Below are 115,343 nucleotides of genomic sequence, written 5' to 3' on the forward strand. Positions count from 1 at the left end.
ACAGGTAAAGCATAAGTGGCAAAAATCATTTTGATCGCAAACGTAATTCCACCGCCTCTTATAGTCGTAGACAATAATAGAACAACAACATAAAGTATAAAGATAGTTAGTAATGTCGCAAAAATTATTTTGACAGCTTTCATGTCTTGTAGTTTTTGATCAAAGTTGAATTTTCGTAGGAGTACGTAAATTCCTGTTGCAGGCAATACAATAAGTAAGGGAATCGCAATAATGAATAATTCTATTGATGAAATACCTCCAAATAGTGAAAAGTCGGCGAGAGTACTTAACAACTTAAGGATGCTCGATACCAAAATACTATCTAAGATAATGGTTAACACTAGTGATAAGATAATTAACATATTACTCCAATGTGTGTTTTTTGTAGACTAACTATTTATTCAACGAACATTATAACACAAACAGCTCTAAATTTAACAAATAACTCACATAAAATATGTTAGTTATCTGAAGTATAAAAGCCCTAAAAAAGGGATGTTAGTGAAAATTGATTGTTTATTTAGCGAGTTTTCTTAAATATTTAGTGTCCTTTTAAGCAGAAAATAGCAAATAATAGAACACTTTGTACCATGATTTGTCAAATATCGTATTAAAAGAACAAAATGTCCCTTAAGTAAAGACTTTCGCTATAATTTCAAAACACAAAAATTAGGGACTACAATGAAATACTTGATGGCGATAGATGCAGGGACGGGAAGTGTTCGGGCTGTTATCTTTGATACAAAAGGCAATCAGATAAGCGTGGGACAGAGAGAGTGGACGCACCTTGAAGAAGAGGATGTGCCAAACTCTATGAGTTTTGATTGTGAGACTAACTGGGCTTTGGTTTGTGAGTGTATCAAAGAAGCTTTACATGTAAGCAATCTAAAGGGCGAAGATATACTCGCTTTGAGTGCTACGAGTATGCGTGAAGGCATTGTTCTTTATGATAAAGAGGGACGTGAGCTTTGGGGCGTTGCCAATGTAGATGCAAGAGCCCATAAAGAAGTAAGATACCTAAAAGAGAATTTTGAGGGTATAGAAGACGAGTTTTATGCACAAAGCGGTCAAACTTTTGCTTTGGGGGCATTGCCTCGTATCATGTGGCTTAAAAACAATCGTCCCCAGATTTACGAAAAAGTAGCCAAGGTTTCTATGATAGGAGATTGGATACTAGCACGTCTAAGTGGAGTCATAGCGACTGACCCGAGTAACGGCGGAACTACTGGGATATTTTCTCTAAAACAGAGAGATTGGGTTTCAGATATGGCTAAAAAAGTAGGGATTAAAGATGACATTTTCCCTTCTGTTTTAGAAGTGGGAACTCTCATGGGGAGTGTTACATGTAAAGAGAGTGGCTTGAGCGAAAACACTCAAGTAGTCATGGGTGGTGGAGATGTACAGCTAGGAAGTGCTGGACTTGGAGTTGTAAAAGAGGGACAAGTAGCAATCCTAGGGGGCTCTTTTTGGCAACAAATAGTCAACATAAAAAGCGAAGTAACTCCACCAAAAGATATGAGCATAAGAGTAAATCCACATGTCGTAAAAGGACTTTCACAAGCTGAGGGGATTACGTTTTTTAGTGGTCTTGTGATGCGTTGGTTTAGAGATGCTTTTTGTGACTTGGAAAAACTCGAAGCACAAAAAAGTGGTATAGATGTCTATACACTTTTAGAAAACAAAGCCAAAGATGTACCAGTTGGCTCGTACGGGATAATGCCTATCTTCTCAGATAGCATGAAGTACGGTAAGTGGTATCATGCAAGTCCTAGTTTTTTAAACCTCTCTATTGACCCCCTTACATGTAACAAAGTTTCTATGTTTAAAAGCCTACAAGAAAACGCTTGTATCGTCTCACGTATAAACTTAGAAAAAATAAAAGAGTTTACGGATATAAAGTTTGAAGAGATAGTTTTTGCAGGAGGGGCAAGTAAGGGTGCGCTTTGGTGTCAAACTCTAGCAGATGTGACGGGTTGTAAGATAAAGATACCTCGTGTTAGAGAAGCTACAGCACTAGGAGCGGCAATGGCTGCTGGAGTTGGAGTAGGCATATATAAAGATATACCAAGTGCAGCAAATGAGTTAGTCGTATGGGAAAAAACATATGAAGCCAATATGCAAAACTATAAAACATACCAAGAGATAAAAGAGAAGTGGCAAGAGGCATATGCTAAGCAGTTAGAACTTGTAGATGCGAGTGTAACAGATTCAATGTGGAAAGCACCAGGATTATAAGATAATTTTCTAACTTGTATCATCTCAAACGGTTTCAAGGTGGGTACCCCAAAATCATAGATTTGGACCCTTCCTCTGCAAATGTTTTCGCTGATACAATTAGAAAAAATAGTAAGTAAAAGTTTTTCTCATCGAAGATGTGGCTTTAGTGAGAGGAATTTTTTCTGGGCTTTGCTCAGTAAAAAGGAGACATAAAAATGAAATTAACAAATGAAAATGAACATGAGTATAGATTTGGGACACATGGTCCTAAATATTTAGGAAAAGGTCCAAAAGTAGATATGGGTGTAGTGGTAATAGGAGTGGGAGAAGAGCATCCTTGTCATAAGCATGTTTTTCAAGAAGAGTCTTTTTATGTACTAGAAGGGCAGTGTGCAGTGTATCTTGATGGTAAACGGATTGTTATCAAAGAAGGGGATTATCTTCAGTGTGATTTAGGGGAGTCTCATATGTTTATAAATGAGTTTAAAAAGCCTTTTAAATCGGTCTTTATAAAGGCTCCTCACTTAGAGGAAAAAGACTCTGTTTATATTGATTGGAAACCTGGCATGGAGTTTGTAAAAAGTTAACCAATCGTTTACTTTGGTTTCGTATAATTTCGTTAAGCGAAATTCATATAAACTTCAAAATAATAAAAAACAGGAAGAGATAAGCCAAGCATCTCTTCCGAATTTTTTCTACAGGCGTGATTTCATGAAGAGACTTTTACAAAAAACTGCTTTACTTTTTTTAATTTCATTTTTATTTTTTGGTTGTGCTCAAAAAATCGATCCTATGCGTATAAACAAAGCTATACTTCCAACACCATCACACGATACAACACTATTTTTAACTTCAAAAGTATATAACACATATGATGAAAAAGAAGGAAAGATTAGTACCTATTATTTTAAAATAAAAGAGGGACAATTAGCCGTAAGTGATGAGATAACTTATATCCCTATGGATTATACAGATCAGTTATATAACCCATTTTCAAATGTAACACTTATATTAAATAGACTCACAGATTATAAAGCAAAAACAATTGAAGAGGGATTAGATATAGAAGTAGCAAAACACAATTTTACAAGACTTTATAATGATAAAAATGAATATATCATAGGAAATCATTTTGCGAGTGAGATAAAATTTGCTATTAGACGATTTGAAGAGAAGATACAAAGACAAGAAGATAGAAGGATGAGAATTTCTAAAAGGATAAGATTACCCCTACTTTAGTGCCTTTATTTATTTTTTGGTATAATGATTAAAAAATAGAGGCTTTGTATGATAGACTTTTCTGAGGTTGATGTATTAGATACCAATGATACGATAACTTATCAGTGCAAAGGGCCTTGGACTCTTCATAATATAACCAAACTCTCAAAGAAACTAAAAACTCCTTATAAAGATAAAAAAATAATTTTTGATTTTTCAAAAATATCAGATTTTGATACTCATGGGATACTTCTTTTTATACAAACAATTAAAAAATTACAAAAGCAAAGATGTAATGTATCAAAGATAGGAGAGACTGAGAAGTTTATAGCTTTATACCAAGTGTGTGAAGATAATTTCCCTAGTGATGTTGTTACTCCTAAAAAAGATGTAGGCATAAGTGTTTTTTTATATAATATAGGCAAAACGATAACAGAATCCAAAAAAACTCTTATAAATTTTTTCTCTTTTGTTGGAGGACTTACAGAAGCTGTTGGTATTGTCACGATTTATCCTCTGAGGTTTAGATTGCAAGCTATGTTCTATCATATAGAAAATAGTGGTATTAAAGCAATCCCTATTATACTTTTGACTTCTTTTTTAATAGGAATTGTTATAGCGTTCCAAGGAGCAGTGCAACTCGAAAAATTTGGAGCAAATATATTTATAGTAGAGATGGTGAGTATCTCTGTTACAAGGGAGTTAGCTCCACTTCTTACAGCCATAGTCATTGCAGGACGGAGTGCTTCTGCATATACGGCACAAATTGGGGTTATGAAAATAACAGAAGAGATAGATGCTATGAAAACTATGGGTTTTTCTGTGTGGGATTTTTTGATAATTCCTAGAGTTTTTGGGCTGATGATATCTCTTCCTTTAATAGTTTTTTTTGCAGATATAGTTTCTATTTTTGGAGGTATGGTTGTTGCAAACTTTCAATTAGGAATTAGTTTTGAAGAATTTGCTCTTCGTATGCAAGAGAGTGTTGAAATCAAACATGTTGTTATTGGGCTTATAAAAGCACCTATTTTTGGATGGATTATAGCTGTGATTGGGTGCTTTAGAGGTTTTCAGATAAGTAGTAGTACTGAGAGTGTTGGAAAATATACAACAATAAGTGTTGTCAATGCAATCTTTTGGGTTATTGCTATGGATGCCATTATATCAGTACTTTTAACGGAGATTGGATTATGAGTGTTGTTATAAAAGCGACTAACATAGTTACACAATTTGGAAAAAATGTGGTCCATGATGATGTGAGTTTTGAAATTAGTCAAGGTGAAATATTTGGTTTATTGGGTGGAAGTGGGAGTGGAAAAACAACACTTTTAAGAGAGATGATACTTTTGCAAAAGTACGCTTCTGGTTCCTATAATGTTTTAGGTAAAAATATTAAAAAAATTAGTAGCAATGAAGCAAAAGAGCTACGAAGTCAATGGGGTGTTTTGTTTCAATTTGGAGCTCTTTTTAGTTCACTTAGTGTATTAGAAAATGTAAGTATTCCTTTAAAAGAGTATACAAATCTCTCGAAGGATGCTATTAAACAAGCAGCTCTTATGAAAATAAAAATGGTAGGACTTCCTGAAAGTGCAGCGTACTTATATCCATCGGAGTTAAGTGGGGGAATGAAAAAACGTGCAGGACTTGCAAGAGCACTTATTCGTGATCCTAAACTTCTATTTTTAGATGAGCCTACAAGTGGGCTTGATCCAAAAAGTGCGAGAGACTTTGATGAACTAATAGTCGCACTAAGAGACACTTTAGATATAACAGTTGTTATGGTTACTCATGATAAAGATACTATGAGTTCAGTTTTAGATAGGTTTATTATTTTAGGTGATAAAAAGGTACAATTTATGGGCAATATAAAGGAACTTCGTCTCAGTGATAATGAAAATTTAAGAGAGTTTACAAATGGAAAATAGAGTTAGTTATATTATGATAGGGCTTTTTGTTTTTATACTTGGTTTTTCTACTATTGGATTTATTTTATGGTTAGGAAAGTATGCTCAAACTGAGGTATATAATCACTACAAAGTGGTTACTCAGCAAAGTGTATCGGGACTCAATGTAAAAGCACCAGTAAAACTTAGAGGTGTAAGTGTTGGTGAAGTAAAAGATATCTATATCAATACAGAAAATTCTGAGGAAGTTATTGTTTTAATTAAGGTAAAAGAAGAAACACCTATAAAAGAAGATAGTTATGCGCTTATTAATTTACAAGGGATTACAGGACTTAGTTACATAGAACTTGATGGCGGTACCAATGAATCGCCTTTGTTAAAAACAGGAAAAAATCATAATTCATATGGAGTTATTAAAACAAAAGATTCTATGATAGAAAGAGTAGATAAAACACTGCAAGTTATAGGAAAAAAAACGGAGAGGATGTTAGATAAAACTGATAAAGTTATGAGTAAAACAAACTTGAAAAATTTAGAAAAAATATTAGAAAACTTTGCTAAAGTAACAGATTCTTTGAATAAAACATTAGAGACAATAAACTCTAAAAACGATGAATTAGATAAAATACTTTCAAGTGCTCATGACTTTGAAATAGCCTTTATAAGCGCAGCAGATGAAGTAAAAAAGATGGCAAGTGTTTTAGGAAAATCAGGACATAGTACTTTAGTGAGTATGCAAGAAGCAGCACTAACAACTTCAAGAGTTATGAACGCAGTTGATACTAAATTAAAACAAGGTGTTCTTGATGTTGATGTTATTGTAAGAGAAAATTTACTGCCATTTCAAAATGATTTAAATGACCTTCGAACACTTATAATAGAATCAAAAGAGTTAGTAAGTGAGTTAAGAGATAGTCCAAGTGATATACTATTTAAAGAGACAGATGTAGAGTTAGCCCCTTCAGAGGAGAATCAAAGATGAAATATATATGGAGTTTGTTAGTACTACTGTTAGCTTTTAGTGGATGCAGTATGAAAGAAGTTACTAAAAGAGCAGATAACTATAGATTGGAGCCTAAAAATAGTTTACATGTAAATGATAAAAGTGTAGATAAAGTTTTAAGAGTCCAAAGAGTTGAAGGTGATAGTGCCGTGATGACTCGCGCAATTTTGTATAAAAAAGATGGGGCGTTGAAACCGTACAAGTATGGTAGATGGAGTGAACTTCTTTCAACAAGACTTCAAGAAGTATTTACAGAAGCGATTGAATCACAAAATATTTTTAAAGCAACAGTGAGTAGCCGTTCTTTTGCAATAGCAGATTTGATTTTAGAAAGTAATTTAGAAAATTTTGAAGAGCTATATAGTGCTGATAAATCAGCTGTACATGTAAAGATTAGGTTTAGACTCATCGAAAGAAAGAGGGCTAAAGTTTTAGGCTCAATTTTAATAAATAAAGTAGTTCAAGTAGAAGATAGAGGCGCAAGCGGTGTAGTAAAAGCTTTTAATAAAGCGACCCAAGAGGTTGTGAAAGATTTGAGTAGGTGGCTAAATGAACTCTCATATTAGTTTTGATATACATAAAGTTTTAATTAGTTTAGCAGCTTTTGTTGTTATCGTAGCAGGCGTAAAAGCCTCATCCTCTATAGTCGTGCCTTTTTTGCTCTCTATTTTTATAGCTACGATTAGTGCTCCTGCTATTTTTTGGTTGGAAAAACTAAGACTACCACGTATCTTGGCATTTTTGATTGTTTTGGGGTGTGTTGTTTTTGTACTTTTAGGATTTGGATATATACTTTCAACTTCTGTAGATAGTTTTTTATCTAATACACCTCAATATACGGCTAAAATTATGGATATGGTAGGCTCAACAAAAGGAATTTTAGATAGATTTGGTATAGAGATTTCTCGAGCTAATTTAGAAACTATGTTTGATCCATCTGGACTGTTAAATTTTGCAGGAGGATTTCTAAAATCTTTTAGTAATGTACTCTCAAAATCATTTATTATATTTTTAGGCGTTACGTTTATGCTTTTTGAAACTTCTAGTTTGAGAACAAAAATATATCTTCTTACTAAAAAAGATGAATCAAAAGAGAATCCATTTGAAAAGTTTAGTAAAAAATTAAACAGTTATTTAGCGATAAAAACGGTGATTAGTCTTCTAACAGCTATTTTAGTGACTATAGGGCTTCTTCTTATTGGGGTTGATTTTGCTTTTCTTTTAGGTGTTATAGTTTTTTTATTGAATTATATTCCAAGTATTGGTTCAGTCATTGCAGCAATTCCAGCTGTTTTAGTAGCTCTTGTAGGGCTTGATATGACGAGTATAATTTGGGTTATAAGTTTATATCTAGTAGTGAATATTGTTATGGGAAATGTGGTAGAACCTCGCTATATGGGAAAAGGATTGGGACTTTCTGTTGTTGTTATTTTCTTCTCTCTTATATTTTGGGGATGGGTTTTAGGCTCTGTTGGGATGTTTTTAGCAGTGCCACTTAGTATGACAATAAAAATTGCATTTGAATCAAATCCTTCGACACAAGCCATTGCCATGTTATTAAGCTCGGTAGATAAAGATTCACAATAGGCTCACAGTATTTGAGTAATATTCTAAAAAGGGAAAAACAGTGAAAAAAGTTATATTTAGTTTGATTTTTATAGTAGTTTCTTTATTTGCTAAGGTTGATTTTTCTGAGATGAGTACAGAAGAGCTTCTTGCAATGATAGGTTATGTCAAACCAGCAAATCAAAAAAGTTTTCAAAAAGAGTTAGAATTTAGATATCCCAAAATGAGTGATAAAGAAAAAACAATATATATAAAAAATTTGAAAAAGATAAAGAAGTAACTTATGAGTGTCAAACCTTCAAAAATTCTTTTCTTAGAAGATGATGTAAATCTGAACGAAACAGTAACTGAGTTTTTGCAAGAGAATGGTTATGTAGTTGATAGTGTGTATGATGGCGATGAAGCAGAAGTAAAGATGTATGAAAACTCTTATGATTTGTTTTTGTTAGATGTAAATGTTCCTGGACTCAATGGATTTGAGCTTCTAAAAAATTCTCGTGAAAATGAGAATAAAACTCCAGCGATATTTTTGACTTCACTCAATTCTATTGATGATGTAAGTGTTGGTTATGAGAGTGGTTGTGATGATTATATCCGTAAACCTTTTGAGCTTAAAGAGATACTTTTAAGAGTAAAAACACTTATAAAAAGGGAGTTTTTTCACTCTAAAGATGATAGTGTAAAAATTGCTAAAGATATAGAGTATCATACATCTACAAACTCTTTACATGTAGAAGGAAAAGAGGTGCAACTGCAAAATAAAGAAGCTATTTTACTTAAACTCTTTTTACAAAGAAGAGGAGAGATAATATCTCACAAAGTTATACTTGAAGAGCTTTGGGGATATGATGAGGTAGCGAGTGATGATGCGCTTAGAACATATATAAAAAATTTGAGAAAAATTATAGGAAAAGAGAGAATTATCAGTGTTAAAAAGCTGGGATACAAATTTATTACAGAGTGAGAAAAAAACACTTTTTTCGTTTTTTATACTCTATCTAATTTTTATTATACTTCTCTTATCTATACTTGGAGTTATGTATTATAATTTCCAAAAAGATTTGATGCTCCAAAAAAACAGATTAGAGCTTTCCTACTTAGCCAATGAGCAACTGTTAAAACTCAAAGATTTGCATGTAAATTTTGATAAAAATAGAGTATATCCTAGAGATGTGAGATTTAATTCTGCTATTTATGATAGTTCTAAAAAAGAGATATTTTCTACATTTTCTAACAAACACATAGATTTTAACGAAGTTATTTACATGGATGAAGATAAAATATATCTCATAAAAGAGCCAGAATCTTATTATCTTGGTACAAAATATCTTGTTTTAGAAGTAAAGAGTGATAGTTCATGGCATAAAAATGTATACAAAACTCTTAGTATTTATGGAGCAGGGTTATTTTTACTCATGGTAGTCTTTGGTTATTTTTTACTAAGACTTCTTTTAAAACCTATGCGTGAGGCAATAGAGCTTTTAGATAGATTTATAAAAGATACTACGCATGAGCTTAATACCCCAGTAAATGCTATCATGTCAAATATAGAGATGATAGATACAAATTCATTAGATGAAAAACTAGCAAAGAAGATAAAAAGAATAGATATAGGAGCAAGAACAGTTTCGAACTTGTACCAAGACTTGACCTATCTTACATTAGCACATAAGATCGTTTCAAATGATGAAGATGTGAATTTACAAGAAGTTATAGAAGAGAGGATAGAGTACTTTACTCTTTTTGCACAATCAAGAAAAATAGATATAAATTGTGATTTAGAGGAAAACATATCTTTACATATAGATAGAAAAAAGATAACAAAACTTATAGATAATCTTCTATCAAACGCGGTTAAATACAATAAAATCAAAGGTACTATAAACATAAGGTTACAAGATGGATATTTTGAAGTACATGATAGCGGAAGAGGGATTGCTCAAGAAAAAATAGATGCAATGTTTGAGCGATACACAAGAGCAGATGAGAGTGTAGGAGGCTTTGGAATAGGGCTTAGTATAGTTCATATGATAGCAGAAGAATACACTTTACATGTAAAGATAACTTCAAAAGAAAAAAAGTGGACAAAGGTGAGGGTATCATGGTAAAAAAAATATTTCTTTTATGTTTTTTAGTAGGAAGTATACATGCTAGTGTATATAAGAATAATTGTGTTTCTTGTCATGAAAAAATGCCTGTAAAAATAGATAAGTTTTTTTATAGATATCTTTTAAAATATAGTAGTGAAGATGCTCTAAAAAATGCTCTTATAAAGTATTTAAAAAACCCAACAAAAGAAAAAACTATACTCCAAGAGGGGCTTTTGAATCGTTTTGGTGTAAAAGAAAAAACAACCCTAAATGATAAAGACTTAAAAAAAGCAGTGGATGAATATTGGGAAATATATAAGATATTTGGAAAACTAAAATAACTCACGATTGATACACTTTTTTATTTTATACTTTGATTATCAAAATTAAAGGATAAAAAATGAAAAAGTCAATTTTTCTTATCGTAACTTTGTTTGCAACTTTTCTTATGGCAAATGATGGTGCTGCGTTATATAAAAAATGTATAGGATGTCATGGGGTAAAAGCTGAAAAAAAAGCTTTAAATAAATCTGCTGTTATTCAAGGTTGGGATAAAGTAACTTTAGCAAAAGCTCTTAAAGGCTATCAAGATGGAAGTTATGGAAGTACTATGAAAGCTCTTATGAAAAATCAGATAAAAGATTATGATGATGCTAAAATCGAGATAGTATCAGAATATATTTCAACTTTAAAGTAGTGAGATTATCACTACTTTTTTTGTAGTATGATTATACGTTTGTTATCATGTTTAATAACATTTAGTCCACATTCATTTGCCATTATTTCTATACACTTAGGTGTAAAAAAGGTTATATGTGTGGGGTCTCTTCTATACCACCACTTTAAAAAATCACTTTGTTTGTTAGTGTGAAAAAGAGTCATAAGTGCAATAACACCGTTATTATTTAAAAGAGTAGTTAAAAAGTTTAAAACTTCTTTTGGATTATCTAAATGCTCAAATACTTCTGTTGAAGTAATGAGGTCGTATTTTTTATTTTCATATATTTTTTGTGTTTGGTAAAATTTATCATAACAGTCACTCTTTACATTTCGTCTTTTAATGAGTTCATATAAAACAGGACCAGGTCCACAACCAAAATCAAGAGCTGTTTTTGTATTCTCTTTTATATCATCCCAAAAAAAATTCAAAAAATTTTCAAACATTTGGACATAACCACTATCTTCAAAACTGTTATTATGGTTATCATACTGCTTTTTTTCAGCTATAGGAGCAACATAAAATTTTTTATCTAAAAAAATAAGTTCACAGTGAGGACATTGGTAAAATTTTTTATCTAATTGAGGGTCATTAAAGCTATCTACGGAAGAGTTACATACGGTACAATACATTGATTTTTATCCTAAGTAAATAAATATTTACTAAATTAAGTTATTTGGTGGTATTATAGCATTTATGTATAGAATTTTATCAGCTTTGATTGTTTCAATAATTTTTATTTTACCATTTGTTAATTTTGACTCCTATTATAACGATACAGAGATACGATTAGGTATGAGTGGACCCTTTAGTGGTAGTCTTCATACTATTGCTGATGAACTTATGTTAGGTATTAATGCGTATTTTAATAATATCAATGAGCAAGGTGGAGTGTACGGTAGAACTTTTAAAGTAATTACAAAAGATGATAAGTATGAGCCTAAAATTACAGCAGAAAATGCAGAAGAACTCATAAAAAAAGATAAAGTATTTGCTTTTTTAGGTTTTATAGGAACGCCTACAAGTAGAGTTGCTTTACCCATTGCTATAAAATACAAAACTCCTTATATAGGAGCATTTACTGGAGCAGAATTTTTAAGAGAGCTTCCAAGAAATCCTTTTGTTTTAAATGGAAGAACGAGTTATAGAAAAGAGATTGAAGCACTTGTGAATTATTTTGTAGATAAAGAAAAATATACTAATATCGCTGTTTTTTATCAAAATGATAGTTATGGACGCTCCGGATTAAAAGGAGTAAAAGAGGCTCTTAGCAAAAGAAATATGAGTTTAGTTGCAGAAGCAAGCTATAAAAGAAATACCCTCTCCGTTGGACATGCTCTTTACGAAATATCTCAAAGTAACGCGCAAGTAGTTATTATGGTTGGAGCCACAAAACCTACCGCAGAATTTATAAAAAGAGCAAGGCAAAATCCAAAACTTAAAAATATTCATTATGGAGCAATCTCGTTTATTGGTTCAAGTATGTTACTTAATGCTTTAGATAAACATGTAGAAAATATAGTGTTTTCTCAAGTAGTACCCTCCCCATGGGGAGGGTTATCTAGTGAAGTAAATTTATATAGAAAACTTATGGACAAATATTATCCTAATAGAGAGTACAGTTATGTATCTTTAGAAGGATTTTTTATCGCAAAAATGACTACAGAGTTATTTAAAAGAGTTGGTCCTCATTTTACAAAAGAAGACTATATTGATCAGATGCGGTTTTTATATAGAGAAATAAAAAATAATCAAGATGTAGATGAAAGTAGAAGGGTTTGTAAATGTTTAAATAATGTATATTTGACGACATATTCAGATGGTATTTTTTGGGATGTAGATGAAGAAGATAATTAATCCTTTTAAGGACTTTATGGGCAATATCAATAACATGACAATAGCTAAAAAAACTAGTTTATTGTTTTTTATTATGGTAGTTGGGATGCTTTTTATTGGAAGTTTTGCACATATGAGTTTAAATAGAATAAAAGGTGATTTTGATATTCTTTATACCAAAAGAATGGTACCTGTTATCAAACTTGAAAAAATAAAAGATATTTATACTGTTAATATACTTGATACTTTAAGGGATGTAGAAAACAGTCAGATAAGTGTGAAAGATGGAAAAAGTATTATAGTTCTTGCTCAAGAGCTTATAAGACGAGATTGGAGTGAATATAAAACAAGTTTAAAAATTCATGATAAAGATTGGGTATCTGAGATATTAGAATCATGGGGAATTATAAGTCCCAAAAAAACTAACACCATAAAAACTTTAGAAGATGATATGGTTTTAATAATTGAAAAAAAAGTTAACAATATTGACACGATTTTAGATGATATATTTAAACTGTTTAGTAGGGCTCACACAGCAGATGCGTATAATCGTCTGCAAGAGGAGTTATATCCAAGTATTAATTCCATAAATATTCATTTAACACAATTAATAAGTTTAAATTTAGAAGCTGCAAATAGTGGTAAAAAGAGAACAAGAGCAGTATATGATAATACTTTTGAATGGATAGTTGTAGCAACGGTTGGAACTATAACTGTGGCAGCTCTTTTGGCAATTGTGATTTTACAAAATATTAGACTTTTACATGCAGAACTTGCAAGAATTGTGGATATAAAAACAAAAGAACTTCAAAAACTCAATAAAAATTTGGAAAAGAAAATTGCATATGAAGTTGAACAAAGTCGTCAAAAAGATCAAATTATGTTTAGGCAGTCAAGACTTGCAGCTATGGGTGAGATGGTAGGAAATATTGCACATCAATGGAGGCAACCGTTAAATGCGATAGTTCTTATTATTCAAAGTTTTCAAATGAAAAATATGGTTGGTAAGTTGGATGATGCATTTATTGATAAACAAGTTGATGAAGGGATAAAACAAGCAACATCGATGTCAAAGACTATAGATGATTTTAGAAATTTTTTTAATCCAAATAAGAGAGCAGAAGATTTTAGTGTAAAAAAAACAATTGAAGAATCTATGGATTTAGTAAAGTTTTATTATGAAAAGGCAAATATTAAGATGCGTTTGTCATGTGAAAAAGATTTTGAGACGTTAGGGTATCCTAATGAATTTTCACAAGTAATGATGAACCTTTTTTCAAACTCAAAAGATGCTTTAGAATCAAAAGAAAATCAAAATAAGTATATTGAAATTATTGTCAAAGTTGATGAGGTAAATAAAAAAGGAAACATTTCAATTATAGACAATGGTGGAGGAATTCCCATAGAAGTTATAGATAGAATGTTTGAGCCATATTTTACTACGAAACATCAAAGTAGTGGTACTGGAATTGGCTTATACATGTCAAAAGAGATTATAGAAAAACAGATGCACGGAAATATTGAAGTACAAAACATTGCTTATACATTTAATAATAATGATTATTATAAGAAATGTGCTTGTATCAATATTGTAATGCCAATAAGTGGGCTTGATAAAGATAAGTGTAAAAAAGAATAATAAAAAGGAAAAATATGGATTTGAATTGCTTAAAAGATTGCGTAATTTTATATGTAGAAGATGAGCAAAGTATACAAAGTCAAACAAAAATGATATTAGATGATTTTGTAAAAGAGGTCATAGTTGCAAGTGATGGTGAAGAAGGACTTAAAATTGCGCTTGAAACTGATATTGATATCATAGTAACGGATATTATGATGCCACATTTAAATGGTATTGATATGCTTAAAATTTTGAGAAATGAGCATAAAAAAGATATTCCAGCTATTATTACCACTGCTTTTACAGAGACCGATTATTTACTAGAAGCTATTAAATTAAAAGTAGATGGGTTTATAACGAAACCTATTAATATTAAAGATTTAATTAATACGATATATACAGTAATGTTACCAAAAGTACAAAAAGAAGAATTAGAAGGTTGCTCATATATGGTTGATGCTTTATCAATTTTAGTTGGTGGTAAAAAGATCGAGATACTAAAATATATTATTGATCATATTGATAAAGAACATATTTTTTATGGTTCATATCAGGATATAATGGATAATATACAAGTTAGTAAACCAACAGTTGTTAATATGTTTAAACAACTCATTCAAGCAGGAATTTTAGAAAAAATAAAAAACAAAATGTACCGTTTTCAAAATACAAAATTTATAAAAGATGAAGGATAATTATAGAAATGAAAAAAATAGTATTTTTACTCATATTGAGTTTATCAACATTTGTATTCGCAGCAGACAAAAATGTAGTTTTTGAAACAAGCCAAGGAAATATAGAGTTGAAATTATTTCCAAAAATTGCTCCTAAAACTGTAGAAAACTTTGTAGGTTTAGTCAAGAAAGGTTACTATAATGGGACAATTTTCCATAGGGTAATTCAAGATTTTATGATTCAAGGTGGAGACCCAACGGGAACAGGAAGAGGTGGAGAATCTATTTGGGGTCACTCTTTTGAAGATGAGTTTAAACCAGGAATTGTTTTTGATAGACCAGGTCTTCTCGCTATGGCCAATGCTGGTAGAAATACAAATGGAAGCCAATTTTTTATAACAACAATACCTACTAGATGGTTAAATGGGAAACATACTATTTTTGGTGAAGTTGTTGAAGGTTATGATACAGTAGCAAAAATTGAAAATACAAATGTTGATGGTAGAGACAAACCAATCGTTCCTGTGAAGATTATAAAAGCTTATGTTAAATGAGTGTTTTATAATCATAAATTGGTAGCTTTATTCTAAAAAACAAGATACAATGATAATAAAAAAGACTGGAGTGAAAGCATGAAAAAAATTGAAGCAATTATCAAACCATTTAAGTTAGAAGATGTTAAAGATGCATTGACTGCATTAGAAATAACTGGTATGACAGTTACTGAAGTAAAGGGATATGGTCGCCAACAAGGTCACTCAGAATTATATAGAGGTGCTGAGTATGTGGTTGATTTTTTACCAAAAGTAAAAATAGATATTATCGTTAATGATGAAAATGTTGATAAAGCTGTAAAGGCTATTGTTGATTCTGCAAAAACTGGAAAAATTGGTGATGGAAAAATATTTATATCATCAGTTGAAAAAGTTGTAAGAATTAGAACTTCAGAAGAAGACGAAGAAGCAATTTAATATATAAATTTTACAAGATGATTATTTTTTAATCACCTTGTGGAACAGTTTTTGTGTACAATTTTATATTCAAAAATACAACGTGTTTGAGCTCACTATTGTAGTGAGCTTAGCATACTAAATAGTATTAAAATATAAAAGGTCACAAAAATGCAAGCTACAGAATTACAATACGTAATTGACACTTTTTTCCTTATTTTTTCAGCAGTACTTATTATCTTCATGGCACCAGGTTTCTCTATGCTTGAAGCTGGACTTGTTAGAACAAAAAATGTAACAGCAGTACTTACAGGGAACGTTTTACTTTATGCAGTATGTTCATTTGTTTTTCTTCTTTGGGGATACAATTTAATGTTTGGTGGAAGTGGATTTTTTCTCAATGGAGTAGAAGTTACAGGATATAGTGCTTATGCATTTTTCTTTTTTCAAATGGCTTTTGTAAGTAAAACAGTATCTATTATGAGTGGTGGTGTAAGTGAGAGAATTAAAATTGTCCCTTTCATGAGCTTTGCAATTTTAATGAGCGGATTTATTTATCCGCTTGTAGGAAATTGGATTTGGGCTGGAGGGTTTTTAAGTGATGTTCATGACTTAGCTGGTTCTACTGTTATTCACTCTGTTGGAGGATGGGCTTTATTGGCTGCAATATTAGTATTAGGTGCTAGAAAAGGTAAATATACTAAAGATGGCAAAATTCGTCCAATCCCAGCATCAAATATACCATTAGTTACACTTGGTGGTCTTCTTTTATGGATAGGATGGTTTGGTTTTAATGGTGGAAGTGCTTTTAATATCTCTACTAAAGATGCTGCAGATTTAGTTGGATTGATTATATTAAATACAAATACAGCAGGACTCGCTGGTGCTATTGTAGCAACTCTTATTGTTTATTTTCAGTATAAAAAATTAGATATCACAATGATTCTTAATGGCGCACTTGGTGGACTTGTAGCTATCACTGCAGGTGCAGATGTTGTTGGTTTGTGGGAGCCAATTGTAATTGGTGCTATTGGTGGAGCTTTAGTTGTTTACGCTGTTCCATTTTTTGATAAGTTTAAAATTGATGATCCTGTTGGTGCTCTTTCTGTTCACTTGGTAAATGGTATTTGGGGAACTATTGCAGTTGCTTTATTTGCTGATTTTTCACTTTTAGCACAATTAAAAGGTATTGTTGTAGTGGGATTATTTACTTTTACAATTTCACTTATTATATTTGTAGTTATTAAAAAAGCTATTGGACTTAGAAGTGATGAAGAACATGAATACGAAGGACTTGATTTAGAAGAGTGTGGTGTTGAAGCCTACCCTGAATTTGTAAAATCAAAAGTCTAATATAAAAAAGTGGGGAGGATTTCTCCTCACTTTTTCTAATAATATTTCAATAAGTTATTCGTTACTTTCTCTAAAATTTTAAAAACTCTTTTTGAATCGTCCTTATTGTTATTATAAAGAGGGTTTATTTCAGCCATCTCCCAACAACAAACTTTTTCATTTTTTATTAATTCTAAATTTAATTGCATTGCTTGTTCATAAGATAAGCCATTTGTTACTGGAGTTCCAGTTCCTGGAACATATAAAGGGTCAATACTATCTACATCAAAGGAGATATAAATATGTTTACAGTAAGATAGTTTTTTAAAAATCTCTTCTACTACATTTTGTATACCTTTAAAAGTAATCTCTTCTACCGAGTATGTTGGAATTTTATATTTTTCTATGAGAACTTTTTCCTCTCCTTCATAATCTCGTAATGCACAAAAAACTATATTTTCAGGTTTTATGGAAGGCTCATTTGTAACTAGATATTTTAATTTATTCCAATACTCTTTCTCTTTTTTATTTGGTTCATTGATTTTTGATTCACTATTATCAAGTGCACAAGCAACAGCTAAAGGCATACCATGCATATTTCCTGAACCACTAGTATAAGGAGAGTGAATGTCCGCATGAGCATCTATATAGACTACGCCTATCTCTTCATTTGGATGAGCCATTTTAAGACCATGCATAGTTCCTGCACAGCTAGAGTGGTCACCTGCTAAAACAATAGGAAAAAGATTTTCTTCTCTTAGTTTTTTTACTCTTTGGGCTAATCTAGAAATTACAAGATAAATTTTATCAATATATTTTGCATGTTCAAATTCACTTGGTTTTTCAAAAGCGTTATTTTCATGAAGAATATTTTCTGTTTCAAACTTTTCATAGTATGTTGAGTCTAACTCTTTTGAACTGTTTCTTAGTGCATCTAAGCCTAAAGAAGCACCTTTTTTATGTCCGGCAATATCTGAATAAACTTCAATTATTTTGATATGTTTTGAATTATCTGGCATCATATTTCCTATAATAGAGAAAAAAGATTTTTGACATCATTGAGTTTTGGTATGAGATTCATCTCTTTTCCTATATTGTTTTTTTGTGCTAAATTATATATCAACCGAAGTACCGAATAATCTTCTAAGGCAAAACCAACAGAATCAAAAATAATAGTTCCATGAGTAGCAACATTGAGTTGTTTTTCACCTCTAATAATTTCATAAATTTCTGTACATGTAAAGCTTGAAGAGAGTTGTTGGATTTCACCCTCTATTTTTGCTTGTTCTAAGAACTCCACGACAACTGTAGACTCTTCTACTAATTCTTTTTGAAGTTCTGTTTTACCAGGACAATCTCCACCAAGTGCATTGATAAATACATCTTTTTGAATCATATCCTTTGTTAAAACAGTTTGGTATCTTTTATCTGCTGTACATGTAGTGACAATATCTGCTCCTTGAGTCGCTTCATAGGCATCTTTACAAGGAGTTAATAAAATATTGTATTGGCTCATATTTGTAGCAAATTTTTCCATCGCTTTTGGGTCAGTATCGTAGTATCTCACTTCTTTTAAGTCAAAAATATATGAAAATGCTAAGTATTGAAATTCACTTTGAGCCCCAGTTCCTATAAGAGTTAAGATACGAGAATCTTTTTTTGCTAAATATTTTGCCGCCATAGCAGAGTTTGCTGCTGTTCTTAAAGCAGTTAAAAGTGTCATCTCTGTAAACATAAGAGGCTCACCAGTTTTCGTCAAAGAGAGCTGACCTGTCGCCATGACTGTCATTTTGTGCTGAGTTGGATTTTTAGGGTGTCCATTGACGTATTTAAAAGAGTATAGGGTATCATTGGAGATTGGCATAAGCTCAATCACACCACCATCTACATGATTTGCAACTCTTGGACATTTATCAAAACTTTCCCACGCACTATAATCTTCTTCCATTGTTTTGATTAACTCTAAATAAAACTCTTTATAACCTATCTTTGAAATAAGGGTTTTTATATCTTCAATCTCTAAAACTAACATCTCTTTCCTTTTATCATTAGTGTATGCTGTGATGAAAGAGGAGAGGGATAGTTTTATGAAAAATAGCTTATCAATCTCTACATCTTTAATACAGCATTATTTGCACAAGTGCAAAATCTGAAATACTAAAAAGTTAAAAGAGAAAAATCGAATTTTTCAATGTACGTCGCAAGTGTTTAAAACACTTACTTGTTTATCTATTACTTTTTGTCTATAAGTACTAGGATTTTCGCATACTTGTACTTAATATTCAATTAATATTAGTTTTTAATTAGCTATAATGAAAGTACTAAAAAAGGGAAAATAAATGACTATAACCATAAAAGCACCATTAGATATGCATCTTCACTTAAGAGATGCAGAGATGTTAAAAGTAGTAGCACCATTGAGTGCACAAACGTTTTCAAATGCTATTATTATGCCAAATCTTGTACCACCAGTTACAACAATAGAAGCTTTAAAAGAGTACAAACAAAGAATTATGAGTGCTATAGGAAATGAAAAGTTTGAACCTCTTATGACACTTTTTTTTCGCAATGATTATACGTATGATTTTTTAAAAGAGGCAAAAAAGTATATAAGTGCTATAAAATTATACCCTTCAGGAGCAACTACAAACTCTGAAGGTGGTGTAACAAGCATGGATATAGAGAGTCTAAGAGAGACTTTTGAGGCGATGAGTGAACTTGAAATTCCACTTTGTGTTCATGGAGAAACTAATGGTTTTGTTATGGATAGAGAGGCTGAATTTGGCTCAGTATATGAGCAATTTGCTTCAAATTTCCCTAAATTAAAAATTATCATGGAACATATTACTACAAAAAATAGTGTTGATTTACTCGAAAAATATGACAATCTTTATGCAACAATTACACTACAACATCTTTTTATTACTTTAGATGATGTAGCAGGTGGTATGCTTAAACCTCACCTTTTTTGTAAACCAATAGCAAAACGATATGAAGATAGAGAAGCCCTTTTAAAAGTAGCTTTGAGTGGGCATCCTAAAGTTATGTTTGGAAGTGACTCAGCTCCTCACCCAACGCATAAAAAAGAGTGTTGTGGATGTGCTGCTGGGGTTTTTACAGCACCAATTGCACTTCAAGCATTGGCTGGGCTTTTTGAGAAAAATAATGTCCTAGAAAATTTACAATCTTTTGTTAGCAATAATGCACAGAAAATTTATAGTTTTAAACCACTTGAAAAAAATATAGTTTTAGAAAAAACACCATTTAAAGTTCCAAATAGTTATGGTGATGTAGTGCCGATGTTTGCAGGAGAGGAGCTAGCTTGGTCTATAAAGTTTTAGTATTAGAGGATAATGAACTTCTTTTAGAAACATATGAAGATTTTTTGAGTCAATATGGCTGTGAAGTTATTTTGGCAAAAAATATAGAAATAGCATATGAAATATGTTTTGAAAATAGATTTGATATATATCTTATTGATGTTAAATTACCAACAAGTAATGGATTTGAGTTTTTAAGATCGTTACGGGACTCAGGAGATAAAACACCTGCTATTTTTATAACCTCTTTTACAGATAAGCAGAGTTTATTAGAAGGGTTTAAAAGTGGGGCAGATGATTATATAAAAAAACCATTTGATTTAGATGAATTATGGTTTAGAATAGAAGCAATTATATCAAGAGATAGAGGATATAACGATAGAGTAATGGTCATCAATGATGAGTATTCTTTGAATGTAGATAGAAAAAATCTCACATGTAATGGAAATGAAGTTTTGATAAATTTAAAAGATTTTGAACTTCTTCATCTTCTTTTAACAAATCGTACACAAGTAGTAACTAAAGAGATGATAGAAGAAAAACTATGGTGTACAAACGATAACTCAAATAGTGGTTCAATAAGAGTGTATGTAAATAATTTGAAAAAAATTTTAGGAAAAGATTCTATATCAAATATAAGAGGGATTGGTTATAGACTTGAAATCTAGTGAAAAACGTTTACTTATATTAGCGACGATAAGTGTTTGTAGTATTTCATTTGTACTATTTATTGCTCTGTTTTTAGTAAATTTTTCTGCTATGTTACCATTAGTAAAGGTTGCTTTTTTTTGTCTTTTTTTTATAATTTTTATTTTTAGCATATATATGACTATACACTATTTACTTTCTCCTATGTTTAAAACTAATTATCTTTTAGAATTATTGCTTAAAGATACTCTTCATGAGTTAAATATCCCTTTATCAGTTATAAAAGCAAACTTGCAAATGTTAAGGATGAATGAAAAAGACAGCAAAAAGTTAAAACGACTAGATAGGGTAGGATTGGCTTGTGTTGATTTAGATAGACTGTATAAAGATATGGATTATTATATAAAACGAGAAGTAAGATATGATTTGAAAGAAAATTTTGATGTTAAAGATGTCATTGAAGAAGTCAAAGAAAAAGTAGAAGCACAAGGGCTACATGTAAAGATTGAGTCAAGTGTAGAATCTTTACATGTAAATGCAGATAAACATGGTTTTATAAAAGCTATAGGAAATCTTGTAGATAATGCAATAAAATATAATAAAAATGGAAAAAGTATTAATTTGTCATTAAAAAATGGTAAACTAAACATAGAAGATCAAGGTATAGGAATGGATGAGTCTGAAATATTTAGAGTTTTTGATAGATATTATCAGAGTGATGATTCAAAAAAAGGTGTAGGAATAGGACTTAATATAGTGAAAAATTATTGTGATGAATCTAAGATTTTTATAAATATTTTTTCAAAAAAAGGAAAAGGTACGAAAATTTCATTAGATTTAAAAAATATTTTGTTAGAGCAAAATCAATGATAGAACGTAGTGAAATAGACAGTTTTCTTGAATGCTCATCAGAGTTTATTGATAAATATGAGTTGGAATTTATTGATTATTTTGTATCATTGTATGAATCTCATGATAAAAGTTATCCTCAAAAAACAATACAAATGATAGCAAAACTAATTTACAAAGATTTTTTTAATATAGATATTTTTTTTACAACTAATGAAAAAGATATTTTTATTGAAATGAAAGATAAAGGAATAATGTTAAACTTTTTAATTACAAAAAGTATACTTTTTCTTTTAACAAATTATATTAAAGAGTCAACAGAAAAACATTTAGAGTACGAAAAGTATATGGGAACTTTTGTATCATTTATTTCTGAGTATCTTGAGCAGTTTGCAACACAAATTTCAAATAAAAATCGACATAAAATCAAGCATGTAAACTTTGATAGATTAGATAACTTTTCACCAGGACATAATATAATAGATATTTTTAAAGATATAAAAGATAATGGTGAAGAAGTTATCTTTTTTAATCTTTATAAAGGTATTCCTATTCGTCATAGTGCTATTGTGATGAACATTGAAGATAATGAGGTTACTTTTAAGACTATTCAAATTCAAGGTATTGCTATGAAAATGGATGGTGTTGCATATATATTAAAAGATAATAATTTTAATAATTATGTTAAAGCAGATATAGTTTACAATGATTTTTCAAATAATATTGTAGTTTTAAAGAATTTTAATTATCTTTTAAATATGCCAGCAACACAAAGAGAAGCTGTCAGAGTATATCCAGAAATTATGGCAGAAGTAGTACTCCTATCAGATAAAGAATCAATGACTAAAGGAAAGTTATATGATTTATCAGTAGCAGGGGTAGGTGTTGTTAGTGAATCAAACAATGGTATATATGCAGGTGCTAAAATAGAACTCAATATTCCGTTAAAAATAAATAATACTCAAGAAGTTCATTTGATTAAAGTAGAAGGGGAAGTTTTAAATATCATAGAGTACAGAGATTCATATAGGTATTGTATAAAAATTTATCCTGAGTTAGATGAAAAAGATAAAATTATTGATTATGTAAAATTTAGAGAAAAAGAAATCTTAAATAGTCTTAATCAAGAATTAAAAGACTATAATTTTTAGAGGTATGTAGGATTTCCTACATACCACCGCTATTAGCCATTCTTTTTTCTAACCTACTTCCTAAAAGTGCAAGAAGTGCAGTTATACAAAAATACATGGCAGCAACTATTATCCATGTTTCAAATGGAGAAAAAGTATTTGCAACTATTTCACGTCCTACTTTTGTCAAATCTGTGATAGAAATTACAGAAACTAAAGAAGAATCTTTTACTAAGGCAATCATTTCACCTACTAGCGTTGGTAGAGCTCGCTTTAGTGCTTGAGGCATGATAATATAAGTCATAGTTTGAGGATAATTCATACCAAGTGATTTAGCTGCCTCGTATTGACCTTTGTCTATTGATTGAATTGCCCCTCTTAAAACTTCAGCAATATATGCGCCAAAGAATATACCAAGAGATAATCCACCTGCTATAAAGCGTTCTAAATCGAAAATTGTTGCGACTATAAAATAAAATATAAATATTTGGACAAGAAGAGGTGTTCCTCTAATAATAGTAATGTATACAGTTGCAATATCTTTTAAAAATTGAAAGCTTGAAATTCTCATAAAAGCTAGTAATATACCTATAGTAAAAGCTAAAATTGCTGAAAATCCAGATATTTTTAAAGTAATGAGTAAACCTTCTAAAAGTGGACCCATTTTCCAAGCTGTAGTTGTTGCAATGTTATCCATTTCGAACAATTCATCACCATTATGAACTACAAGAGTATATTCACTAGGGATAGTTATCTCTTTACTGTCATCATCACTATTTATTACAATTGTACCATTTTCTTTTATACTCACAACACCATCAAATGGTGCTTCAATTACTTCTGTTTTTTCATATACAAAATACTTTGGAACGCTAGTCCATTTCCAAATATAATTCATTTCGGAAGCAGCATTAAATAAAAAATACCCTATCAATACATAAAAAAGTACGGCCACAGAGTGACCGAATATTTTATTGTGGAAAAGCGATTGTTTCGTTTTTGCCATTTATTACATTACCTTTTTTTGCCAAGCGTCTCTTTCAAACCACTTAGAGTATATTTTTGCATATGTACCATCGTGTTTTGCTTGATTTAAGAAGTTGTTTAACCAGTTAATAAAATCAGGATCACCTTTTCTTACAGCCCATCCTAATGGTTCATAAGTTAAGTCTTCATCTAAATGAATAATTTGTCCAGTAGCTTTTTTTTGTGCGTAGAATATAGCATTGTATGGTTTGTCATAAACAAAAGCATCAGCATTACCATTCATTACTTCTTGTGCTGCATCAGCTTCTGTTTCAAAAGTTCTGATTTTTGCTTTTTTAAACATTTTTCTAGTTGCTATTTCACCAGTAACACCTAGTTTAGTAACTACAGTATATTTTGCATTATCTAACTCTTTCCACGTTTTACCAGCATGCTTTTTAGCCGCTATAATTGTTTGTCCAACACTGATATAAGGGTTAGCAAAGTTAACTTTTAAGTTTCTTTCTTGAGTAACTGTCATGCCTGACATGATTATGTCATATTTTCCTGTAAGAAGACCAGCAATAATACCATCCCATGCAGTTGGAACAAATTCTAATTTAACACCCATGGCTTTTGCTACTGCTTTAGCCATATCAACGTCAAATCCTATGATATTTCCTTTTTTGTCTTTCATTTCAAAAGGCATATAACCAGGTTCTAGACCAACTCTTAAAACACCTTTTTGTACAACTTGATTTAGTGTTGATTTTTGCCATAGGCTAATATCATCAGCCATACTATTCAGCCCAAGCATTAAAATTAATGCAGCAAGAATTTTTTTCATATTTTCTCCTTAAGATTTTATTTTTTAATGTACTAATACTTCTTTTAAAAATTTTTGAGCACGATCTGTTTTTGGATTTGTAAAAAACTCTTGTGGAGTTGCTTCTTCCAAAATTTCTCCTTCATCCATAAATACAACACGATTACATACTTCTTTTGCAAAACCCATTTCATGAGTTACGCAGACTATAGTATAGTTTTCATGTGCAAGATCACGCATAACGTCTAATACTCCACCAATCATTTCTGGATCTAATGCACTTGTTGGTTCGTCAAAAAGAATTATTTGAGGTGTCATAGCAAGAGTTCTTGCTATTGCAACACGTTGTTTTTGCCCACCACTTAGTTCACTTGGATAACCTTCTGCTTTGTGTGCAAGTCCAACTTTTTCTAATAGTTTTAAAGAAATTTCATTGGCATCGTGTTTAGAAGTTCCTTTTACCTTTGTTTGTGCTATTGTTATGTTTTCTAAAATTGTAAGGTGAGGAAATAAATTAAAATGTTGAAACAACATACCTGTTTCTGCTCGTAGTTGATTTAAATTAACGTTTTTATTATATAAGTCTTTACCTTCTACAAGTAACTCTCCACTATCTATCTCTTCAAGTCTATTTATACATCTTATAAGAGTGGATTTACCACTTCCACTAGGCCCACATATAACGACTATTTCTCCTTTTTGTACAGAGAAATCTATGTTTTTAAGTACATGAAAATCACCATAATACTTATCTACATTTTTCATACTTATAATTGGTTGGTCCATTGAAACCTTTCTTTGAAATGACTTAAGCGGTCATTCTATCAGTCTTAATATAAAAATAAACTAAAAAAAAAGGCTTATTTTTGTAACTATTGTATAAAATTTAAGCATTATTAAGATGAATCACAATTAGAAACATTTAGAATAGATATTTTAGTTTTTTCCCATTTTTGAGATGAAAATCGCCAATTCTTTAACTTGCTTATCTGTTAAAATTCTCACTCTTTTTGCCATTACGGTAGTAACTCCTTTGGCCCTAAACTCATTATTTCTATAGACATTAATAGTTTGTATTAAGTCTTCAACTTTTTGTCCAGCTATAGGAGCACTTCTTCCATAAGCAGGATTTTTCCCATCTTTGCCATGACACTTTGCACAGTCTTTAAAAATTTCAGCAGGAGTTAATTCGTTGGCAAATGAAGTAGTTAGAGTAAGAGGTATTAATATAAAAACAAAAAGCTTTAATTTCATATTCTTTCCTCACATAGGTATAAATTTTTAATCCAAATATTATATCACTAAAATTATAAGATGTTAAATTATATTTAGAAGAATAGAAGTTTTTTGATAAATTTGAATTAAAAGTAACAATTTTTGTAAATAGATGTCATTATGGTAATATACTCATTTTATATGATTAGGGGATTTTATTGATAAAAAGTAAACTAAAAGAATTTGGGGCAGATTTTTCATTATTGCTCGTTGCTATATGTTGGGGTGGAACATTTTTTATTGTTCAAGATGCTATAGAAGGTACACCAGTGTATATCTTTCTTTTTTGGAGGTTTTTTATTGCTACGATTTTAATGGGCCTTTTATCTTTCAAAGAAATAAAAAAATTAGACAAACCCACTTTAAAAGCAGGTTTTGTTTTGGGTGTATTTATGTTTTTAGGTTTTGCTTTTCAAACTTTTGGTTTATCTTATACTTATTCATCAACAGTTGCATTTATTACTGGGCTTAATGTTGTTATTGTCCCTTTTGCAGTGTTTCTGATTTTTAAGAAAAAAGCCTCTATATACTCTTTATTTGGAGCAGTGTGTGCTGTAGTGGGACTTTATTTTTTAACAAACAATGAAACACTAGGCGGTTTTAGTTATGGAGAATTTTACTCTTTAATTTGTGCAGCTATGTTTGCTTTACAAATTACTTTTACTGATGTTTATGCAAAAAAATATAGTGCATTTTTACTTGTAACAATACAATTTGCAGTTGTTTCTATGCTATCATTTTTTGGAGCCATTGCATTAGATGGGCACATACAGCCAAAAAGTTTTGATGGAGTATTTTTAGAAGCGATAATCATAACAGTTTTGTTTGCTACTATTTTTGCTTTTTTTACACAAACAGTTATGCAAAAGTTTACAACACCAGCAAAAACGGCAATTATTTTTACAATGGAGCCAGTAAGTGCAGGTATTTTTGGTTATTATTTTGCAGGAGAAGAGTTCCATGCAGTTCAGCTTATGGGAGCAGGTTTGATTTTGTTTGGGATGCTAAGTGCAGAACTTGGTACGTATTTTAGAAATAAAAGATTAGCCAATGTATAAATATATATTTTTAGTAGTAGCCATACTTTTTATTGGATGTACGACAACAATACCTTATACATCTTCAAAAGCTTATTATATGGTAATTAAAAATCCTAAAATAGCCTTAGCTGATACAGGTTTTGTTAAAAAAGATGATACTAGATTAAATTTACAAATTTTTTCTGCTTCATCTCCTATATTTGATTTACATGTAGAAAATCAAGTTTGTTTAAATGCTATTTGTTTTGCAAAAGAAGCTTTTAATTATGAATTTTTTAATTTTAGACATTATGAAAATTTTATAGAGGAACTTTTTAATTTACAACCCATATACAATCAAAAAAACATCCAAAAAAATGAGAATGGATTTGAACAAAGAATTAAAACTAACTCTTATGATATAACGTACAAAGTAGAAAATAATAATTTGTATTTTAAAGACAAAAAAAATGGAATATTAATAAAATTAAAGGAACTAAAAAAATGAAAATGATAGGAGCACATGTTAGTGCAAGTGGTGGAGTTTTTAATGCTCCAATAAATGCAAAAAAAATAGGTGCACGTGCTTTTGCACTATTTACAAAAAATCAAAGACAATGGGTTGCAAAACCTTTAGATGAAGAGGTTATTTCTAAGTTTAAACAAGAGTTAGAAAAATCAGAAATTCTAGCAAAACATATATTGCCACATGATAGTTATTTGATTAATCTAGGGCATCCTGAAGTTGAAAAAAGAGAAAAATCACTGAGTGCATTTATAGATGAAATAAAAAGATGTGAACAACTTGGAATTGATAGACTTAATTTTCATCCAGGAAGTCATTTAAAACTTATAAGTGAAGATAATTGTTTAGAACTTATAAGTGAGTCAATGAATGAAGCTTTAAGACAAACAAATGGTGTGAAACTTGTAGTTGAAAATACAGCTGGTCAGGGAAGTAACTTAGGTTATAAGATGGAACATTTAGGGTTTTTGATGCAAAATTCATGCGATAAAGAGAGAGTGGGTGTTTGTATAGATACATGCCATTTATTTGTTTCAGGGTATGACTTTCGGTCACCAAAAACATATGAGGAAACTATGCTGAAGTTTGATACAATCGTTGGATTCAAGTATTTAATGGGTATGCATCTAAATGATTCAAAACCAGAACTAGGAAGTCGTGTAGATAGACATGATAGTATTGGTAAGGGTAAGTTAGGCTTAGAAGCATTTGAGCTTATTATGAATGATGATAGGATAGATGATATTCCAATGGTACTTGAAACTATAGACGATACTATATGGGGACAGGAAATTGAGCTTTTATATAGTTTAGTTAAATAACTTTTGGAGATTTTAATGAAAAATTACGTTAAAGTTGCAGCACTGCTTGGTTTAAGTGCAGCAACACTAAATGCATCAGGATGGAGAATTCCTGAACAATCACTCAATAGTACAGCTTTAAGTGCAGCTTATGTTGCAAATGCAAATGGCGCAGATGCGAGTTATTATAATCCTGCAAATATGTCTTGGATGGAAGACATTTCTCAAATGGAAATGGCTTTGACTTATATAAACCTTCCTAGTGTTAAATATACTGATAGTGTGAGTTCTACTTTTAACAGCGAATCAAAAAAAGAAACATTTTATTTGCCTACTTTTCATTATGTTTCTCCTTTTGTAAATGATTTTAGATTTGGTTTATCAATGGTAGCCCCTGGAGGACTTTCTAAGAGGTGGGATGATGCATATGCAAAAGCAACAGCAGAAGAGTTTACTTTAAAAGTAATAGAGTTAAATCCGAATATTTCTTATAAAGTAAACGATCAATTTTCAATTGGTTTTGGTTTACGGGCTGTTTATTCTGAGGGTATCGTAAAAAGTGATGCTACTTTATTGGGACAGTCTTCACGTAAAAGAGATTTAGAAGGGGATTCAATTGATTTTGGTTATAATTTAGCTTTAAGTTACAAACCAATTGAAAATCTTACTTTAGCAACGACATATCGTTCAAAAGTAGATTTAACGGAAGAAGGAACAGCAACTCTAGCTGGGGGTTTGTATGATGGAGATACGAGTGTAACTATACCCTTACCAGCTTCATTAACTTTAGCAGCAGCTTATACTATGAATAAAACAACATTTGAATTTGTATATGAAAGAACGTATTGGTCTGATTATAAAGATTTAGATTTTAATTATGCTGTTGATTTAACAACAGGACCATTAGCAGGTTTTGATTTACCGATTTCAAAAAATTGGAAAGATGCAAATGCTTATCGTATAGGTGTGACTCATCAGTATAGTGATAAATTAAAATTTATGTTAGGTTTTGCTATAGATGAAAATGGTGCCCCTGATGAAACCATAGGTTTTGAATTACCAGAGTCTGATGCAAAACTTTACTCTTTTGGTATAGAGTATAAAGTAAATAAAGATATGAAAATAGGTTTTGCTTATCTTTATGATAAAAAAGAGAGTAGAACAGTACTTAATGGATCAGCTAATGCAGCAACAAATGGTACATTCACAGATTCTGAAGCACATTTGGCTACTGTATCATTCAAATATAAATTCTAAAAAAACTTAACTTTAAGCCATCTATTAGCATAGATGGCTTATATTTGCACTTTACAAAAATTAAGAACAAATATAAGCCACCAATGTGGGTAAGGTTAAGGATAGTGCATGTTAGAGTATAAGTATGAGAATTTTTATGAAGCGATTGAGGAAAATGCAAAGGTAAATCCTTCAAAAACAGTTATTTTTATAGAAAAGAAAAAAGTTAATAACCTTGATTTTAAACAAAAAATAGATACATTTGCAAGATTTTTAGAAGTAAGTGGGATAAAAACTAAAGATAGGGTTGCTATAATAGTTGGTAACTCAGCAGAGTTTATGATAGCCCTTTTTGCGATTACAAAAATAGGTGCAGTTGCTGTTCCTATTAATACTTTTTTAAAGCATGAAGAGTTTGAATATATTGTTAATGATTGTAGTGCTAAAATGCTTATAAGCTCTCCATCACTTGCTAAAGAAACAAAAAATCTTTTATATTCAACTACAGTAGAGAAGATAGTGTGGACAGAAGATTACGATAAGTTTGATGAAAAAAATTATAGTTTTTCAGAAGTCATTAACAACATAGATACTCAAGAACAACTTTTAGGCTCCCCTTCATTAGATGATTTAGCATGTATAGTTTATACTTCAGGAACGACTGGTAAACCTAAAGGGGCTATGTTAAGTTATAGAAATCTTTTTTCAAATGCAGTAGGGGCAAAAGATGCATTTAGGATAACAGCACAAGATAGATTTATTGTATTTTTGCCAATGTTTCACTCTTTTACACTTTCTGTTATGGTGATATTACCTATATTTGCCAATTCTTCAGTTGTTATTATAAAATCGGTATTTCCATTCGCCAATGTATTAAAACAAGCATTATTAAAAAAAGTGACAATATTTTTAGGTGTACCAACTCTGTATAACTCTTTAGTAAAAGCAAAAATACCATGGTATTTTTTATGGTTTAACAAAATTAGAATATTTATTTCAGGGAGTGCGCCACTAAGTGAAAAAGTTTTGAATGACTTTAATGCAAAGTTCAAAAATGCAGTTCTTACTGAAGGTTATGGACTTAGCGAGTGTTCTCCTGCTGTTGCTGTAAATAGACTTGATAAACAAAAACCTCTTTCTGTTGGTTTGCCATTACCTGGTTATGAAGTAAAAATAGTCAATGAAGAGATGGTTGAACTTCCTGCTGGAGAAGTTGGAGAGATTATCGTAAAAGGTGATTGTGTAATGCAAGGTTATCTAAATCGTCCTGATGCTACTGATGAGACTATACTCAATGGATGGCTCTTAACAGGGGATTTAGGAAAAGTTGATCAAGATGGTTTCATTTTTATTGTAGATAGAAAAAAAGATTTGATTATCTCTAAAGGAATCAATATTTATCCAAGAGAGATAGAAGAAGTTTTACATCTGTATACAGGAATTGATACAGCTGCTGTAATTGGTATAAAAAATGATGTAAATGATGAAGAAGTTATGGCATTTATTCAGCTTAAAGATGGAGTAGAATTAAAAGAGATAGAAGTCAAAAAATATCTTAAAACTCATTTAGCAAATTTTAAAATTCCTAAGCATATATATTTTGTAGAAGAGCTTCCTAAAAATGCTACTGGAAAGGTTCTTAAGAGGGTACTTAAAGAACAAATTCATAAAGGGATATTCTCTAAATAATCTTAAGACGAGAAGTTACTTTTCGTCTTAATCTCTATCATCTTTTTGTTATGCTAATATATCAAGATACATATTTACATAATAAAATAGGAAGTTTAGTGCACTACTTAATTGATTTTTTAGAAAATGACAGTATTGAAAAAAGTAAAATTTTTGAGCAGTTAAAATGCACAAAAGAAGAGGCAACTATTCTCAAAAATATGACCAAACAATATATAAGGGGTAATATAGAAGTTGTTTCACTAGATGTTTTAGTAGACCTTTTTGGTGATAAAGAGTATCAACATTTATCGAAGTTAGCAGTAATAAAAAATCTTTTAGATCAAGGTTGGGTTACGCATGGTAATTTTGTTAATCTAAGAGTTGCAGAAGTATCTAATATAGAGCTTTTAAATTCAACCATAACTTTAAGTAGCTCTTTTTTAAAACTTTTAGAAGATGGTACTTTGGATATGGAACTTCCTGAAGTTTCATCTTATGAGGATCACTTAGAATATTTAAAAGACCAATTTCTCAGAATCGAACTTTACCAAAAACTTAGTGGCGATAAACAGAATTTAACAGATAATTCGATTAGTATAAGTAGAATTAAAAGTAAATTACAGTTACTAGAATCAAGAATTACTCAGAGGGTAGAATCAACACAAATTGATATTGTTGTAGAAAAAATATTTGAAGAACATGAACTTAATCAAAAAGAACAGGTTATATTTTTAGCACTTTTAAAAGAAGAGTATGCAAGTGAATTTGAGAGTTTAAGAGATATGAACACTCTTGTAAATCTTATTAGTTTTGATGATTATGAAAAAATAAAAAATAGAGCTTTATTAGAAGAGGGTTCAAAATTAATAGAGAATGACATTATTGATTATGATGAGATGCTCAATGGTTTTGGAGGAGTAACTAGAAGTTTTTTTATAAGTGAAGAGTTACTTCAAAATATTATGCATCCAAATAAAGAGAAAAAAGCTAAAAAAATTAAACTCGATATGCTTATACGTGAACAAGAATTATTTGAGTTGATAGATCCTAAAACTTCTTTAGCTGATGTGGTATTGAGCCCTAAAACAAGAGAGTTATTAGATAATTTATTAAAACAAGTTGATAGAAATGTTATGAAACTTCTTCGTGAATGGGGAGTTAAAGAGAGACGTGGTGGAATAGATGCTAAGATTATTTTTTATGGACCTCCTGGAACTGGTAAAACTATGACAGCACTTTCACTTGCAAAATCTATGAAAAAAAGAGTACTTAGTTTTGATTGTTCAAAAATTCTTTCAAAATATGTTGGAGAGAGTGAACAAAATGTTAGAAGTATCTTTGACACTTACAGAGATTTGAGTCTTAAAACAAAAAGTGAACCAGTTTTGTTACTTAATGAAGCAGATCAATTTTTAAGTGCACGTGTATCAGAAGCTGGTGGTAGTGTAGATAAAATGCATAATCAAATGCAAAATATATTTTTAGAGCAAATTGAAAAGTTCAATGGAGTATTAATTGCAACTACAAATTTACTTGAAACTATAGATAGTGCATTTTCAAGAAGATTTGATTATAAAGTGGCTTTTGAAAAACCTTCATTAAAACAAAGAATTGAACTTTGGCAAAAGCTTTTACCAGAGATGGCCGTATATGAAGCAAACTTTTCTATAGAAGAGTTGGCAAAATATAAACTTAGTGGTGGACAAATAAAATTAGTTTTGAAAAATTGTGCTTTAAGAGTAGCTATCAAAGAAGAACCTATCTTTTGTATGGAAGACTTTAAAAATGCAATTGAAAGAGAAAAAGCAGGATTATTCGGTGAAGAAAAATCCATGGGATTTCTTACTAGTGAGAAATAAATAATATTTTAAAATAAAAATTATATGAATTCAGATAAAATTACTTATCTGAGTTGATATTAATTTTAGAAGGACCTTCCATGACACAGTTGTCACATATGGATTTTGCTCATCCTTATTTTGGAGCATTTTTCCTCTTAGCATTTGGTGTTGCTGTATTTTATGGCATAACTGTTGTAGCAAGAATTGTTTCTAGAAGAATGGCAAGATTAGATACTGAAAAGTTAAAACTTACCATTTATGAATGTGGGCCAGAGGTAAGTAAGCAGCCAAATAAAATTTCTGCACATTTTTATCTTTTTGCTCTTTTATTTATACTGTTTGATGTAGAAATAATTTTCATGTTTCCATGGGCAGTAAACTTTAAAATACTGGGTTGGTTTGGATTTATTGAAATGGTACTTTTTGTTTTATTATTGGCAATTGGTTTTGTATACGCGTGGAAAAAAGGAGCACTCGAATGGCACAGCATAAGATAAATTATCTTAGTGAAGGAGGACTTCCTGTCGCTCTTACTACTGTAGATAAACTTGTTCAATGGGGTAGAAGTAATTCATTATGGCCAATGACATATGGATTAGCTTGTTGTGCGATTGAAATGATGGCAACGGGTGCAAGTCGGTATGACTTTGATAGATTTGGAACAATTTTTAGAGCAAGCCCTAGACAATCAGATGTATTAATCATTGCAGGAACTCTTACAAAAAAACATTCGCCTTTTATGCGAAGATTATATGATCAAATGACTGAGCCTAAATGGGTTATTAGTATGGGAAGTTGTGCAAATACTGGTGGTATGTTTAATACTTATGCAACAGTACAAGGAGCTGATAGAATAATTCCTGTTGATATTTATTTACCAGGTTGCGCTCCACGTCCTGAAACTTTACAATATGCATTGATGCTTTTACAAAAAAAAGTAAGAACTGAGAGTGCATCGAGAAAATTGAGACCAAAAAGGTTAGTGTAATGAGAGCCTATAAAGACAAAAAGAATGTACAGGCAAAATCTTACTACAATGATAGATTTTATGTATCACCTCAAATTCCTAAACTAGATGTTAGTAGTGATGAGATATTTGCAAAAGATGTAGAGTTATTAAAAGCTTCATTCAAAGTACATGAGGCATATATACAAAGAGAACAACTCGTAGTATATATCAATGCAACAGATAATGTAAAAGTATTAACTTTTTTACGAGATGAGTTAAAATATAATTTTTTAAGTGAACTAAGCGCTATTGATTGGCTTGCACGTAGTGGAGAGTTTGAGATATTTTATCAGATGTTATCTACATGTAAAAGAAAAAGAATGCGTGTAAAGTTTTTCATAAAAGAAAAAGAAGAAATTCAGAGTGTAACAAGTGTTTATAAGAGTGCTGATTGGGCTGAGCGAGAAATGTATGATATGTATGGTGTTCGTATTATAGGTCATCATTATATGAAAAGAATTCTTATGCCTGATGATTGGCATGATCATCCTCTTCGTAAAACATATCCACTTCATGGAGATGAAGAAGCACAGTGGTATGAGATAGATAAAATTTTTGGTAAAGAGTATCGAGATATAATTGGTCCAGAAGAGAGGGATGGTGCAAGAATAGTAGAAAAAGATACTCAAAGATTTTCAAGAGTTAAACATGAAGTTCCTTTTGGTGCTGATTATAGTGAAGAACCAACAGATACAGATTATCAAGAAGAAGGTGGTGTAGCTATTGTTAGAAAGCTTAAAAAATCAGATGTTACCATGATAAAAGAGAGAAAATAACATGCAAAAAGTGAATAAACTTCAACCATTTTTTGAAAACTTAGTGTTTGAGAGAGATGATAATACTATGATTATCAACTTCGGCCCTCAGCATCCAAGTTCACATGGACAATTACGTCTTATTCTTGAACTTGATGGAGAGTTAGTAACTAAATCGACTCCTGATGTTGGATATCTTCATCGTGGTATGGAGAAGATGGCTGAAAACATGATATATAATGAATTTTTACCTACAACAGATCGTATGGATTATATTGCTTCTACCTCAAATAACTATGGTTTTGCACTAGCTGTTGAAAAACTCATTGATTTAGATGTTCCAAGGCGTGCAAAAGTAATAAGAATGATGTTATTAGAACTTTCACGTATAACTTCTCACCTTTTTTGGATTGCTACTCATGCTTTAGATGTAGGGGCAATGACAGTTTTCTTATATGCATTTAGAGAACGTGAATATGCAATGGATCTTTTTGAAGATTATTGTGGTGCAAGACTTACTCATTCTAGTGTAAGAATTGGTGGAGTTCCTTTAGATCTTCCAAAAGACTGGACAGCATCATTAATGAAATTTATTGAAAAAATGCCTGCAGCTATTGAAACATATGAGGGTTTATTAGACCAAAATCGTATTTGGAAAATGAGACTTGAAGATGTTGGTATTATCTCTCCTGAAATGGCACAATCTTGGGGTTGTAGTGGACCTATGCTTAGAGGAAGTGGAATTGCGTGGGATATAAGAAAAGAAGAACCATATGAACTTTATGATGAAGTAGAATTTGATGTCCCTGTAAGTGATAGATGTGATAGTTATGGAAGGTATAAGCTTCATATGAAAGAGATGAGAGAGTCTCTTAAAATCTTAAAACAACTTATACCAATGTATTATGAAACAAAACCTGAATTAATGACAAATGCACCTAAATATATTTCAGCTCCAAAAGAACAAATTATGACACAAAATTATTCTTTGATGCAACATTTTGTTCTAGTAACCCAAGGTATGAGACCTCCTGTTGGAGAAGTTTATGTAGTGACTGAATCTCCTAAAGGAGAGTTAGGTTTTTATATAAATTCTCAAGGGGACCCATATCCATATAAATTAAAATTAAGAGCTCCAAGTTTTTGGCATACAAGTATTCTTCAAGAACTTCTTCCTGGACATTACTTGGCTGATGTTGTAACGATAATTGGTAATGCAAATATCGTATTTGGCGAGATTGATAGATAAGGGTATATGATATGCAAAGATATGATTTAAGACATTTAAAAGATGATTTTTATGGAAGAATGTTAGAAATTGTTGAATCAACATCAATTGGTGAAGTTTCTATCTTTATGTTTGAAATTGGAAATTTTGAACCAGTACAAAAGAGTGCTGATATAATAAAAGAAGCAGGGCATGAGTTGATGAATTCATTAAAGTTTAATGAAGTAGATTGGACCATAGTTGTTAAAAAAAATAAAAAGGAAGCATAGGTGAAAAATGATTTAGTAGTAGTAATAGGGACAATGCTTTCGATTGATGATAAAGCAGTATTTCAAGATTTAGAAAATTCTAAAATAGCTTTGATTTCTGTTATGGAAGACTTGCCTCTTATGGATAGAGTAGAGTTTTTTAGTAGGTATGAAGCAGGAAGTGAAGAAGGTGTTGTTGCGATTTTAGCAAAAGAGTTTTTAAAAGACAAAAATTTACCACAAGAGATAAAAAATTATTTAAATGAATTAGATGAAGGGTATATTAGCGCTGAAACTAATATAGGGGAAGAAGAAGCGGAAGAGTTGTATGAGATGATTCAAAATGCTTCTTCACCGCTTATTATTTTTGGTAAAGATTTGTTTTTAAACAAAAGAGCAGAGAATATAACAAAGTTTGTTAATTTAATCGCAACTTATAGTGGGATAGATACAAAATGTTTAAGTGATATAAGTTTAAATAAGGCGGTGTTACCTGAAGAAGTAGAAGAGTTAGAAAGTTTTAATGGTACAGTTGTTTTTGAATATGTTAGTGATAAAGAAACAAATTTATTAATTGGTTCAGCTCAATTTGGTGTTGCAGCAAAAATACAAGATGGGCAAGAGATAGAAGTAAAAAAACAAAATAGAAAGTTTATGCTAGATAAAACGTTGAAAGGGACAATTGCTTTGATGCCAAGTGAAGATATAGATAATTCATATAGGTTCAAAGTTGCAAAAATAACAAAGAGAGAATCTTAATGAGCGATATTAAATTAACAATTGATGGCGTTACATGTGAAGCAAAAGAGGGTGAGTTTGTTTTGAACATTGCAAGAGCAAATAATATATTTATCCCAGCTCTATGTTATTTATCGAACTGTTCTCCAACTTTAGCCTGTAGGTTATGTTTAGTAGAAATTGATGGAAAACGTGTATACTCTTGTAATGCAAAAGCAAAAGAGGGTATGAACGTAATTACTAAAAATGAAGAGATAGAAAAAGAACGCCGTGCAATCATGGAAATTTATGATGTAAATCATCCTTTAGAGTGTGGTGTTTGTGACCAAAGTGGTGAGTGTGAGTTACAAAATTATACTTTAGAAATGCAAGTAGATAGCCAAAGCCATTGTATAGCAGATACTCCACGACCTACAAAAGATTGGGGAAGAATTCATTATGATCCATCACTTTGTATAGTGTGTGAGCGTTGTGTTACTGTTTGCAAAGATATGATTGGAGAATCTGCTCTTAAAACAGTTCCTAGAGGTGGAGCTATTTTAGATAAAAGCTGGAAAGATAATACTCCAAAAGATGCATATGCCATGTGGAATAAACTTCAAAAATCTCTCATAGGTACAACAAGTGGCAGTGAAATGTTAGACTGTACACAGTGTGGTGAGTGTACATCAGTTTGTCCTGTTGGTGCACTTGTCGGTACAGACTTTCAATATAAATCAAATGCATGGGAACTTAAAAAAATTCCAGCAGCAAATCCTCATAGTAGTGATTGTTCACTCATATATTATGATGTAAAACATGATTCAATCACAAATTCAAATGATAAAATTTATAGAGTGAGTAATGATTATGGTTTTTCTCCTATCCATGCTGGAATAAGATATGGATATGATTTTGAAAATGTAGCAGAAGAAAAAGATGAAGAAGCATTAGAATATGTTGTAAACGCTTTAAAAACAAAAGTTGATACTATAGAGTTTGAAAGTTATATTACAAATGAAGAAGCTTTCATACTTCAAAAATTAAAAGAAAAATTTGGATATAAATTAGTAAACAAAGATGCTTTTTTATACAAAAAATTTCTTCATAATTTTTCAAAAACATCGGGAAGCAATTTATATAATGGTGATTTGTTAACTGTGAAAAATAGTGATTTTGTTATTAGTGTAGGAACTGCAATTAAAACAGATAGTCCAAATAGTGGATATGCACTGAATAATGCACTTACTATGAACAAAGGAGCTGGGATTTACTTTCATCCAATAGTTGATCCAATAGTTGATAATTACTCTAAAAATTTATTGAGTATTAATCATAAAGTAGGCGTTGAAGAAGCTATTCTTTATCTTATATTAGATCTGTTTGGAAAAGAATTACCTCAAGATATAAGTGCGTATTTATCTAAATTTCATTCAGTTAGTAAAAAAACTATTACTGAGAGTATAAAAGAGAATGTTCAAGAGATAGTAAAAAAAACAGTAGTAGATGAAGAGAGTGGTGAAGAGAAAGAAGTTGAAGAAGAAGTCACAAAAGTAGTAACAAAGCAAGTAGAAAAAGAGATAGAAGTTGATACAAATACTCTTTTAGATATGGTTGGGGCTACTGAAGATTTTAATGAAAAATTAGAAAAACTTTTAGCAAAAAAAGAGACTTATTCACTTATCGCAGGTGAAGATTTGTATGCTCATCCACAAAGTGAAAACTTAGCAAAACTTTTAGGACTTATTCAAAAATATACAGATTTTAATGTTCTTATAATTCCAAGTCAAACAAACACATTGGGTGTTTCACTTATTTGTGAATTAGATGAAGAAAAGGGTCAGTTTACTTTAGGATATAACGTAAAATCAGATATAAGTATAAGCTCACTTTGTGAAAGTGATTTAGCAATGCCAGCACTGAATCAACAAGAAGGAACTTTTACTTCTATGAATAAAAGAGTAGTTCCAACCAATGTTGCATTAGCATTTGGGGGATATTGCTTAAATGATATAGCAAATGAACTTGGTTTAGAGGCTGAATATACTATAGATTATACCGAACAACTTCCAAATAGTGCAGGATTTGAGCAAATAGAATTTGATAAATTATCAAATGAATTTACAGCTGCTGGAGAAGAAAAACGAGGTTATTTATTAAAAGAGAAAAGTCTTACATGTAATGATGAAGTAGCAGCAATAAGCGATATCCAAGAGATAGACAATATAATTTATCTTGCAAACCCTGTACACCAGTTTAATGCTGCAACCAACAAAGCACACCAGCTTAACGAAGCTGGAGCCTTGTATGTTTCAAATGAATTTTTAGAAAAACGTAAACTTTTAAATGGAAATATGGTTGTAATAGAAAATGATGATGGTGCAAAATTAACAGTTGCTCTTAAATTAGATTCTATGATTGGTGGAGATATTCCTTACTTACCAACGTTTGATACGAAACTAAATGCTACGCAGTTTTTCCCAAGCGGGTTTAGATATGCACAAGTTAGTATAAAAGGTGCAAACAATGAATGAAATAGCAATAATCATAGAAACAGTTATTAAAGCAGTTGTTGTATTGGCCGTTGTAGCAGGTATGGCCGCATTTGCTACATTTATAGAGCGTAAAGTTTTAGCCTATATGCAACGTCGCCTTGGACCTATGAATGTAGGGCCTCATGGTATATTACAACTTGCAGCAGATGGTATAAAACTTTTCACTAAAGAGGATATTATTCCTCAAAATGCAGTAAAACCTATATTTAAAATAGCTCCAGTAATAGCTCCAGCAACAGCTTTTACAGCAATGGCAGCTATCCCTTTTTTCCCTGAATTTACAGTTTTTGGATATACAGTAACTCCTATTATATCTGATATAAATGTGGGTGTTTTGTTTATTATGGGTGTGGCTTCCGTTGGTATGTATGCTCCACTTCTTGCAGGTATGAGTAGTACAAATAAATGGGCATTACTAGGAGCAGCAAGAACAGTTATCGCACTTCTATCTTTTGAAGTTGTTTCAGGTCTTGCTCTTTTAGCTCCTTTGATGCTCATAGGTTCACTTTCTCTGATAGATATTAATGATTTTCAAAATGGAGGATTTAGTTCTTGGTTAGTTTGGCAACAACCTTTAGCCTTTTTGTTATTTGCAATAGCTGGTTTTGCTGAAACAAATAGAACACCATTTGATTTGATTGAATATGAAGCAGAAATTGTTTCTGGTTATGCAACAGATTATTCTGGTATGAGATGGGGACTATTTTTTATAGGTGAGTATGCAAATATGATAACAGTAGCATTTTTAGTAAGCATTATTTTCTTAGGAGGCTACAATCCTTTTTGGATAATTCCAGGGGCAATTATGATATTGATTAAAATATCAGCATTTATATTTTTATTTTTATGGGTAAGAGCAGCGTGGCCTCATGTGAGACCTGATCAAATGATGTGGTTGTGTTGGAAAGTATTGATGCCTTTAGCGCTTGTCAATATTCTTATCACTGGCATAGTGCTTATTTAGGAGAATATAATGAGTTTAGAACAATTTAGCAAAAGAGATGCAACTCCTGGTTATATTTACTATGAAGGTGAAAAAAAACCAAAAACTCCTTGGGAATCATTTCTTAGAGTAGTTCGCCGTGCTTTTAAAGGTGAACTTTTTGTAGGGCTTTGGATAGTTTTAAGAGAAATGGTTACAAAAGGCAATACACATACCCTTATGTATCCTGAAGAAAAATTTGTAATGGGTCCAAGATATAGAGCTGTACATAAACTTTTAAGACTTCAAGAGAGTGAAAGTGAAAGATGCATAGGTTGTGGGCTTTGTGAAAAAATTTGTATTTCAAATTGTATTAGAATGGAAACAAAACTTGATGAAAATTCAAGAAAAGAGGTATCACAATATACAATAAATTTTGGTAGATGTATATTTTGTGGTTATTGTGCTGAAGTGTGTCCTGAACTTGCTATTGTTCATAGTGGTGATTATGAAAATGCAAGTGAACAACGTGCTCATTTTGGTTTGAAAGACGATATGTTAACGCCTTTAGATGAGTTTAAGGCCAACAAACAGCAAGAGTTTCCTGGGTTTGGTGCATTAAGTGATGATGCAGATTCTTTTGTTAAAAAAACACCATTAGCGTACTGAGGTTTGTTATGTTTGAAGCTATAGCATTTTATACTTTTTCAATTCTAACCATTATTATGTTTGGAATTGTAGTTTTTACTAAAAATGCACTCTACGCAATGAGTGCATTAGCAGGCGGGATGATTTTTATTTCAGGTTTTTTCTTTCTTTTAGGGGCAGAATTTTTAGGAGTAGTTCAAATCATTGTTTATTCCGGTGCAATCATGGCAATTTATGCCTTTGGTATGATGTTTTTTGATACAACTCGTGATGTAAAAGAGAACATACACTCAAAAAAAGTACTCTATGCTTTATCTATTATCTCAGCAGTTTTAATAGTTATTATTTTGAGTGCACCAATTTATTCTGCAAATATAGAAAGCCTTTATCCTGTAGGTATTTCTCAAAACTACTCTGAAAATCCTGGTAATGTTCAGGATGTGGGTATTGTTCTATTTATTAAATATCTTGTACCATTTGAATTGGCAGCAATAATGCTTTTAGTTGCAATGATATCAGGCATTGTACTTGTAAGTAAAAGAATGGAAATGAATCTTACAGAAGAAGATAACCATGAAGAAAAAGGAGAAATTATATGATAACTTTAACGCATTATTTAGTTCTCTCAGGGATTCTTTTTAGTATAGGATTAGTGGGTGTAATGAAAAGAAAAAATCTTTTGATGCTTTTTTTCTCAACAGAAATTTTACTCAATGCAGTCAATGTTGGTTTTGCAGCAGTTTCAAAATACTATGGAGATTTAAGCGGTCAAATGTTTGCCTTTTTTATAATAGCAGTTGCAGCGAGTGAAGTTGCAGTTGGTCTTGGTTTATTGGTTCTTTGGTACAAAAAGACTGGTTCAACAGATCTTGATAGTATACAAATGATGAAAGGATAAGTGTATGGAAAAGTATTTATATATTGCACTTTTTGCACCACTTGTAGGCTCTTTAGTAACAGCATTTTTTGCCCAGTTTCCTAAAACACTGTTCACAGGAATCTTTACATCAACATTGATATTTATCTCTTTTGTAAGTTCAATGATATTACTAAACTATGTAGATATGGATACTATTGTACATGTAGAGATGATGGATTGGATTAGTGCGGGGAATCTATCTATTCCTTTTGGTTTTGTCGTTGATCAAGTTTCAGTTATTATGATGGTAACAGTTACTTTAGTTTCAACTGTTGTACATGTGTATTCTATTGGTTATATGGATCATGATAAAAGTTTTAATAGATTTTTCTCATATCTTTCAGCATTTGTATTTTCAATGATGATTTTAGTCATGAGTGATAATTTTGTTGGACTCTTTATCGGTTGGGAAGGTGTTGGTCTTTGTTCTTGGTTACTTATTGGTTTTTGGTACCATAAACATAGTGCATCTTGGGCGGCTAATGAAGCATTTATTATGAACAGGATTGCAGATCTTGGAATGCTAATGGGACTTTTTCTTATCTATTGGCAAATAGGTTCACTCCAATACGATATAGTTTTTGCAAATATAGTAAATCTTGCCCCAACAACAGTTACTTGGATAGGGATATTTTTATTTATTGGTGCTATGGGTAAATCAGCACAGTTCCCACTTCATACATGGTTAGCAGATGCGATGGAAGGACCTACTCCAGTTTCTGCACTGATTCATGCAGCAACAATGGTAACAGCAGGTGTTTATCTTGTAGTTAGAGCAAGTGAAATATATGTGCTTATCCCTGAAGTAGGAATGTTCATAGCAAGTCTTGGGGCATTTGTTGCTGTATTTGCAGCTTCAATGGCACTTGTTAATAGAGATTTAAAAAGAATTATCGCTTACTCTACCCTTTCACAACTTGGATATATGTTTGTTGCAGCAGGTCTAGGAGCTTATTGGATAGCACTTTTTCATTTAATGACTCATGCATTTTTTAAATCACTTCTATTTTTGGGTGCTGGTAATGTTATGCATGCTATGGATGATGAACTTGATATTAAGAAAATGGGTGGATTATATAGTGCTATGAAGCCAACAGCAATTTTGATGAGTATAGCTTCAGTAGCACTTGCTGGTATTTATCCATTTGCAGGGTTCTTTTCAAAAGATAAAATTTTAGAAGTTGCTTTTAATGATGGTTCTTACTTGTTATGGTTTGCCCTGTTTATAGGTGCTGGACTTACGGCTTTTTATAGTTTTCGTTTAGTTATGCTTGTATTTTTTGGTGAAAAAGTTCATGAAAAATTAGGTTTTCATCCTCATGAAGCCAAACCATTTGTCATTTATGCTCTTACACCTTTAGCTCTTTTAGCTATAGTGGCTGGATTTTTTGAGCACTCTTTTCATGAGTTTACAACACAACTTTTAAGTAATTATGAATTTACACTTGAACATAGTGTAGGAATGATTTTGATATTTGCTACTTCAGCGATTGCTATTAGTGGCATTGCTTTTGCAGTGTTTAAATACAAAAGAGGTGGATTTAGTGAAAATATTGAAAATTGGGGTATTTATAAACTTTTATCGAATCAATATTATATTCCTAAACTTTATGAAGTAGCGATAATGAAACCTTTTACAGCATTATCAAAGTTTATTTGGTTAGAAGTAGATATGAGAATAGTAGATAGTACGGTAGATATGATTGCTAAAGTTATATATGGTACTGGTGAAAAAGCAAGAAAGATGCAAAGTGGTAATCTTTCATCTATGTTGAGATGGATGGTTGTAGGCATAATTGTTCTACTTGTTTTAGCAATTTTTTATAGACCAATGGTATAGGAGTTAAGAATGGATCATATCTTATCGTTAATAATATTTTTTCCGTTACTTGCAGGAATTGCTGGATTTTTAGTAAATAAAGATAGCATAAGAGTTTATGGAATAGTAGTATCAGCTCTAGAGTTCTCTCTTACTATTGCACTATGGATAGGTTTTGATAATAATATAGATGGTTTTCAATTTGTAGAACATGCTAGTTTAATATCTAATTTTGGAATGAGTTATTCTATAGGAGTAGATGGTATATCTCTATTTTTAGTTATTCTTAGTACATTTATGACTATGATTGCACTCATTGGTCTTAATATTGAAAAAGATGCTAAAAATCTCATTATTTCTATTTTATATTTAGAGATGACTATGGTTGGTGTATTTTTAAGTTTGGATGTTATTTTATTTTATCTTTTTTGGGAATTTTCACTTGTTCCTATGCTTTATATTATAGGTGCATGGGGAAGTGATAGAAGAATATACGCAGCTATAAAATTTTTCTTATATACATTTGCAGGATCAGTCTTAATGCTTGTTGGTATTTTGTATATGGGATATTTTTATTTTCAACAAACAGGTATCTGGAGCTTTTCTATTGTAGATTGGCAATTGTTGTCTATGCCATTTAATTTACAACTTTGGTTGTTTGGAGCATTTTTCTTAGCATTTGCTATAAAAGTTCCTATGTTTCCATTTCATACATGGTTACCATATGCTCATGGACAAGCTCCAACAATTGGTTCGGTTATACTTGCAGCAGTACTCTTAAAGATGGGAACTTATGGGATGGTAAGATTTTTACTACCACTTTTTCCTGATGCCACAATATATTTTTTAATGCCAATAGCAATAGTTGCTATTATAATGGTTATTTATGCTGCTATGGTGGCATATGCCCAAGAAGACATGAAACAAGTTATTGCTTATAGTTCCATCTCTCACATGGGTATTATTATACTCGGTATTTTTGCAATCAACGCAGAAGGTATTACAGGATCAATTTTTCTTATGATAAGCCATGGTATTGTTAGTGGTGCTTTGTTTATGTTAGTTGGTTGTATTTATGATAGAAGACATACTAAAAATATGAGTGAATTTGGTGGGCTTGCTATTTCAATGCCTACCTTTGCTACTATTTATGGAATTATGTTAATGGCTTCAGTTGGACTTCCTTTAACGATTGGTTTTGTTGGAGAGTTTTTATCTCTTATGGGATTTTATAAAGTGAATTGGTTAATGACTCTTTTTGCAGGAACAGGTATCATCTTAGGGGCTGTTTACATGTTAACTCTTTATAAAAGGTCATTTTTTGGAGAAATTACAAATGAGAAAAATAGAGGTTTAAAAGATCTTCATGGTAGAGAGTTAGTTGCTCTTGTACCATTGGTTGCATTAGTTGCAATTTTAGGAATTTATCCTAAACCACTATTAGAACCAATTGATTTAAGTGTTAAAAAAATGCTTGTTTTGATGCATAAAAAAGCTGTTTTGCCAGATACACAAGATTTTATTCTTAAAGTCAATACAATTAAAGGAGGTGAGTAATGTTAGAACCAATCTTAATAAGTTTTGAATCTCTCAATATTACTTCTTTGCTTCCAATGGCAATTTTAGTTTTTGGTGCTTTGTCTATCATTTGTATAGATTTAATGACAAAAGCTCTTTCCCGCAGTTTTTATACTATTTTAACAGTACTATTTATAACTTTATCTTTAGGAGCAGTACTTGGATATCACGGAGGGAACAGAGGATTTTTTGATGTTGTTTTAGTGGATGGTATTGCTTTACTTTCTCAAATCATTATTCTTGTAACTTCAGCATTTTATGTACCACTTGCACTTGGTGGACGTCGTTTTCAAGAGTTTGCAATGGCAGAATTTTATGCACTTTTCTTGTTTATGATTGTTGGATTTCAATTTATGGTGGCCACTGATAACCTTATATTGATTTTTATTGGACTTGAAACTGCTTCGTTAGCACTGTATACAATGATTGCTATGCATAACCGTAAAAAAGCGAGTGAGGCTGCTCTTAAATATTTTACTATGGGAGCACTCGCTGCTGGTTTTTATACTATGAGTGCTTTGATTTTTTATACGCTTACAGGAAGTGTTGAAATTCATCAAATCGCAGAAATTCTTCAATCAAAGGGGTTTGAGCCGATTATTGGAGTATTAGCTGGAACAGTATTTATGTTAGGTGCACTTGGTTTTAAATTATCCATGGTGCCATTTCATACATGGACTCCTGATGTTTATGAAGGAAGTTCATCAGCACTTGCAGGATACATGTCAATTGTACCAAAAATAGCAGGTTTTGTTGTTGCTTTAAGATTTTTTGATATGCTAATGGATTCTAATATTGTTTGGTTAGATAATATCCTTTATATAGCGGTTGTTTTAACCATGACTTTAGGAAATATAATAGCCCTTGTTCAAGAAGATGTTAAAAGAATGTTAGCTTTTAGCTCCATTGCTCATTCAGGTTTTGTATTATCTGCAATTTTAATAGGATCAACTGAAGCTCATGCAGGACTTTTTCTTTATTGGGTTTTATTTATGTTAGCAAACCTAGGAGCTTTTACAATGTTGTGGGCAACTAGACATAGAAAAAATCTTTGGGATGGGAGATTCCAGCATCCTTTTGTTAAGTTTTCAGGTATGATAAAAATAATGCCAGCAAATGCTGTTATCATGGGTATTTTTATGTTTGCTCTGGCAGGTATGCCTCCATTTTCAGTATTTTGGGGTAAATTATATTTAGTAAGTGCTGCTGTAAATAATGGTTTTATTTGTTTAGCTATTATTATGGCACTCAATAGTGCTATTGCTGTTTATTATTATATGAAATTGATGGTTTATATGTTTTTAAAAGAGCCACTGAGTAATGATGAACGTATATATACAAGCAATACATCAACAACATTGAAAGTAATTTTAGCTTTTGCTGCATTTCTTACATCTACATCTGTTATTATAGTTAATCCTCTTTTAGAGATAATAACTAACTATGTCAAAATAAGTGGATTTTAATATTTAAAAAGGAGTAGCACGAGTTACTCCTTTTTTGATATAATGCTTCCATGAAAAAAATACTACTACTCTTATTCTTTATTGCAACACAACTTTTTTCTTTAACTATTGTTTTAAATAGTGCAAAAGAGAATGGAACTGCTTATGCAATTTTACATATAGAAGATACTCAAAGTGTTGATTGTCAAATTGTTCCACAAGATTTAGATAAAAAAATATATCTTTGTAAATTCAATAAAATAGTTAAAACACCAATAAGTGCAAAAAAAATGTCACTTGTTAATATCGATTTTTTAGAAAAAGAAAAAGAGTTTTATATAAGAATTGAGCCAAAGGTAAAATCAAAATTAATTCCAGTAGGAAATGCTTTATATGCAAATAAAGAAGTAACTGGGAAACAAAATAAAAAAAATTTTAAACATTGGAGTATACTTCTTTATGAAAAGTCCCCTTTTTTACAAGATGAAGAAAGGGATAGTATAGATTTTCCTATTATGTACTCAAAAAATTTAAAGCCTTATATTGGAGCACTTGATCTTAATGGGGCTCCTATATCTTATGCTCAAAGTAAAGATATTAGGCTTTACCTTAGATTAAAAAAATCATATAAACAAAAAAAATATCGAGATGTAGTTGAAGATAGTATTGATGCAATTAAAAAATTTCCACAAACTATTTTTAAAAGTGAGTTTTTACTTTATAGATTAAAAGCACTTGATAAAGGGATGGAAGAAAATGAAAGTGATATAGCTGTTAAATTTGATAGTAATGATATAGTTCGTGAAGGTAAAGTTTGGATTAAATCTTTTCCTTCTGATAACAATATTCCTGAAGTTATCATGCTTATTGCAAAAGCTTATTTGAAAATGGGGTTTAAATCAGATGCTAATTATTTTATGGATATTTTAATAAGTGAGCATGAAGATAGCCCTTTTACAAAGAAAGCTATTTTAGTGTTTGCAGATTCTCTTTATAATTCAAGAAAAAAAGATAAAGCGATTAAACTTTACCAAGATGTTCTATATTCTGCAAAAGATTTAGATATAGCTGCAGAAGCAGCAATTAGACTGAGTAATTCAGAAATGAACAGAGGTAAAATAGATAGTGCTAGAGAATATTTAGTAAAAGTTTTAGATGCAAATAAAGAGTATTTGTTAAAAGATCGGGTTGCTTCTTTTAAGTTTGCAAAAAAATTAGCTAGTAAAAATCTTTATGATGTGGCATCAAAAGTTGCTGACGTTTTACTTGATGGTTTGAAAAAAACAGATGAGAATAGAGAAGCATTATTAAGAGATAGTGGTTTATGGCATACAAAAGCAAATAATATAAAAGAAGCATATGCCAGATTACAACAATATCTTAAAGAGTATAAAAATGGAGATTTTGTAAAAGAAGTTCAAACAAGTTTGGATGAATTGTTTTTTGAGTTAAATGAAACAAACGAGACAAAACTAGCAAATTATTATGATACGCTTATTAAAAAATATAAAAATAAAATAGGAGATAAAGCTGTAGTTGAAAAAGCAAAGTTATTTTTATCTCAGAAAAAGTATAAAGATGTTCTAAAAATGCAAAATATGTTAGAATATGTGAGTGAAAAAAATGCAACAACAACAAATAAATTTGTGCAAAGTGCTGCAGATGCTCTAGTTAAACTTTCTATAAAAAAAGATGAGTGTATGCAAGCAGTCAATTATATAGAAACATATAAATTAGATATAGAAACATTTGATAAAGCAAATATTTTTAATTGTTTAATTAGAACTTCTAGGTTTGAAAAAGCAAAAAAACTGAGTGAAAAATATATAAAAGAGAGTAATTTAAATAAAAGAGTAACTTGGTTAGAAAGATATCTTTTGAGCCAGTATAAATTGAATAAATATGCTAGTGCTGTTGATGTTGGAGATGATATTATCTCTTTATCAAAATCTTTAAAAATAAAGCCTAAAAATAAAACGCTACAAATGATATTCTTCTCTTTAATGAAATTAGAAAAATTAGAAAAAGCGATAGAAATAGCTAAACTTATAGAAAAAAATAGTCCAAATGAATTAAATAATAGTGATGTATTTATAGAGATAGTAAAAAAAGCTGTTGATGATAGAAATGATTTGTTGTTAAAAGAGTATGCAAATAAGATAATTGCACTTCAAAAAAAGCATAATAGCTATGTTCATACACCTATAGTAGAATTAAGCCTCATAGGAGCACTACAAAGGTTAGAAAAACCAAAAGAAGCTTTAGGGATAGCAAAGAGTCTATTGAATAAAAATATCGCTTTAAAAGATAAAACAAGAGCTTATTACAATGCAGGTGAGCTTAGTATGAAACTAAAGCAAAATGAGGAAGCAAAAAAATATTTTAAACAGTGTGCAGATATAAAAGTAAAAAGTTCATGGAAAGATATTTGTGAGCAAAATTTAAAACTGTTTTAGTATAGCTTCTCTTATATCGTGTACACTTCCTTTAAAATGTTCTTTAAATTGAGTACTATTAAAAGTTCGTTGTCTTTTTGCAAGTCGGGCAGTATTTATGATGATTTTTTCTTTTAATTCATCTTTATTCATTTTGCCGTCTAAAAAACCAAGACACTCTTTTATACCTATGGCTTTCATAGGATTAGGTGATCTTGTATATTTTTTTTCAAGATAAAAAACTTCATCTATAAGTCCAGTATCAATCATGATTTGTGTTCTTAATGAAATTCTATCCCTTAAAATCTCTTTATCGATGACTATTTCATAAAGTTTTATATCCTTTACAATAGGCTCTTTTTCGTTTTGTTTAAAAAATTCACTCGGGATTGTATTGGTTTGAAAATATATTTCTAACCATTTTTCTATTCGATAAGAGTCACTTTTACTGATAGCATTCGCATATTTTTTATCTATTTGATTGATGATTTCATACCCATTAGCTAAATTTTTTGAAACTTTTTGTTTTGTCTCTTCACTAAGAGGTGGTTTATAGCTCACACCGTCAATCATAGATTTTAGATAAAAACCTGTTCCTCCAACTATGATAAGGTTTTTATTTTCTTGGCTACTTTGCTTTTTTGCTTCTTTGTATAATTCAAAAAAGGTAGTGACATTAAAACTCTCATTAATTGATAACGCATCAATTCCAAAATGTTTTATATTGCCTCTCTCTTGTAGAGTAGGTTTTGCTGAAGCTATATCAATTTCTTTATAAATACTAAGGGAGTCTAGTGAGAGTATATTTGCATTTAATTGTTTTGCCAACTCTATACTAAGAGAAGTTTTTCCTGAAGCAGTTGGTCCAAGTATGGCAATGTCTTGCAAAGTTATCCTTTAAAAAGTAATGGTATACATATTTTTATTTTTTTTATTAATGTATTTAAATATTTAAATATTTTTATCTGTAATTATAACACCTTTAAAGTAATTTTTAGTAAAATGAAGAAATAAAAAAGACAACAAAGGGTTGATTTGCAAAATTTCTTGAAAATATTAAAAGATATAAATGAGCTTATTATGTTTAAGCATTCTATATTTTCTCTTCCATTTATTTTTATTGCTATGATAGTATCTTCTAAAGAGATTAATGAAACTTCTTGGTTTGGTTGGGAACTTTTACTTTTAGGTCTAATTGCTGCGATTAGTGCAAGAAACTTTGCTATGAGTTTTAATAGATATGTTGATAGAGATATAGACAAAGATAATCCAAGAACAGCTTCAAGACCAAGTGTAGATGGTCGTGTTGGAAATAAAAATATGAAATTATTTATAGGCATTAATGCTTTAGTTTTTATACTAACAGCATATTTTATTAATAATCTTGCTTTAATACTTTCAATACCTATACTTGTTATTTTGGCTGGATATTCAATTTTTAAACGTTTTTCATCTTACGCCCATCTTATTTTAGGTATATCTTTAGGATTAGCTCCAATAGCTGGTGTAGTAGCAGTGAGTCAAAGTATTACTCTGTGGTCAGTTTTGTTAGCTTTTGGAGTAATGTTTTGGGTTGCTGGATTTGATTTACTATATTCTTTACAAGATATGGAGTATGATAAAGAGAAAGGATTGTTTTCTATTCCTTCAGTTTATGGGAAAGATGCAACATTTTTTATATCGCGTCTTTTTCATGCCCAAACAATACTTTTTTGGTTATTGTTTGTTATAAGTGCAAATTTAGGTATTTGGGCATATTTAGGAGTGTTTTTAAGTGCATGTATACTTTTTATGGAACATAAAATTGTTATTAAAGATTTTACAAAAATAGATAGAGCATTTTTTACTCTTAATGGATATTTAGGCATAATGTTCTTTATTTTAATTTTTCTAGATAGGTTTTAAATGGATTTAATTCGTTATGTAAGTGCTCCTTTAAAAATAACTTTTGACATTGATGAAAATTTAGAAGAGCATAAAAGAGAGTATGATTCTCTTTCTTCTAGTGATGATGATAGTGTTGGAGAGTGGTTAAGACTTGCAAAAGCTCGTGGAGAAACAGGAGAGAGCGATCAAGTTTTACTTACTTTAGTGGTAGAACTACATAGAAAAATAGATGATTTGAACTCTTACATAAGAGGCGAAAAAACAGAGTTGATTGGGCTTCTATGTAAAGGTGATATTGAGGCTATCAATTATGAGTATTTTAGAGTTAAAGAGGAACTATTTGAAAAAGATAGAAAATATTATGGAAGAGTTGAGATGCCTTTTTTTCCAAAAAGAGAAGTTCCTATATATTTTAAAGCAGTGAGTAAAAATGAAGCTAAGATAGTCTTACTTCATGAAAGAGATGAAAAAGATTGGAATGCGTACGTAGTAGCTAGAGAAAGAATTATGATAAGAGAAATGAGGGCAAATAAAGATGGGATTTGATATGTCATTAGAGTTAATGGGTTTAATTGGACTAACAGTGTTGATTGTGATAATTTTTCTTATGATGAGTATGAAAGATACAGAGACATCAAAAAAACTTTCAAGGTATGAGCAAAGTATAGATAATTTAGCCCAACAAAATCATAGACTTAGAAAAGAGATAATAGAACTTTCAAAACAAAGAGATAAATTTATAGAAGAGATGGATGATATTCTTGAAGATAGAGTCAAAGAAAAAGTGCAACATAGTGTTTATCCTTTGATAGAATCAATGAGAGAAATAGAGCATGTTATGCAAAGTTTTCAAGATGAACAAGTAGAAAGAATAGATAGAATGGAAGAGCGCTCAAGTGAGATAAGTTATATTCCAGCAGGAAATACGGCCTCCAATGAAAAGCTTATTATTGCACAATATGGTTCAGGAAAGAGTGAAGCTGCTATTGCGAAAGATTTACGTATTGGTATTGGTGAGGTTGATTTAGTTTTAAAGTTGGCTAACTTAAAATAATGCCATTAGATGTAGATAATTCTTGGAGTGAAATAATCACATATGCTTATGATGGATTAACACCAAAATACAGGAAATTTTTAGAAGCAAATGAAGGTTATTTTCCTAATTATACAAATTTTTTAAATGCATTTAAAACACTTCCATTAGATAAAACAAAGTATATTCTTTTTGGACAAGACCCTTATCCTAGAGAACAAAGTGCTACTGGATATGCTTTTATAGATGGAAATGTGAAAAATATATTTTCCCAAAAAGGATTTTCTAAAGAGGTCAATAGGGCAACTAGTTTGAGGAATTTTTTAAAAATGCTTCTTTTAAGTGAAGGGTATTTAAATAGTGATGATTTATCTCAAGAAGCTATAGCAAAGTTAAATAAAGAAAAATTCATTGATTCAATTAATGAGTTAAAAGATAACTTTCAAAAAAGTGGGGTATTGCTTTTAAATATAGCTTTAATCTTTACATGTAAAGAGGATACTAATTTACATGTAAAAGAGTTTAGAGTGTTTATGCAAAGACTTTTGAGTAGACTTGAATCTTATAAAATTGAGTTAATTTTGTTTGGAGCTATGGCTAAAGATATTAAAAAGAATTTACCTGCTGCGTTGGAGTACAAAACAATTGAAACCCTACATCCTTACAATATAGGGTTTATTCATGATACAAAAGTTTGGGAACTTTTTAAGCCAATGTCTCTTCTTGACAAGGAACTTCATCACTAGATAATTCATTAAGTAAACCAAATAATTTAGTGCTTGCTTCTTCCATTTGTTTGAAGTTTTGTACTAATGGAGTTAATTCTTGTGCTCTATAACCTCCTCCTTCTTGTACAATATTCATATTTTCATGAACTTTATCATGTACTATTTTGTGAGGTTCATCTATGAGAGGATATACTTTTTTACAAGAAAATCTTTCTTTACCTTGACCCTCGGCATACCATTTCCCAAGTCTACAGTTTGAATGATGGCTAAATTCTTCATCATAGTTTTCATTGAGTATAGCAGTATAAGCACTTGTTTTATATACAATATGATCAATTTTTGCTAAAGTAACAAAAGTCTTATTTTCCATAGTATAAGCTATCTTAGCTGTGTTATTTGCAGTTTCATTGAACTCATGTAAAGTATGCTCAAAATTATTGATGCTATCTTCAGAAGCGTTTGCAATATCATTTATTCTTTCTGAATTTGTTTGAATACCTGTTGTCTCTTGTTGCAGTGTTTGTATTGTTATACCTATTTCAGAAGTGGCTTTTCCTGTACGCTCAGCCAATTTTTTAACTTCTTCTGCAACAACAGCAAATCCACGACCATGTTCACCTGCACGAGCAGCTTCAATTGCAGCATTGAGTGCTAAAAGATTTGTTTGATCTGCAATGTCTTTAATAAGCGCAACAATAGAAGATATTTCAGCAGTTCTTTCACCTAAAGAAGTAATTGCTGCATTAGAGTTATTGATAAGTTCAAGAAGCTCTTTTAAATCATTAGAAACACTACTTACAAGACTAAGGCTTTGGTTTGATTTATCAGCAGTTTTTCCAGAAGATATAGAGATGTCACTCATCACTTTTATACTACTATTTAAATCTTTTTGTATATCATTAATACCATTATTTCCATTACCTAGTTTTGAAAATTCAGTGATTAAAAGACCTTTTGTAAGGCCTTTTTGACCTTTGATAATACCAGAAACACCTTTACTTATGCGTTGAGCATTTGCACTAAATATACCTCTAAACCCTTCATTGAAAACATTTCTATAAGTTTTACCAGCACTAGCACTTTCTATAGCAGTTTTAGTTTCTCTTTGAATTGCTTCTACTTGGTCAAGTAAATCATTTACATTTTGAGCAATTTTACCCAAGTGGTTTGTATTATCTATATTAATAATCCTAGGTTCTAAGTTTCCTTTTCCTGCTTCCGCTGTGACTGCAAGAAGTTTTTCATAAAGTTCAGCATCACATTGAATAGTTTTACGATTTCCAAAAAAAGACCCAGCTATAGCTCCTGTTAAAAGAGTTGAACCACTTAGTAAGTCTCCACTACTAAACTGGTATACACTAACAGCAAATAATGTTATACCTAATAAAATTTGAGGTTTATAATCTTTGAAGATGATTTGAAAGTTCTTCATAACTCATTCCTTTTTCTTTTAATAACTTTTCTATATGAGAATAAGAGGCATTTATGCCATCTTTGTTTTCAAGTTCAATAAGTTCTTTATATAGAGGAATAATAACCTCTAGTGCTTTAGGATTTGGTTTTCTTCTGACTGAATAATAACCAATTGTATTACCTTTATTGTCTGTAGAAGCAGTTACATTTGCAAATACCCAATAAAAACCTCCATCAGCACTCATGTTCTTTACATAAGCGAAAATTTCTTCTTTTGCTTGAATTTTTTCCCAAAGTAATTTGAATATAACTTTAGGCATATCTGGATGACGGACAATATTATGAGGTTTTCCTAATAACTGTGTTTCTTTGTATCCTGCAATTTCCATAAAAGGTGGATTGCAGTAAGTAATTCTTCCTTTAGTATCAGTTTTTGATACTAAAAATGCATCAGCTTTAACAACTGATTCTTTATTTATAGGGGATGGTTTCATCTTTAGCTCCATTTGTGTAACAACAACATTTTAACTATATTACCTAAGAGTGTTTTACAATTACATTAAAAAAAAAGATATAATGTTTTATCAAAAATTAGGAATATAAAGTGTTATTAGATGGATATGGAAGAAAAGTAAATTATTTACGAGTTTCAGTCACTGAAAGATGTAACTTTAGATGTCAATATTGTATGCCTGAAAAACCATTTTCTTGGGTTCCAAAAGAGAATTTACTCTCATTTGAAGAGCTCTTTTTATTTATAAAAGTAGGGATAGATGAAGGCATTGATAAGATACGTATAACAGGTGGTGAGCCGTTATTACGTAAAGGTTTGGATCAATTTATTAGAATGATAAATGATTATAAATCAGGTTTAGATATCGCTTTAACAACGAATGGTTATTTACTTAGTGACATTGCACAAGATTTAAAAGATGCAGGATTAAAAAGAATTAATGTGTCATTAGATACGTTAAAAGATGATGTAGCTCATAAGATTTCTGGAAAAGATGTATTAAAAAAAGTAAAAGAAGGTATTGAAAAAGCTAGGGAAGTTGGTCTTGGTATAAAGATTAATAATGTTCCATTAAAAGGTGTCAATGCAGAAGAACTTTTAGATGTTTTAGAGTACTGTAAACAAAGAGATATGCCTATACGTTTTATAGAATATATGGAAAACCAACATGCAAAAGAAAAACTTGTAGGTTTAAATAGTAATGAAATTCAAGAAATAGTTGCTACAAAATATAATTTTCAAGAAGTCAAAAGAGATACGGCAAGTCCAGCTCAAATGTTTGAGTTTGAAGATGGATATAGATTTGGCATTATTAGTCCTCATAAACATGATTTTTGCGAAGATTGTAATCGTATTCGTTTGACTGCTGAGGGGCTTTTAATCCCTTGTTTATACTTTGAAGAAGCGATGAGTATCAAAAAAGCTGTCCAATCAGGGGATATTGGGGCTGCTGCAGAAGTTTTAAAAGAGGTTTTAAAAAATAAGCCAGAAAAAAACAAATGGAGCAGCGATGATAACAATGAAACTTCTAGTCGAGCATTTTATGAAACGGGTGGATGATAAAAATTAATAGTTTTCAGAACTATTAATTTTTTAAAAAAGCAAAAAATTCTACAAAGGCATCTTTTTCAATGATGTTTGTATTTTTTATGAGCGCATAACCATTGCATTTTGCAAGTACATTTAGCATTCCAGCTTTAAAAGATGGGGCACTTTTGAAAGTTATACCATTAAAAAAGCCGGGAATAGCACTTGTACAGTTATCTTTACATGTAAACTCTTCTTCATTTTTTACAAAGATACTTTTTTTATTTTGAATATTTTCATTTTTAATAATTTTCAAAGTAGGAATTCCAAGTAATTCAAAGCCAAGGAGTGAGGATAATGGAAGACCTGGAAGATGCAGTATTGGAGTCTCATTAAAAATACTTAGTGCTGTTGGACTAGCGGGGGCAATTTGGACTTTATGAAATAAAATTTTAAATTCATCACTATAGAGAGTTTTACTCATCGCATCATGCATACTCATCGCTCCAGTTGTGACTATAAAATCACTTTTTTCACTTAACTCTTGTAAGCATTCTAAAATTTCATTTTTATCATTTTTAGATTGCCATACCTTGTGTATATTTGCACCACTTTCTAAAATTCTGGCCCCAAGTGAAAGAGCATTAGAGTTGTAAACTTCTCCTTCTTTAATATCTTTTTGAATGGGGCATAAGTTATCACCAATACTTAAAATACTGACTTTAATTCTTTTAAATACTTTTATAGATTTTATACCTTGAGAAGCGAGAGAGGTTATACTATATGCTGTAATATAATCTCCCTTTTTTAGAAGAAGTTCACCTTTTTTAATGTCTTCTGCTACCTCTTTTATATTTTGTTTCATTGTTACATGATTTGAATTATTGATTTCTTCAAGTGGAATTACAGCTACTGTTCCTTCTTTTAATGTATCACCGGTTGAGACTTGATAAGATTTATTGCCTAAAAGTGCAATGCCATCTCTTAGACTAATTGGCGCAGATGGAAGATCAGAAGAAGCATATAAGTCTTCAGCACAAATATGTTTAACACAAGCGAGTAAAGGCAGGTTTTTTGTTTCAGACGCAGTTGAAATTTCGTTGGCTATAATTTCAAGAGCATTTTTGTAACTAATCATTTGGTAAAGTCCTTTAAGCTATAATTATATCAAAATTAAAAATTTATCTTTTCTTTAAAAGGAGAAACACAATGGAAGAATTGATTTTAACGTCAATAAAGTTTCATAAATATTTTGTATATGCAATGGTTTTAGTAGCTATTTTAAATTTATTTTTTATTTTTACAAACAAAGAGTTTTCAAAAAAAGTAAAGTTAATTAATCCAATATATTATATGTTTCTTGCTGCTGTTATTTTTACAGGAGTACTTATTTTAGGTGCTTATCAGTTTTATATGTCGCATAGTGTTATGCTTATGATAATTGTTTGGCTTGTTATATTTATTATGAGTATGAAACTTTTTAAGATTTACAAGTATGGAACAAATGTACATTATAGAGCATTTGCTAAGAAAAAATATATGTTAGATATAGTGTTAATTGTAGTTACAATAGGCGCAACACATATGGTGAAGTAAGTGCAGTTTATCTATGCTGATGTGGCAGGTGAGCCAAATTTATCTTTACATGTAAAAGATTATTCACATATTTTTAAAGTGCGAAGAGTAGCTATTGGGCAAAAGCTTGATTGGCGAAATTTAAAAGATAGTAATCTTTATACTTATGAGATAGAGTCTATTACAAAAAAAGAGGCTATATTAAAACTTATTAATATAAAAGAGACTAAGGATATCTCTACATGTAACCTTCATGTTGGTTGGTGTGTAGTTGAGCCTAAAACTATTGAAAAAAATATAGCGATGTTAAATGAAATGGGTGTGAAAAAAGTTACTTTTGTTTATGCTGATTTTTCACAAAAAAATTATAAAATTGATGAAGAAAGATTAAGAAGAATTTTAATTAATTCAAGTGAACAATCTGGTAGAAGTATTTTAATGGAATTAGAAGTACTAAATAGTGTGCAAGAGTATTTAGAAAAGTATCCTTGTAGTGCTATTATAGATTTTAGCCAAAATTATTTAAGTCAAGATGTCGAGGTTAGTAACTTTTTAGTTGGACCAGAAGGTGGGTTTAGTGAAGAAGAGAGAAAACTTTTTGAAAAAAGAAAAATATTTGGGTTAAAAAGTACAAATATACTAAAAAGTGAGACAGCAGTTGTTGGAGTTTGTGCAAAAATCATACTTTAGCTTGAAATTAAAGCTTCTTTTTGATATAATCCCAATTCCCCTTCCCTGCTATATAGTAGTGGACGCTTTCAAGGGTTTACTGTATTTTTAAGAGCTAGGGCAATTTATTATTAATTTTTAGGATAAAGAAATGAAAAAAGATATACATCCAGAATATGTAGAATGTACTGTGACTTGTGCGTGTGGAAACAACTTTGCAACAATGTCTAACAAATCAGAAATGAGAATTGATATCTGTAGTGAATGTCATCCATTTTTCACAGGTAGTGAAAAAATTGTTGATGCTGCAGGTAGAGTTGAGAAATTTAAGAAAAAATATAACTTAAAATAGCTCCTGACCGTTTTGGTTTACTTTATTCCTACACCGATAGGAAATTTAGATGATATTTCACAAAGGAGTTTGAAACTTCTTTGTGAGTGTCACACTCTGTTTTGTGAAGATACAAGAATAACAAAAAAACTTCTCTCCCTTCTTAGTGAAAGACATAATTTAGAATTTAATATAGAAAACTTTATTTCACTTCATTCGCATAATGAAAAACATATTTTAGATAATATAGATTTATCTATTTTTGATGAAACTGTAGCATATTTAAGTGATGCAGGAATGCCTTGTATAAGTGATCCTGGAAGTTATTTTGTTCTTTTTTGTCAAGAAAAAAACATAAATTATGAGATAGTACCTGGCGCAAATGCAGCACTTTTAGCATATGCTTCTAGTGGATTTTTAAATCCTAAGTTTACTTTTTTTGGTTTTTTACCACATAAAGGTAAAGAGAGAATAATAGGGCTAGAAGAGATAAAAAATTCGCCGGTTCCTATGATAGTATACGAATCACCTCATAGAATAGAAAAACTTATTGAAGAGTTAGCAAAACTTTTACCAAATAGAAGAGCAATATTTATAAAAGAAGCAACGAAAAAATTTGAAAGACGTTTTGTAGGAACTTGTATAGAAATAAAAGAAGAGTTTAAAGAGGCAAATCTTCGGGGTGAATGGGTCATTGTTATAGACAGCGATATAAAAGAAAAAGGTGATGCTATTACTAAAGAAGATATTCTCAATTTAGATCTCCCTCCTAAACAAAAAGCTAAGCTTTTAGCAAAAGTTACAGGAGAGAGTGTCAAGGATTGGTACAATCAACTTCTAAGTTAAATTATCCATTATTTTTAATATAGCAGATGTTTTATCTTGTATGTTTTGAACATCTTCTGTTAGTTTTTCCATCTCTTTTGAATTACTTTTCATTCCATCAGAACTTTTTGTTATGTTTTCTACCATAACTTTTATAGTCATTTGAATTTCTTGTAAAGATTCTGTTGTTTTATCAGCTAGGTCTCTAACACTCTCAGCAACAACAGCAAAACCACGACCATGTTCTCCTGCACGTGCTGCTTCTATAGCAGCATTGAGTGCTAACAAGTTTGTTTGGTCAGCAATTTCAGCTATGATATTAAGTGCATCTTCTGCTTCTTTAGCATTTTGAGTTAGATGGATAAGGTTTTCAGATAAATTTTGTTGAGAAGAAGACATCTCTTTCATCGCAGTAGTTGTATCTTGCACAATATTATCTAATTCTTGAAGTGGTTCATCTTTTATTGTAGTGATAGAAGAAGCTATTTTATTTGCACTTTGTTGTATGTTTGTACTTTGTATCTTATTTTCTTCGATAGTATTTTTTAAAGATACTCCAAGTGCATTAACGCCATTAATTAAATCTTTAAGTTGGTAAGATGTCTCTATCTCAATAGTTTTACTAAAATCACTATTTTGAAAATTTTTGAGTGAGTTTATAGTTGCTGTTATAACTTCATCTAGTTTATTACTCATAAAATCTATTTCATAAGAGAGACGGTTTGTCAAAAAGTGTGATGATTGAAAAGAGGTTCTGTCTTTAAATTCTCCATTAGACATTTTTGAACTTATGAGAAGTACTTCACCAACACTTCTAACATCATCGGTATGAATTTTTTTATATTGTGCAAATGTTTTGTCAATTAATTGTACAGTGGAACCTATCTCATCTGGAGAATTATCGTGTATTTCAAAGTCTAATTCGTTCTTTTTATTTGTAACGTATAGTGAAAAATTTTCTATATATTTTTTTAGGTTTATTAATCTTGTTCCAATTAATTTCTTTGTTAAAAATCTTGAAATCAATGCAAATACTAAAATTGTTATTACCAAAATTATTACATTACTTATAAGTTGTTCTTTAATTTGAGCCATTAAAGAAGCTTTTTCTTTTTGAACTAAAGTTTCAATATCATCTGCATATACTCCAGTACCAACTATCCATCCCCACTCTTTAAAAGCTTCAACGTAAGATATTTTTTGTTGAGGTTTCTCAAATCCTGGTTTTGGCCACATGTAATTAACAACACCTTTACCTTTTTCAGAAGCAACTTTGATCATTTCATTAAATAAAAATTTTCCTGTAGGATCTTTTGATTTACTTAGATCCTTTCCATTTAGTGAAGGCTTGATAGGGTGCATAATCATATTTGGTTTAAAATCATTAATCCAAAAATAGCCTTTACCATTATCGTATCTCAGTTTTGCAATAACATTTTTTGCTTTTTTTTGGAACTCTTTTATAATTTCACTTTTATATTTTCCTGTTCCTATAACCCAGTTATAAGGTTCAAATTTAAATACAAAGCTTATTTTGTCTTCTATCTCATGTGTTTTTGGATTTGGCCATTTATATTTTACTACACCACTTCCTGATTTTTTAACAACTTTTGACATTTCTTGAAAAAGATAAACTCCATCATTATCTTTCAGATTACGTAAGTTTTTCATATCTAAGCTAGGTTTAATAGGATGCATAATCATAACTTCTTCTAAATCATTAATCCAAAAATAACCAAGACCATTGTCATATCTAAATGCTTTAACAAGTTCAATGATTTTACTTTTTAATTCATCTTCACTAAAGTTATCTTTATTTGCTTCATAAAATCGATCAAGAGTATTTTTAAATTCAAATGAAATTTCTTTTAATTCATTTGCTATATTTTGCTCTTTGGAATTTTCGTAAAAAGAGACAATAGCATTTTTTGCTATTGATATATTTGATTTTAAAGAATTGATTTTATTTTGTGTCATTGTCTGTTTAAAAGTTGCTAATCGAGTATCAGTCTTTGAAAGCATAATAGCGATAGTTGAAGCTGAAGTAATAAATGCTGCTAAAGTGAGAGCCCCTACAATTAGTATTGTTAATTTTGATTGGATTGAAAGGTTTCTCATTTTGATTCTCCTTGTCTCATATCTTTATAAATTATTTCATATTTTTCTATTTCATCTCTTTCAGCTTTTTTTCTTACAGAGAGATAATGGTTTTCCCCATATGGAAAAACTGTCGCATATACCCAGTAAAAATGATCATTTTTTGTTTTGTTTTTAACAAATCCTTCCCATACATCCCCTTTTTGTATAGTGGACCACATATCTTTAAATGCTTGTTTAGGCATATCTGGATGTCTTATCATATTGTGAGGTTTACCAATCATTTCTTCTAATGTATACTCACTTAGCTCTAAAAAAAGATCATTTGCATAAAGGATTTTCCCTTTAGAATCTGTTTCAGAAACAAGTAAGGCACTATCGTCTAGTATATTTTCATTATCGATTGTGTTCATAAAATAATCCTTTTTTTGTGGTATATATTATTATAGTTCTCAATAAATTAAGAACAAGTTAAAAATTAGAATAGTATTAGAAAGTAAGTAAAATGGAACAAATATTTCTCATTAAAATTACTCTTTGACATTATTTTAAGTGATTTTAGATACAATAAATCCATGATTATATATGGCAAACAATTATTTTTACATGTACTTAATAACTATCCTAATAGGTTGAAGACAGTTTACTTAGCAAAGAAGTGTGAGCAAAAACTTTTTTCAACAATTGCGAATGCGACTAGTACAATAGTTCGTGTTGACAATCAGAAGGCACAATCACTTAGTCGTGGAGGAAATCACCAAGGGTTTATTGCTGAGATTGAAGATTTAGAATATAGTGATTTTAGTGTAGTTAAAAACGGTTCATTTTTAGTAATTTTAAATGAAATAACAGATGTTGGAAATATAGGTGCAATAGTAAGAAGTGCATATGCTTTCGGAGCTGATGGTGTTATTATTAGTGGAATAAAAAGTGTTAATTTAGAAGCAATTATACGTTCAAGTAGTGCAGCTGTTTTTGAATTACCAATTATACTTTACCCTTCTGCTTTAGACATGGCAAATGAGTTAAAGCAAGTAGGTTTTACTCTTTATGGGGCAGATATGAATGGTATGAATGTAAATGAGGTAAAATTTGATTCTAAAGTAGCTTTGGTTATGGGAAGTGAAGGTGAAGGAATCAATAAAAAAGTAAAAGCAAAATTAGATAAAATTATTTCAATAAAAATGGCGAGAGCTTTTGACTCTTTGAATGTGAGTGCGGCAACAGCGGTGATATGTGACAGGATTACTAATGGATAAGATTAAGGTACTTGAAGAGATAGGATTAAAAAAGGTTTCACAAGAGACTCATATAGAAGAGAAATATATAAAATATATGATAGATTGTGATTTTGATAAATTAAATAGAATCAATACTTTAGGTTTTGTTAAAATACTTTCTCGAGAGTATCAGTTGGATTTATCTACTTGGAATGAAGCCTTTGAAGAGTATTGGCAGGAAAATCGCCATGAGGAAGACAATGATGGTCTTTTTATCGTCGTAGATGATAATAAAAAAAGTAAGAAATTTTTAGTTTTTTTATTGATACTTTTAGTTGGGAGTATTCTTAGTATACTGTTCTCTATATTTCAAGATAAAATTGATTTTGTTAATTACATGAATAATGGAACATCAAGTTATGAACAAGCAAGTATAGTTCAAGAGACACAAGAATCATTGGATATGGTTAAGAATAACGACCAAGAAGATAATGCAACCATCGCACAAATCAATGCAGATGAAACTTTGGATGAAACTGTAGATACAGTAGTTCAAGAAGATGTAGAAAAAGAAGAAATTATACAAACTGTTGATAAAAATGATACTGTAGATACAGAAAAAAAAATTCCAATTAATGAGACAATAACAAAAACAGAAGTTTATGAAAAAAATAGTCCTAGATTTAAAGATGAAGCGATAATTATTCCACATAATAAGTTATGGGTAGGTATAATTTATCTTGATGACAAAAAAAGAAGGTCATATTTAGGTGAGGGAAATTTTTCTATTGATATATCACGAGAACAGATTATAACAACAGGACATGGAAGTTTTGATCTTTCTGCAAAAGATGGAATAAAAAAATTTAATAAACAAGCTCCAATGAGATTTTTAGTTAAAGATGCAAATATAACAGAGATAAGTTGGAGAAGATTTAGAGAACTAAATGAGGGTAAAGCTTGGTAAGAATTGCCTTAGTATTGTTTTTTATAACGACGTTTATCCAAGCAAGTTTATTAGACAAAAAAATTGAACACTTTATTGGTCAAAGACAGTATAAAATACAAAAAAATTTAATAAAAATTTTATTTAAAGATAAAAATGAGTTTTTAAATACGGATAAAAGTGTTAATGACATTAAAGTGTTAACAAAACTTAAAACAAGTGGTCTTTTAAAACTATTTTACAATAATCCCCAAAAGTTAAATTTATCATTTTTTACTAAAGATAATTCATTGATTTTTATGAGAGTTATTAACGAATCACTTTTGTCAATGGGATATAACTTTTTTTTAACAAAACGAGCTTTAAAAGATGAAAATGGATTTCTATGGGAAATAATTATCTCAACAGAACATATAGTAGATCCAACAATTTTTGCAAAAAGGTTGGAAGTAAGGGGTTGCTATATTAAAGAGATAGATAAAAAAAGTGAAAATGAATGGATTTATGAAATAAATACAGATAATATAAAAGTTGATGCAAAACAAGTGGAACCAAATACAACAGTAAAGCTAAAAAAACCTATAAAACCTTATTGGATCAATGTAAAAGAGATGAAAAGTATCTCTTTTCGTTCACGAATAGCAGACAAGTGGTATCCAAATATAGTTTTTTATGATGAAAAACTACATATAGTTAAAGATTACAGAAAAGATGAAATAACAAATACTTTAAAGATAAATATTCCAAGAGATGCAAAATATGTTAAAGTAGCCGATATATACACTTTAGATAATATCAAAAGAGGAATCTCTATATATCTTAGAAGTAGAAATTAAAAAAATCTTGGTAAAGCCGTATCTTTAGTGATATGAATTTATCTGGACGAGTTTAGATAAAAGAAAAAATTAAATTAAAAGGAGAAATAATATGTTCGATGAAATTAGGTTTAACACAATTGAAAGATTACCAAATTATGTATTTGCAGAAATAAACGAGATTAAGCTTAATGCCAGAAGATCTGGTGAAGACATAATAGATTTCTCTATGGGAAACCCAGATAGTAGAACACCACAGCATATAATAGATAAACTAATTGAATCAGCAAATAAAGATAAAACTCATGGTTATAGTGCAAGTAAGGGTATTTATAAACTTAGACTTGCTATTTGTAAATGGTATAGTAGAAAATATGGGGTTGATATAGACCCAGATCGTGAAGCAGTGGCTACTTTAGGAAGTAAAGAAGGATATGTACATTTAGTTCAAGCTATAACAAATCCTGGTGATGTTGCTATTGTTCCAGATCCTGCTTATCCTATACATTCTCATGCTTTTATTATTGCTGGTGGTAATGTACATAAAATGGGTTTAGAATGGAATGAAAAATATGAACTTGATACTAAGGCATTTTTTAAAAATTTAAAAAAAGCTTTTGCAGATTCTGTGCCAAAACCAAAATTTGTAGTAGTAAACTTCCCTCACAATCCAACGACAGTAACTGTACAAAAGAGTTTTTATGAAGAGTTAGTTGCTTATGCAAAAAAAGAGAGATTTTATATTATTAGTGATATTGCTTATGCAGATTTAACTTTTGAAGGGTATAAAACTCCTTCTATACTTGAAATTTCAGGAGCAAAAGATGTTGCAGTTGAGAGTTATACACTCTCAAAAAGCTATTCTATGGCTGGATGGAGAGTTGGTTTTATAGTTGGAAATCCAAAACTTATAGGAGCTCTTCAAAAGATAAAATCTTGGTTTGATTATGGTATGTTTACTCCAATTCAAGTGGCTTCTACAGTAGCACTTGATGGTCCACAAGAGTGTGTGGATGAAATAATAAATACATATCAAAAAAGAAGAGATGTGTTATTGGAGAGTTTTGAAAATGCTGGTTGGAAAATAGATAAACCAAATGCTAGTATGTTTATTTGGGCAAAAATTCCAGAGGTTGCCATGCACTTGGGCAGCATGAGTTTTGCCAAGCAGTTATTAACCGAAGCAAAAATCGCAGTAAGTCCCGGAATTGGTTTTGGTGAAGGTGGCGAAGGTTATGTAAGAATTGCTCTTATAGAAAATGAAAATAGGATTCGCCAAGCAGCGAGAAATTTGAAAAAATATTTAAAGAGTTTAGAAAAGAGTAAAGATGCTTAAAGTTGGAATAATTGGAGTAGGCACAGTAGGTGCAAGTGTAGTTAAAATTTTACAAGAAAATAGTGATATTATAGAAGCAAGAAGTGGTAAAAAAATAGTTCCTATTATGGGAATTGTAAGAGATACTAGTAAGGATAGAGGGGTTAATATACCTCTTAGTAGTAATATTGATGATGTTTTAGAAAATGATGATATTGATGTGGTGATAGAGTTGATGGGTGGAGTAGATGAGCCATTTAAAGTTGTAAAAAAAGCTCTTAAAAATGGAAAATCTGTAGTTACAGCCAATAAAGCACTTTTGGCATATCATAGATATGAGTTACAAAGTAAAGCGGGTAATGTTCCTATTGGATTTGAAGCAAGTGTTGCTGGGGGAATTCCAATTATTAAAGCTCTTCGTGAGGGACTCAGTGCAAACCATATCAACTCCATAAAAGGTATTATGAATGGAACTTGTAACTATATTTTAACAAAAATGATGAACGAAAATGTTGAGTTTGAAAAAGTTTTGCAAGAAGCACAAGAGTTGGGATATGCAGAAGCTGATCCAACATTTGATGTAGGTGGATTTGATGCTGCTCATAAACTTCTGATTTTAGCAAGTATTGCTTATGGTATTCATGCTAATCCTGAAGATATTTTAATAGAAGGAATTGAAAACATCAATAGCGAAGATATCTTTTTTGCAAAAGAGTTTGGTTACAGCATAAAGCATCTTACTATTGCAAAAAAATGTGATGATAGAAAAGTAGAACTTCGCGCTCATCCAGCTTTGGTACCAAGTTTGCAAATGATTGCAAAAGTAGATGATGTTATGAACGGTATTAGCGTTATTGGTGATAGAGTTGGTGAAACTATGTATTATGGACCTGGTGCTGGTGGAGATGCAACGGCTAGTGCTGTTATAGCTGATCTTATTGATATAGTAAGAGCTGGACAGAGTTCACCAATGCTTGGATTTAAAAGAACATTAGAAGGTAGCGGTTTTACACTTTTAGATGCAAATGATATAGAAACAAAGTATTATATGAGAGTCAAAGTAGTAGACCAAGTTGGAGTTTTAGCAAAGATTGCAAAAACTTTGTGTAGTTTTAATATTTCAATTGATAGTTTTTTACAAAAACCAGATACTAAAGATAACTCATTTGCGACGTTACTTTTTTCAACACATAAGTGTAAAGAATTAGACATTCAAAATGCTATAACAGAGTTAGAAAAATTAGAAATATGTAAAGAAAAACCAGTGATGATTAGGATAGAAGATTAGTTTACTTATTGGTAAAATTGCCGAAAATAAAGCAGTAGAGTATCTTAGTAAAAATGGATACTCTATTGTAGAGACAAATTTTTATTCACGTTTTGGAGAAATTGACATAATTGCAAAAAAAGATAATATATTACATTTTTTTGAAGTTAAATACTCAAAAGACTATGATCCACTCACTAGAATAACTCCAAAAAAATTAGCTAAAATAATTAAGACAGTAGATTATTACATGTATAAAAAAAATATTGACTCTGACTATCAGGTTGATGCACTTTTAGTAAATGAAAAATTAATAGAAATTGTAGAAAATATCAGCTATTAAGAGTAATATTGTCTACTATGGAAAGTTTAAAGTTATAAGCTGTATAATTCGCTATAAATTAAGAAATCAAGGAGAAAATAATGGGAAAATATATAGACCTAAATGCAGAAAATTTTGAAGCATCAATTGCAGAGGGAACAGCTCTAGTAGACTTTTGGGCTCCTTGGTGTGGACCTTGTCGTATGCTAGCACCTGTAATAGAAGAATTAGCAGAAGATTTTGATGGAAAAGCTAAAATATGTAAAGTAAATACAGATGAAGAACAAGATATAGCTGTAAAATATGGAATTAGATCTATACCAACAATACTATTTTTTAAAGATGGTGAATTAGTAGACCAAATGGTTGGTGCATCATCAAAACAAGTTTTAGCAGATAAGATTAATTCATTATAAAATGACTTCTTTTTTCTCTCACCAATTATATAATTTAAGTGAGAGAAATGCAGCTTGGATGTATTTCAACCTGCAGGAGAAGTTAAATGAATAGGGGGAGAGGACAATTCTCCCTTGTTTTTGCTTCTTTTTTTGGTGCAGCGCTTATAGCTGCCGCTTTCGCATACTCTAATTATAGATTTTCTGAATATAAATTTATTGACTTTTCTAAATGGACTTTTTATACCAAAAAAGATATTTTTCATCCGATAAGTGATAAATATACAGTAATTATATATAGCTCAAACATGCAAGAACTTAATACTGTTTTAGATAAAATATCTAAAGATAATCCTATAATAGCCATTGATATGTTTCAGCAAAAAAGAGGTAAAGAAGGTAATGTTTTGTATATTGCAAGTGGTATGAATACTCTTTTAAAAGTTATTCAAAGGTTCAATATATATGAACTTCCAAGTGCTTTTGCATTAAAAAGATTTAAAGGTACTCGATTTAAACAAGATAGTTTAATCGAAGTGGTAGAATAAATTATAATTTCTTGAGTAAAAAGGTATGGTAGAATGATAGATTTAGCAATAATAGGTGGAGGACCTGCTGGTTTGACAGCTGGTTTATATGCCACTCGTGGTGGACTAAAAGATGTTATTATGTTTGAAAAAGGTATGCCTGGAGGACAAATTACAGGAAGTAGTGAGATAGAAAACTATCCTGGAATTTCTCATGAGGTTACTGGTATGGAACTCATGGAAAATTGGCCAGAGCAATCTATGCGTTTTGGAATGAAACATAGCATGGATGAAGTTACGAGAGTTACTAAAAGAGATGATGGTATTTTTGAAGTATCAGTTATGGGTAAAGATATTGTTGAAGCAAAAAGTGTTGTTGTTGCAACAGGAAGTACACCTAGACGCGCAGGAGTAGAAGGAGAAGAAAAATTATTTGGAAAAGGCGTGAGCACTTGTGCTACATGTGATGGATTTTTTTATAAAGGAAAAGAAGTTGCTGTTTTGGGTGGTGGCGATACTGCTCTTGAAGAAGCACTTTATCTTGCAAATATTTGTTCAAAAGTATATCTGATTCATAGAAGAGATACATTTAGAGCATCTCCTATTACAATAGAAAAAGTAAAAAATAATGAAAAAATTGAACTTATATTAAATTCAGGTGTTAAAGAAATTCTTGGTGATATGATGGGTGTTACGGGAGTTGTTGTATCTGGTAAAGATAAGAGTGAAAAGACATTGGATGTTCCTGGAATTTTTGTTTTTGTCGGAATGAATGTCAATAACTCGATTTTATTACAAGAAGATGGAAGTTATTTATGTGATTTAGATGATAATGGAAATGTTATTGTTGATTTAAAAATGAAAACTTCTGTAAAAGGATTATTTGCAGCAGGTGATATTAGAATTGATGCAGCAAAACAAGTAGTTTGTGCAGCAGGTGATGGTGCAGTAGCAGGAATACAAGCTTTAGAATACGTAAACGATTAAGGATAAATAAGTGATTAATGTTGGGATACATGGTTCAACGGGTAGAGTAGGGAGACTTTTAATAGAAAATTTAAAAAAAGAAGAAGATGCTCAGGTTTCTGTACTTCATGCAATTGAAGAGTTTGATTTTCCTCTTCCTGATGATGTTGAAGTGACAAGTGAGACTCATACTCTTTTGCAAAACAGTGATGTTATCATAGATTTTACAATAGCGATGGGAACAGAAGCACTTTTAGAAGAAGCTATAAAGAATCCTACGCCTTTAGTAATTGGTACAACAGGGCTTAGTGAACATCAACTTAATCTTTTAAAAGAAGCAAGTACCAAAATGCCTATACTTTACTCTACAAATATGTCACTTGGTGTTGCTGTTATGAACAAACTAGTAGAGTTAGCTTCAAAAAGTTTAAGTGATTTTGATATAGAGATAGTTGAACAACATCATAGGTATAAAAAAGACGCACCTAGTGGAACAGCAATTACTTTAGGTGAACATGCTGCACGTGGTCGAGGATTAGAACTTGATGATGTTAGGGTAAGCGGAAGAAATGGACTTATTGGTGAGAGAAGTAAAGATGAAATTGCTATTATGGCTCTTCGTGGTGGAGATATTGTAGGACGACATACGGTTGGTTTTTATAATGATGGTGAATTTATAGAATTAAACCATACAGCAACAAGTAGAGATACTTTTGCAAAAGGTGCTCTAAGAGCAACAAAATGGATAGTAAATCAACCAAATGGTTTATACCATATAAGTGATTGTTTAGGATTAAATTAAAATGTGTGCAATTGTTGGAGTTTTTGGAGATAATGAAGCCGCTCGTATTGCGTATTATTCGTTGTTTGCTATGCAACATCGTGGGCAAGAAGCAACAGGGATTAGTGTTAGCAGTGGAGAACACATAAAAACAATTAAAAAAAGAGGTTTAGTAACTGATGTTTTTGATGAAACAGCACTAAAATCTTTAGCAGGAGAGATGGCTATTGGGCATAATAGATATTCTACTGCTGGAAGTGAATCAGTTCTTGATGCTCAACCTGTGTTTGCTAGTTATAAATTGGGAGAATTATCTGTAGTCCATAATGGAAATTTGATAAATAAAAATGAAGTGAGAAACTCTTTGATTGAAGAGGGAGCAATTTTTCAATCTTCTATGGATACAGAAAATATAATTCATCTAATTGCCCGTAGTCATGAAGGACATTTACAAGATAGAATTATAGAAGCTCTGAAGGTTATAAAAGGAGCATATTGTCTTTGTATCCAAAGCAGAACAAAGATGTTTGCTATAAGAGATAGATATGGTGTTAGACCATTTAGTCTTGGAAAACTTCCTAATGGTGGCTTTATAGTTTCAAGTGAGACTTGTGCTTTTGATTTAGTTGGAGCAGAGTTTATTAGAGATATTAAACCTGGCGAAATGATTGTTTTTGAAAAAGGTAGTGATACATATAAAAGTATTCAACTTTTTGAGCCAGATCCACATATCTGTGCATTTGAGTATATTTATTTTGCTCGTCCTGATAGTGATATTGAAGGAAAAAATGTATATGCTACAAGACAAGAGATGGGAAGAGCACTTGCTAGAGAATGTCAAATTGAAGCTGATTTAGTTATACCTGTTCCTGATAGTGGTGTGAGTGCAGCTTTAGGTTATGCAAATGAGAGTGGAATTCCTTTTGAAATGGGAATTGTAAGAAATCATTATGTCGGAAGAACATTTATCGAGCCAACTCAAGAACGCCGTGATATGAAAGTTAAATTAAAACTTTCGCCAATACGTTCTCTTTTAAAAGGCAAAAGAATTGTTGTTATCGATGATAGTATTGTTAGAGGAACTACTGCAAAAAGAATTATAAGAATTTTAAAAGAAGCAGGTGCAAGTGAAGTGCATGTTCGTATTGCATCTCCAACAATAGAACATCCTGATCGTTATGGGATAGATACTCCAAGTTATAAAGAGTTGATTTCAGCAAATAAGAGTGTAGAAGAGATAAGAGAATATATAGAAGCAGATACACTCAGCTTTTTAAGTATTGATGCGTTAAAACAAAGTCTTGGTAGTGATACAAACTATTCTCTTGTAAGTTTTGATGGAAATTATTTTATTAAATAATGCAAGAAGTTTTAACGGCGGGAAGATACTTCCGTAAACATTTTAATTGCAATGTATATAAAACTCCTATATCTATATTGGGCTTTACTTGTCCAAATATAGATGGGAGTAAAGCTCGTGGTGGATGTGTATTTTGTGAAAATGAATCATTTAGTCCAAATTTAGGTATACAAAAGCCTAAAGGATTTTTGTTAAATCATACATCAGTAGAAAACCCTTTTATCGCTTCACAGCTTGTTCAATTAGAATCACAATTTAATCAAACAAAGAAAATTTTAGCAAAAAAATTTAAAGCAAAAAAGTTTTTAGTCTATTTTCAATCATTTACAAATACATATGCTCCATTTAAAACATTAAAAGCACTTTATGATAAAGCTCTTAGTTTTGAAGATACAATAGGTATTAGTATAGGTACAAGAGCAGATTCAATAGAAAAAGAGATATTGGAGTATTTGTCTGAAAAGGCAAAAACAAAAGAGATATGGATTGAGTATGGAATCCAATCAGTATATAATGAAACCTTAGAGAAAATAAATCGTGCAGAGACTATAGAAGATATAGAAAAGCAGATAAAATTGACACGTAAATATGGTATAAAAGTTTGTGCCCACCTTATATTTGGACTTCCTGGTGAAACTCAAGAAATGATGCTAGAGAGTGTGAAAAAAGCGATTGAACTTGGTGTTGAGTCTATAAAAATTCACCCCCTTTATGTTGTTAAAAAAACAGCACTTGCTAACGATTTTAAAAAGAAACAATTTACACCTATTAGCGAAGAAGAGTATATAGATACTTTAGTGAAAACTATTAAATTAATACCAAAAGAGATGATGGTTCAAAGAATAACAGCAGGTATTAGTGATGATAGTTTGTTATCTCCCTTTTGGTGTAATAATAAACATAGGCAAATGTACAATATAAAAGAAGCTTTAAAAAAAGAAGGATATGAGTATTAGTGACAATATAGTTTATAGTTCATAAAAGGTTTTTGAAAATAGGGTGGGTATTTTATAGTTATTGAAAAGTTCTTAAGTTCACCTTTTTTAAAGTTCTTTGCTATTACAAATTCATTTAGTATTGTAGAAGGTCTTGTTTCTTTATTTTTACCAAATAGAAATTCTAAACCACTTATTGGAGAAAATATATGTGAACCACTCACTTCATTGCTTGTAATAGCATTATTTACTAATTTTACTTCTAATGAACATTTTCCTATATCAAAATTTCCAATGTTTCTTACTTTACCGCTAATAGTTAAAGACTCTGTCATGAGAATACGTTTTTGCGTCATGTTTTCAAGTTTTGCTATTTTTGTATATTTATCAAGCACAAACATAGAAAAAACAGACAACATAGTGATAACTAAAAAATTTGCAAATAGCATAGAAAACAATATTTTTTTATTAGTTTGTTTAAGAGCTACTATACAGGCAATAATAAATAAAACAAGTAAAATTAACAGGGTGATTATATGTAAAATAGTAAAATAAGCCAACTATACTCCTTTTAATAACATACTGAATTTATAGTAACATTGATATCATCTATTTGAGTGTATTGATCAAAAACTACTCTAAACTCTTTTGTACTGTTTACTTCTATAGGCTCGTCTATAGATATCGTCTGTTTTCGTAAAGGTTTTAATTGGTTGAATATATTTTTAATATAATTGTCACTTTGATTTAAGAGAGAAATTGTAACATTGCATATATAAAAATTCTTTTGAGAAATATTGGTAACTTCTCCATTTACAATTAAAGCATTCGAAAAATGAAGTTTTTTTACTAATAATGTTTTATTTGTTGATCCTCTTAAATAATCATCTAAGTAATTTTTAAGAATAAAAGGGCCTGCAAAAAGAAGGATAAGTGAAATTATAAAAATGAAAATAGAAAAAACTGGACTCTTTTTTGCCATTACTACGGCTAAGAGTATAGTGACAAAAAATATAAGAATTAACCAAGCAAATCCTACATAATCATACATGCTAAAGTTATTAACATATATTAAAATAGCATTTTTTATGCCCTCTAATTGAAACAAGATAGCTCCTATAGCTTTTTTTAGGTATTTTCCCTTGAGTTTTTTTCTTCTATTCCACTAAGACCAAATCTTCTTTCTAATTCTTGTTTTATTAAATCAGGATTTACATTTTTATAAGCTAAGGCTACTAAAGTATGAAAAGCTAAATCAGCAGCTTCATAAATAATCTCTTTTTCGTCATTGTCTTTTACTGCAAAACTAAATTCACCTGCTTCTTCAACAACTTTTTTAAGTATACTGTTTTCACCTTTTTTAAATAAAGAAGCAACATAGGAAGTTTTTGGATCTGCAAGTTTTCTTTCTTGAATAGTGTGATAGAGCTTATCACTAGTACTATAAGAGTCTATTTGAGAGATTATTTCACTTGGGGCTTCATCAATGTCAACTCTATTAAAAAAACAAGATTCACGTCCTGTATGACATGCGCATCCACCATCTTGTTTTACTTTTAATAGTATAGTATCCAAATCACAGTCAAGATATATCTCTTTTACATGTTGTAAGTTTCCACTACTTTCACCTTTTTTCCACATCTTTTTTCTACTTCTTGAGTAAAAATGAGCAAGGTTCGTTGATAGTGTAAGCTCAACAGCTTCTTTGTTCATGTAAGCAAGCATCAATACCTTGCCATTTTCTGATTCCTGCACAATGGCAGGAATCAAATCGTTTTTTGTCCAATCGATTTTATCGATCATTTAATTTCTCCTAGAGGCAAAAGCCCCTTGAAAATTCCTCTCACCAAAGCTTTAGCTTCACTAAGAGGATTTCTTTTTTCTATCATTTTGAGATAGCTGAATTTCTTTGTTTGTCTTTAGTATCAACCCAAATATTTGGAACAGCACCACCAGGTGTTAAGAATATCTTAGCATCTTTATTTATGCTAAGTGCATCATTAAACTTACCTTGAACTTCGATTTGTCTTAGTTGAAGAAGAGTAGTAGATAAACTTTTAGAAATTTCTCTATTTGCATAAGCATCAGCATCAGCTTCTATCTTGATAGCTTTTGCTTGACCTTTTGCTTTAATTTCTCTTGCTTGTGCTTGACCTTCTGCCGCTGCAGCAATTTTTAAAGCTTCTTGTTTTGTTCTCTCAACTTCATATTTTGTTCTCTCAGCTTCTTGTTTTGCTACTTGAACTTTTTCAATTTGATCTTTAATTTTTGCTGGAAGAATGATTTCTCTCATTTGCACTGTAAGAAGTTTAACTGGACTTCCTGGTTGTGCTTCTATATTTTTTCTAATACCATCTTCAATTTTAATAGCTATTTCATTACGTTTTTGTGGAAGAATTTCTGCTGCGTATTGTCCAACAACACTTCTTGCGACATCTCTTACAACTGGGTTGATGATTTTATCTTCCCAACTCATACCCCAAGTTGCTATTGTTTGAGGAGCAGCGTCAGCTTGCAGTTGGTACTGAACTGTTAAATCAAGTGATACAGGAAGACCACGAGCATCAAGGATAGAAATTGCATTGTTGTTTTGGATTCCAGAACCTCTTTGGTTAACCGTATTGATATCTTCAGTTGAAGTATAGTTCATAATTCTTACTTTCGTATCTACAACAAAAACTTTTTGTACAAACGGTAAAAACATACGAAAACCTGGTTCTAGAGCAATAGGCTCAAACTTACCAGCTGTTGCTTTAATCCCAACTTCACCAGAGTTTATTACAACAAAAGGTTTTGCTATAACTAAAACTACTATTACTGCAATGATTGCATATAAAAATCCAGCTTTTTTTCCTAAGTCTTTAAAAAATTGAGGAGGATCAATATTCATATTAGGTGTACGTCTCCCACCATCATCTCCACCACCACTATTTCCATTTCCACTGTTTTTCTTTTTAAAATAATCATTTAAATCTGCAGGCATATTTATTGTTCCTTGTGTTTTTGTTTAATTTTTGTATATTTGAACGAGTTCAAGTATACATCCTCTCTATGAAATATCATTTTACAATGAGATTTCGCTATCTTTAGTTTTGAATAATCAAGAACTATAAGACAGTACATTCTACCATTAATTATTAAATATATGTTAATAAATGTTTATATTTTGGATTTCTACCATATACCACATCAAAATAAGCAGCTTGTAATTTAGCTGTTATTGGTCCACGTTTTCCATCACCAATTATGTAATTATCTATATCTCTGATTGGAGTAACTTCTGCTGCAGTTCCTGTAAAAAATGATTCATCAGCAATATACACTTCGTCTCTTGTAACCCTTCTCCTCTCAATTGGTATTCCAGCTTCACGTGCAAGTTCAAGTACCATACCTTGAGTAATACTCTCTAATGAAGTATCATTTGGTGGAGATATAAGAACACCATCTCTTACAATAAAAAAGCATTCACCACTCCCTTCTGCTATAAATCCATCACTGTCTAAAAGTAGGGCTTCTTCATATCCAGCTTCAACAGCTTCGTATTTTGCCATTTGCGAGTTAAGATAATTTGCTGCTGCTTTTGCTTTTCCCATGGTTGAACTTACAGGGTTTCTAGCAAAAGAAGAAATTTTTACTCTTATACCTTTTTCTAATCCTTCTTCACCAAGATAACTTCCCCATTCCCAAGCAGCAATCGCCGTTTGAACAGGAGCTTTTACATGATGAAGTCCCATGATGCCATAACCAAGATAAATAAGAGGTCTTAAATATACGTTTGATTTAAAATCATTTGATTGTAAGAGTTCTATTTGAGCTTTTTTTAATTCTTCTAATGAAAATGTTGGTTTTATTCTTGTAATTTTTGCTGAATTTAAAAGTCTTTTTGTATGCTCTTTTAATTTAAAAATAGCTAAGCCATTTTCTGTCATATAAGCACGTGTTCCTTCAAAAACACCATTTCCATAGTGTAAGGTATGTGTTAAAATGTGAATTTGAGCTTTATCCCACTCTATAAGTTCACCATCCATCCAGATATATTTTGCTTTTTCCATTATTTAACCTTAATTCATAAATAGATATAATAATATCCAAGTTAATATTAAAATGAGTTTTATAGGAGAAATAAATGAAAGCAAGCGTGTTTTTTGGGTCTACATGTGAAGAAAGTAAACAATACCGTGAAGTATTGAGCCCTTATGATGGAAGAGTCGCTTCAAGCGTTGCAGTTTGTAGTGAAAATGATGTTTTAAAAGTTATGGATATAGCAAAAAAGAGTGCAGAGTTCACAAAAAAAGTTCCTTTACATGTAAGGGTAAATTGGCTTTTAGATGTAGCAAAAAAACTTGAAATAAACAAAGAAGACATGGCTAAAACTATGACTGATGAAGTTGGAAAACCAATAAAATTTGCACGTGTTGAAGTAGATAGATGTATTGAAACAATCAAACTCTCAGCCAATGCTATGATGAATTTACATGGAGAAACTTTTGATACAACAGCAATGCCTAGTGGAAAAGAGACTTTAGCTTTTTATAAAAGAGAAGCAGTAGGTGTGGTACTCGCTATTACTCCTTTTAATTTTCCTTTGAATCTAGTAGCACATAAAATTGCTCCGGCTCTTGTTGCAGGAAACGCTGTTGTATTAAAACCAACAAGTGCTGCACCACTTACTGCGTACAAATTTGCAAAACTTTTTATTGAAAGTGAATTTGCTACAAAAGATGCATTAAGTGTAGTTTATAGTGGAAGTGGTGTAAATGATGCTTTAGTACAAAGCCCAATTCCAAGAGTTATCAGTTTTACAGGAAGTGTACCTGTTGGACGTGAAATTACAAGTAAAGCTGGTATTAAAAAAATAGCATTAGAGCTGGGTGGTAATGCTGCAACATATATAGATAAAAGTGCAGATATCAAACTAGCAGCTTCAAAATGTGCTTTAGGAGCGTTTATAAACTCTGGACAGGTTTGTATCTCTTTACAAAGAATTTATGTAAATGAAGATGTGTATGAAGAGTTTGCAACAGCTTTATCCCAAGAGACAAAAGCTTTACATGTAGGAAGTCCTTATGAAGATGAAACTTTTATCGGTCCTATGATTAATGCAGGTGCAGTAAAACAAGCAAAAAGTTGGATAAAAAGTGCAGTAGAAGAGGGTGCAACAGTTTTTTGTGGCTCAAACTGTGAAGATTTGATGTTTGAACCAACTATTATGACAGATGTTACAGAAGATATGAATATTGTATGTGAAGAAGTTTTTGCTCCTATCGTATCTTTAATCAAAGTAAAAGATTTTGATGAAGCAAAAGTAAAAATGAATAATTCTCCATATGGACTTCAATACTCAATTTTCTCAAATAACATGACTACATGTAAACGTGCTATTGATGAACTTAATGCTGGAGGAATTGTTATCAACGACATTCCAACTCTTCGTTTTGATATTCAACCATATGGTGGATTCAAAGAGAGTGGTATAGGAAAAGAAGGTCCTAAATATGCTTTAGAAGAAGAGTATACTCAAATAAAATCAGTGGTTATTTGCTAAGAATTTTTTTCATAGCTTTATTGATTTTATCGATATCTTTCACAAATGGGGATTTATTAGAAATCCCCAAATATAAATTATCATAAATATTTGGATTATAAAGACTAGGTTCAATTAAGCCTTCCAAATTATACTCTTTCATTATATGTTCCATAATGCCGCTTGAGCTTATGATAACTTTTACTCTTTTTTTCAAAAGCATTTTAATAAGAATGAGTTCAGGAACATTTGTGTCTAAATGAGAAACAACTTCTTTTGTGATATTTTTATCATGATCGAACTTTTCATAATAGACATATCCAGATCCGACAGGGATAGTGTAGTTATATAAATCTTCATATTTTTTTATAAGATGCGTATTTTCTTTTAATGTATAAAAATATGTATTTTGTTTATAAAATGGAGGTTTTACATAGGTTAAGAAATTTTCTCGCTCTTTAGAGTGAGAGAGATTTCCCATAACATCTATTTCACCACTTTCAATCATTTTTAATAATCTTGTCCATGGAGCAACTTTATACTCTATTTTATAGTGGAGCTCTTTTGCAATTTTTTCAAATATTTTGATAGTTCTTCCATCAGCTTTTCCATTTTCATAAGTGATAAATGAAAACCAAGGATTAATACCTATAACAATTTTTTTTGCGAAAAGTTGTGTTTGAGATAAAAATAGTAAGAGTGAAAAAACTAAAAAAGTTTTTTTCATTATAGGTGCTTTTGTACAAAGCTTTTTAATGATTCTTCATTCATAGCTCCAGATACTCTTTCTACTTCTTTTGTATTTTTAAAAACAGCTAAAGTAGGAATACTTCTTATCTTGAATCTTGATGCTAAAAATTTTTCTTGTTCTGTATTTATTTTAACAAACACTGCTTTAAGAGGAAATTCAGTACAAACTATTCCAAAAACTGGTGCAAAAGATTTGCATGGACCACACCACGGTGCCCAGAAGTCTATAACAACTGGAAGGTCGGAATTATCGATGATTTTATCAATAGTGTCTCCAGTTGCAGTTATTATTTTATTGATTAAAAGTGACTCTTTACAGTTACCACAATTTGCTTTTTTATATTCATCTTTCTTGGGAACATTGTTTATAGCTGAACACTTTGGGCAAATAATTTTCATTTTTTTTCCTTATACAAATTATTATATAAAAATTTTCTTTAATAAACATATAGCATGTTATTTTTGAGTTACACAGATAGTATAGAATTTTAAAAATTATAAAGGAGTTATAATGAAGAATTTTTTAAAAATTGTCGTTATAGGATTGTTTAGTTTGAGTTTTCTTTATGCAGGATTAGCACCAAAAGTATATCCTCAAGGAGGTGTTGGTGAAATGGTTAAATTGGGTGAGCAAATTGCTTTGCATACAGATACACATCCACTTACAAAAGATTTTGTTGGCAATAAATTAAATTGTGCAAGCTGTCATTTAAAGGGCGAAGATGGCAAACCTGGGACTGCAAATGGACTTACTTCTTGGTTAGATACAGCAACATCATTCCCAGCTTGGTCAAAAAGAGAAAAATCAGTACAAACTTTACAAGACAGATCAAACAACTGTTTTATGAGAAGTATGAATGGGAAAAGATTGGTTATAGATAGTAAAGCTTCTATAGCGATTGCTTCATATATAACTTGGTTGTCTACAGGAAAACCTATTAATATGAATGTGAAAGGACCTTGGGGACCAACAAATACAAAACTATGGCCAACAGGTATTAAGCATTTTAAACCAATTCAGAAAAAAGCAACTCATATAAATTATGTTAATGGAGAAAAAGTATTTAAAAGTAAATGTGCTATGTGCCATGGTCAAGATGGTAAAGGTATAGCAGCATTTCCTCCTTTATGGGGAAAAAATGCAAAAGGTGAATGGCTATCTTATAATACAGGAGCAGGTATGAGTAAACTTGATAAAGGTGCTGCGTATGTGAAACTCAAAATGCCTTTAAATCAAGAAGGAAGTCTTAGTGATCAAGAAGCTGCTGATGTAATGTTGTTTGTTAATGCACAAGAGCGAGCTAATTTTGATTTAGCAAAAGGTTTGTTACCAAAAGAAGAAATGGGTTATTATAATTCAAATGTTTTAAAAGAAAAGCATTCTGTAAGAAGTAACTTTAAAGCTTTGGGTTTAGATATTGATGTCATTAGAAATGATAAAAAAATAAAGTAAGTTATATAACCAAAGAGGTTTGAGAGCCTCTTTGGTATAATAATAGTATGAAAAAAATATACTTTTTAGCTTTAGTGGCATTTAGCACTATACTGCTTATACTTTTTGTTTTTTATAATCGTTATAGTACTTATTATGAAGATGAAAAGATGGATTCTTATATTTCTCAAAATATTGATATTCTCAATGAAAATTTAAATTTTCAAAAGAGATATGCACTTTCCCTTTCTCTATTTATTTCACAAAATCAAGTTATAAAAAAAGCTTTACATGTCAACAATCAAGCTTTAGCTTTACAAGAGATATCACGCTTTACAAAAGAGATAAAAAACTCAGCAGGAATTGATAACATTGAGATTCAAGTTCATACAAAAAAGTTAGAAGCTTTTGCAAGAAATTGGGACAATAGTAATTATATGGGGGCAAAGTTAGGTGGTTTTAGAAAAGGATTAGTGAAAGTTAAAAAAACTCAAAAACCTTTTGTTTCTATAGAATTAGGGAAAAGATTAAATATAAAAGCTATATCACCTATTTTTGATGAAAAAAAAGAGTTTATAGGTTCGATTGAAGTTATTATGAATTTTAAAAATATTGAAGCGAGATTGAAAAAATTTGATTTAAAAATACTACCTTTACTAGATGAAAAATTTATACATATAGCAGTAGATTTAAAAAATCATGAAAAGATAGGGAAATATTATGTAGTAGACAAATTTTACTCTAAAGAGTTATATCAAAAACTAAAAACTCATATGCAAATATTTGATAGCGATAAATTTTACCATGAAATAGATAATAAAATTATTGTTTTAGTACCTATGTTAAGTGTTGGTATACAAGATGTTGGTTTAATAGTTCTTAGTATGAATGCAAAACAGACTGAGGTTTATTCATATCATAATATTGATGATGAAAATACCAGATATAGATTTAATAGACAACTACGAGAAGTGAGAATAAAATGAAAATTTTACTTTTAGAAGATGACTACCTTTATAAAGTAACAATAAAAGATTTTTTAGAAGCAAATGAGTATGTAGTTGATGATTATGATGATGGATTAGAAGCTCTTAATGCTATTTATGAAAATAGTTATGCTCTTTTACTTTTAGATATAAGAGTTCCTAATTTTGATGGTTATGAAATACTAAAAGATATACGAGCAAATGGAGTTCAAACACCAGTTATAATGCTGACTTCTTTAACAGATATAGAAAATTTGAGCCTTGGTTATGATCTTGGATGTAGTGATTATTTACGTAAACCATTTGAATTAAAAGAGCTAAAGTATAGGATTGAGTATATTATTAAAACACATAATTTTAAAAGTAGTGAAAATTTGATAAAAATAGATGAGGTTTATAGCTTTGATACCAAAACAAAAACTCTTCTAAAAAATGAAAAAAGTATAGAGTTAGGGGCTTATGGGATTGAGTTAGTATCTTATTTGGTACAAAATAGAGGGCGATATGTTTCTTTAAATACTCTGCAAAATGTAGTTTGGGAAGGAAAAGATATTAGCTATGCAGATATTAGGATGTGTGTAAAAAGAGTTAGAGAAAAGTGTGATAAAGATTTTATAAGTAATAAAAAAATGGTTGGATATAAAATTGGTTGAAAAAAACTTTTTAAGTCTCAAATATATATTTACACAAGCTATTATTTTGATATTAATTGTGTCAATTCCTTTGCATTTTTATATTGAAAGTGAGATTGAAAACAATACTTTTAAAGATAAAATTGAGTTAGAAACATATGCAAAAAAAGTAGCCAATAAAATATATAGGTTTTCAAATTCACAAGCACAAGAATTTTACTTTCCTCGCTCAAATATTTTTAAAAGTGCTATTTATGATGAAAAAGGTAAAGAAATTTTTTCGTTGTTAGAATATAAAATTGAACTATTTTTTTCAAATATTCTTAGAAAAGATGATAGAGTATATTTTAAAAAGGCATTAAAAGAAAATATTTTTGGTGCGAGTTATTTGGTAGTCTCAAAAAATATTACACATGCAAAAATGATACAAAATGTATTGGCTATTTTAATAGTAATTGCTTTTTTAGTGCTTATATCAACATTTTTTATTATAAAACAGAGTTTAGAACCCTATAAAAAGTTTAATCGTTATTTAGAAAATTTTATAAAAGATGCGATGCATGAACTCAAAACTCCTATAGGAGTTATACTTTTAAATCTTGATGGCTTAGATAATATGTATGAAAACAATAAGATGATAAAAAGAGCAAAATCAGCTTTAAAAAACATGGTAGTTGTGTATGAAGACTTAGAGTTTTTTGTAAGAAAAAACAGAGTAGAGCATCCAAAAGAAAATATCAATATCTCAAATTTTTGTAAAAAAAGAGTAGAATTTTTTATGGATTTGTTAAATTCTAAAGAGATAGAAGTTGAACAAAGTATTGAAGAGGATTTGTATATCAATTTTTCTCAATTAGAACTTTCAAGAATCATAGATAATACAATATCTAATGCAATCAAATATTCAAAAAACAAAACTCAAATACAAATAACTTTGAAAAAAATAGAAGATACAATCGTTTTGAAAATAAAAGATGAGGGCAAAGGTATTAAAGACACCAAAAAAATTTTTAACAGATACTATAGGGGAGATAAAATAAGTGGAGGATTTGGTATAGGTCTGAGTATTGTAAAAAATATTTGTGAAAAAAATAGTGTACATGTGGAAGTAAATTCGCAACCTCAAAAAGGATCAACTTTTATATTTATTTTTAATAATTATGAAGATATTTGAAAAAAAGTTATAATCACAATAAAAAAGGAAAATTTATGTTAAAAGCAGGTGATATTGCACCAGAAATAACTTTACCAAATCAAGATGAGGTAGAGATAAGTTTGAGAGACTTAGAAGGTAAATGGGTTGTACTATATTTCTATCCAAAAGATAATACTCCAGGATGTACTACAGAAGCTTGTGAGTTTACAGAAGCACTTCCAGATTTTGATGGTTTGAATGCAGTGGTTTTAGGAGTTAGTCCAGATAGTCCTAAAAAACATGCAAATTTTATAGCAAAAAAAGATTTATTGATAACTCTTTTAGCAGATGAGAGTAAAGAAGTGTGTGAGAAATATGGTGTTTGGCAGTTAAAGAAAAATTATGGAAAAGAGTATATGGGTGTGGTTCGTTCAACTTTTCTTATAAGCCCAGCAGGTAAGATAGAAGCTATTTGGGAAAAAGTGAGAGTAAAAGGTCATGTAGAAGCTGTAAAAGAAAAATTAGCAGAGCTTCAAGCCTAAAAGCGATGCTATTGCATCGCTTAACTAAATTAGTTATAAAATAGCTTTACATGTAAAGCTATTTTATTTAGAAGGTGGATTGAATTTTTTAGGACGATTCATCCAGCCATATAATAAACCAAAAATACCAAAAATTATACCAATCCCGCTAATCAGTGCTCCATATGTTGAATAAAGAGGTTTGTTAACTTCTCTTATGACCATTGAGTCATCAATTTGTAGTTCAATTTTTTGAAAATGTTCACCATGATCACTTCCTGGATAAACATTAAGTATCCATTTTCCTGCTCTATTTGGTAAGAAAGAAACCACTCCAGAAGCATCTGTACGTCCTTTTTGATAAGGAAGTGAAGCATTGGGTGCATAGAGTTCATATTTGGACCAAGAGCTTTGATGTTGTTGGTCAAAAAAGATAGAAGCGTAAATTGCTTTTTGTCCTATATTGTATTGGACAATATGAGCAAACAGTGAAGTTGTACTTAATAAAATCACTAAAACAAAATGCTTCATTAATTCACTTTAAAGATAAAAGCACTTTGCAGTGTTATATTTTCAACATTCATATCTTCAATTTGTGGGGCATATGATTTTGCTGCGATAATCATTACACCTTTTTTTATAATTGGTATATAGGCTATACCAAATTTATTTGTTTTATACGTTGGATCATCATTATCACTCGTTTCAAAACCAGCATTTGCTAGAGCATATCCATCTTTTGTAACAAGAATTGGAAGAGTATCTCCTATTTTTAAATTTAGTGGATTAATAAGGGGAGTAACTTCCATCTTAAGCCCAACAGGTTTTTTAAAAGCTTCATCCCAATGAAGAAGAGTTTTACTAAATTTTACACTTTTGAGTGAACTAAAGATGATACCTTTTGCATCTTTTGGTGCGATATTTTTATAGCCTTCCATAGTTTTTGTCCAATAGCCGGCATTAAAAAATAGAGTAACCATTGAAGGTTCTCCATCAATTAAAAGTTGAGGAATTTTTTTGTTGAAATCTATACCAGCATTTAACGTTTTTGCATTTTTTCCAAAAGCTTTAATTCCTTTTAATTGATATTTATCATAGGGTATATAATCTCCATGAGCCCAATAAATAGCCTCATAATGATTTTTGACTTTATGCACCGTTATTTGATGCGCTTGCAGAGAGATTGCTAGAAGTAACCCAACACAAATTTTACATAATTGACCCATTGTCATTCTCCTTTAATAGTAATAATTATATTTAATTAGTATGCTTAAATAAAATTAATTTAAAAATAATATTATAGAAGGAGTTAAAATATGCTTAATACTAAAATAAAAAAAATATTATTTATGATATCTAAAAATACTATTGTGAAGAAAAAAGTTAAAGGATTATATGTTATTTGTTTCTTTTGCTATATTTAAAATCCAAGTAACCTTTTGGATGCAGTGATAGATTTTATCGAAAGTGCGCTGAGCATACTTTCATAGATAGCTACTGGTTTTTGACCTATTTCTCTACGTAAAGTTTTTCCTGTTTCATCTAGTGTGAGGCAATTAGGAATTGAGCGTACATCATAATGCTGTACAATATCTGGATATTTGTGTATATCAATCACATAAATTGTTACGTCATCAAATTGCTTCGATATACTTTCTAATCTTTTTTTTACTATTTTACATGGAGCACAAGATGACGAGATAAAAAGGATAAAACATGGTGTTTTTATTGGGTTTTTAGATATAGATGAATCAATAGTTTTTTGCATTATATTATTTAACTTTTGATATCCAGTTTTACTTCTATCCATTCATCTCTTTTGGCTGGGCTATGTTCACTTGGTAGGATTTCTATTCTATTTGCATCAATTTTATGTTTTGCTGTAAGCTCTTTTTTAATAGCTTCTGCTCTTGTTTGGGCAAGTTTTAAAAGAGAAGATTGTGCTATTTTGATTTTACTTATTAGCGTGTTTTCTATAGATTTATTGAATGCAAGAATATCAAGTTTTGCCGTTTTTTTATCTATGAAGCTTTTTTCTACTTTTTTATAAGAATCTATTGTGTTAGTTTTAAGATATAAATTTTTAAGTGCTAAAACATAGGTATCTATTTTTTTATCTTTGTTCGTTTCTTTGACTAGTTTGTGTGCAGCATCGATTCTTTTTTGAAACTCTAACGTTTGGAAAGCTTTTTTATCCAATATTTTATCATAGCTTCCTTTTATAGTGAGTTTTATGTTAGGACGTTTACTTAAGATTTTTTCTAAATTTTGCAATTTTTCATGTTCAGTGTTGATGATTTGGTTAGAAGCAAGGGCAAAGTCTATACTTTTTAATTTTTCGCCATCAATCCCTAACATATTTCCTAAAAATTTAAATGGTGCAGTCACTAGCCCAGTTATCATATTGCCAACTGCTCTCCAAATGACACCACCATAACTAAATTTTGGATTATTCATATTTCCTTTGACTGGTAAATCTATATCGATTTGCCCATCAGAATCTTTTAAAAGAGCAATGGCTAATTCTAGTGGAAGATTGACAGCATCTGGACTATCTACTTTTTCACCTAAAGTTAGAGTATCTATGTTAATTTTATTATCGCCTAGTAATTTGGATTTTTTAATATTGTATTTTAAATCCATAGATAATTTGCCACTTTTAATTTTGTATCCTACAAATTTACTTGAATAAGGAGTCATATTATTTAAAGCAATATTTTTAAATAGTAAGTTAAGTTGGGCATTCTCTTTTATATTTAATGGAGTTAGAGTACCTATAATATTTGTATATCCATACTTGTCTATTTTACCATTTAACTTTAATTTTGAAGGAGTAGTTGTTTGAAAATCAAAAGTAGAAAAGTGACCATTTAGGTCATGGATATGTGTTTGAAATGCAAATGGTAGTGAATAATCACTAAAGTCAGATACCCCATTGACTAAATCCATTGGGCCAATTTTTATTTTTATAGGGATGGATTCTTTTTTTGTTTGTTTCTTCTGAGTACTTGTTTTGTTTATAAGATTTGAAAAATTAGTAGTTCCATCTTGTGCAATATGTGCTTTTATATAAGGCTCATGGAGTTTTAAATCATGTATATTAATAGACATGGGATTGTGAACATACTTAATACCATTTATATCTAGGCGTTTCCAAGTCAGTAATTTTTCCTTGTTTTGAGCAACTACATATAAATCTTTTATGGATGAATTTCCATCGACTTGGACATTGACTTTATCTTGAAGATTTACTTTTAGATTAGCTGTTGTGTCAATATTAGCATTTGTAATTTGAAAGTTCACGTAGGGTTGCATATATGCAACATAATCCTTTACATGTAGATTATTTAAAATTATATTTGAAGAAAAAGAAAGCGGTTCTTGAAGAAGATTACCAGTTACTTTTAGTGTTGAGTCTTCATTGAGGATTGAAGCCAATGCATAGTTTATTGAAGAAGCTTTTTTTGAAGAAATATTCTTTACATGTAAAGATGTATCTTTTAGTTCACTTTTAACAGAAGTACCTAAACGCATATCTAAAAATGTAAGGTTTGTATTTTTTATATAAGTATCTTGTAGTAAAAAACTCCAAGGTTTTAAAGGCGTATTTGTTTTTTTTGAAGAGAGTTCTTTTTTTTGAGCTTTCATTTGAAAAGCTTTAACAAGGTTGAGTTCATAATTTTTGTTTAAAGAGCTAAAGATAGAAGAGTTTTCAATAGTGAAGTTATCTATAAAGATATTTTGTTTTGGGTATTGTAAATTAAAACCATTGAGATTCATTTGTGGAATCTCTATAATACTTTGATTATTATTTGAAATTTTTAAATTTAGAAGAGATAATTTTGCATCATTTATAGTTACTTCTAACTCTTTTGATAAGTCTATTTGATAAGGCAAATGTAACGATAAAATACCACTTTGTAAATCGGCCGGGAGATTTGGAAGAGCATAATCATAAATTTTTGGTAATTTTAAGTTTTTTATATTTATTTCACCATAAAGTGAAAGAGGAGTTATTCTCATACCTCCTTCCCAAAATAATTCACCACCATTTTCTATTTTTGTTTTAAATGTGTGAGCTTGTACATCTCCTTTTTTAGTACTAATGTCATGGGCAATAAAATTGTATGGTCCAAGTTCTAACTTAAATGGTTTTTGATTTCTTAAATCATTAAATTGGATATGTCCATTTTTTATAGTGAGTGTTTGTAAAATAATAATAGGTAAATTTGATTTTTCTTCTTTGGTATTTTTAGAATTTTCAGTTGGAGGCAGTATGTTTTTGAGGTTTATTTTATCATTTTTAAAAATTTTTGTATAAAGTTTTGGAGAGTCTATATTTAAATGTTTAAAAAGAATAGTTTTTTCTAAAAGACCAAGAGGAGTATAGTTAATAGAAAGGTTTTTTAAACTTAGAACAGGATGTTTATCTAAATCTTTTAAAACAATATTATTAATTTCTAAGTTAAAAGTGTAAGGGTTAAATTGAGCTTTTCCAAGTTCAAGATTGATACCAATATTTTCTTTGAGTAAAATTGGAACTTTATTTGTGATAAACCAAGGGAGAATAAAAAAACCACTTATAGTATAAACAACTGTAACTAATGAAATCCAAAATTTAAAACTTTTTAAATAGTTCATGATAGCTAACCTCCCGTTAATAAGACGTTTTATTTATTGTAATTATAAAATTGAACTTTTACAAACATGATCGTTGGTTATCTTCCCACATTCTTGCACATAATCAATTCCCCATTTATACATTTCTTGTAGTACGGGTTTTAATTTTTTTCCGCTACATGTTAAACTATAGACTACTTTAGGGGGTACTTCAGCGTAAACTTCTCTATGAATAATCTTTTTTTCTTCCAATTCTTTTAATTTTACCGTTAAAGTTTTTTGAGTTATTTCATTTACGGTTTCATGTAAATCTTTAAATCGCATATCACCATTAAGTAGATGCCAAATGATACTAAGTTTCCATCTGTCATTAAATATGTCAAGTGTAACTGCAACTGAACAGTTATATTCTTTTTCATTAACCAAATACATGTAAATCCTTTTTCTACTTTTATTATAACATAAAGTAAATAAAATTCTATTACTTACCTAAAAGAAAGTAAGAGTAAATTAAGTTTATTTATATATAATTTTTAGATAAACTCAAGGAGAATAAATGAAAAAAGTATTAATATTAAATGGTCATCAATATTATGATGAAGTAGCAAAAGGTGAGTTAACACAAAGTTATATAAATAGAGCAAATGATTTTTTTCTTAAAAATGGTTTCGAAGTAAAACATAGTGTAGTAGACAAAGAGTATGAGATAAATGAAGAAGTAGATAAGTTTGCTTGGGCTGATTATATTTTGTTTCAATATCCTGTATATTGGATGACTTTACCATGGAAAGCAAAAAAATATGTTGATGAAATCTTTTCAGCAGGTGCTGGGAAAGTTACATATGCAAGTGATGGAAGAAGTAGAGAAAATGCTAGTAAAAGATACGGTAGCGGTGGATTAATGACTGATAAAAAATATATGCTTAGCCTAACCTACAATTGTCCAACTAGCGAATTTGATAATAAAGATGGCTTTTTTGAAGGTTTATCATTAGATGAAGCAAACTATGCAGTACATAAAACATTTCAGTTTTGTGGAGCGCAACAATTAGAGACTTATTCTGTGCATGATATATTTAAAGGTGATTTAAATTTAGATGAAGAGTTAGATAAGTTTGAAAAAGTTTTATCTAAAAACTTTTTATAAAATATTGGAGTTAATGATGAATGAAATTATAAAACAATTAAGTAGTAGAAAATCAATAAGACAATTTACTGGTGAGAGTGTAAGTAAAGAAGACCTTGAACTTATTATAAAAACGGCCCAAAGATGTCCAACTTCTATCAATGGACAACAAATTTCTTTAGTTTATACTAGAGATAAAGAAAAAATAAAACAAATTGCGGAATTTTGTGCTGGACAACAACAAGTTGCAACAGCTGATGTTTTTATAGCTATTTGTGTAGATTTCAATAGAACTATTTTTGCAGTTGAACAAACTGGAGAAAAACACCAGATAGATAAATCAGCTGAAGGTATACTTGTAGGCGCAGTTGATGCTGGAATTATGTTAAATGCTATCCAAATATCAGCTGAATCACTTGGATATGGAACAACTGCGATTGGAGCAGTAAGAAATGAACCAGCTGCTATGATTGATTTATTAGGACTTCCACCAAAAACATTTCCAATCGTTGGAACTACTATTGGAGTATCTACGAAAGAAGCAAAAGAGGCGCCACTTAAACCTAGAGTTCCTATTGAGAGTTTTGCTTTTGAAGATAAATATGATGACAAAAAAGTAAAAGATGGTGTTCTATTATATGAAAAACAGATGAAAAAATTTAGAGTTGATAATAATATGGACTATTTGCAATCATATTGTGAGCAAACAGCAAACTATTATAAAAACATCTATTTTAGAAAGATTAAAGAAAATTATACAAAACAAGGTTTTGTATTTAAAGATTAAAAAAATTAAAAGGAAGTAGAATGAAAAATATAGTAATAGTTGCAAGTATAAAAATAAAAAGTGAATTTAGAGACGAAGTTTATGCCCAGTTAGTAAAACTTCATAAGAATACTCATACATATGATGATGGTGTTGTACAATATGAATTACATAAAGAAATAGGTTGTGAAAATAGTTTTACATTTATTGAGATTTGGGAAAATGAAGAGTTGTTGGGGGTACATGAGAAAAAAGATTATTTTTTAGATTTTATAGCTAAGTTAGAAAATAAACTAGAAAACATGTCTGTTCAAAAATTAGAAAAAATAGATTTGTAATATGATTTTTCAGAAAATGAAAAAGGTTGTGAGCAATATGAATCTTTTATTGATGGTGATACTTTTATTACCATTGAAAGATGGAGTTCACAAGAGTTACTTGATTTGCATCTTAAAACTGAGCATGTAAAAAAATATGTGCCAAAGTTAAGAGAGTGCGTAGTTGATGAAACATTTAATGTCCAATTTATAAAAAGTGATGATGTTTCTTTTGTAACAATTTAAAGGGAAAAGATGAGTCTTTTATTTAAAGAAGGAAAAATAGAAAATTTAAAATTAAAAAATAGAGTTGTTATGCCTCCCATGTGTATGTATAAAAGTGATAAGAGTGGTGAATTAAAAACTTTTCATAAAGGACATTATTTAGCAAGAGCTATTGGGGGAGTTGGATTGATTATTGTTGAAGCAACTGCTATTGAGCCAAGAGGGCGAATCTCTGCTAATGATTTAGGTCTTTGGAATGATACTCAAATAGAAGCGCATAAAAAGGAATTTATAAATTCATCTTATACAAGAGCATTTATATAATTTTGTATTTTGTTAGATTTTTGTTAAAAAACTTGAGATAGACTAACATTTTTATGATGTTATAAATTAATTTAAAAGGAAAAAATATGGAAAAAACGTTTTCAGAAGCTATGGACTTTAGACATGCTTGTAAGATTTTTGATGAAACTAAAAAAATCAGTGATGAGGATATGAAATTTATACTCGAAGCTGGAAGAAAATCGCCAAGTTCATTCGGTATGGAAGCTTGGAAGTTTTTAGTTATTACAAATGAAGAGTTAAAAACAAAACTAAAACCTTTTTGTTGGGATCAGCCTCAAATTACTACTTGTTCACATCTTGTTATTGTTTTAGCTGGTATTGAAGGGGTAAAACCTGAAAGTGGTATACCTGAAAAAAGATTTGCTAGACGTGAAATGCCTAAAGAAAAATTAGATTTTTATTTGGGATTGTATGCAGAACATTTAAAAGATACTTTGAGCAGTGATAAAAATATTTATTCTTGGACGGCTAGACAATCATATATTGCTCTAGGTAATATGATGACTGCAGGAGCTATAAAAGGAATAGATTCTTGTCCGATTGAAGGGTATGATAAAGACGGTGTTGAAAAAGTATTAGAGCTTGATACCTCAAAATTTCAGTTAGTTTGTGTCCTTCCTTTTGGATATAGAATTAACGAGCAATCAACACAATTAAGAGAAAAATTTGAAGATATCGTTGAATTTATTGAGTAATAATTTTATTAGATGATATCTACGTAATATATATTTTATTGTATTTTTTCGCTATTATTTAAGTTCGAAATGAGTAATTTTTATAATAGCGAAAAAGAAAAAATAAATGATCTAAATATTAAAAAATACCTCGTTAAAAGTAAAATTACAAATACTAATTTTTTAGTGTAAAAGGTCAATTTCAATGTTAGTTCATATATGTTGTTCAGTAGATAGTCACTTTTTTTTGCAAAAACTTCAAAAACTTTATCCACAAAAAGAGTTGATAGGTTTTTTTTACGACCCTAATATTCACCCATATTCAGAATACCAATTACGTCTTTTAGATGTACAAAGAAGTTGTAAAAAATTGGGTATAAAACTTATTGAAGGTGAGTATGATTATGAAGGTTGGATGCAAGCAGTCAGAGGTTTAGAAAGTGAACCAGAAAAGGGAAAACGGTGTTCAGTCTGTTTTGATAACAGGTTAGAACAAACAGCGATAAAAGCACTAGAAATTGGGATTAATGAGATAACAACAACGTTACTAACAAGCCCTAAAAAATCGATAGAACAATTAAGTCAAAATGCTAAAAAAATAGAACAAAAATACCCTTTACATGTAGAGACTCCTGATTTTAGAAAAGATGGTGGCACAAGTGAACAGTTTGCTTTAGCAAAAAAAGATATGTTATATCATCAAAATTATTGTGGTTGTTTGTTTGCTTTAGAAGTGCAAAGAGAAAATCAAGATAGATTAAAAGATGAATTAAGTTCTCCTATAACTTCTCAAATTTTACCTTCATCAATACAAGAGCGAATTAAATTATATAAAAAAGTGATTGATTGTGAAGAAAAAGGAGAAAAATTTAGATTAAAAAGAGAAAAGTTTTTAAATTATCGGTTACTTCAAGCATATGTGCGTAAAGGAAAATCTGAGATAGTTCCAAGTTATATACTTTTTTACTCAACACTTACAAGAGAATTTACAAGAGGAAAAATAGAATATATTGAAGATGAAATAGCTTATTTTAACCGTGAAGAGATAATATTTTTAAGCATAAAAAAATTTAATAGTATACTAGAAACAAGCTATATTAATGTAGCAGCATTGATGAAAAAACCACCTTTAGTAGAAGAAGAAATAAGAGTAAGAAAAGAGTTGTTATTGAGTGATATGATGAGTCTAAATCCAATAATTATATTAGATACTATAGAAAAGCAAAAGTTTGAAATTTTAATAAAATCTAAAACATATATAGATATTAGGGAAAATTTAGTAAAAGTTAGATAGAATAATAAGATTTTATTAAAATAATTAAAAGGCTTTAATTTGAATATAGATGTTGTCGAGATTCAGAAGATTTTACCCCACCGTTTTCCATTTTTACTCCTTGATCGAATTACAGATCTAAAAGCTGGAGAATCTGTTGAAGGTTATAAAAATGTATCAATTGGTGAACATATATTTCAAGGACATTTTCCTGGGCATCCGATTTATCCAGGTGTTATGATTGTTGAAGGTATGGCACAAGCTGGTGGAGTATTAGCATTTAAAAGTGTAAGTCAAGAAGAACAAGATGATACTTCAAACAAAGTAGTTTATTTTATGAGTATTGATAAATGTAAATTTCGCTCACCTGTAACTCCAGGTGATAAGTTAGTATATAAACTAAGTGTTATTAAACATAAAGGAAATATCTGGGTTTTAGATGGAAAAGCTTATGTTGATGATAAATTAGTTTGTCAAGCAGAACTCAAAGCAATGATAGTGGATAAGTAGATAAATAATATGTCAAATATTCATACAAGTGCAGTTGTAGAAGATGGTGCAAAAATAGCAGATAATGTAACAATTGGGGCATTTGCGTATATTTCAAGTAATGCTAATTTAAAAGCAGGTGTTGAAATAATGCAAGGAGCAGGAATCTATGGTAATACGACTATAGAGGAAAATACAAAGGTATTTCCATATGCTATTATTGGTACACCACCACAAGATACAGGCTATAAAGCCGAAGATGACGTTAAAGTTATTATAGGTAAAAATTGTACTATTCGTGAATTTGTAACAGTAAATGCTGGTACAAAAAAAGGTGGAGGGATAACTTCCATTGGAGATGATTGTTTTATCATGATTTATTCGCATATTGCACATGATTGTCAAGTTGGTAACAATGTGACAATGGCAAATAATGCAACACTTGCTGGGCATGTGCATATTGGAAGTTTTACTGTTATTGGTGGTATGACTCCTATTCATCAGTTTGTAAAGATCGGTGAGGGCTGTATGATAGGTGGAGCGAGTGCTATAAGCCAAGATATTCCTCCTTTTTGTTTAGCTGAAGGAAATAGAGCTGTAGTAAAAGGGCTAAATGCAGTTGGCCTGAAAAGAAGATTTAAAAAAGAAGATATAAGAGCATTACAAGGTGCATACAGAGAACTTTTTAGAAGTAATATGCCAATAAAAGATATGGCAAATGAACTTTTGAAAAATGAAAAAAATGAAAAAGTATTGCAAATGTGTAGTTTCATAGTAGAAACTTCGCGTGGTATACCGTATGAGAGGAAAAATAATGGTTAATCGTGAGTGTAGTTTTTGTGGTTCTAGGGAAGGAGCCGATACAAGATTGATAGCTGGAGAAGGTGTTTTTATATGTGAACACTGTGTAATTTCAGCACATAAAATATTTTTTGGTGATATAAGAGAAGAAGATAATGAAGAGACTGAACTTTTAGAGCAAGAACTTTTAGCACCAAAAGAGTTAAAAAATATGCTAGATAAGTATGTTATAGGACAAGAAAGAGCAAAAAAAGTTTTTTCTGTTGGGGTATATAATCATTATAAGAGAATTTTTAGACAAAGTAGTGTTGAAGATGATACAGAAATATCTAAATCAAATATCTTATTAATTGGACCAACTGGAAGTGGTAAAACACTTATGGCTCAAACAATGGCAAGATTTTTAGATGTTCCTATTGCAATTAGTGATGCAACGAGTCTTACAGAAGCTGGGTACGTTGGAGAAGATGTTGAAAATATTTTAACAAGATTGCTTCAAGCAGCAGATGGTGATGTAAAACGAGCAGAACAAGGTATCGTTTTTATAGATGAAGTTGATAAAGTAGCAAGAATGAGTGAGAACCGTTCTATTACTAGAGATGTGAGTGGTGAAGGGGTACAACAAGCACTTCTAAAAATTATCGAAGGTAGTGTTGTTAATATTCCACCAAAAGGTGGAAGAAAACATCCAAATCAAGAATTTTTGCAAATTGATACTTCAAATATCTTATTTATTTGTGGTGGTGCATTTGATGGTCTTGAAGAGATAGTTAAAAGAAGAGTTGGTAAAAATGTACTTGGTTTTGATCAAGAAAAAAGAGCAAAAAGTGATGATGTAAAACTTTTAGAAGCTATTGAACCTGATGATTTAGTTCATTATGGATTGATTCCTGAGCTTATTGGTCGTTTACATGTATTAGCTACTTTAGGTGAAATTACAAAAGATGAAATGGTACAGATTTTAACTGAACCACACAATGCAATATTTAAACAGTATAAAAAACTTTTTGCTATAGATAATGTTGAATTAAATTTTGAGCCAGAAGCTTTAGAAGAAGTAGCTATTTTAGCAATAAAAAGAAAAACTGGGGCAAGAGGTTTGAGAACTATCATGGAAGAAATTATGACAGATGTTATGTATGAACTTCCAGAACTTGATGGTTATGAAGTAATGGTAACAAAAGATGTTGTTGTAAAAGGTGAAAAACCTTTATATATTAAAAAAAATAAAAAAAGCGCATAAAAAGGTATAGCGAATGATTCTTGATCAATTAATTGGTTTTTTCTCTAGTGATATGAGTATAGATCTCGGGACAGCAAATACATTAGTTTTGCTTAGAGGGAAAGGTATTATCATCAATGAACCTTCTGTAGTAGCAGTTCAAAGAGATAAGTACGGTAGACAAAAGATTTTAGCTGTTGGTAGAGAAGCTAAAAACATGGTTGGTAAAACACCAGGCAACATAGAAGCAATTCGCCCTATGAGAGATGGGGTTATTGCTGATTTTGATATGACTGAAAAAATGATCCGTTATTTTATTGAAAAAGCACATAAGAGAAAAAGTTTTTTAAGACCTCGTATTATTATTTGTGTACCTTACGGACTTACTCAAGTTGAAAGAAAAGCAGTAAGAGAATCTGCTATGAGTGCAGGGGCTAGAGAAGTATTTTTGATTGAAGAACCTATGGCTGCTGCTATTGGAGCTGATCTTCCTATTCGTGATCCAAAAGGAAGTTTAGTTGTTGATATTGGTGGTGGTACAACAGAAATTGGTGTAGTTTCACTTGGTGGGCTTGTTATATCAAAATCAATTAGAACAGCTGGAGATAAGATTGATCTTGCAATTGTTGATTATGTAAAAAGAAAATATAATCTTTTAATTGGTGAGAGAACTGGTGAAGAGATTAAAATAGAGATAGGAACAGCGGTAGTTCAGGATGAACCATTATCTATGATGGTAAAAGGTCGTGATCAGGTAAGTGGACTATTAAGTAGAATTGAGCTTACTAGTGAAGATGTAAGAGATGCAACAAAAGAACCACTTAAAGAGATTGCCGATGCACTTAAAGATGTTTTAGAAGTAATGCCTCCTGATCTTGCTGGTGATATAGTTGAAAATGGTGTTGTATTAACTGGTGGTGGAGCTTTAATTAGAGGGTTTGATAAATATTTAGCTGATATTGTTAAATTACCAGTATTTGTAGCGGATGAGCCATTGTTAGCTGTTGCAAAAGGAACAGGAAAAGCGTTAGATGAGATAGGATTATTGCAACAATTATCAAATGAATAAAATTAAATTTCTTGTATTTATAGCTATATTTGTTCTATTGTCTTTAGAATATGGGAGTGATTTGAGAGGGATTTTTTTAAAAAATACTAATCTTGTCATTGCAACGTATTTAGATATAAAAAATAGTATTGAGCAAACTGTAGATGAACATTTTGCTCAACAAAAAGAAATAGTAACTTTAAGAGAAGAAAACAAGAAATTAAAAAATTCAGCAGAACTTTTGAGTGCTTTTGCCTCAAAGCTGAATGATGTTTTAAAAAAGAATAATGTTCCAGAGTATGAACCAAAAGTAAAATTGGTTCGCTCAGTTGCATATTCAAATTTGAATGATTATTATAAAGTCTGGATTGATTACAAAGACTTTAATGCTTCAAGAATATATGGCCTTTTAGATAAAGGTAATAGTGCAGGAATAGTGGTAGAAAAAGATGGAAATCCTATGGCTTTATTACTAGGAGATCCAAAATCTATATTTTCTGTTTTTGTAGGGGATAAAAAAATTCCTGGAGTGATTAAGGGAAAAAAATCGGAAGTACAAGTAAAGTATATCCCACTATGGATGAATCCTAAAGTTGGAGATGAAGTAGTTACAAGTGGTTTAGATGGTATCTTTTTTGGTGGGGTTCGAGTTGGAGTTGTAAAAAAAGTTATAAAAGAAGAACTTTCAAAAACAGCTATTATTGAACCGTATACAAAAATAAATGTTCCCTCTTATTATCATATAATAGAAAAAAATTAGGATTGAATTCAGAACCAATTATGAGGGATTGAATTGAATTCTAAAGGAAGATTATAATGCCAAAACGTAATGATATAAAAACAATTTTGTTAATAGGTTCAGGACCTATTGTTATAGGACAAGCATGTGAGTTTGATTACTCTGGAACACAAGCAACAAAGACTCTTAAAGAGTTAGGTTATAGAGTTGTATTGGTAAATTCCAATCCAGCTACTATTATGACTGATCCTGAGTTTGCAGATAGAACATATATAGAACCAATTAATGAAGAGATAATAGCAAAGATTATAAAAAAAGAAAATGTAGATGCAATTTTGCCTACTATGGGTGGACAAACAGCACTTAATGCAGCTATGAGTATGTATGAAAAAGGCATGTTAGAAGGTATAAAATTTTTAGGAGCAAATCCTGAAGCTATTAAAAAAGGTGAAGATAGACAAGCCTTTAAAGAAGCAATGATAAAAATTGGTATGGATTTACCTATAAGTAGATATGCATATAATATGGATGAAGCTTTAAGTGCTGCTGAAGAGATAGGTTTCCCTCTCATCATTAGAGCTTCATATACACTTGCTGGTGGTGGTAGTGGTGTTGCATATAATATTGATGAATTTAAAGAACTTGCTGCAACAGGATTAGAAATTAGTCCTATTACAGAAATTTTGATTGAAGAGTCTCTTCTTGGTTGGAAAGAGTACGAGATGGAAGTAATCAGAGATAATGCTGATAACTGTATTATTGTATGTTCTATTGAAAACTTTGATCCAATGGGTGTTCATACTGGAGATAGTATAACTATGGCTCCTGCTTTAACTCTTACAGATAAAGAGTATCAAAAGATGAGAAATGCATCTTTTGCAATTTTACGTGAAATTGGTGTTGATACAGGTGGGAGTAATGTGCAATTTTCTGTTGATCCAAAAACAGGACGTATGACAGTAATTGAGATGAATCCTCGTGTTTCTCGCTCATCAGCACTTGCTTCAAAAGCGACAGGTTATCCTATTGCAAAAGTAGCAACTCTTTTAGCAGTTGGTTTTACTTTAGATGAAATTACAAATGACATTACAGGAACAGCAGCTAGTTTTGAGCCTGTTATTGATTATATAGTAACAAAGATTCCTCGTTTTACATTTGAAAAATTCCCTGTTGCTGATTCTACTTTAACTACTTCTATGAAAAGTGTTGGTGAAGTTATGGCAATTGGTAGAACTTTTAAAGAATCTTTTCAAAAAGCACTTTGTTCGCTTGAAACTGGACTAAGTGGATTTGATGAAATTACTTATGATATGGATACACTCAAAAAAGAGATTCGTCGTCCAAATGAGATAAGAATGCTTTGTGTGATGGAAGCACTTGGTCGTGGTATAAGTGTCGATGAAATTTATGAGTTATGTAAAATTGATAAGTGGTATTTAAATCAATTTAAAGATATATTAGATTTAGAGAAAAAGTTAGATATGTTTGCTCTTAATGATGAAAAACTTTTAAGAAAAGCAAAAAGTTATGGTTTCTCTGATAAAAAAATTGCTTGGTTAATTAACAAATACGATAATTTAGAATTAACACAAAATGATATATATACAGCACGTACAAAACTTGGAATAAATTTGGAATACAATGAAGTAGATACTTGTGCAGCAGAATTTAAAGCTTTAACACCTTATCTTTATTCAACAACAAATATAACGAAATTACCAAAAGTTGAGGAAAAAGCTGATAATAAGAAAAAAGTAATGATTATAGGTGGCGGACCAAATAGAATTGGGCAAGGTATTGAGTTTGATTACTGTTGTGTTCATGCTTCTTATGCACTTCGTGATTTAGGAGTTACAACTATTATGTATAACTGTAATCCTGAAACAGTTTCAACTGATTATGATACAAGTGATATTCTTTATTTTGAACCAATTGATTTTGAACATGTAAGAAGTGTGGTTGAGAGAGAAAATCCAGATGGCATTATTGTTCACTTTGGAGGACAAACTCCTCTAAAAATTGCTAAAAGATTAACAGTAATTGGTGGAAAAATTATAGGAACTACAGCACGTGTAATTGATGAAGCTGAAGATAGAGAAAAATTTTCTAAATTTTTAAGAGACAATGACATAAAACAACCAAATAATGCAACAGCAACGAGCCAAGAAGAAGCAATAAAATATGCACAAGAGATAGGGTATCCTGTTCTTGTACGTCCTTCTTATGTTCTTGGTGGAAGAGCTATGAGAACTGTATATAATGAAGAAGAATTAAAACAATATATGACAGAAGCAGTAAGTGTTTCTCATAATTCTCCAGTATTACTTGATCAATTTTTAGATCGTGCTATTGAGCTTGATGTAGATGCTGTTTGTGATGGAACAGATGTTTATATCGGCGGAATTATGCAGCATATAGAAGAAGCAGGAATCCATAGTGGGGATAGCGCTTGTTCATTGCCAGCAATTAGTTTAAGTGATAGAATAATAAAAAAAGTAGAAGAACAAACAAAAAAAATAGCACTTAATCTTGGAGTTGTTGGTCTTATGAATATTCAATATGCAATTTATGATGATGATGTTTATATGATTGAAGTTAATCCAAGAGCAAGTAGAACAGTACCATTTGTATCTAAAGCTACAGGTATTCCTTTGGCAAAAGTTGCTACTCGTGTTATGTACCAAGGTGATTTGAAAGAAGCGCTAAGTTTTTATGATAAATATAATGTTGTTGAAGAAGTTGATGGTTTATTAAAACCTAAATTAAAAGGACATGTTTCAGTCAAAGAGGCAGTTTTCCCATTTAGTAAGCTAGCTGGTGCAGATTTAATTTTAGGGCCTGAGATGAAATCAACAGGTGAAGTTATGGGCATAAGTGACTCATTTGCTACTTCATTTGCAAAAGCACAAATTGCATCATCAAATATGATACCAAGTAAAGGAACAGTATTTATCTCCTTGACTGATATTGATAAAGCATACGCAAAAGATATTGGTGCTGGTTTTGAAAAACTTGGTTTTACAATTTTAGCAACTGGTGGAACTCATAATGCTCTTGTTATGGCAGGAGTTAATTCACAATTTGTTCATAAAATTAGTGAAGGTCGACCAAACATAGAAGATAAATTAAAAAATGGTGACGTAGATTTAGTGATTAATACAAGTGATGCAAAATCAAGTAAAGATGATGCTAAAAAAATACGCCAGTCTGTTTTAAGATTTAATATTCCTTATTTTACAACTATTGCAGCTGCAAGTGCAGCAGTAGAGTCTATTAAAAATATAGAAGATGGTAGTGCATTAGAGCCTAAAGCTCTTCAGGATTACTTGCAATAAAATGTTAAATCCACAGTTAGTTTATCTTGTTCAAACAGAGACTACTGTGGGTTTTTTATCTCAAGATGCTGAGAAGTTGTCAGATTCAAAAGAAAGAGACAAAAAACAGCCTTTCATAAGATGTGTAGATTCTCTTAGTACATTAAAGAAATTTTCTAGAGTTCCTAAAAAATTTAAAAACAAGATTAGACGTTCACAAAAAATAACATTTATTTATCCAAATAATCAAGCTATTCGACTTGTTAAAGATTCTGAACATTTAAAGTTTTTAAAACAACTTCAATGGGCTTATTCATCTTCTGCAAATTTAACAAAGAAAAATTTTGATGAGTCTTATGCCAAGAAAAAAGCTGATATAATAGTTGAAGATAAAAGAGGTTTTTTTGAAGGTAAACCTTCAAGTATTATAAAATTTAACAATAAAAAATTAAAAAAGTTACGATAAAAGGAGAAATTAAAATGATGAACCGTTTATTGAATTCTTTGTTTATGGGTTTTATATTTATTAGTATTTTGGATTTTCTTTATTTTATCGGTTTAAAACTTAATTATTTTGATTTATATAAGATAGATGAATATTTTAATGTTATATTTTTTGATAATCAAAATTTTTATATTTTAGTTCCAGTATCTCTTGTAGTAGGTTATTTACTTATGTATAGTAAATTTTCTAAGTTATTTATGAAAGTATATGTAGTTGTTATTCTTCTTTTTGCTTCAACACTTTATGAGCCTATTGGAAAAAGTTTTGGTCAGAGTATTTTTATGCAAGAGAACCAACGTCTTAAACTTGGTTCTACTACATTTAGTGGTGATACCCTTTATATAGGAAGAAAAAATATTTATATTTACAGAAAAGAGTTAGCAAAAACGGTTAAACTTAAAAAAGATGAAGTTAAGAATTTAACAATTTTCTAATAGCTAAAGAAGACAGAGTAAGCCCAAAACTTCCTGTAACTCCTACAAAGCTTCCCAATCCTTGGCAATTTGGAAGCTCAGGTGAGAATACAACATCGAACTTCTTTTTAAAACCAACTTTTTTTAATTCATAACGAAATTTTTTAGCAAGTCCATCACCATGAGTTTTCCAAATATTGGTTATTTCTATTTTTGTTGGGTCCATTTTCTTAGCACCTCCCATAGAACTTATAAGTTTATGGGAAACTTTTTGAGCAATAGCTACTTTTGCAGGCATATCATCAATCGCATCAATAACTAAATCAAAAGGTTCAAAATCAAACTCTTCAACCCATTGTGGTGTGATTTTTAAATCAAACCCTTCAATTCCCGCATAAAGCTCTTTCATTCTTTCAACTTTTATCATGCCAATAGCTTCACTTCCTAGCTGGCGGTTTTGATTTGTAATTTCGAAAGTATCAAAATCAATGATTGTAATAGAACCAATTCCAGCTCTATAAAGAGCATCTAAGCAAAAGCCACCAACACCACCAACACCTAAGAGTAAAATTTTTGCTTTTTGTAATTTTTCAAAATCATCTTGAAAAAGCAGTCTAGACCTGCTAAATCTATCATCCATTTTCTATCCATTCATTTAAAGTATTTATATCATCATAAGAGCTCATGTCAAGTTTTATTGGAGTGATTGATACATAGTTTTGTTCAATAGCACTCAAATCACAACTTTTCATTTTACTCTCTTTCCATTCTAATACATGAGTTCCTATCCAGTAGTACTCTTCTCCTCTAGGATTTCTATGAAGATGCGCGTCATTGCCATACATTTTATATCCTGCATGGGTTATTTTAACACCTTTACAATCTTCTTCTTTTATAGGAGGAATATTGATATTTAAAAACCTTCTTTCTTGTAATGGAAATCCACCATCAAGAATTTTTTTAGCTATATCATGTGCATATTTTTGTGCCAGAGTATAACCATATGTTTTAATAGAAGCAGGTCCATTTTTATAAACTTGAGAGATAGCAATAGCTGGGATTCCTTGAAGTACCGCTTCCATTGCAGCACTTGCTGTTCCACTGTATGTTATATCTTCACCCATATTTGAGCCATTGTTTATACCACTCACAACTAAATCCGGCATTTTATCTTCTTCAAAAAGAGCATATTTAGAAAGATAAATACAATCACTTGGTGTTCCATCATCGAGTTTAAAAAAATCATCGTCAATTTCAACAAAGCGTAGAGGACGAGTGAGTGTAAGTGAATGTCCACAAGCAGATTTTTCAGTAGTTGGTGCTACTACGGTTACTTGCCCTAAAGGCCGCAGTGCTTCAACTAAAGCTTTTAGTCCTTCTGACTCAAAACCATCATCATTTGTTACTAATATTCTTTTCATTATTTCTCCTTTAACTTTGAACAAGTCCAAAGTTAAATTTCTCTCACTAAAGCTTTTGCTTTGCGAAGAATTTATTATTTATTTTTAGGGAATTATACCTAATTATAAACACTAACTACACAGTATGACGATACTATACATATAAGGAAAGTAAAATTTAAGATAAAAGGAGAACATTATGTGTATGATGCAATCACCAATAAATAGAAGACAGATAAATGTTCATAAGTACAAAAAGTATGAAAAAAAAGAAGAAACGCCTTTTAATAAAGAACTATTGAAACCTGACCCTCATTTTATTGATGAGAGAAAAGTTGAAAAAGAAGAAGATAAAGGATTTTTTAGTAAACTATTGGGACTATAATATTAGGAGTACTTTTGAGTCCTGTAAAACTTCTTGTTTCTGCTCTTGAACCATCAGCTAATTTACATATGGAGCCTATAATAAAAGCAATAGGAAATTGTGAATTATTAGGTATTTTTGATGAAAAATTTGGCAAACCACTACTTCCTAGTCGAGCATTTTCTATCATGGGTTTTGTAGATGCTATTCCTAAAATAAGATTGGCTAAAAAAACTATTGAAAAGATGGCTCAGCTTAGTTTATTAGTGGATACAGTTATACTTATAGATTCTCCTGCTTTTAATCTTCCTTTGGCAAAAGCTATAAAAAAAATCAATCCAAATGTAAAAATTATCTATTATATTCTTCCCCAAGTTTGGGCTTGGAAAGAAAAACGAGTAGCAAAAGTTGAAAAGTATTGTGATGTTTTGGCTTCAATACTTCCATTTGAACAGCAGTTTTATAACCGAGCTAAGTATGTAGGACATCCTCTTTTAGATGAAATTGCTACATGTAAAGAAAAATATGAAGCGACAGGATATATCGCATATCTTCCAGGAAGTAGAAAAAGTGAAATAAAAAAGCTTATGCCTATTTATAAAGAGGTGGCAAAAAAGATAAATAAAAACAATATATTAGTAATCCCACCACATTTTAATTCTCAAGAGATAAAAGAAATATACGGAGACATTAGAGAGTTTGATATCTCTCGTGATACGTACAAAACTTTTTTAAAAAGTGAATTTGCATTTGTGTGTTCAGGAACAGCTACACTAGAAGCTTCATTGATTGGAGTTCCTTTAGTTTTAGCCTATAAGGCAAAAGCATTTGATGCATTTATTGCTAGGATGTTTGTAAAACTAAAACATGTAGGTTTAGCCAATATTATTTTTGATTTTGAAGGGTATGATCCTTTACATGTAGAACTTTTACAAGAGAAGGTTACTGTAGAAAATTTGATGGATGAATACGTACATATGGATAGAAAACTTTTTTATGAGAACTCTTTAAAATTGCATAGAATTTTAAAGCATGGTAGTGCAAATGAGATGATAAAGCTAATTAAGATATAATAAGAACAAAATGTGATTTGGAGTAGTAATGACAAAAGAACCAATGACCCAGTTTGGGCATTCAAAGCTAAAAAATGAACTAAATGATTTAAAAAAAGTACAAAGACCTGAAACTGTTGAAGAGATTGATATAGCAAGAAGCCATGGGGATTTAAAAGAAAATGCAGAATACCATGCGGCAAGAGAAAAGTTGAGATTTATAGAATCAAGAATAGCTGAACTTAGTGATCTTTTAGTAAATTCTCAGTTAGTTGATCCATCTTCTTATGCTCACGATAAAGTAAGATTTGGCTCAACAGTAGAATTAGAAAACTTAGTAACTGAAGAAAAAGCTGTTTACACAATAGTAGGAAAAACAGAGAGTAATCCAGATGTGGGGCTTATTTCTTTTCATACACCATTAGCACGTGGACTTATGGGAAAAGAAGAGGGTGATGAAGTTGTAATTGCATTGCCTAGTGGAAAAGTTGAGTATGAAATACTTGAAGTTGCATATAAAAAAATAGATTTTAAAGAGTAGAAAATGATAAAAGTAGCCATTATTGGAGCGAGTGGATATACCGGTTTAGAGTTAGTAAAGATTTTACATGCTCATCCAAAGTTTGAAATAACTTATATAGGAACTAGTAAAGGCGGTGAAAGCTTAACTGACTTACATCCAAGTTTAACAAACATAGTAGAATTTGATGTAAAAAAAAGTAACGCAAAAGAGATTGCAAAAGTCACAGATTTAGCTTTTTTAGCATTGCCTCATAAAGCTTCTATGGGTTTTGCGAAAGATCTTTTAAATTTGGGTGTAAAAATTGTAGATTTATCGGCTGATTATAGATTAGAACTAGATACTTATGAAGAGTTTTATTGTGAACATGAAGATAAAGAAAATTTACCAAAGGCAGTTTATGGCTTACCTGAAATGTATAGAGAAGAGATATCTAAAACTTCTTTAGTTGCAAATCCTGGTTGTTATCCAACAGCAACACTATTAGGACTTTTACCATTTGCTCAGTATATAGATGAAAATAGTCCTATTTTCATAGATGCTAAAAGCGGTTTAAGTGGAGCTGGAAAAAAAGTCAATGAAATAACACAATTTGTAAATATAAATGAAAATATGTTTGCATATAATCCTTTGAAACATAGGCATTCTCCTGAAATACAAGAGAAGTTAAAGCTCCTTACATGTAAAGATTTTGAAGTAAATTTTGTACCGCATCTTATACCTATTACAAGAGGAGAACTTGTAAGCATATATTTAAAACTAAGTTCAGATATTGATGCAAATTCTATTTTAAAAGAGTTTTATAAAAATGAACAATTTATAAGGATTAGAGAAACTCCTGTTGATTTAAAATCAACTGCAGGGACAAATTTTTGTGATATATTTGTAGCTCAAAATGGTACATCTTTGTTCATATCTTCTAGTATAGATAATTTACTCAAAGGTTCTTCATCAGGAGCCGTAGTAAATGCAAATATTATGTGTGGGTATGAAGAAAACTTAGGAATTCCAATTTTTGCTTATGTGCCTTAAAATAAATAATGGAGCTATATTTATAGCAGATGCACATGAAGATGAAAATAACGAGGATTTTTATAATTTTTTAAAACAAATAGATAGTAAAAAAATACAAGCAAGTCAACTTTTTTTAATGGGTGATATGTTTGATTTGCTTGTAGGCAAAGTAAATTATGGTGTTAGTAAGTATAAAAAATATATAGAGCTTATTGAAAAAATATCTTGCAGTATTGAAGTCATTTATTATGAAGGTAATCATGACTTCTCTTTATCCACTCTTTTTAAAAATGTAAAAGTAATTCCTATAGAAAATCAGCCAACAAAAGCATTACTAGAAGATGGTACAGTAGTTTATCTCTCACATGGGGATAAGTATGGTGATCTTATTCATAAAATATATACTAAACTCATACGCTCAAATGGAGTTTTAAAAGTTTTAAATATGATTGATATGATGACAAACAATACAATATCAAAGAACATAGAAAATGCTCAATTAAAAAAACACTTATGTAAAAAAATAGAAAATTTTGAAGATATTATATCTGCAAAACTTTTTCATTATAAAGCTTTGAAAAATAGTTATATTTTAGAAGGGCATTATCATCAAAATTATAAATTTAAAAGAAATGATATTAATTATATCAATTTGCCATCCTTTGCGTGTAAGCAAAGTTATTTTATTGTAGAATGTTCTTATGACGAAAAATTTGCGCTAAGGGGCTGCAATGTTTGATGATGATGTTTTAAAAGTAGGCTCCAATGAAATGGAGTTGGTTGATTTTCGTATTCTTAAAGAAGAAGATGGAAATGTGTATGAAGGTATATATGGAGTAAATGTAGCAAAAGTTAGGGAAATAATCAAAATTCCTAAATTGACAGAACTTCCTGGTGTTCCTCCATATATAGAAGGTATTTTTGATCTTCGTGGTGTAGTTATTCCTGTGGTAAATTTAGCTAAATGGATGAAAATAAATGAACCAGCAGCGGAAAACTTAAAACCTAGAGTAGTTATTACTGAGTTTAGTGATATCCTCATAGGTTTTATAGTTCACGAAGCAAAAAGAATCAGAAGAATAAGTTGGAATGATATCGAACCAGCATCTTTTGTCTCTGGTATGGGGTCACTTGACAAGTCTCAGATAACAGGTGTTACAAGGATAGAAAATGATGAAGTTCTTCTTATTTTAGATCTTGAAAGTGTTGTTCAAGAGTTGGGAATTTATCAACCTAATGTTGAAGCTGATAACCAAGTCATTGATAAGATATCAGGAACAGCTCTTATATTAGATGATAGTTTGACTGCTAGAAAATTAGTTCATGATGCTTTAATGAGAATGGGTTTACGTGTAATTGAAGCTAAAGATGGAATAGAAGGTGTTCAAAAACTCAATGAAATGTATGATGCTTATGGTAAAGACTTATCTAAAGAGCTAAAAATTATCATTTCAGATGTTGAAATGCCTAAGATGGACGGTTTCCATTTTGCTGCAAATATTAAAGAAGATGAGAGATTTGTTGATATTCCTATTGTCTTTAATTCTTCTATTAGTGATCATTTTAGTGAGTTAAGAGGAAAAGAGGCGGGCGGTGAAGCCTATTTAACAAAATTTGATGCGGCGATTTTTTACAAAGAGATTTCTAAAGTAATAAAATCACACGTTAAAATAGCTGAGTAAGGAAGAACGATGGATGATATTCAAGAAATTTTAGAAGATTTTTTGATCGAAGCGTTTGAACTTATTGAACAGCTTGATCAAGATTTAGTAGAGTTAGAGAGTAATCCTGAAGATTTAGAGTTACTCAATAGTATATTTAGAGTGGCTCATACTGTCAAAGGTTCTTCTTCATTTTTAAGTTTTGATGTTTTAACAAAACTTACACATCATATGGAAGATGTCTTAAATAAAGCAAGAAAAGGTGAATTAAAAATCACTGAAGATGTTATGGATGTGGTATTAGAATCAATCGATATGATGAAAACTTTACTTCATTGTATACGTGATAATGGTAATGATACAGCTATAGGGATGCAATTAGATGATATTATTGCTCGCTTAGAAGCAGTTAGTGAAGGAAAAGAGATACCTGAAGAAGCGACGAAATCAGAAGTAGTAGAAAAATCAGAGCCTGAAGTAGATACTACACCAGAACCTGAGGTAGAAGAAGCCTCTGAAAGTTCTGATACTGAAGATTATTCTAGTATGAGTGATGATGAAGTAGAAGCTGAAATAGAAAGACTTCTCAATGAAAAAAGAGAAGAAACAAAAAAGAAAAAAGCTATAAAAAAAGAAGTTCATCAAGAAGCTCCTGCTAAAGCAGATAGTACTGTTGCTGCACCTACTGCTGCAGCACCTACTCCACCTGCAAAAAAACAAGCTTCAACATTAGAGCAAACAATTAGAGTAGAAGTAAATAGACTTGATCACTTAATGAACCTTATAGGGGAATTAGTGCTTGGGAAAAATAGATTACTTAAGATATATGATGATGTTGAAGAGAGATATGAGGGTGAAAAATTCTTAGAAGAGTTAAATCAAGTAGTTTCTGCGATTTCACTTGTTACAACAGATTTACAAATAGCTGTTATGAAAACAAGAATGTTACCAATTGCAAAAGTTTTTAATAAATTTCCAAGAATGGTTCGTGATTTGTCTCGTGAACTTGGAAAAGGAATTGAACTTAAAATATCTGGTGAAGAGACTGAGCTTGATAAATCAATTGTTGAAGAAATTGGTGATCCTTTAGTTCATATTATTAGAAATTCATGTGACCATGGTGTAGAAGATGGGGATACAAGAGAAGCATTAGGTAAAAATAAAACAGGTTTAATTGAGCTTAAAGCTTATAATGAAGGTAATTCTATTGTTATTGAAATTACTGATGATGGTAAAGGACTAGATGCTGATTTACTTCGTTCAAAAGCAATTGAGCGTGGTATGATTAGTGAACAAGAAGCTGATTCTATGAGTGATAGGGAAGCCTTTGCTCTTATTTTCAAACCAGCATTTTCAATGGCTGCAAAAGTTACTAATGTTTCAGGCCGTGGTGTTGGTATGGATGTTGTTAAAACCAACATAGAAAAATTAAATGGAATTATCGAGATAGATAGTGAAATTGGAAAAGGTACAGTCATTAAAATGAAGATACCTCTTACTCTTGCAATTATTCAAGCTCTTTTAGTTGGCGCACAAGAAGAGTTTTATGCTATTCCATTAGCTTCGGTTTCAGAAACAGTGAGAATCTCTTTAGATGAAATTTATACAGTTGAAGGAAGAAATGTTCTTCGTTTACGTGATGAAGTACTTTCTTTAGTAAGACTTTCTGATATATTTGGTGTTAAACAAGTATATGAACCAGGTGAGCATACATATGTAGTTGTTATTGGTTTGGCTGAATCAAAACTTGGTATTATTGTAGATACTTTAGTTGGACAAGAAGAAACTGTTATTAAGTCAATGGGTGATTATCTCCAAGGTATTGATGGAATTGCTGGGGCTACTATTCGTGGTGATGGTGGTGTAACTCTTATTGTTGATATTGCTTCACTCATGGAAATGGCAAAAGGCTTGAAAGTAAATATTCGTGAAAGTATGCAATCTAAAGCGAAAAAGAAAACAAGTCCAGAAGATTACACAGTTCTTGTTGTAGATGATAGTAAAATGGATAGAACTATTATGAAAAAATCTATGGAGCCAATAGGTCTTAAAACAATAGAAGCATCAAATGGTCAAGAAGCTTTAACGATGTTAAAATCAGGTGAACATGATATTGATGTAATACTTATTGATATTGAGATGCCAAGAATGGATGGATATACATTGGCTACAGAAATTAGAAAATACTCTAGATATAAAAAGTTACCTTTAATTGCGGTCACTTCTAGAACTTCTAAAGCCGATAGATTAAGAGGTGTAGAATCAGGTATGACAGAGTACATTACTAAGCCTTATTCGCCAGAGTACCTAGAGAATGTGGTACGTAAAAATACGAATCTAATAGCGGAGTGATATTATGTCAGATAAATTAAATCAGATATTTCAAAAACAACAAAAGCAGATAGATGGACCTGATAAAGCCGATGAGGATATTATCCAATTAGTTGGTTTTGTAGTAGGAGAAGAAGAGTACGCTATACCAATTTTAAATATTGTTGAAATTATAAAACCTATAGAGTTTACAAGGGTTCCAAGTGTTCCTGAGTATGTTCTAGGAGTTTTTAATATTAGAGGTAGTGTTATTCCTTTAATTGACTTAAGAAGAAGATTTAATCTTCCACCTGTAAATAATACAGGCGATACTAGATATATAGTAATGAAAGGTGAAGGTAATACTGCAGGTTTCGTTATTGATAGATTGACTGAAGCTATTAGGATTAAAAGAAATAGAATTGACCCAGCTCCAGAGACTGTTTCTAGTGAGAAAGGGATGATTTACGGAATTGGTAAACGTGAAGATAGTATGCTTACTATACTAAAAGTAGAGGCTCTTTTAAAAAGAGATTTTTAATCTCAAAGGCTGGTTTTAAACCAGCCTTCTTCTTTCTAAATATAATAAACTTTTTGACATAATATTGTATACTTTTGAAAAAGTTTAATAATCAACAGATAGGAATTTCATGAAATTATGTGTATTTGATTTTGATTCAACACTTATGGATGGCGAAACAATAGATTTTTTTGCTTCTAAAATGGGTGTTGAAAAAGAGGTTTCACAAATAACAGAACTTGCAATGCAAGGAAAACTAGATTTTTTTGAGAGTCTTACAACAAGAGTGAAACTCTTAAAAGGGCTTGACGCAAATGTAGTTGAGGAAGTGTGTAAAAGCTTACCTTATATGAATGGTGCAAAAGAAGCAATAGCTGGACTTAAAGCTAAAGGCTATAAAGTAGTTGTTTTTAGTGGAGGCTTTAGAAATGCGACTGGCTATGCAAAAGATATTTTAGGCTATGATATTGATTTTTCAAATGTTTTACATGTAAAGGATGGCAAGCTAACAGGATTAGTTGGTGGTGACATGATGTTTGATTTTTCAAAAGGTGATATGATGCAAAGACTTCAAAAGTTTTTAGGAGTCAGTAAAGCTGATACTATTGCCGTTGGAGATGGGGCGAATGATCGTTCAATGTTTGCTCATGCTAATTTGAAAGTAGCATTTTGTGCAAAAGATATTTTGAAAAAAGAGGCAAATGCTATAATAGACGAAAAAGATATGAGAAAATTATTGGAGTTAATTTAATGTGTAGAAAAGATATTAATTTTTCACTTTGGTGTGATTTTGTTGAGAGAAATTTTTTAGATGGTGAATTCAAAGACCTTATAAACAATAATGTAGTAAATGGAGCAACAAGTAATCCTGCTATTTTTAAATCTGCATTTTTGACTTCTCCTGCATATCAAGAAGATAGAGCGAGACTAAAAACAGATAATGCAAAAAGTATATATGAAAAATTGGCTATAGAAGATATTAAAAGAGCTGCTGCATCGATGGCTCATTTATATGAAAAAGATAATGATGGTTTTATTAGTATTGAAGTAGACCCTTTTCTTTGTGATGATGCCAAGGCAACTATAGAAGAAGGTAAAAGACTTTACAAAGCTATCGGTAAAAATAACGTAATGATAAAAGTTCCTGCAACCAAAGCTGGTTATGAAGCTATGGAAGTACTAATGAGTGACGGTATACATGTAAATGCTACACTTATTTTCTCTCCTGATCAAGCAAAAAATTGTGTTGAAGCTTTTAAAAGAGCAACGGATAAATATGAAAGTGGTGTAAAATTACCACAAGGTGTAATTAGTGTTTTTGTAAGTAGATTTGATGGTAAACTTGATTCTACTCTTAAAGATTTAGGTATGCAAACAGCAAAAGTAGGAATTTACAATGCAACACAAATATATCATCTTATAGAAGATTATAACATGCCAAACATAAGAACTCTTTTTGCAAGTACAGGTGTAAAAAGTGATGCTTTAGAAGTAGATTATTATATAAAAGAGCTTTTATTTAAAAATTCAGTTAATACAGCACCACTTGATACAATAAAAGCTTTTATTCAATCGAATGAAATAGAAGAAATTATTCCAAATAAAGAATATGAAGAGTTTTTTAATAACTTAGAAAAAAATGGTGTAGATATGGAAAAAGTTTATAGTGAACTTCTTCATGATGGACTAGTGTCATTTAAAGATGCTTTTAAACAAATTCTTGATGAATTATAGTTTAAATAAAAGTTAAAACCCTACTTTTTAGAAAGGAATATAGATATGCCAGTAACAGTTGATGTAGATTCTCTCACCTTTGAAATGACAAAAAGGCTTAAGTTTTATTTGAGTAAGTTAGTTGAATATAATGGCAGTGATCTTCATATAAAAAGTGGAACGAATATAAGAGGTAGAATAAATGGTGAAATAGTATCATTATCGAAAGAAATTCTATCTCATGAAGATGGTCTTACTCTTGCAAAAGAGCTTCTACGGGGTAGATTTCCTGAGTTAGTAGAAAGGAAAAATCTTGATTTTACTTTTAAATTAAATAATGAGTATAGATTTCGTGTTAATCTATTTTTTCAAGTAGATGGTGTTTCTGGTGTTTTTCGTACGATTCCTACGACTATGCCTACAGTAGAGTCACTTAACTTACCAAGTGTATTAAATAATTTTTGTAATATATCCAGAGGATTAGTTTTAGTGACAGGACCAACAGGAAGTGGTAAAACGACGACTTTAGCTTCATTAATTAATAATATTAACCTTAACCAAAAAAAACATATTATTACCATTGAAGATCCTGTAGAATTTGTGTATAAAGATGCAAAAAGTATAGTAAATCAAAGAGCAGTGGGACAAGATGCTATTAGTTTTGGGGATTCGTTAAGAGCGGCTTTGCGTGAAGATCCTGATGTAATTTTAGTGGGTGAAATGAGGGATTTAGAAACTATTGAAACAGCAATGCATGCTGCTGAGACAGGCCATTTAGTTCTTTCAACTTTACATACTGTTGATGCAAAAGAGACAATAGGACGTATTATTGGGATGTTTCCTGGAAATGAGCAAAATAGAATTAAAATGTCTTTAGCTTCTGTTTTACAAGGAGTAGTTTCTCAAAGACTAGTAGGAACTGTAGATGGTGGAAGAATTGCTGCTGTTGAAATTTTAGTGAAAAATTCAAGAATAGAAACTTTAATTTTAGAAGGTCGTGATACAGAAGTACCTGATGCTTTAAAAGAAGGAAAAGATGTTTATAAATCACAAACATTTGATCAAGCTCTCTTAGATCTTTATGCAAGTGGTAAGATTTCAAGAGAATCAGCATTAAATGCAGCAACTAGTAGAAATGATTTACTTATGGCATTAGATTTTTATGAAGCAGAGAAAAATATGAGTACAGGAAGAGAAAAAAGTTATATAGAAGAAGATAAAGATATATTAGGGTTAAAACAATAAAAATACTTGTGTTTAATCTAGTATTTAGTATATTTTATATATAATTTGCACCTTAATTTTTAAAAAGGACAGAAATGTTAGAAGGTATTATTAGAGAGAGTATCGACAAAAAAGCTACTAAAGCATTGAGAAGAGATGGTTTTCTAATTGCTAACATTTACGGAAAAGGTATTGAAAATATACATGCAGCGTTTAAAACAAACGATTTCGTAAGAGCAGTTAAAAACAAAACTTCTTTGGCTTTCCCAGTTAAAGTTGGTGGTACTGAGTATAAAGTAGTTGTACAAGAGTATCAAAAAGAGCCTATAAACAGTACACTTTTACATGTAGATTTACGTGTAGCACTTGATGGAGTACTTTCTAAGTACTTAGTTCCAGTTAAAACTGTTGGAACTCCAATAGGTTTAAAAAATAAAGGTATTTTAATTAATTCTAAAAAACGTCTTACTGTTAAATGTACAGGTGAGAACTTACCAGATAGTTTTACTCTAGATGTAAGTGATTTAGATGTGGGTAATGCAATTTTAATTCGTGATATTGAAGTACCTGCAAACGTACAAATCATGGAAGAAGATAGAGTTGCTGTTACTGGAGTTATAAAAGCTAAGTAACAATGACACTCATTGTAGGACTTGGTAACCCCGATTCTAAATATCAAAACAATCGGCACAATGTCGGATTTATGGTCATCGACAAATTAGTTGATGACCATAATTGTTCCCATATCAATAAATCCTCTTTTAGAGGTGAACTTTTTAAATCAAAAAATATACTTTTTTTAAAACCACATACATATATGAATCTTTCAGGTGAAAGTGTAAGAGCTGTTTGTGATTATTATAAACCAGAAAGAATTATAGTTATACATGATGATTTGGATTTGCCTTTTGGTACTTTGCGGTATAAAATTGCAGGAGGTCATGGTGGACATAATGGATTAAGGTCTATTGATGCACATATAGGAAAAGATTATTATAGGGTAAGAATAGGAATTGGCAAACCAAATAATAAACAAGATGTTGCTAATTATGTTTTATCTGATTTTCCAAAAGTACAGAGTGATAATCTAAAGAAGATATTAGAAATAAGTACACAAGCAACTAAAGGCCTTATAAATGGAGAGTTAAGTACAATCTCTTCAAAGTATACACTTAAAGAAAATTTTAATGATGGAAAGAAAATATGAAATTATTTCAAAAATATATAATTTTTAATTATTTAAAGAATTTTTTTATAATTTTTCTTTCATTAGAGTTTTTTTATGTAGGTGTAGATACCCTATCAAATTATAATGATTTTCCAGATTCTGCAAATTTACAGCTTCTTTATATCGTATTTAAAACATTAGATGCAATGAATTATGCTATTCCTCTTTCTATTGTTTTTGCTATGATTGTGACAAAATTTGCCATGATAAAATCCAATGAATTAGTTACTTTATATGCTGTTGGTATTACAAAAAAAGCTATAGTACAACCGCTTTTTTTATCTTCTTTAGCTTTAGCACTTATCTATATAAGTCTTAATTTTACCTCTTTTTCTTATGCATATGAGTATAGTAGAAATCTTTTAAAATATAGTACAATCTCAACTGCTTCAAATGAATTGTTTTTAAAAAATAATAATGAGTACATATATTTTAAAAAATTAGATCCTATTAAAAAGTATGGAAGCGATATTAAAATTTTTACTATAAAAAACAATGATTTAAGCCAGATAATCTCTGCAAAAAAGGGTTATTTTAATAAAGATAATTGGGTATTAATAGATGTTGTTATAAAAAATAAACCAGAAGTAGGAAGGATTGACGGCAAAGGGTTTACTCAAGAAGTCTATGATAAGTATAAAACTTTAAAAGATTTTAGACCAAAGATTATTGAAAATATTCATAAGGGAAAATATAACATGTCCATTATTGATACGATTGATGCTCTTGTTTTCTTCTCTTCACAAAATTTAAATTTAGATAGAATAAAAACCTTACTGTATTCACATGTTTTATTTCCTCTATTTGCTCCATTTTTAGTTGTAATTTTATTTTATAAATTGCCAATTAGTAATAGATTTTTTAATTTGGCTTTTTTGAGTTTCGTATTTATTTTTATAACTTTATCTACTTGGGGTATTTTATTTATACTCACAAAATTATCTTCTACTTCGGTAATTTTTCCAGAACTTGGAGTTATTTTACCTATCGTTCTCTTAGGATTTTTTGCTTTATTCTCT

Annotated in this window: 126 protein-coding genes and 2 pseudogenes (1 of these 128 running past the window's edge); 100 read left to right on the forward strand and 28 right to left on the reverse strand. The window is 30.5% G+C overall.

Annotated elements, in window-relative coordinates; genetic code table 11:
- Nucleotides 1–362: hypothetical protein (locus K354_RS15185; RefSeq protein ID WP_037940469.1), on the reverse strand; the 362-nt coding region annotated here is incomplete at its 3' end.
- A gap of 319 nt (nucleotides 363–681) precedes the next feature.
- Here K354_RS15185 and lsrK point away from each other — a divergent pair.
- The 13 genes from lsrK to K354_RS0107430 all read left to right on the forward strand — a co-directional run bounded on the left by lsrK (nucleotide 682) and on the right by K354_RS0107430 (nucleotide 10,695).
- Nucleotides 682–2,235 (forward strand): autoinducer-2 kinase, encoded by a 1,554-nt coding sequence (gene lsrK / locus K354_RS0107370; RefSeq protein ID WP_024954863.1) that lies wholly within the window; start codon nucleotides 682–684, stop codon nucleotides 2,233–2,235.
- Between the two features lie 197 nt (nucleotides 2,236–2,432).
- Nucleotides 2,433–2,804 carry a cupin domain-containing protein gene (locus tag K354_RS0107375; RefSeq protein ID WP_024954864.1) on the forward strand — a complete coding sequence of 124 codons (372 nt, stop codon included), beginning with the start codon at nucleotides 2,433–2,435 and terminating at the stop codon, nucleotides 2,802–2,804.
- Nucleotides 2,805–2,928: 124 nt separating this feature from the next.
- A complete protein-coding gene (locus K354_RS0107380; RefSeq protein ID WP_024954865.1) occupies nucleotides 2,929–3,456 on the forward strand; it encodes a hypothetical protein in 528 nt (175 codons plus the stop codon).
- 48 nt (nucleotides 3,457–3,504) lie between these two features.
- Nucleotides 3,505–4,629, forward strand: coding sequence for an MlaE family ABC transporter permease (locus tag K354_RS0107385; protein WP_024954866.1), 1,125 nt, complete (start codon nucleotides 3,505–3,507; stop codon nucleotides 4,627–4,629).
- Nucleotides 4,626–5,360 carry an ABC transporter ATP-binding protein gene (locus tag K354_RS0107390; RefSeq protein ID WP_024954867.1) on the forward strand — a complete coding sequence of 245 codons (735 nt, stop codon included), beginning with the start codon at nucleotides 4,626–4,628 and terminating at the stop codon, nucleotides 5,358–5,360. Before K354_RS0107385 ends, K354_RS0107390 begins: the two co-directional genes overlap by 4 nt.
- Nucleotides 5,350–6,321: an MlaD family protein gene (locus K354_RS0107395; protein WP_024954868.1), complete on the forward strand. Its 972-nt coding sequence runs from the start codon at nucleotides 5,350–5,352 to the stop codon at nucleotides 6,319–6,321. The genes K354_RS0107390 and K354_RS0107395 overlap by 11 nt, the downstream gene beginning before the upstream one ends.
- Nucleotides 6,318–6,908 (forward strand): ABC-type transport auxiliary lipoprotein family protein, encoded by a 591-nt coding sequence (locus K354_RS0107400; RefSeq protein ID WP_024954869.1) that lies wholly within the window; start codon nucleotides 6,318–6,320, stop codon nucleotides 6,906–6,908. The genes K354_RS0107395 and K354_RS0107400 overlap by 4 nt, the downstream gene beginning before the upstream one ends.
- Nucleotides 6,892–7,929: an AI-2E family transporter gene (locus tag K354_RS14100; protein WP_051505400.1), complete on the forward strand. Its 1,038-nt coding sequence runs from the start codon at nucleotides 6,892–6,894 to the stop codon at nucleotides 7,927–7,929. Before K354_RS0107400 ends, K354_RS14100 begins: the two co-directional genes overlap by 17 nt.
- Nucleotides 7,930–7,969: 40 nt before the next feature.
- A complete protein-coding gene (locus K354_RS0107410; RefSeq protein ID WP_024954870.1) occupies nucleotides 7,970–8,188 on the forward strand; it encodes a DUF1104 domain-containing protein in 219 nt (72 codons plus the stop codon).
- A gap of 3 nt (nucleotides 8,189–8,191) precedes the next feature.
- The gene (locus K354_RS0107415; RefSeq protein ID WP_024954871.1) at nucleotides 8,192–8,872 is read left to right on the forward strand and encodes a response regulator transcription factor; all 681 of its coding nucleotides are present in this window, start codon (nucleotides 8,192–8,194) and stop codon (nucleotides 8,870–8,872) included.
- Nucleotides 8,873–8,945: 73 nt separating this feature from the next.
- Entirely contained in the window at nucleotides 8,946–10,016 is a 1,071-nt protein-coding gene (locus tag K354_RS0107420) for a sensor histidine kinase (protein WP_245600588.1), read from the forward strand.
- A complete protein-coding gene (locus K354_RS0107425; protein WP_024954873.1) occupies nucleotides 10,010–10,339 on the forward strand; it encodes a hypothetical protein in 330 nt (109 codons plus the stop codon). Before K354_RS0107420 ends, K354_RS0107425 begins: the two co-directional genes overlap by 7 nt.
- 59 nt (nucleotides 10,340–10,398) lie before the next feature.
- Nucleotides 10,399–10,695 carry a c-type cytochrome gene (locus K354_RS0107430; RefSeq protein ID WP_024954874.1) on the forward strand — a complete coding sequence of 99 codons (297 nt, stop codon included), beginning with the start codon at nucleotides 10,399–10,401 and terminating at the stop codon, nucleotides 10,693–10,695.
- 11 nt (nucleotides 10,696–10,706) lie between these two features.
- On the opposite strand, the gene K354_RS0107435 is transcribed toward K354_RS0107430, so the two are convergent.
- Entirely contained in the window at nucleotides 10,707–11,348 is a 642-nt protein-coding gene (locus K354_RS0107435; RefSeq protein WP_024954875.1) for a class I SAM-dependent methyltransferase, read from the reverse strand.
- Between the two features lie 64 nt (nucleotides 11,349–11,412).
- Between K354_RS0107435 and K354_RS0107440 the strand changes: the two genes are divergently transcribed.
- The 6 genes from K354_RS0107440 to K354_RS0107465 all read left to right on the forward strand — a co-directional run bounded on the left by K354_RS0107440 (nucleotide 11,413) and on the right by K354_RS0107465 (nucleotide 17,150).
- A complete protein-coding gene (locus K354_RS0107440) occupies nucleotides 11,413–12,573 on the forward strand; it encodes an ABC transporter substrate-binding protein (protein WP_024954876.1) in 1,161 nt (386 codons plus the stop codon).
- Complete coding sequence (locus K354_RS0107445) at nucleotides 12,557–14,191, forward strand: sensor histidine kinase (RefSeq protein ID WP_024954877.1); 1,635 nt, start codon at nucleotides 12,557–12,559, stop codon at nucleotides 14,189–14,191. Before K354_RS0107440 ends, K354_RS0107445 begins: the two co-directional genes overlap by 17 nt.
- Nucleotides 14,192–14,205: 14 nt before the next feature.
- Complete coding sequence (locus K354_RS0107450) at nucleotides 14,206–14,868, forward strand: response regulator (protein WP_024954878.1); 663 nt, start codon at nucleotides 14,206–14,208, stop codon at nucleotides 14,866–14,868.
- Nucleotides 14,869–14,876: 8 nt separating this feature from the next.
- Nucleotides 14,877–15,401, forward strand: a complete 525-nt coding sequence (locus K354_RS0107455; protein ID WP_024954879.1) for a peptidylprolyl isomerase — start codon at nucleotides 14,877–14,879, stop codon at nucleotides 15,399–15,401.
- 78 nt (nucleotides 15,402–15,479) lie between these two features.
- A complete protein-coding gene (locus tag K354_RS0107460; RefSeq protein ID WP_024954880.1) occupies nucleotides 15,480–15,818 on the forward strand; it encodes a P-II family nitrogen regulator in 339 nt (112 codons plus the stop codon).
- A 150-nt stretch (nucleotides 15,819–15,968) separates the two neighbouring features.
- Nucleotides 15,969–17,150, forward strand: coding sequence for an ammonium transporter (locus K354_RS0107465; protein ID WP_024954881.1), 1,182 nt, complete (start codon nucleotides 15,969–15,971; stop codon nucleotides 17,148–17,150).
- 35 nt (nucleotides 17,151–17,185) lie between these two features.
- Here the strand turns inward: K354_RS0107465 and K354_RS0107470 are convergent, their stop codons facing one another.
- Nucleotides 17,186–18,148: an arginase gene (locus tag K354_RS0107470; RefSeq protein ID WP_024954882.1), complete on the reverse strand. Its 963-nt coding sequence runs from the start codon at nucleotides 18,146–18,148 to the stop codon at nucleotides 17,186–17,188.
- Between the two features lie 8 nt (nucleotides 18,149–18,156).
- On the reverse strand, nucleotides 18,157–19,161 hold the full coding sequence (locus tag K354_RS0107475) for an ornithine cyclodeaminase (RefSeq protein WP_024954883.1): 1,005 nt from the start codon (nucleotides 19,159–19,161) through the stop codon (nucleotides 18,157–18,159).
- Nucleotides 19,162–19,468: 307 nt separating this feature from the next.
- Here K354_RS0107475 and pyrC point away from each other — a divergent pair, with 307 nt between their 5' ends.
- From pyrC to K354_RS0107495, 4 genes are read left to right on the forward strand one after another with little or no spacing between them, the layout of a single operon-like run.
- Nucleotides 19,469–20,470 carry a dihydroorotase gene (pyrC, locus tag K354_RS0107480; protein ID WP_024954884.1) on the forward strand — a complete coding sequence of 334 codons (1,002 nt, stop codon included), beginning with the start codon at nucleotides 19,469–19,471 and terminating at the stop codon, nucleotides 20,468–20,470.
- Nucleotides 20,452–21,117 carry a response regulator transcription factor gene (locus K354_RS0107485; protein ID WP_024954885.1) on the forward strand — a complete coding sequence of 222 codons (666 nt, stop codon included), beginning with the start codon at nucleotides 20,452–20,454 and terminating at the stop codon, nucleotides 21,115–21,117. Before pyrC ends, K354_RS0107485 begins: the two co-directional genes overlap by 19 nt.
- Nucleotides 21,107–21,967 carry a sensor histidine kinase gene (locus tag K354_RS0107490; protein WP_037940488.1) on the forward strand — a complete coding sequence of 287 codons (861 nt, stop codon included), beginning with the start codon at nucleotides 21,107–21,109 and terminating at the stop codon, nucleotides 21,965–21,967. The genes K354_RS0107485 and K354_RS0107490 overlap by 11 nt, the downstream gene beginning before the upstream one ends.
- Nucleotides 21,964–23,097: a PilZ domain-containing protein gene (locus K354_RS0107495; RefSeq protein WP_024954887.1), complete on the forward strand. Its 1,134-nt coding sequence runs from the start codon at nucleotides 21,964–21,966 to the stop codon at nucleotides 23,095–23,097. Before K354_RS0107490 ends, K354_RS0107495 begins: the two co-directional genes overlap by 4 nt.
- A 16-nt stretch (nucleotides 23,098–23,113) precedes the next feature.
- Here K354_RS0107495 and K354_RS0107500 read toward each other — a convergent pair whose 3' ends face one another.
- From K354_RS0107500 to K354_RS14105, 4 genes are all read right to left on the reverse strand, one after another.
- On the reverse strand, nucleotides 23,114–24,082 hold the full coding sequence (locus tag K354_RS0107500; RefSeq protein ID WP_024954888.1) for an amino acid ABC transporter permease: 969 nt from the start codon (nucleotides 24,080–24,082) through the stop codon (nucleotides 23,114–23,116).
- 3 nt (nucleotides 24,083–24,085) lie between these two features.
- Nucleotides 24,086–24,889, reverse strand: a complete 804-nt coding sequence (locus K354_RS0107505) for a transporter substrate-binding domain-containing protein (protein ID WP_024954889.1) — start codon at nucleotides 24,887–24,889, stop codon at nucleotides 24,086–24,088.
- A gap of 24 nt (nucleotides 24,890–24,913) precedes the next feature.
- The gene (locus K354_RS0107510) at nucleotides 24,914–25,654 is read right to left on the reverse strand and encodes an amino acid ABC transporter ATP-binding protein (protein ID WP_024954890.1); all 741 of its coding nucleotides are present in this window, start codon (nucleotides 25,652–25,654) and stop codon (nucleotides 24,914–24,916) included.
- Between the two features lie 150 nt (nucleotides 25,655–25,804).
- Nucleotides 25,805–26,122: a c-type cytochrome gene (locus K354_RS14105; RefSeq protein WP_024954891.1), complete on the reverse strand. Its 318-nt coding sequence runs from the start codon at nucleotides 26,120–26,122 to the stop codon at nucleotides 25,805–25,807.
- A 179-nt stretch (nucleotides 26,123–26,301) separates the two neighbouring features.
- Between K354_RS14105 and K354_RS0107520 the strand changes: the two genes are divergently transcribed.
- The 21 genes from K354_RS0107520 to K354_RS0107620 all read left to right on the forward strand — a co-directional run bounded on the left by K354_RS0107520 (nucleotide 26,302) and on the right by K354_RS0107620 (nucleotide 49,535).
- Nucleotides 26,302–27,201, forward strand: a complete 900-nt coding sequence (locus K354_RS0107520) for a DMT family transporter (protein ID WP_024954892.1) — start codon at nucleotides 26,302–26,304, stop codon at nucleotides 27,199–27,201.
- Nucleotides 27,194–27,670, forward strand: coding sequence for a hypothetical protein (locus K354_RS0107525; protein WP_024954893.1), 477 nt, complete (start codon nucleotides 27,194–27,196; stop codon nucleotides 27,668–27,670). The genes K354_RS0107520 and K354_RS0107525 overlap by 8 nt, the downstream gene beginning before the upstream one ends.
- Nucleotides 27,667–28,509 carry a deoxyribonuclease IV gene (nfo, locus tag K354_RS0107530; protein ID WP_024954894.1) on the forward strand — a complete coding sequence of 281 codons (843 nt, stop codon included), beginning with the start codon at nucleotides 27,667–27,669 and terminating at the stop codon, nucleotides 28,507–28,509. Before K354_RS0107525 ends, nfo begins: the two co-directional genes overlap by 4 nt.
- Before the next feature lie 15 nt (nucleotides 28,510–28,524).
- Nucleotides 28,525–29,745: an OmpP1/FadL family transporter gene (locus K354_RS0107535; RefSeq protein ID WP_024954895.1), complete on the forward strand. Its 1,221-nt coding sequence runs from the start codon at nucleotides 28,525–28,527 to the stop codon at nucleotides 29,743–29,745.
- 108 nt (nucleotides 29,746–29,853) lie between these two features.
- On the forward strand, nucleotides 29,854–31,413 hold the full coding sequence (locus K354_RS0107540; protein WP_024954896.1) for a fatty acid--CoA ligase: 1,560 nt from the start codon (nucleotides 29,854–29,856) through the stop codon (nucleotides 31,411–31,413).
- 98 nt (nucleotides 31,414–31,511) lie between these two features.
- Nucleotides 31,512–33,254 (forward strand): ATP-binding protein, encoded by a 1,743-nt coding sequence (locus K354_RS0107545; protein WP_024954897.1) that lies wholly within the window; start codon nucleotides 31,512–31,514, stop codon nucleotides 33,252–33,254.
- Nucleotides 33,255–33,334: 80 nt separating this feature from the next.
- On the forward strand, nucleotides 33,335–33,733 hold the full coding sequence (locus K354_RS0107550) for an NAD(P)H-quinone oxidoreductase subunit 3 (protein ID WP_425426671.1): 399 nt from the start codon (nucleotides 33,335–33,337) through the stop codon (nucleotides 33,731–33,733).
- Nucleotides 33,715–34,224 carry a NuoB/complex I 20 kDa subunit family protein gene (locus tag K354_RS0107555; protein WP_024954898.1) on the forward strand — a complete coding sequence of 170 codons (510 nt, stop codon included), beginning with the start codon at nucleotides 33,715–33,717 and terminating at the stop codon, nucleotides 34,222–34,224. The genes K354_RS0107550 and K354_RS0107555 overlap by 19 nt, the downstream gene beginning before the upstream one ends.
- Nucleotides 34,224–35,021 carry an NADH-quinone oxidoreductase subunit C gene (locus K354_RS0107560; RefSeq protein ID WP_024954899.1) on the forward strand — a complete coding sequence of 266 codons (798 nt, stop codon included), beginning with the start codon at nucleotides 34,224–34,226 and terminating at the stop codon, nucleotides 35,019–35,021. The genes K354_RS0107555 and K354_RS0107560 overlap by 1 nt, the downstream gene beginning before the upstream one ends.
- Before the next feature lies 1 nt (nucleotide 35,022).
- On the forward strand, nucleotides 35,023–36,249 hold the full coding sequence (nuoD, locus tag K354_RS0107565) for an NADH dehydrogenase (quinone) subunit D (RefSeq protein WP_024954900.1): 1,227 nt from the start codon (nucleotides 35,023–35,025) through the stop codon (nucleotides 36,247–36,249).
- Between the two features lie 11 nt (nucleotides 36,250–36,260).
- Nucleotides 36,261–36,497, forward strand: a complete 237-nt coding sequence (locus tag K354_RS0107570; protein ID WP_024954901.1) for an NADH-ubiquinone oxidoreductase subunit E family protein — start codon at nucleotides 36,261–36,263, stop codon at nucleotides 36,495–36,497.
- Nucleotides 36,498–37,235: a hypothetical protein gene (locus K354_RS0107575; RefSeq protein ID WP_024954902.1), complete on the forward strand. Its 738-nt coding sequence runs from the start codon at nucleotides 36,498–36,500 to the stop codon at nucleotides 37,233–37,235.
- Nucleotides 37,235–39,727 carry an NADH-quinone oxidoreductase subunit G gene (locus tag K354_RS0107580; protein WP_024954903.1) on the forward strand — a complete coding sequence of 831 codons (2,493 nt, stop codon included), beginning with the start codon at nucleotides 37,235–37,237 and terminating at the stop codon, nucleotides 39,725–39,727. The genes K354_RS0107575 and K354_RS0107580 overlap by 1 nt, the downstream gene beginning before the upstream one ends.
- Nucleotides 39,720–40,712: an NADH-quinone oxidoreductase subunit NuoH gene (gene nuoH / locus K354_RS0107585; protein ID WP_024954904.1), complete on the forward strand. Its 993-nt coding sequence runs from the start codon at nucleotides 39,720–39,722 to the stop codon at nucleotides 40,710–40,712. The genes K354_RS0107580 and nuoH overlap by 8 nt, the downstream gene beginning before the upstream one ends.
- A gap of 9 nt (nucleotides 40,713–40,721) precedes the next feature.
- A complete protein-coding gene (nuoI, locus tag K354_RS0107590) occupies nucleotides 40,722–41,339 on the forward strand; it encodes an NADH-quinone oxidoreductase subunit NuoI (protein WP_024954905.1) in 618 nt (205 codons plus the stop codon).
- 8 nt (nucleotides 41,340–41,347) lie between these two features.
- Complete coding sequence (locus K354_RS0107595; RefSeq protein ID WP_024954906.1) at nucleotides 41,348–41,917, forward strand: NADH-quinone oxidoreductase subunit J; 570 nt, start codon at nucleotides 41,348–41,350, stop codon at nucleotides 41,915–41,917.
- Nucleotides 41,914–42,216, forward strand: a complete 303-nt coding sequence (gene nuoK / locus K354_RS0107600; RefSeq protein ID WP_024954907.1) for an NADH-quinone oxidoreductase subunit NuoK — start codon at nucleotides 41,914–41,916, stop codon at nucleotides 42,214–42,216. Before K354_RS0107595 ends, nuoK begins: the two co-directional genes overlap by 4 nt.
- Nucleotides 42,217–42,220: 4 nt before the next feature.
- Complete coding sequence (nuoL, locus tag K354_RS0107605; RefSeq protein ID WP_024954908.1) at nucleotides 42,221–44,077, forward strand: NADH-quinone oxidoreductase subunit L; 1,857 nt, start codon at nucleotides 42,221–42,223, stop codon at nucleotides 44,075–44,077.
- A 9-nt stretch (nucleotides 44,078–44,086) separates the two neighbouring features.
- Nucleotides 44,087–45,613 carry an NADH-quinone oxidoreductase subunit M gene (locus K354_RS0107610; RefSeq protein ID WP_024954909.1) on the forward strand — a complete coding sequence of 509 codons (1,527 nt, stop codon included), beginning with the start codon at nucleotides 44,087–44,089 and terminating at the stop codon, nucleotides 45,611–45,613.
- The gene (gene nuoN, locus K354_RS0107615; protein WP_024954910.1) at nucleotides 45,613–47,100 is read left to right on the forward strand and encodes an NADH-quinone oxidoreductase subunit NuoN; all 1,488 of its coding nucleotides are present in this window, start codon (nucleotides 45,613–45,615) and stop codon (nucleotides 47,098–47,100) included. The genes K354_RS0107610 and nuoN overlap by 1 nt, the downstream gene beginning before the upstream one ends.
- Before the next feature lie 50 nt (nucleotides 47,101–47,150).
- A complete protein-coding gene (locus tag K354_RS0107620; RefSeq protein ID WP_024954911.1) occupies nucleotides 47,151–49,535 on the forward strand; it encodes a tetratricopeptide repeat protein in 2,385 nt (794 codons plus the stop codon).
- Here the strand turns inward: K354_RS0107620 and miaA are convergent.
- A complete protein-coding gene (gene miaA, locus K354_RS0107625) occupies nucleotides 49,521–50,402 on the reverse strand; it encodes a tRNA (adenosine(37)-N6)-dimethylallyltransferase MiaA (protein WP_024954912.1) in 882 nt (293 codons plus the stop codon). The two genes, K354_RS0107620 and miaA, sit on opposite strands and share 15 nt — an antisense overlap.
- 147 nt (nucleotides 50,403–50,549) lie before the next feature.
- On the opposite strand from miaA, the gene mqnP reads away from it, so the two are divergent.
- From mqnP to K354_RS0107645, 4 genes are read left to right on the forward strand one after another with little or no spacing between them, the layout of a single operon-like run.
- Nucleotides 50,550–51,419, forward strand: coding sequence for a menaquinone biosynthesis prenyltransferase MqnP (gene mqnP / locus K354_RS0107630; protein WP_024954913.1), 870 nt, complete (start codon nucleotides 50,550–50,552; stop codon nucleotides 51,417–51,419).
- A complete protein-coding gene (locus K354_RS0107635; RefSeq protein ID WP_024954914.1) occupies nucleotides 51,420–51,947 on the forward strand; it encodes a hypothetical protein in 528 nt (175 codons plus the stop codon).
- 1 nt (nucleotide 51,948) lies between these two features.
- Nucleotides 51,949–52,455, forward strand: coding sequence for a DUF6115 domain-containing protein (locus tag K354_RS0107640; RefSeq protein WP_024954915.1), 507 nt, complete (start codon nucleotides 51,949–51,951; stop codon nucleotides 52,453–52,455).
- Nucleotides 52,455–53,180 (forward strand): uracil-DNA glycosylase family protein, encoded by a 726-nt coding sequence (locus K354_RS0107645; protein WP_024954916.1) that lies wholly within the window; start codon nucleotides 52,455–52,457, stop codon nucleotides 53,178–53,180. Before K354_RS0107640 ends, K354_RS0107645 begins: the two co-directional genes overlap by 1 nt.
- Here K354_RS0107645 and K354_RS0107650 read toward each other — a convergent pair.
- Nucleotides 53,140–54,594 (reverse strand): methyl-accepting chemotaxis protein, encoded by a 1,455-nt coding sequence (locus tag K354_RS0107650; RefSeq protein ID WP_024954917.1) that lies wholly within the window; start codon nucleotides 54,592–54,594, stop codon nucleotides 53,140–53,142. The genes K354_RS0107645 and K354_RS0107650 overlap by 41 nt on opposite strands.
- On the reverse strand, nucleotides 54,560–55,069 hold the full coding sequence (locus K354_RS0107655; protein WP_024954918.1) for a PAS domain-containing protein: 510 nt from the start codon (nucleotides 55,067–55,069) through the stop codon (nucleotides 54,560–54,562). The genes K354_RS0107650 and K354_RS0107655 overlap by 35 nt, the downstream gene beginning before the upstream one ends.
- 110 nt (nucleotides 55,070–55,179) lie before the next feature.
- On the opposite strand from K354_RS0107655, the gene moaA reads away from it, so the two are divergent.
- Nucleotides 55,180–56,148, forward strand: coding sequence for a GTP 3',8-cyclase MoaA (moaA, locus tag K354_RS0107660; RefSeq protein ID WP_024954919.1), 969 nt, complete (start codon nucleotides 55,180–55,182; stop codon nucleotides 56,146–56,148).
- Nucleotides 56,149–56,173: 25 nt separating this feature from the next.
- On the opposite strand, the gene K354_RS0107665 is transcribed toward moaA, so the two are convergent.
- On the reverse strand, nucleotides 56,174–57,253 hold the full coding sequence (locus K354_RS0107665) for a molybdopterin-binding protein (RefSeq protein ID WP_024954920.1): 1,080 nt from the start codon (nucleotides 57,251–57,253) through the stop codon (nucleotides 56,174–56,176).
- Between the two features lie 71 nt (nucleotides 57,254–57,324).
- On the opposite strand from K354_RS0107665, the gene K354_RS0107670 reads away from it, so the two are divergent.
- The 4 genes from K354_RS0107670 to rsmI all read left to right on the forward strand — a co-directional run bounded on the left by K354_RS0107670 (nucleotide 57,325) and on the right by rsmI (nucleotide 59,536).
- The gene (locus tag K354_RS0107670) at nucleotides 57,325–57,711 is read left to right on the forward strand and encodes a hypothetical protein (protein WP_024954921.1); all 387 of its coding nucleotides are present in this window, start codon (nucleotides 57,325–57,327) and stop codon (nucleotides 57,709–57,711) included.
- Nucleotides 57,712–58,380 carry a 16S rRNA (uracil(1498)-N(3))-methyltransferase gene (locus K354_RS0107675; protein WP_024954922.1) on the forward strand — a complete coding sequence of 223 codons (669 nt, stop codon included), beginning with the start codon at nucleotides 57,712–57,714 and terminating at the stop codon, nucleotides 58,378–58,380.
- Nucleotides 58,381–58,510: 130 nt separating this feature from the next.
- Nucleotides 58,511–58,711 (forward strand): 50S ribosomal protein L31, encoded by a 201-nt coding sequence (rpmE, locus tag K354_RS0107680; RefSeq protein ID WP_024954923.1) that lies wholly within the window; start codon nucleotides 58,511–58,513, stop codon nucleotides 58,709–58,711.
- 12 nt (nucleotides 58,712–58,723) lie between these two features.
- Entirely contained in the window at nucleotides 58,724–59,536 is an 813-nt protein-coding gene (gene rsmI, locus K354_RS0107685) for a 16S rRNA (cytidine(1402)-2'-O)-methyltransferase (protein ID WP_024954924.1), read from the forward strand.
- Here rsmI and K354_RS15340 read toward each other — a convergent pair.
- Together K354_RS15340 and K354_RS0107695 are read right to left on the reverse strand one after the other, a co-directional pair.
- Entirely contained in the window at nucleotides 59,528–61,633 is a 2,106-nt protein-coding gene (locus K354_RS15340) for a cache domain-containing protein (RefSeq protein WP_024954925.1), read from the reverse strand. The genes rsmI and K354_RS15340 overlap by 9 nt on opposite strands.
- Nucleotides 61,630–62,025, reverse strand: a complete 396-nt coding sequence (locus K354_RS0107695) for a PAS domain-containing protein (protein WP_024954926.1) — start codon at nucleotides 62,023–62,025, stop codon at nucleotides 61,630–61,632. The genes K354_RS15340 and K354_RS0107695 overlap by 4 nt, the downstream gene beginning before the upstream one ends.
- Nucleotides 62,026–62,187: 162 nt before the next feature.
- Between K354_RS0107695 and rlmB the strand changes: the two genes are divergently transcribed.
- From rlmB to mnmL, 12 genes are all read left to right on the forward strand, one after another.
- Nucleotides 62,188–62,871, forward strand: a complete 684-nt coding sequence (rlmB, locus tag K354_RS0107700) for a 23S rRNA (guanosine(2251)-2'-O)-methyltransferase RlmB (RefSeq protein WP_024954927.1) — start codon at nucleotides 62,188–62,190, stop codon at nucleotides 62,869–62,871.
- Nucleotides 62,864–63,799 (forward strand): hypothetical protein, encoded by a 936-nt coding sequence (locus K354_RS0107705; protein ID WP_024954928.1) that lies wholly within the window; start codon nucleotides 62,864–62,866, stop codon nucleotides 63,797–63,799. The genes rlmB and K354_RS0107705 overlap by 8 nt, the downstream gene beginning before the upstream one ends.
- A complete protein-coding gene (locus K354_RS0107710) occupies nucleotides 63,793–64,614 on the forward strand; it encodes a hypothetical protein (protein ID WP_024954929.1) in 822 nt (273 codons plus the stop codon). The genes K354_RS0107705 and K354_RS0107710 overlap by 7 nt, the downstream gene beginning before the upstream one ends.
- Before the next feature lie 91 nt (nucleotides 64,615–64,705).
- Nucleotides 64,706–65,929 carry an LL-diaminopimelate aminotransferase gene (locus K354_RS0107715; RefSeq protein WP_024954930.1) on the forward strand — a complete coding sequence of 408 codons (1,224 nt, stop codon included), beginning with the start codon at nucleotides 64,706–64,708 and terminating at the stop codon, nucleotides 65,927–65,929.
- Nucleotides 65,922–67,196, forward strand: a complete 1,275-nt coding sequence (locus tag K354_RS0107720) for a homoserine dehydrogenase (protein ID WP_024954931.1) — start codon at nucleotides 65,922–65,924, stop codon at nucleotides 67,194–67,196. The genes K354_RS0107715 and K354_RS0107720 overlap by 8 nt, the downstream gene beginning before the upstream one ends.
- A gap of 16 nt (nucleotides 67,197–67,212) precedes the next feature.
- Nucleotides 67,213–67,518 carry a YraN family protein gene (locus K354_RS14895; protein WP_281169402.1) on the forward strand — a complete coding sequence of 102 codons (306 nt, stop codon included), beginning with the start codon at nucleotides 67,213–67,215 and terminating at the stop codon, nucleotides 67,516–67,518.
- An 80-nt stretch (nucleotides 67,519–67,598) separates the two neighbouring features.
- Nucleotides 67,599–67,913 (forward strand): thioredoxin, encoded by a 315-nt coding sequence (trxA, locus tag K354_RS0107725; protein ID WP_024954932.1) that lies wholly within the window; start codon nucleotides 67,599–67,601, stop codon nucleotides 67,911–67,913.
- An 86-nt stretch (nucleotides 67,914–67,999) separates the two neighbouring features.
- Nucleotides 68,000–68,440 carry a hypothetical protein gene (locus K354_RS0107730; RefSeq protein WP_024954933.1) on the forward strand — a complete coding sequence of 147 codons (441 nt, stop codon included), beginning with the start codon at nucleotides 68,000–68,002 and terminating at the stop codon, nucleotides 68,438–68,440.
- 33 nt (nucleotides 68,441–68,473) lie between these two features.
- Entirely contained in the window at nucleotides 68,474–69,406 is a 933-nt protein-coding gene (gene trxB, locus K354_RS0107735) for a thioredoxin-disulfide reductase (RefSeq protein ID WP_024954934.1), read from the forward strand.
- A 10-nt stretch (nucleotides 69,407–69,416) separates the two neighbouring features.
- On the forward strand, nucleotides 69,417–70,187 hold the full coding sequence (gene dapB / locus K354_RS0107740) for a 4-hydroxy-tetrahydrodipicolinate reductase (protein WP_024954935.1): 771 nt from the start codon (nucleotides 69,417–69,419) through the stop codon (nucleotides 70,185–70,187).
- Nucleotide 70,188: 1 nt separating this feature from the next.
- Complete coding sequence (gene purF / locus K354_RS0107745; protein ID WP_024954936.1) at nucleotides 70,189–71,526, forward strand: amidophosphoribosyltransferase; 1,338 nt, start codon at nucleotides 70,189–70,191, stop codon at nucleotides 71,524–71,526.
- Nucleotides 71,526–72,482: a tRNA modification radical SAM protein MnmL/YtqA gene (gene mnmL, locus K354_RS0107750; protein ID WP_024954937.1), complete on the forward strand. Its 957-nt coding sequence runs from the start codon at nucleotides 71,526–71,528 to the stop codon at nucleotides 72,480–72,482. Before purF ends, mnmL begins: the two co-directional genes overlap by 1 nt.
- Here the strand turns inward: mnmL and K354_RS0107755 are convergent.
- From K354_RS0107755 to K354_RS0107780, 5 genes are all read right to left on the reverse strand, one after another.
- Nucleotides 72,479–73,021 carry a DUF2393 family protein gene (locus K354_RS0107755; RefSeq protein WP_024954938.1) on the reverse strand — a complete coding sequence of 181 codons (543 nt, stop codon included), beginning with the start codon at nucleotides 73,019–73,021 and terminating at the stop codon, nucleotides 72,479–72,481. The two genes, mnmL and K354_RS0107755, sit on opposite strands and share 4 nt — an antisense overlap.
- Before the next feature lie 11 nt (nucleotides 73,022–73,032).
- Nucleotides 73,033–73,569 carry a DUF2393 family protein gene (locus K354_RS0107760; RefSeq protein ID WP_024954939.1) on the reverse strand — a complete coding sequence of 179 codons (537 nt, stop codon included), beginning with the start codon at nucleotides 73,567–73,569 and terminating at the stop codon, nucleotides 73,033–73,035.
- Nucleotides 73,570–73,589: 20 nt separating this feature from the next.
- Entirely contained in the window at nucleotides 73,590–74,264 is a 675-nt protein-coding gene (gene hisIE / locus K354_RS0107765; RefSeq protein WP_024954940.1) for a bifunctional phosphoribosyl-AMP cyclohydrolase/phosphoribosyl-ATP diphosphatase HisIE, read from the reverse strand.
- 82 nt (nucleotides 74,265–74,346) lie between these two features.
- On the reverse strand, nucleotides 74,347–75,444 hold the full coding sequence (locus tag K354_RS0107775; RefSeq protein ID WP_024954941.1) for a prohibitin family protein: 1,098 nt from the start codon (nucleotides 75,442–75,444) through the stop codon (nucleotides 74,347–74,349).
- Nucleotides 75,445–75,598: 154 nt separating this feature from the next.
- Complete coding sequence (locus K354_RS0107780; RefSeq protein ID WP_024954942.1) at nucleotides 75,599–76,513, reverse strand: branched-chain amino acid transaminase; 915 nt, start codon at nucleotides 76,511–76,513, stop codon at nucleotides 75,599–75,601.
- A 74-nt stretch (nucleotides 76,514–76,587) separates the two neighbouring features.
- Here K354_RS0107780 and K354_RS0107785 point away from each other — a divergent pair, with 74 nt between their 5' ends.
- Nucleotides 76,588–78,006: an aldehyde dehydrogenase family protein gene (locus tag K354_RS0107785; RefSeq protein WP_024954943.1), complete on the forward strand. Its 1,419-nt coding sequence runs from the start codon at nucleotides 76,588–76,590 to the stop codon at nucleotides 78,004–78,006.
- Here the strand turns inward: K354_RS0107785 and K354_RS0107790 are convergent.
- Together K354_RS0107790 and trxC are read right to left on the reverse strand one after the other, a co-directional pair.
- Nucleotides 77,996–78,712 carry a substrate-binding periplasmic protein gene (locus K354_RS0107790; protein ID WP_024954944.1) on the reverse strand — a complete coding sequence of 239 codons (717 nt, stop codon included), beginning with the start codon at nucleotides 78,710–78,712 and terminating at the stop codon, nucleotides 77,996–77,998. The two genes, K354_RS0107785 and K354_RS0107790, sit on opposite strands and share 11 nt — an antisense overlap.
- Nucleotides 78,712–79,134 (reverse strand): thioredoxin TrxC, encoded by a 423-nt coding sequence (gene trxC / locus K354_RS0107795; protein WP_024954945.1) that lies wholly within the window; start codon nucleotides 79,132–79,134, stop codon nucleotides 78,712–78,714. The genes K354_RS0107790 and trxC overlap by 1 nt, the downstream gene beginning before the upstream one ends.
- Nucleotides 79,135–79,246: 112 nt before the next feature.
- Between trxC and K354_RS0107800 the strand changes: the two genes are divergently transcribed.
- From K354_RS0107800 to bcp, 5 genes are read left to right on the forward strand one after another with little or no spacing between them, the layout of a single operon-like run.
- Nucleotides 79,247–80,188: a c-type cytochrome gene (locus K354_RS0107800; RefSeq protein WP_024954946.1), complete on the forward strand. Its 942-nt coding sequence runs from the start codon at nucleotides 79,247–79,249 to the stop codon at nucleotides 80,186–80,188.
- 47 nt (nucleotides 80,189–80,235) lie between these two features.
- Complete coding sequence (locus K354_RS14110) at nucleotides 80,236–81,153, forward strand: cache domain-containing protein (protein WP_024954947.1); 918 nt, start codon at nucleotides 80,236–80,238, stop codon at nucleotides 81,151–81,153.
- Nucleotides 81,150–81,806, forward strand: a complete 657-nt coding sequence (locus K354_RS0107810) for a response regulator transcription factor (RefSeq protein ID WP_024954948.1) — start codon at nucleotides 81,150–81,152, stop codon at nucleotides 81,804–81,806. Before K354_RS14110 ends, K354_RS0107810 begins: the two co-directional genes overlap by 4 nt.
- Nucleotides 81,787–82,959: a sensor histidine kinase gene (locus K354_RS0107815; RefSeq protein WP_245600589.1), complete on the forward strand. Its 1,173-nt coding sequence runs from the start codon at nucleotides 81,787–81,789 to the stop codon at nucleotides 82,957–82,959. The genes K354_RS0107810 and K354_RS0107815 overlap by 20 nt, the downstream gene beginning before the upstream one ends.
- A 35-nt stretch (nucleotides 82,960–82,994) precedes the next feature.
- Nucleotides 82,995–83,462: a thioredoxin-dependent thiol peroxidase gene (bcp, locus tag K354_RS0107820; protein WP_024954950.1), complete on the forward strand. Its 468-nt coding sequence runs from the start codon at nucleotides 82,995–82,997 to the stop codon at nucleotides 83,460–83,462.
- Nucleotides 83,463–83,525: 63 nt separating this feature from the next.
- Here bcp and K354_RS0107825 read toward each other — a convergent pair whose 3' ends face one another.
- The 5 genes from K354_RS0107825 to K354_RS0107850 all read right to left on the reverse strand — a co-directional run bounded on the left by K354_RS0107825 (nucleotide 83,526) and on the right by K354_RS0107850 (nucleotide 88,493).
- Nucleotides 83,526–83,972, reverse strand: coding sequence for a hypothetical protein (locus K354_RS0107825; RefSeq protein ID WP_024954951.1), 447 nt, complete (start codon nucleotides 83,970–83,972; stop codon nucleotides 83,526–83,528).
- Nucleotides 83,972–84,667, reverse strand: a complete 696-nt coding sequence (locus K354_RS14690) for a DUF4198 domain-containing protein (protein ID WP_024954952.1) — start codon at nucleotides 84,665–84,667, stop codon at nucleotides 83,972–83,974. The genes K354_RS0107825 and K354_RS14690 overlap by 1 nt, the downstream gene beginning before the upstream one ends.
- Nucleotides 84,668–84,861: 194 nt before the next feature.
- Nucleotides 84,862–85,251, reverse strand: a complete 390-nt coding sequence (locus tag K354_RS0107840) for a thioredoxin family protein (RefSeq protein WP_024954953.1) — start codon at nucleotides 85,249–85,251, stop codon at nucleotides 84,862–84,864.
- A complete protein-coding gene (locus K354_RS0107845) occupies nucleotides 85,218–88,082 on the reverse strand; it encodes a DUF748 domain-containing protein (RefSeq protein WP_024954954.1) in 2,865 nt (954 codons plus the stop codon). The genes K354_RS0107840 and K354_RS0107845 overlap by 34 nt, the downstream gene beginning before the upstream one ends.
- 42 nt (nucleotides 88,083–88,124) lie before the next feature.
- Entirely contained in the window at nucleotides 88,125–88,493 is a 369-nt protein-coding gene (locus K354_RS0107850) for a winged helix-turn-helix transcriptional regulator (protein WP_024954955.1), read from the reverse strand.
- 124 nt (nucleotides 88,494–88,617) lie between these two features.
- On the opposite strand from K354_RS0107850, the gene K354_RS0107855 reads away from it, so the two are divergent.
- The 15 genes and pseudogenes from K354_RS0107855 (at nucleotide 88,618) to K354_RS0107925 (ending at nucleotide 101,339) form a co-directional block, all read left to right on the forward strand.
- Nucleotides 88,618–89,208 (forward strand): NAD(P)H-dependent oxidoreductase, encoded by a 591-nt coding sequence (locus K354_RS0107855; protein WP_024954956.1) that lies wholly within the window; start codon nucleotides 88,618–88,620, stop codon nucleotides 89,206–89,208.
- A gap of 16 nt (nucleotides 89,209–89,224) precedes the next feature.
- Nucleotides 89,225–89,974, forward strand: a complete 750-nt coding sequence (locus K354_RS0107860; RefSeq protein ID WP_024954957.1) for a nitroreductase family protein — start codon at nucleotides 89,225–89,227, stop codon at nucleotides 89,972–89,974.
- A 20-nt stretch (nucleotides 89,975–89,994) separates the two neighbouring features.
- Nucleotides 89,995–90,291 (forward strand): putative quinol monooxygenase, encoded by a 297-nt coding sequence (locus K354_RS15240; RefSeq protein ID WP_024954958.1) that lies wholly within the window; start codon nucleotides 89,995–89,997, stop codon nucleotides 90,289–90,291.
- Between the two features lie 24 nt (nucleotides 90,292–90,315).
- Nucleotides 90,316–90,516, forward strand: a pseudogene (locus tag K354_RS15245) (putative quinol monooxygenase); the annotation flags it as partial.
- A 9-nt stretch (nucleotides 90,517–90,525) separates the two neighbouring features.
- Nucleotides 90,526–90,780: pseudogene (locus K354_RS0107875) on the forward strand (oxidoreductase); the annotation flags it as partial.
- Nucleotides 90,781–90,905: 125 nt separating this feature from the next.
- Complete coding sequence (locus K354_RS0107880; protein WP_024954960.1) at nucleotides 90,906–91,535, forward strand: NAD(P)H-dependent oxidoreductase; 630 nt, start codon at nucleotides 90,906–90,908, stop codon at nucleotides 91,533–91,535.
- A 184-nt stretch (nucleotides 91,536–91,719) separates the two neighbouring features.
- Entirely contained in the window at nucleotides 91,720–92,808 is a 1,089-nt protein-coding gene (locus K354_RS0107885; protein WP_024954961.1) for an epoxyqueuosine reductase QueH, read from the forward strand.
- A gap of 39 nt (nucleotides 92,809–92,847) precedes the next feature.
- A complete protein-coding gene (gene fabZ / locus K354_RS0107890) occupies nucleotides 92,848–93,297 on the forward strand; it encodes a 3-hydroxyacyl-ACP dehydratase FabZ (protein WP_024954962.1) in 450 nt (149 codons plus the stop codon).
- A gap of 9 nt (nucleotides 93,298–93,306) precedes the next feature.
- Complete coding sequence (lpxA, locus tag K354_RS0107895) at nucleotides 93,307–94,098, forward strand: acyl-ACP--UDP-N-acetylglucosamine O-acyltransferase (RefSeq protein WP_024954963.1); 792 nt, start codon at nucleotides 93,307–93,309, stop codon at nucleotides 94,096–94,098.
- Nucleotides 94,091–95,320 carry an ATP-dependent Clp protease ATP-binding subunit ClpX gene (gene clpX / locus K354_RS0107900; RefSeq protein ID WP_024954964.1) on the forward strand — a complete coding sequence of 410 codons (1,230 nt, stop codon included), beginning with the start codon at nucleotides 94,091–94,093 and terminating at the stop codon, nucleotides 95,318–95,320. The genes lpxA and clpX overlap by 8 nt, the downstream gene beginning before the upstream one ends.
- Before the next feature lie 13 nt (nucleotides 95,321–95,333).
- Entirely contained in the window at nucleotides 95,334–96,368 is a 1,035-nt protein-coding gene (locus tag K354_RS0107905; protein ID WP_024954965.1) for a rod shape-determining protein, read from the forward strand.
- A complete protein-coding gene (gene mreC / locus K354_RS0107910) occupies nucleotides 96,361–97,107 on the forward strand; it encodes a rod shape-determining protein MreC (protein WP_024954966.1) in 747 nt (248 codons plus the stop codon). Before K354_RS0107905 ends, mreC begins: the two co-directional genes overlap by 8 nt.
- A gap of 56 nt (nucleotides 97,108–97,163) precedes the next feature.
- On the forward strand, nucleotides 97,164–100,421 hold the full coding sequence (gene carB, locus K354_RS0107915; RefSeq protein WP_024954967.1) for a carbamoyl-phosphate synthase large subunit: 3,258 nt from the start codon (nucleotides 97,164–97,166) through the stop codon (nucleotides 100,419–100,421).
- 1 nt (nucleotide 100,422) lies between these two features.
- The gene (locus K354_RS0107920; protein WP_024954968.1) at nucleotides 100,423–100,866 is read left to right on the forward strand and encodes a Sua5/YciO/YrdC/YwlC family protein; all 444 of its coding nucleotides are present in this window, start codon (nucleotides 100,423–100,425) and stop codon (nucleotides 100,864–100,866) included.
- Between the two features lie 14 nt (nucleotides 100,867–100,880).
- Nucleotides 100,881–101,339: a hypothetical protein gene (locus K354_RS0107925; RefSeq protein ID WP_024954969.1), complete on the forward strand. Its 459-nt coding sequence runs from the start codon at nucleotides 100,881–100,883 to the stop codon at nucleotides 101,337–101,339.
- Here K354_RS0107925 and K354_RS0107930 read toward each other — a convergent pair.
- Nucleotides 101,317–101,958, reverse strand: a complete 642-nt coding sequence (locus K354_RS0107930) for a tRNA threonylcarbamoyladenosine dehydratase (protein WP_024954970.1) — start codon at nucleotides 101,956–101,958, stop codon at nucleotides 101,317–101,319. The two genes, K354_RS0107925 and K354_RS0107930, sit on opposite strands and share 23 nt — an antisense overlap.
- The gene (gene surE / locus K354_RS0107935) at nucleotides 101,951–102,739 is read right to left on the reverse strand and encodes a 5'/3'-nucleotidase SurE (RefSeq protein ID WP_024954971.1); all 789 of its coding nucleotides are present in this window, start codon (nucleotides 102,737–102,739) and stop codon (nucleotides 101,951–101,953) included. Before surE ends, K354_RS0107930 begins: the two co-directional genes overlap by 8 nt.
- A 184-nt stretch (nucleotides 102,740–102,923) precedes the next feature.
- Between surE and K354_RS0107940 the strand changes: the two genes are divergently transcribed.
- The 14 genes from K354_RS0107940 to K354_RS0108005 form a co-directional block, all read left to right on the forward strand.
- Nucleotides 102,924–103,103 carry a hypothetical protein gene (locus tag K354_RS0107940; RefSeq protein ID WP_169733425.1) on the forward strand — a complete coding sequence of 60 codons (180 nt, stop codon included), beginning with the start codon at nucleotides 102,924–102,926 and terminating at the stop codon, nucleotides 103,101–103,103.
- Between the two features lie 14 nt (nucleotides 103,104–103,117).
- Nucleotides 103,118–104,155, forward strand: a complete 1,038-nt coding sequence (gene lpxB, locus K354_RS0107945) for a lipid-A-disaccharide synthase (protein WP_024954973.1) — start codon at nucleotides 103,118–103,120, stop codon at nucleotides 104,153–104,155.
- Between the two features lie 28 nt (nucleotides 104,156–104,183).
- Nucleotides 104,184–104,675: a transcription elongation factor GreA gene (gene greA / locus K354_RS0107950; protein ID WP_024954974.1), complete on the forward strand. Its 492-nt coding sequence runs from the start codon at nucleotides 104,184–104,186 to the stop codon at nucleotides 104,673–104,675.
- A gap of 3 nt (nucleotides 104,676–104,678) precedes the next feature.
- Nucleotides 104,679–105,686, forward strand: coding sequence for an N-acetyl-gamma-glutamyl-phosphate reductase (gene argC, locus K354_RS0107955; RefSeq protein WP_024954975.1), 1,008 nt, complete (start codon nucleotides 104,679–104,681; stop codon nucleotides 105,684–105,686).
- Nucleotides 105,676–106,407: a UDP-2,3-diacylglucosamine diphosphatase gene (locus tag K354_RS0107960; RefSeq protein ID WP_024954976.1), complete on the forward strand. Its 732-nt coding sequence runs from the start codon at nucleotides 105,676–105,678 to the stop codon at nucleotides 106,405–106,407. The genes argC and K354_RS0107960 overlap by 11 nt, the downstream gene beginning before the upstream one ends.
- Nucleotides 106,400–107,350, forward strand: a complete 951-nt coding sequence (locus K354_RS0107965) for a chemotaxis protein (protein WP_024954977.1) — start codon at nucleotides 106,400–106,402, stop codon at nucleotides 107,348–107,350. Before K354_RS0107960 ends, K354_RS0107965 begins: the two co-directional genes overlap by 8 nt.
- A gap of 9 nt (nucleotides 107,351–107,359) precedes the next feature.
- Nucleotides 107,360–109,681 carry a hybrid sensor histidine kinase/response regulator gene (locus K354_RS0107970; RefSeq protein WP_024954978.1) on the forward strand — a complete coding sequence of 774 codons (2,322 nt, stop codon included), beginning with the start codon at nucleotides 107,360–107,362 and terminating at the stop codon, nucleotides 109,679–109,681.
- A 4-nt stretch (nucleotides 109,682–109,685) separates the two neighbouring features.
- Entirely contained in the window at nucleotides 109,686–110,180 is a 495-nt protein-coding gene (locus tag K354_RS0107975; protein WP_037940476.1) for a chemotaxis protein CheW, read from the forward strand.
- 109 nt (nucleotides 110,181–110,289) lie between these two features.
- Entirely contained in the window at nucleotides 110,290–110,910 is a 621-nt protein-coding gene (gene serB, locus K354_RS0107980) for a phosphoserine phosphatase SerB (RefSeq protein WP_024954980.1), read from the forward strand.
- Nucleotides 110,910–111,893, forward strand: coding sequence for a transaldolase (locus K354_RS0107985; RefSeq protein WP_024954981.1), 984 nt, complete (start codon nucleotides 110,910–110,912; stop codon nucleotides 111,891–111,893). Before serB ends, K354_RS0107985 begins: the two co-directional genes overlap by 1 nt.
- Nucleotides 111,894–111,938: 45 nt before the next feature.
- The gene (locus K354_RS0107990) at nucleotides 111,939–113,117 is read left to right on the forward strand and encodes a type IV pilus twitching motility protein PilT (protein WP_024954982.1); all 1,179 of its coding nucleotides are present in this window, start codon (nucleotides 111,939–111,941) and stop codon (nucleotides 113,115–113,117) included.
- Nucleotides 113,118–113,191: 74 nt separating this feature from the next.
- Nucleotides 113,192–113,728 (forward strand): 50S ribosomal protein L25/general stress protein Ctc, encoded by a 537-nt coding sequence (locus tag K354_RS0107995; protein ID WP_024954983.1) that lies wholly within the window; start codon nucleotides 113,192–113,194, stop codon nucleotides 113,726–113,728.
- A gap of 2 nt (nucleotides 113,729–113,730) precedes the next feature.
- Nucleotides 113,731–114,303 carry an aminoacyl-tRNA hydrolase gene (gene pth / locus K354_RS0108000; protein ID WP_024954984.1) on the forward strand — a complete coding sequence of 191 codons (573 nt, stop codon included), beginning with the start codon at nucleotides 113,731–113,733 and terminating at the stop codon, nucleotides 114,301–114,303.
- Nucleotides 114,300–115,343, forward strand: the 5' portion of a protein-coding gene (locus tag K354_RS0108005) for an LptF/LptG family permease (protein WP_024954985.1). 18 nt of this gene lie beyond the right edge of the window; only the first 1,044 of its 1,062 coding nucleotides appear in the window; the start codon lies at nucleotides 114,300–114,302; the stop codon falls past the right edge of the window. The genes pth and K354_RS0108005 overlap by 4 nt, the downstream gene beginning before the upstream one ends.

Origin of the sequence: Sulfurospirillum arcachonense DSM 9755 (assembly GCF_000597725.1) — a bacterium.
Lineage (GTDB): Bacteria > Campylobacterota > Campylobacteria > Campylobacterales > Sulfurospirillaceae > Sulfurospirillum_A > Sulfurospirillum_A arcachonense.

Excerpts from the sequence above, each read along its gene's own strand:
- lsrK (WP_024954863.1), top strand. The coding sequence starts at position 682 with ATGAAATACTTGATGGCGATAGATGCAGGGACGGGAAGTGTTCGGGCT.
- K354_RS0107375 (WP_024954864.1), top strand. The coding sequence starts at position 2,433 with ATGAAATTAACAAATGAAAATGAACATGAGTATAGATTTGGGACACAT.
- K354_RS0107380 (WP_024954865.1), top strand. The coding sequence starts at position 2,929 with ATGAAGAGACTTTTACAAAAAACTGCTTTACTTTTTTTAATTTCATTT.
- K354_RS0107385 (WP_024954866.1), top strand. The coding sequence starts at position 3,505 with ATGATAGACTTTTCTGAGGTTGATGTATTAGATACCAATGATACGATA.
- K354_RS0107390 (WP_024954867.1), top strand. The coding sequence starts at position 4,626 with ATGAGTGTTGTTATAAAAGCGACTAACATAGTTACACAATTTGGAAAA.
- K354_RS0107395 (WP_024954868.1), top strand. The coding sequence starts at position 5,350 with ATGGAAAATAGAGTTAGTTATATTATGATAGGGCTTTTTGTTTTTATA.
- K354_RS0107400 (WP_024954869.1), top strand. The coding sequence starts at position 6,318 with ATGAAATATATATGGAGTTTGTTAGTACTACTGTTAGCTTTTAGTGGA.
- K354_RS14100 (WP_051505400.1), top strand. The coding sequence starts at position 6,892 with ATGAACTCTCATATTAGTTTTGATATACATAAAGTTTTAATTAGTTTA.
- K354_RS0107415 (WP_024954871.1), top strand. The coding sequence starts at position 8,192 with ATGAGTGTCAAACCTTCAAAAATTCTTTTCTTAGAAGATGATGTAAAT.
- K354_RS0107420 (WP_245600588.1), top strand. The coding sequence starts at position 8,946 with ATGTATTATAATTTCCAAAAAGATTTGATGCTCCAAAAAAACAGATTA.
- K354_RS0107425 (WP_024954873.1), top strand. The coding sequence starts at position 10,010 with ATGGTAAAAAAAATATTTCTTTTATGTTTTTTAGTAGGAAGTATACAT.
- K354_RS0107430 (WP_024954874.1), top strand. The coding sequence starts at position 10,399 with ATGAAAAAGTCAATTTTTCTTATCGTAACTTTGTTTGCAACTTTTCTT.
- K354_RS0107435 (WP_024954875.1), bottom strand. The coding sequence starts at position 11,348 with ATGTATTGTACCGTATGTAACTCTTCCGTAGATAGCTTTAATGACCCT.
- K354_RS0107440 (WP_024954876.1), top strand. The coding sequence starts at position 11,413 with ATGTATAGAATTTTATCAGCTTTGATTGTTTCAATAATTTTTATTTTA.
- K354_RS0107445 (WP_024954877.1), top strand. The coding sequence starts at position 12,557 with ATGAAGAAGATAATTAATCCTTTTAAGGACTTTATGGGCAATATCAAT.
- K354_RS0107450 (WP_024954878.1), top strand. The coding sequence starts at position 14,206 with ATGGATTTGAATTGCTTAAAAGATTGCGTAATTTTATATGTAGAAGAT.
- K354_RS0107455 (WP_024954879.1), top strand. The coding sequence starts at position 14,877 with ATGAAAAAAATAGTATTTTTACTCATATTGAGTTTATCAACATTTGTA.
- K354_RS0107460 (WP_024954880.1), top strand. The coding sequence starts at position 15,480 with ATGAAAAAAATTGAAGCAATTATCAAACCATTTAAGTTAGAAGATGTT.
- K354_RS0107465 (WP_024954881.1), top strand. The coding sequence starts at position 15,969 with ATGCAAGCTACAGAATTACAATACGTAATTGACACTTTTTTCCTTATT.
- K354_RS0107470 (WP_024954882.1), bottom strand. The coding sequence starts at position 18,148 with ATGCCAGATAATTCAAAACATATCAAAATAATTGAAGTTTATTCAGAT.
- K354_RS0107475 (WP_024954883.1), bottom strand. The coding sequence starts at position 19,161 with ATGTTAGTTTTAGAGATTGAAGATATAAAAACCCTTATTTCAAAGATA.
- pyrC (WP_024954884.1), top strand. The coding sequence starts at position 19,469 with ATGACTATAACCATAAAAGCACCATTAGATATGCATCTTCACTTAAGA.
- K354_RS0107495 (WP_024954887.1), top strand. The coding sequence starts at position 21,964 with ATGATAGAACGTAGTGAAATAGACAGTTTTCTTGAATGCTCATCAGAG.
- K354_RS0107500 (WP_024954888.1), bottom strand. The coding sequence starts at position 24,082 with ATGGCAAAAACGAAACAATCGCTTTTCCACAATAAAATATTCGGTCAC.
- K354_RS0107505 (WP_024954889.1), bottom strand. The coding sequence starts at position 24,889 with ATGAAAAAAATTCTTGCTGCATTAATTTTAATGCTTGGGCTGAATAGT.
- K354_RS0107510 (WP_024954890.1), bottom strand. The coding sequence starts at position 25,654 with ATGGACCAACCAATTATAAGTATGAAAAATGTAGATAAGTATTATGGT.
- K354_RS14105 (WP_024954891.1), bottom strand. The coding sequence starts at position 26,122 with ATGAAATTAAAGCTTTTTGTTTTTATATTAATACCTCTTACTCTAACT.
- K354_RS0107525 (WP_024954893.1), top strand. The coding sequence starts at position 27,194 with ATGTATAAATATATATTTTTAGTAGTAGCCATACTTTTTATTGGATGT.
- nfo (WP_024954894.1), top strand. The coding sequence starts at position 27,667 with ATGAAAATGATAGGAGCACATGTTAGTGCAAGTGGTGGAGTTTTTAAT.
- K354_RS0107535 (WP_024954895.1), top strand. The coding sequence starts at position 28,525 with ATGAAAAATTACGTTAAAGTTGCAGCACTGCTTGGTTTAAGTGCAGCA.
- K354_RS0107540 (WP_024954896.1), top strand. The coding sequence starts at position 29,854 with ATGTTAGAGTATAAGTATGAGAATTTTTATGAAGCGATTGAGGAAAAT.
- K354_RS0107550 (WP_425426671.1), top strand. The coding sequence starts at position 33,335 with ATGACACAGTTGTCACATATGGATTTTGCTCATCCTTATTTTGGAGCA.
- K354_RS0107555 (WP_024954898.1), top strand. The coding sequence starts at position 33,715 with ATGGCACAGCATAAGATAAATTATCTTAGTGAAGGAGGACTTCCTGTC.
- K354_RS0107560 (WP_024954899.1), top strand. The coding sequence starts at position 34,224 with ATGAGAGCCTATAAAGACAAAAAGAATGTACAGGCAAAATCTTACTAC.
- nuoD (WP_024954900.1), top strand. The coding sequence starts at position 35,023 with ATGCAAAAAGTGAATAAACTTCAACCATTTTTTGAAAACTTAGTGTTT.
- K354_RS0107570 (WP_024954901.1), top strand. The coding sequence starts at position 36,261 with ATGCAAAGATATGATTTAAGACATTTAAAAGATGATTTTTATGGAAGA.
- K354_RS0107580 (WP_024954903.1), top strand. The coding sequence starts at position 37,235 with ATGAGCGATATTAAATTAACAATTGATGGCGTTACATGTGAAGCAAAA.
- nuoH (WP_024954904.1), top strand. The coding sequence starts at position 39,720 with ATGAATGAAATAGCAATAATCATAGAAACAGTTATTAAAGCAGTTGTT.
- nuoI (WP_024954905.1), top strand. The coding sequence starts at position 40,722 with ATGAGTTTAGAACAATTTAGCAAAAGAGATGCAACTCCTGGTTATATT.
- K354_RS0107595 (WP_024954906.1), top strand. The coding sequence starts at position 41,348 with ATGTTTGAAGCTATAGCATTTTATACTTTTTCAATTCTAACCATTATT.
- nuoK (WP_024954907.1), top strand. The coding sequence starts at position 41,914 with ATGATAACTTTAACGCATTATTTAGTTCTCTCAGGGATTCTTTTTAGT.
- nuoL (WP_024954908.1), top strand. The coding sequence starts at position 42,221 with ATGGAAAAGTATTTATATATTGCACTTTTTGCACCACTTGTAGGCTCT.
- K354_RS0107610 (WP_024954909.1), top strand. The coding sequence starts at position 44,087 with ATGGATCATATCTTATCGTTAATAATATTTTTTCCGTTACTTGCAGGA.
- nuoN (WP_024954910.1), top strand. The coding sequence starts at position 45,613 with ATGTTAGAACCAATCTTAATAAGTTTTGAATCTCTCAATATTACTTCT.
- K354_RS0107620 (WP_024954911.1), top strand. The coding sequence starts at position 47,151 with ATGAAAAAAATACTACTACTCTTATTCTTTATTGCAACACAACTTTTT.
- K354_RS0107635 (WP_024954914.1), top strand. The coding sequence starts at position 51,420 with ATGGATTTAATTCGTTATGTAAGTGCTCCTTTAAAAATAACTTTTGAC.
- K354_RS0107640 (WP_024954915.1), top strand. The coding sequence starts at position 51,949 with ATGTCATTAGAGTTAATGGGTTTAATTGGACTAACAGTGTTGATTGTG.
- K354_RS0107645 (WP_024954916.1), top strand. The coding sequence starts at position 52,455 with ATGCCATTAGATGTAGATAATTCTTGGAGTGAAATAATCACATATGCT.
- K354_RS0107650 (WP_024954917.1), bottom strand. The coding sequence starts at position 54,594 with ATGAAGAACTTTCAAATCATCTTCAAAGATTATAAACCTCAAATTTTA.
- K354_RS0107655 (WP_024954918.1), bottom strand. The coding sequence starts at position 55,069 with ATGAAACCATCCCCTATAAATAAAGAATCAGTTGTTAAAGCTGATGCA.
- K354_RS0107665 (WP_024954920.1), bottom strand. The coding sequence starts at position 57,253 with ATGATTAGTTACAAAAATGCTCTTGAAATTATAGCCAACGAAATTTCA.
- K354_RS0107670 (WP_024954921.1), top strand. The coding sequence starts at position 57,325 with ATGGAAGAATTGATTTTAACGTCAATAAAGTTTCATAAATATTTTGTA.
- rpmE (WP_024954923.1), top strand. The coding sequence starts at position 58,511 with ATGAAAAAAGATATACATCCAGAATATGTAGAATGTACTGTGACTTGT.
- K354_RS15340 (WP_024954925.1), bottom strand. The coding sequence starts at position 61,633 with ATGAGAAACCTTTCAATCCAATCAAAATTAACAATACTAATTGTAGGG.
- K354_RS0107695 (WP_024954926.1), bottom strand. The coding sequence starts at position 62,025 with ATGAACACAATCGATAATGAAAATATACTAGACGATAGTGCCTTACTT.
- rlmB (WP_024954927.1), top strand. The coding sequence starts at position 62,188 with ATGATTATATATGGCAAACAATTATTTTTACATGTACTTAATAACTAT.
- K354_RS0107705 (WP_024954928.1), top strand. The coding sequence starts at position 62,864 with ATGGATAAGATTAAGGTACTTGAAGAGATAGGATTAAAAAAGGTTTCA.
- K354_RS0107715 (WP_024954930.1), top strand. The coding sequence starts at position 64,706 with ATGTTCGATGAAATTAGGTTTAACACAATTGAAAGATTACCAAATTAT.
- K354_RS0107720 (WP_024954931.1), top strand. The coding sequence starts at position 65,922 with ATGCTTAAAGTTGGAATAATTGGAGTAGGCACAGTAGGTGCAAGTGTA.
- trxA (WP_024954932.1), top strand. The coding sequence starts at position 67,599 with ATGGGAAAATATATAGACCTAAATGCAGAAAATTTTGAAGCATCAATT.
- K354_RS0107730 (WP_024954933.1), top strand. The coding sequence starts at position 68,000 with ATGAATAGGGGGAGAGGACAATTCTCCCTTGTTTTTGCTTCTTTTTTT.
- trxB (WP_024954934.1), top strand. The coding sequence starts at position 68,474 with ATGATAGATTTAGCAATAATAGGTGGAGGACCTGCTGGTTTGACAGCT.
- purF (WP_024954936.1), top strand. The coding sequence starts at position 70,189 with ATGTGTGCAATTGTTGGAGTTTTTGGAGATAATGAAGCCGCTCGTATT.
- mnmL (WP_024954937.1), top strand. The coding sequence starts at position 71,526 with ATGCAAGAAGTTTTAACGGCGGGAAGATACTTCCGTAAACATTTTAAT.
- hisIE (WP_024954940.1), bottom strand. The coding sequence starts at position 74,264 with ATGATCGATAAAATCGATTGGACAAAAAACGATTTGATTCCTGCCATT.
- K354_RS0107775 (WP_024954941.1), bottom strand. The coding sequence starts at position 75,444 with ATGCCTGCAGATTTAAATGATTATTTTAAAAAGAAAAACAGTGGAAAT.
- K354_RS0107780 (WP_024954942.1), bottom strand. The coding sequence starts at position 76,513 with ATGGAAAAAGCAAAATATATCTGGATGGATGGTGAACTTATAGAGTGG.
- K354_RS0107785 (WP_024954943.1), top strand. The coding sequence starts at position 76,588 with ATGAAAGCAAGCGTGTTTTTTGGGTCTACATGTGAAGAAAGTAAACAA.
- K354_RS0107790 (WP_024954944.1), bottom strand. The coding sequence starts at position 78,712 with ATGAAAAAAACTTTTTTAGTTTTTTCACTCTTACTATTTTTATCTCAA.
- trxC (WP_024954945.1), bottom strand. The coding sequence starts at position 79,134 with ATGAAAATTATTTGCCCAAAGTGTTCAGCTATAAACAATGTTCCCAAG.
- K354_RS0107800 (WP_024954946.1), top strand. The coding sequence starts at position 79,247 with ATGAAGAATTTTTTAAAAATTGTCGTTATAGGATTGTTTAGTTTGAGT.
- K354_RS14110 (WP_024954947.1), top strand. The coding sequence starts at position 80,236 with ATGAAAAAAATATACTTTTTAGCTTTAGTGGCATTTAGCACTATACTG.
- K354_RS0107810 (WP_024954948.1), top strand. The coding sequence starts at position 81,150 with ATGAAAATTTTACTTTTAGAAGATGACTACCTTTATAAAGTAACAATA.
- bcp (WP_024954950.1), top strand. The coding sequence starts at position 82,995 with ATGTTAAAAGCAGGTGATATTGCACCAGAAATAACTTTACCAAATCAA.
- K354_RS0107825 (WP_024954951.1), bottom strand. The coding sequence starts at position 83,972 with ATGAAGCATTTTGTTTTAGTGATTTTATTAAGTACAACTTCACTGTTT.
- K354_RS14690 (WP_024954952.1), bottom strand. The coding sequence starts at position 84,667 with ATGGGTCAATTATGTAAAATTTGTGTTGGGTTACTTCTAGCAATCTCT.
- K354_RS0107840 (WP_024954953.1), bottom strand. The coding sequence starts at position 85,251 with ATGGATAGAAGTAAAACTGGATATCAAAAGTTAAATAATATAATGCAA.
- K354_RS0107845 (WP_024954954.1), bottom strand. The coding sequence starts at position 88,082 with ATGAACTATTTAAAAAGTTTTAAATTTTGGATTTCATTAGTTACAGTT.
- K354_RS0107850 (WP_024954955.1), bottom strand. The coding sequence starts at position 88,493 with ATGTATTTGGTTAATGAAAAAGAATATAACTGTTCAGTTGCAGTTACA.
- K354_RS0107855 (WP_024954956.1), top strand. The coding sequence starts at position 88,618 with ATGAAAAAAGTATTAATATTAAATGGTCATCAATATTATGATGAAGTA.
- K354_RS0107860 (WP_024954957.1), top strand. The coding sequence starts at position 89,225 with ATGAATGAAATTATAAAACAATTAAGTAGTAGAAAATCAATAAGACAA.
- K354_RS15240 (WP_024954958.1), top strand. The coding sequence starts at position 89,995 with ATGAAAAATATAGTAATAGTTGCAAGTATAAAAATAAAAAGTGAATTT.
- K354_RS0107880 (WP_024954960.1), top strand. The coding sequence starts at position 90,906 with ATGGAAAAAACGTTTTCAGAAGCTATGGACTTTAGACATGCTTGTAAG.
- K354_RS0107885 (WP_024954961.1), top strand. The coding sequence starts at position 91,720 with ATGTTAGTTCATATATGTTGTTCAGTAGATAGTCACTTTTTTTTGCAA.
- lpxA (WP_024954963.1), top strand. The coding sequence starts at position 93,307 with ATGTCAAATATTCATACAAGTGCAGTTGTAGAAGATGGTGCAAAAATA.
- clpX (WP_024954964.1), top strand. The coding sequence starts at position 94,091 with ATGGTTAATCGTGAGTGTAGTTTTTGTGGTTCTAGGGAAGGAGCCGAT.
- K354_RS0107905 (WP_024954965.1), top strand. The coding sequence starts at position 95,334 with ATGATTCTTGATCAATTAATTGGTTTTTTCTCTAGTGATATGAGTATA.
- mreC (WP_024954966.1), top strand. The coding sequence starts at position 96,361 with ATGAATAAAATTAAATTTCTTGTATTTATAGCTATATTTGTTCTATTG.
- carB (WP_024954967.1), top strand. The coding sequence starts at position 97,164 with ATGCCAAAACGTAATGATATAAAAACAATTTTGTTAATAGGTTCAGGA.
- K354_RS0107920 (WP_024954968.1), top strand. The coding sequence starts at position 100,423 with ATGTTAAATCCACAGTTAGTTTATCTTGTTCAAACAGAGACTACTGTG.
- K354_RS0107925 (WP_024954969.1), top strand. The coding sequence starts at position 100,881 with ATGATGAACCGTTTATTGAATTCTTTGTTTATGGGTTTTATATTTATT.
- K354_RS0107930 (WP_024954970.1), bottom strand. The coding sequence starts at position 101,958 with ATGGATGATAGATTTAGCAGGTCTAGACTGCTTTTTCAAGATGATTTT.
- surE (WP_024954971.1), bottom strand. The coding sequence starts at position 102,739 with ATGAAAAGAATATTAGTAACAAATGATGATGGTTTTGAGTCAGAAGGA.
- K354_RS0107940 (WP_169733425.1), top strand. The coding sequence starts at position 102,924 with ATGATGCAATCACCAATAAATAGAAGACAGATAAATGTTCATAAGTAC.
- greA (WP_024954974.1), top strand. The coding sequence starts at position 104,184 with ATGACAAAAGAACCAATGACCCAGTTTGGGCATTCAAAGCTAAAAAAT.
- argC (WP_024954975.1), top strand. The coding sequence starts at position 104,679 with ATGATAAAAGTAGCCATTATTGGAGCGAGTGGATATACCGGTTTAGAG.
- K354_RS0107960 (WP_024954976.1), top strand. The coding sequence starts at position 105,676 with ATGTGCCTTAAAATAAATAATGGAGCTATATTTATAGCAGATGCACAT.
- K354_RS0107965 (WP_024954977.1), top strand. The coding sequence starts at position 106,400 with ATGTTTGATGATGATGTTTTAAAAGTAGGCTCCAATGAAATGGAGTTG.
- K354_RS0107970 (WP_024954978.1), top strand. The coding sequence starts at position 107,360 with ATGGATGATATTCAAGAAATTTTAGAAGATTTTTTGATCGAAGCGTTT.
- K354_RS0107975 (WP_037940476.1), top strand. The coding sequence starts at position 109,686 with ATGTCAGATAAATTAAATCAGATATTTCAAAAACAACAAAAGCAGATA.
- serB (WP_024954980.1), top strand. The coding sequence starts at position 110,290 with ATGAAATTATGTGTATTTGATTTTGATTCAACACTTATGGATGGCGAA.
- K354_RS0107985 (WP_024954981.1), top strand. The coding sequence starts at position 110,910 with ATGTGTAGAAAAGATATTAATTTTTCACTTTGGTGTGATTTTGTTGAG.
- K354_RS0107990 (WP_024954982.1), top strand. The coding sequence starts at position 111,939 with ATGCCAGTAACAGTTGATGTAGATTCTCTCACCTTTGAAATGACAAAA.
- K354_RS0107995 (WP_024954983.1), top strand. The coding sequence starts at position 113,192 with ATGTTAGAAGGTATTATTAGAGAGAGTATCGACAAAAAAGCTACTAAA.
- pth (WP_024954984.1), top strand. The coding sequence starts at position 113,731 with ATGACACTCATTGTAGGACTTGGTAACCCCGATTCTAAATATCAAAAC.